The organism is Streptomyces sp. NPDC001231, from assembly GCF_042896885.1.
In the GTDB taxonomy this organism is placed as follows: domain Bacteria; phylum Actinomycetota; class Actinomycetes; order Streptomycetales; family Streptomycetaceae; genus Streptomyces.
The window spans coordinates 1-113,596 of record NZ_JBIAXS010000010.1 but is presented as its reverse complement, the minus strand read 5'-3'; the positions used below and the strand labels follow the sequence as shown (position 1 = coordinate 113,596).

At 71.5% G+C, this 113,596-nt stretch carries 102 protein-coding genes and 4 pseudogenes (1 of these 106 cut by a window edge); 46 read left to right on the top strand and 60 right to left on the bottom strand.

From position 1 onward, the window contains the following. The 3 genes from ACFY3J_RS14625 to ACFY3J_RS14615 form a co-directional block, all read left to right on the top strand. Positions 1-224: the 3' end of an ornithine cyclodeaminase family protein gene (locus ACFY3J_RS14625; RefSeq protein ID WP_384181599.1), read on the top strand. Its footprint begins 790 nt before the window's first position; 224 of the gene's 1,014 nt are visible here — the last part of the coding sequence; the start codon falls outside the window, past its left edge; the stop codon is at positions 222-224. Between the two features lie 113 nt (positions 225-337). Beyond that, positions 338-1,060 carry an aspartate/glutamate racemase family protein gene (locus tag ACFY3J_RS14620; protein WP_390840979.1) on the top strand — a complete coding sequence of 241 codons (723 nt, stop codon included), beginning with the start codon at positions 338-340 and terminating at the stop codon, positions 1,058-1,060. 93 nt (positions 1,061-1,153) lie between these two features. Further along, complete coding sequence (locus ACFY3J_RS14615) at positions 1,154-1,777, top strand: DedA family protein (protein WP_384181597.1); 624 nt, start codon at positions 1,154-1,156, stop codon at positions 1,775-1,777. 116 nt (positions 1,778-1,893) lie between these two features. Here ACFY3J_RS14615 and ACFY3J_RS14610 read toward each other — a convergent pair whose 3' ends face one another. The 4 genes from ACFY3J_RS14610 to ACFY3J_RS14595 form a co-directional block, all read right to left on the bottom strand. Then, complete coding sequence (locus ACFY3J_RS14610; RefSeq protein WP_141363173.1) at positions 1,894-2,196, bottom strand: hypothetical protein; 303 nt, start codon at positions 2,194-2,196, stop codon at positions 1,894-1,896. Between the two features lie 220 nt (positions 2,197-2,416). Next, on the bottom strand, positions 2,417-3,637 hold the full coding sequence (gene rocD / locus ACFY3J_RS14605) for an ornithine--oxo-acid transaminase (protein WP_384181595.1): 1,221 nt from the start codon (positions 3,635-3,637) through the stop codon (positions 2,417-2,419). Then, complete coding sequence (ddaH, locus tag ACFY3J_RS14600; RefSeq protein ID WP_384181593.1) at positions 3,637-4,455, bottom strand: dimethylargininase; 819 nt, start codon at positions 4,453-4,455, stop codon at positions 3,637-3,639. Before ddaH ends, rocD begins: the two co-directional genes overlap by 1 nt. Before the next feature lie 122 nt (positions 4,456-4,577). Beyond that, positions 4,578-5,081, bottom strand: a complete 504-nt coding sequence (locus ACFY3J_RS14595; RefSeq protein WP_225079057.1) for an Lrp/AsnC family transcriptional regulator — start codon at positions 5,079-5,081, stop codon at positions 4,578-4,580. A 77-nt stretch (positions 5,082-5,158) separates the two neighbouring features. Here ACFY3J_RS14595 and ACFY3J_RS14590 point away from each other — a divergent pair, with 77 nt between their 5' ends. The 4 genes from ACFY3J_RS14590 to ACFY3J_RS14575 are packed head-to-tail and all read left to right on the top strand — an operon-like array spanning position 5,159 to position 9,207. Further along, positions 5,159-5,914, top strand: a complete 756-nt coding sequence (locus ACFY3J_RS14590; RefSeq protein WP_384181590.1) for a LytR/AlgR family response regulator transcription factor — start codon at positions 5,159-5,161, stop codon at positions 5,912-5,914. A 13-nt stretch (positions 5,915-5,927) separates the two neighbouring features. Next, a complete protein-coding gene (locus ACFY3J_RS14585) occupies positions 5,928-6,287 on the top strand; it encodes a hypothetical protein (RefSeq protein WP_225079055.1) in 360 nt (119 codons plus the stop codon). Positions 6,288-6,292: 5 nt separating this feature from the next. Then, a complete protein-coding gene (locus tag ACFY3J_RS14580; RefSeq protein ID WP_384181588.1) occupies positions 6,293-8,005 on the top strand; it encodes a cation acetate symporter in 1,713 nt (570 codons plus the stop codon). Further along, positions 8,002-9,207: a sensor histidine kinase gene (locus ACFY3J_RS14575; RefSeq protein WP_384181586.1), complete on the top strand. Its 1,206-nt coding sequence runs from the start codon at positions 8,002-8,004 to the stop codon at positions 9,205-9,207. The genes ACFY3J_RS14580 and ACFY3J_RS14575 overlap by 4 nt, the downstream gene beginning before the upstream one ends. A gap of 6 nt (positions 9,208-9,213) precedes the next feature. Here ACFY3J_RS14575 and ACFY3J_RS14570 read toward each other — a convergent pair whose 3' ends face one another. The 5 genes from ACFY3J_RS14570 to ACFY3J_RS14550 all read right to left on the bottom strand — a co-directional run bounded on the left by ACFY3J_RS14570 (position 9,214) and on the right by ACFY3J_RS14550 (position 14,195). Then, positions 9,214-9,384 (bottom strand): hypothetical protein, encoded by a 171-nt coding sequence (locus tag ACFY3J_RS14570; protein ID WP_225079052.1) that lies wholly within the window; start codon positions 9,382-9,384, stop codon positions 9,214-9,216. A 398-nt stretch (positions 9,385-9,782) separates the two neighbouring features. Beyond that, positions 9,783-10,733: a cytochrome c oxidase assembly protein gene (locus ACFY3J_RS14565; protein ID WP_384181584.1), complete on the bottom strand. Its 951-nt coding sequence runs from the start codon at positions 10,731-10,733 to the stop codon at positions 9,783-9,785. Between the two features lie 121 nt (positions 10,734-10,854). Beyond that, positions 10,855-11,880 (bottom strand): 6-phosphofructokinase, encoded by a 1,026-nt coding sequence (locus ACFY3J_RS14560; RefSeq protein ID WP_384181582.1) that lies wholly within the window; start codon positions 11,878-11,880, stop codon positions 10,855-10,857. Between the two features lie 327 nt (positions 11,881-12,207). Further along, entirely contained in the window at positions 12,208-12,936 is a 729-nt protein-coding gene (locus ACFY3J_RS14555; RefSeq protein ID WP_384181580.1) for a type 1 glutamine amidotransferase, read from the bottom strand. A gap of 20 nt (positions 12,937-12,956) precedes the next feature. Continuing rightward, a complete protein-coding gene (locus ACFY3J_RS14550; RefSeq protein ID WP_384181578.1) occupies positions 12,957-14,195 on the bottom strand; it encodes a MurT ligase domain-containing protein in 1,239 nt (412 codons plus the stop codon). Between the two features lie 151 nt (positions 14,196-14,346). Here ACFY3J_RS14550 and def point away from each other — a divergent pair, with 151 nt between their 5' ends. Next, positions 14,347-14,886, top strand: a complete 540-nt coding sequence (def, locus tag ACFY3J_RS14545) for a peptide deformylase (RefSeq protein WP_376409837.1) — start codon at positions 14,347-14,349, stop codon at positions 14,884-14,886. A 97-nt stretch (positions 14,887-14,983) separates the two neighbouring features. Here def and ACFY3J_RS14540 read toward each other — a convergent pair whose 3' ends face one another. After that, positions 14,984-15,628 (bottom strand): TetR family transcriptional regulator, encoded by a 645-nt coding sequence (locus tag ACFY3J_RS14540; RefSeq protein ID WP_384181574.1) that lies wholly within the window; start codon positions 15,626-15,628, stop codon positions 14,984-14,986. Between the two features lie 169 nt (positions 15,629-15,797). Between ACFY3J_RS14540 and ACFY3J_RS14535 the strand changes: the two genes are divergently transcribed. Then, positions 15,798-17,024 carry an acyl-CoA dehydrogenase family protein gene (locus ACFY3J_RS14535; RefSeq protein ID WP_384181572.1) on the top strand — a complete coding sequence of 409 codons (1,227 nt, stop codon included), beginning with the start codon at positions 15,798-15,800 and terminating at the stop codon, positions 17,022-17,024. On the opposite strand, the gene ACFY3J_RS14530 is transcribed toward ACFY3J_RS14535, so the two are convergent. From ACFY3J_RS14530 to ACFY3J_RS14495, 8 genes and pseudogenes are all read right to left on the bottom strand, one after another. Further along, complete coding sequence (locus ACFY3J_RS14530) at positions 17,021-17,539, bottom strand: cupin domain-containing protein (protein ID WP_384181317.1); 519 nt, start codon at positions 17,537-17,539, stop codon at positions 17,021-17,023. The genes ACFY3J_RS14535 and ACFY3J_RS14530 overlap by 4 nt on opposite strands. Before the next feature lie 7 nt (positions 17,540-17,546). Then, positions 17,547-18,776 (bottom strand): cytochrome P450, encoded by a 1,230-nt coding sequence (locus tag ACFY3J_RS14525; RefSeq protein WP_390840978.1) that lies wholly within the window; start codon positions 18,774-18,776, stop codon positions 17,547-17,549. Continuing rightward, positions 18,773-19,840, bottom strand: a pseudogene (locus ACFY3J_RS14520) (type III polyketide synthase); the annotation flags it as partial. The pseudogene ACFY3J_RS14520 and the gene ACFY3J_RS14525, both read right to left, overlap by 4 nt. Before the next feature lie 627 nt (positions 19,841-20,467). Beyond that, positions 20,468-20,707, bottom strand: a complete 240-nt coding sequence (locus tag ACFY3J_RS14515; RefSeq protein ID WP_390840977.1) for a DUF6213 family protein — start codon at positions 20,705-20,707, stop codon at positions 20,468-20,470. Between the two features lie 25 nt (positions 20,708-20,732). Further along, positions 20,733-22,118, bottom strand: a complete 1,386-nt coding sequence (locus ACFY3J_RS14510) for an NADP-dependent succinic semialdehyde dehydrogenase (protein ID WP_384183440.1) — start codon at positions 22,116-22,118, stop codon at positions 20,733-20,735. Between the two features lie 76 nt (positions 22,119-22,194). Next, positions 22,195-22,668, bottom strand: coding sequence for an NUDIX domain-containing protein (locus tag ACFY3J_RS14505; RefSeq protein ID WP_384183443.1), 474 nt, complete (start codon positions 22,666-22,668; stop codon positions 22,195-22,197). Next, a complete protein-coding gene (locus tag ACFY3J_RS14500; RefSeq protein ID WP_390840976.1) occupies positions 22,665-24,203 on the bottom strand; it encodes an ATP-dependent DNA ligase in 1,539 nt (512 codons plus the stop codon). Before ACFY3J_RS14500 ends, ACFY3J_RS14505 begins: the two co-directional genes overlap by 4 nt. Positions 24,204-24,506: 303 nt before the next feature. Next, a complete protein-coding gene (locus ACFY3J_RS14495) occupies positions 24,507-25,469 on the bottom strand; it encodes an NAD(P)/FAD-dependent oxidoreductase (RefSeq protein ID WP_390840975.1) in 963 nt (320 codons plus the stop codon). A gap of 91 nt (positions 25,470-25,560) precedes the next feature. Between ACFY3J_RS14495 and ACFY3J_RS14490 the strand changes: the two genes are divergently transcribed. The 4 genes from ACFY3J_RS14490 (at position 25,561) to ACFY3J_RS14475 (ending at position 29,505) form a co-directional block, all read left to right on the top strand. Continuing rightward, a complete protein-coding gene (locus ACFY3J_RS14490) occupies positions 25,561-26,145 on the top strand; it encodes a helix-turn-helix domain-containing protein (protein WP_390840974.1) in 585 nt (194 codons plus the stop codon). 92 nt (positions 26,146-26,237) lie between these two features. Then, a complete protein-coding gene (locus ACFY3J_RS14485) occupies positions 26,238-27,215 on the top strand; it encodes an NADPH:quinone oxidoreductase family protein (protein WP_390840973.1) in 978 nt (325 codons plus the stop codon). Continuing rightward, positions 27,212-28,393, top strand: coding sequence for an acyl-CoA dehydrogenase family protein (locus ACFY3J_RS14480; protein WP_390840972.1), 1,182 nt, complete (start codon positions 27,212-27,214; stop codon positions 28,391-28,393). The genes ACFY3J_RS14485 and ACFY3J_RS14480 overlap by 4 nt, the downstream gene beginning before the upstream one ends. Then, on the top strand, positions 28,390-29,505 hold the full coding sequence (locus ACFY3J_RS14475; protein WP_390840971.1) for an acyl-CoA dehydrogenase family protein: 1,116 nt from the start codon (positions 28,390-28,392) through the stop codon (positions 29,503-29,505). The genes ACFY3J_RS14480 and ACFY3J_RS14475 overlap by 4 nt, the downstream gene beginning before the upstream one ends. 14 nt (positions 29,506-29,519) lie before the next feature. Here ACFY3J_RS14475 and ACFY3J_RS14470 read toward each other — a convergent pair whose 3' ends face one another. Next, positions 29,520-29,714, bottom strand: coding sequence for a hypothetical protein (locus tag ACFY3J_RS14470; RefSeq protein WP_141363227.1), 195 nt, complete (start codon positions 29,712-29,714; stop codon positions 29,520-29,522). 159 nt (positions 29,715-29,873) lie between these two features. Beyond that, positions 29,874-30,233: a DUF779 domain-containing protein gene (locus ACFY3J_RS14465; RefSeq protein ID WP_390840970.1), complete on the bottom strand. Its 360-nt coding sequence runs from the start codon at positions 30,231-30,233 to the stop codon at positions 29,874-29,876. Positions 30,234-30,422: 189 nt separating this feature from the next. On the opposite strand from ACFY3J_RS14465, the gene ACFY3J_RS14460 reads away from it, so the two are divergent. The 3 genes from ACFY3J_RS14460 to ACFY3J_RS14450 all read left to right on the top strand — a co-directional run bounded on the left by ACFY3J_RS14460 (position 30,423) and on the right by ACFY3J_RS14450 (position 33,885). After that, positions 30,423-33,089 carry a LuxR C-terminal-related transcriptional regulator gene (locus tag ACFY3J_RS14460; protein WP_390840969.1) on the top strand — a complete coding sequence of 889 codons (2,667 nt, stop codon included), beginning with the start codon at positions 30,423-30,425 and terminating at the stop codon, positions 33,087-33,089. Continuing rightward, positions 33,086-33,568: a hypothetical protein gene (locus ACFY3J_RS14455; protein ID WP_390840968.1), complete on the top strand. Its 483-nt coding sequence runs from the start codon at positions 33,086-33,088 to the stop codon at positions 33,566-33,568. Before ACFY3J_RS14460 ends, ACFY3J_RS14455 begins: the two co-directional genes overlap by 4 nt. A 119-nt stretch (positions 33,569-33,687) precedes the next feature. Continuing rightward, complete coding sequence (locus ACFY3J_RS14450) at positions 33,688-33,885, top strand: hypothetical protein (protein ID WP_361414644.1); 198 nt, start codon at positions 33,688-33,690, stop codon at positions 33,883-33,885. Position 33,886: 1 nt separating this feature from the next. Here the strand turns inward: ACFY3J_RS14450 and ACFY3J_RS14445 are convergent, their stop codons facing one another. Then, on the bottom strand, positions 33,887-34,477 hold the full coding sequence (locus ACFY3J_RS14445; protein WP_390840967.1) for a potassium channel family protein: 591 nt from the start codon (positions 34,475-34,477) through the stop codon (positions 33,887-33,889). Positions 34,478-34,678: 201 nt separating this feature from the next. Here ACFY3J_RS14445 and ACFY3J_RS14440 point away from each other — a divergent pair, with 201 nt between their 5' ends. From ACFY3J_RS14440 to ACFY3J_RS14415, 6 genes are all read left to right on the top strand, one after another. Next, positions 34,679-35,341: an HdeD family acid-resistance protein gene (locus ACFY3J_RS14440; protein ID WP_384183472.1), complete on the top strand. Its 663-nt coding sequence runs from the start codon at positions 34,679-34,681 to the stop codon at positions 35,339-35,341. A gap of 134 nt (positions 35,342-35,475) precedes the next feature. Continuing rightward, positions 35,476-36,834 carry a hypothetical protein gene (locus ACFY3J_RS14435; protein ID WP_390840966.1) on the top strand — a complete coding sequence of 453 codons (1,359 nt, stop codon included), beginning with the start codon at positions 35,476-35,478 and terminating at the stop codon, positions 36,832-36,834. A 148-nt stretch (positions 36,835-36,982) separates the two neighbouring features. After that, on the top strand, positions 36,983-37,477 hold the full coding sequence (locus tag ACFY3J_RS14430) for an SHOCT domain-containing protein (protein WP_390840965.1): 495 nt from the start codon (positions 36,983-36,985) through the stop codon (positions 37,475-37,477). Positions 37,478-37,508: 31 nt separating this feature from the next. Continuing rightward, complete coding sequence (locus tag ACFY3J_RS14425) at positions 37,509-38,012, top strand: hypothetical protein (RefSeq protein WP_384183480.1); 504 nt, start codon at positions 37,509-37,511, stop codon at positions 38,010-38,012. A gap of 365 nt (positions 38,013-38,377) precedes the next feature. Then, the gene (locus ACFY3J_RS14420; RefSeq protein ID WP_390840964.1) at positions 38,378-38,560 is read left to right on the top strand and encodes a hypothetical protein; all 183 of its coding nucleotides are present in this window, start codon (positions 38,378-38,380) and stop codon (positions 38,558-38,560) included. Then, positions 38,557-39,501, top strand: a complete 945-nt coding sequence (locus ACFY3J_RS14415; protein ID WP_390840963.1) for a ThiF family adenylyltransferase — start codon at positions 38,557-38,559, stop codon at positions 39,499-39,501. The genes ACFY3J_RS14420 and ACFY3J_RS14415 overlap by 4 nt, the downstream gene beginning before the upstream one ends. 53 nt (positions 39,502-39,554) lie before the next feature. Here ACFY3J_RS14415 and ACFY3J_RS14410 read toward each other — a convergent pair whose 3' ends face one another. From ACFY3J_RS14410 to pstC, 10 genes are all read right to left on the bottom strand, one after another. After that, a complete protein-coding gene (locus ACFY3J_RS14410) occupies positions 39,555-40,127 on the bottom strand; it encodes a YceI family protein (protein ID WP_384183488.1) in 573 nt (190 codons plus the stop codon). 42 nt (positions 40,128-40,169) lie between these two features. Continuing rightward, positions 40,170-40,433, bottom strand: coding sequence for a hypothetical protein (locus ACFY3J_RS14405; protein ID WP_390840962.1), 264 nt, complete (start codon positions 40,431-40,433; stop codon positions 40,170-40,172). Between the two features lie 57 nt (positions 40,434-40,490). Next, the gene (locus tag ACFY3J_RS14400; protein ID WP_390840961.1) at positions 40,491-40,823 is read right to left on the bottom strand and encodes a DUF3147 family protein; all 333 of its coding nucleotides are present in this window, start codon (positions 40,821-40,823) and stop codon (positions 40,491-40,493) included. A 298-nt stretch (positions 40,824-41,121) separates the two neighbouring features. Further along, complete coding sequence (gene pstB, locus ACFY3J_RS14395) at positions 41,122-41,994, bottom strand: phosphate ABC transporter ATP-binding protein PstB (protein WP_390840960.1); 873 nt, start codon at positions 41,992-41,994, stop codon at positions 41,122-41,124. 38 nt (positions 41,995-42,032) lie between these two features. Then, positions 42,033-42,941, bottom strand: a complete 909-nt coding sequence (locus ACFY3J_RS14390) for a sortase (RefSeq protein ID WP_384183499.1) — start codon at positions 42,939-42,941, stop codon at positions 42,033-42,035. 83 nt (positions 42,942-43,024) lie between these two features. Further along, positions 43,025-45,016, bottom strand: a complete 1,992-nt coding sequence (locus ACFY3J_RS14385) for an Ig-like domain repeat protein (protein WP_390840959.1) — start codon at positions 45,014-45,016, stop codon at positions 43,025-43,027. A 196-nt stretch (positions 45,017-45,212) separates the two neighbouring features. Next, positions 45,213-47,885, bottom strand: coding sequence for a hypothetical protein (locus ACFY3J_RS14380; RefSeq protein ID WP_390840958.1), 2,673 nt, complete (start codon positions 47,883-47,885; stop codon positions 45,213-45,215). Between the two features lie 29 nt (positions 47,886-47,914). Then, positions 47,915-49,714 (bottom strand): phosphate ABC transporter substrate-binding protein PstS, encoded by a 1,800-nt coding sequence (gene pstS / locus ACFY3J_RS14375; protein ID WP_390840957.1) that lies wholly within the window; start codon positions 49,712-49,714, stop codon positions 47,915-47,917. After that, the gene (gene pstA, locus ACFY3J_RS14370) at positions 49,714-51,012 is read right to left on the bottom strand and encodes a phosphate ABC transporter permease PstA (RefSeq protein ID WP_384183510.1); all 1,299 of its coding nucleotides are present in this window, start codon (positions 51,010-51,012) and stop codon (positions 49,714-49,716) included. Before pstA ends, pstS begins: the two co-directional genes overlap by 1 nt. A gap of 1 nt (position 51,013) precedes the next feature. Then, positions 51,014-51,895, bottom strand: coding sequence for a phosphate ABC transporter permease subunit PstC (gene pstC / locus ACFY3J_RS14365; protein ID WP_384183513.1), 882 nt, complete (start codon positions 51,893-51,895; stop codon positions 51,014-51,016). Between the two features lie 557 nt (positions 51,896-52,452). Between pstC and ACFY3J_RS14360 the strand changes: the two genes are divergently transcribed. From ACFY3J_RS14360 to ACFY3J_RS14340, 5 genes are all read left to right on the top strand, one after another. Continuing rightward, positions 52,453-53,454 carry a FecCD family ABC transporter permease gene (locus tag ACFY3J_RS14360; protein ID WP_390840955.1) on the top strand — a complete coding sequence of 334 codons (1,002 nt, stop codon included), beginning with the start codon at positions 52,453-52,455 and terminating at the stop codon, positions 53,452-53,454. Further along, positions 53,451-54,602 carry a FecCD family ABC transporter permease gene (locus ACFY3J_RS14355; RefSeq protein ID WP_390840954.1) on the top strand — a complete coding sequence of 384 codons (1,152 nt, stop codon included), beginning with the start codon at positions 53,451-53,453 and terminating at the stop codon, positions 54,600-54,602. The genes ACFY3J_RS14360 and ACFY3J_RS14355 overlap by 4 nt, the downstream gene beginning before the upstream one ends. Further along, a complete protein-coding gene (locus tag ACFY3J_RS14350; protein WP_384183522.1) occupies positions 54,599-55,486 on the top strand; it encodes an ABC transporter ATP-binding protein in 888 nt (295 codons plus the stop codon). Before ACFY3J_RS14355 ends, ACFY3J_RS14350 begins: the two co-directional genes overlap by 4 nt. Positions 55,487-55,675: 189 nt before the next feature. After that, positions 55,676-56,731 carry an ABC transporter substrate-binding protein gene (locus ACFY3J_RS14345; protein WP_390840953.1) on the top strand — a complete coding sequence of 352 codons (1,056 nt, stop codon included), beginning with the start codon at positions 55,676-55,678 and terminating at the stop codon, positions 56,729-56,731. A 276-nt stretch (positions 56,732-57,007) separates the two neighbouring features. Continuing rightward, positions 57,008-57,538, top strand: a complete 531-nt coding sequence (locus tag ACFY3J_RS14340) for an adenylate kinase (RefSeq protein WP_390840952.1) — start codon at positions 57,008-57,010, stop codon at positions 57,536-57,538. A 31-nt stretch (positions 57,539-57,569) separates the two neighbouring features. Here the strand turns inward: ACFY3J_RS14340 and ACFY3J_RS14335 are convergent, their stop codons facing one another. The 4 genes from ACFY3J_RS14335 to ACFY3J_RS14320 form a co-directional block, all read right to left on the bottom strand. Then, positions 57,570-57,986 (bottom strand): SsgA family sporulation/cell division regulator, encoded by a 417-nt coding sequence (locus tag ACFY3J_RS14335; protein WP_384183527.1) that lies wholly within the window; start codon positions 57,984-57,986, stop codon positions 57,570-57,572. Between the two features lie 232 nt (positions 57,987-58,218). Beyond that, a complete protein-coding gene (locus tag ACFY3J_RS14330; RefSeq protein ID WP_390840950.1) occupies positions 58,219-58,560 on the bottom strand; it encodes a hypothetical protein in 342 nt (113 codons plus the stop codon). Between the two features lie 484 nt (positions 58,561-59,044). Continuing rightward, positions 59,045-59,305, bottom strand: a complete 261-nt coding sequence (locus ACFY3J_RS14325) for a hypothetical protein (RefSeq protein WP_253266233.1) — start codon at positions 59,303-59,305, stop codon at positions 59,045-59,047. 640 nt (positions 59,306-59,945) lie between these two features. Continuing rightward, the gene (locus ACFY3J_RS14320) at positions 59,946-60,320 is read right to left on the bottom strand and encodes a nuclear transport factor 2 family protein (RefSeq protein ID WP_384183533.1); all 375 of its coding nucleotides are present in this window, start codon (positions 60,318-60,320) and stop codon (positions 59,946-59,948) included. Between the two features lie 214 nt (positions 60,321-60,534). Between ACFY3J_RS14320 and ACFY3J_RS14315 the strand changes: the two genes are divergently transcribed. From ACFY3J_RS14315 to ACFY3J_RS14305, 3 genes are all read left to right on the top strand, one after another. Next, complete coding sequence (locus ACFY3J_RS14315) at positions 60,535-61,347, top strand: hypothetical protein (protein ID WP_390840949.1); 813 nt, start codon at positions 60,535-60,537, stop codon at positions 61,345-61,347. Between the two features lie 328 nt (positions 61,348-61,675). Then, on the top strand, positions 61,676-62,374 hold the full coding sequence (locus ACFY3J_RS14310) for a response regulator transcription factor (protein ID WP_384183539.1): 699 nt from the start codon (positions 61,676-61,678) through the stop codon (positions 62,372-62,374). Continuing rightward, complete coding sequence (locus tag ACFY3J_RS14305; RefSeq protein WP_390840948.1) at positions 62,361-64,145, top strand: sensor histidine kinase; 1,785 nt, start codon at positions 62,361-62,363, stop codon at positions 64,143-64,145. Before ACFY3J_RS14310 ends, ACFY3J_RS14305 begins: the two co-directional genes overlap by 14 nt. Positions 64,146-64,255: 110 nt before the next feature. Here ACFY3J_RS14305 and ACFY3J_RS14300 read toward each other — a convergent pair whose 3' ends face one another. The 11 genes from ACFY3J_RS14300 to ACFY3J_RS14250 all read right to left on the bottom strand — a co-directional run bounded on the left by ACFY3J_RS14300 (position 64,256) and on the right by ACFY3J_RS14250 (position 78,065). Further along, the gene (locus ACFY3J_RS14300; protein WP_390840947.1) at positions 64,256-65,620 is read right to left on the bottom strand and encodes an amidohydrolase family protein; all 1,365 of its coding nucleotides are present in this window, start codon (positions 65,618-65,620) and stop codon (positions 64,256-64,258) included. Next, complete coding sequence (locus ACFY3J_RS14295; RefSeq protein ID WP_390840946.1) at positions 65,617-67,071, bottom strand: M20/M25/M40 family metallo-hydrolase; 1,455 nt, start codon at positions 67,069-67,071, stop codon at positions 65,617-65,619. Before ACFY3J_RS14295 ends, ACFY3J_RS14300 begins: the two co-directional genes overlap by 4 nt. Continuing rightward, on the bottom strand, positions 67,058-67,837 hold the full coding sequence (gene allE / locus ACFY3J_RS14290) for a (S)-ureidoglycine aminohydrolase (protein WP_390840945.1): 780 nt from the start codon (positions 67,835-67,837) through the stop codon (positions 67,058-67,060). The genes ACFY3J_RS14295 and allE overlap by 14 nt, the downstream gene beginning before the upstream one ends. 41 nt (positions 67,838-67,878) lie before the next feature. Continuing rightward, positions 67,879-69,381, bottom strand: coding sequence for a dihydropyrimidinase (gene hydA / locus ACFY3J_RS14285; protein WP_390840944.1), 1,503 nt, complete (start codon positions 69,379-69,381; stop codon positions 67,879-67,881). Beyond that, positions 69,374-70,867 (bottom strand): aldehyde dehydrogenase, encoded by a 1,494-nt coding sequence (locus ACFY3J_RS14280; protein ID WP_384183555.1) that lies wholly within the window; start codon positions 70,865-70,867, stop codon positions 69,374-69,376. The genes hydA and ACFY3J_RS14280 overlap by 8 nt, the downstream gene beginning before the upstream one ends. Before the next feature lie 78 nt (positions 70,868-70,945). Continuing rightward, positions 70,946-72,229, bottom strand: coding sequence for an amidohydrolase family protein (locus ACFY3J_RS14275; RefSeq protein WP_384183558.1), 1,284 nt, complete (start codon positions 72,227-72,229; stop codon positions 70,946-70,948). Beyond that, positions 72,226-72,999, bottom strand: coding sequence for an aspartate/glutamate racemase family protein (locus ACFY3J_RS14270; protein ID WP_384183561.1), 774 nt, complete (start codon positions 72,997-72,999; stop codon positions 72,226-72,228). Before ACFY3J_RS14270 ends, ACFY3J_RS14275 begins: the two co-directional genes overlap by 4 nt. After that, positions 72,996-74,606, bottom strand: a complete 1,611-nt coding sequence (locus ACFY3J_RS14265) for a sugar ABC transporter ATP-binding protein (RefSeq protein ID WP_384183564.1) — start codon at positions 74,604-74,606, stop codon at positions 72,996-72,998. Before ACFY3J_RS14265 ends, ACFY3J_RS14270 begins: the two co-directional genes overlap by 4 nt. Beyond that, positions 74,603-75,760, bottom strand: coding sequence for a sugar ABC transporter substrate-binding protein (locus tag ACFY3J_RS14260; protein ID WP_384183566.1), 1,158 nt, complete (start codon positions 75,758-75,760; stop codon positions 74,603-74,605). The genes ACFY3J_RS14265 and ACFY3J_RS14260 overlap by 4 nt, the downstream gene beginning before the upstream one ends. Positions 75,761-75,922: 162 nt before the next feature. Next, positions 75,923-77,011 (bottom strand): ABC transporter permease, encoded by a 1,089-nt coding sequence (locus ACFY3J_RS14255; RefSeq protein ID WP_390840943.1) that lies wholly within the window; start codon positions 77,009-77,011, stop codon positions 75,923-75,925. Between the two features lie 181 nt (positions 77,012-77,192). Next, positions 77,193-78,065: a hypothetical protein gene (locus ACFY3J_RS14250; protein ID WP_390840942.1), complete on the bottom strand. Its 873-nt coding sequence runs from the start codon at positions 78,063-78,065 to the stop codon at positions 77,193-77,195. Between the two features lie 215 nt (positions 78,066-78,280). Here ACFY3J_RS14250 and ACFY3J_RS14245 point away from each other — a divergent pair, with 215 nt between their 5' ends. From ACFY3J_RS14245 to ACFY3J_RS14235, 3 genes and pseudogenes are all read left to right on the top strand, one after another. Continuing rightward, entirely contained in the window at positions 78,281-81,451 is a 3,171-nt protein-coding gene (locus ACFY3J_RS14245; protein WP_390840941.1) for a BTAD domain-containing putative transcriptional regulator, read from the top strand. Between the two features lie 43 nt (positions 81,452-81,494). Further along, positions 81,495-81,635 (top strand): annotated as a pseudogene (locus tag ACFY3J_RS14240) (transposase); the annotation flags it as partial. A gap of 77 nt (positions 81,636-81,712) precedes the next feature. Beyond that, positions 81,713-82,423 (top strand): annotated as a pseudogene (locus tag ACFY3J_RS14235) (methyltransferase domain-containing protein); the annotation flags it as partial. A 204-nt stretch (positions 82,424-82,627) separates the two neighbouring features. Here ACFY3J_RS14235 and ACFY3J_RS14230 read toward each other — a convergent pair. After that, on the bottom strand, positions 82,628-83,866 hold the full coding sequence (locus ACFY3J_RS14230; protein WP_390840940.1) for an Ig-like domain-containing protein: 1,239 nt from the start codon (positions 83,864-83,866) through the stop codon (positions 82,628-82,630). 330 nt (positions 83,867-84,196) lie between these two features. Between ACFY3J_RS14230 and ACFY3J_RS14225 the strand changes: the two genes are divergently transcribed. Beyond that, positions 84,197-84,880, top strand: a complete 684-nt coding sequence (locus ACFY3J_RS14225; protein WP_390840939.1) for a DUF317 domain-containing protein — start codon at positions 84,197-84,199, stop codon at positions 84,878-84,880. On the opposite strand, the gene ACFY3J_RS14220 is transcribed toward ACFY3J_RS14225, so the two are convergent. Both ACFY3J_RS14220 and ACFY3J_RS14215 read right to left on the bottom strand, forming a co-directional pair. Next, the gene (locus ACFY3J_RS14220; protein WP_390840938.1) at positions 84,817-85,443 is read right to left on the bottom strand and encodes a DUF6461 domain-containing protein; all 627 of its coding nucleotides are present in this window, start codon (positions 85,441-85,443) and stop codon (positions 84,817-84,819) included. The genes ACFY3J_RS14225 and ACFY3J_RS14220 overlap by 64 nt on opposite strands. A gap of 843 nt (positions 85,444-86,286) precedes the next feature. Continuing rightward, positions 86,287-86,877, bottom strand: a complete 591-nt coding sequence (locus ACFY3J_RS14215; protein WP_384183585.1) for a malonic semialdehyde reductase — start codon at positions 86,875-86,877, stop codon at positions 86,287-86,289. A 232-nt stretch (positions 86,878-87,109) separates the two neighbouring features. Here ACFY3J_RS14215 and ACFY3J_RS14210 point away from each other — a divergent pair, with 232 nt between their 5' ends. The 6 genes from ACFY3J_RS14210 to lepB all read left to right on the top strand — a co-directional run bounded on the left by ACFY3J_RS14210 (position 87,110) and on the right by lepB (position 95,664). After that, entirely contained in the window at positions 87,110-88,279 is a 1,170-nt protein-coding gene (locus ACFY3J_RS14210; protein ID WP_390840937.1) for a cellulose-binding domain-containing protein, read from the top strand. 722 nt (positions 88,280-89,001) lie between these two features. Beyond that, positions 89,002-89,886, top strand: coding sequence for a glycoside hydrolase family 19 protein (locus ACFY3J_RS14205; protein ID WP_384183588.1), 885 nt, complete (start codon positions 89,002-89,004; stop codon positions 89,884-89,886). Positions 89,887-90,555: 669 nt separating this feature from the next. Then, positions 90,556-92,544: a fibronectin type III domain-containing protein gene (locus ACFY3J_RS14200; protein ID WP_390840936.1), complete on the top strand. Its 1,989-nt coding sequence runs from the start codon at positions 90,556-90,558 to the stop codon at positions 92,542-92,544. Between the two features lie 498 nt (positions 92,545-93,042). Then, positions 93,043-94,650, top strand: a complete 1,608-nt coding sequence (locus tag ACFY3J_RS14195) for a multicopper oxidase family protein (RefSeq protein ID WP_384183594.1) — start codon at positions 93,043-93,045, stop codon at positions 94,648-94,650. Further along, positions 94,634-95,137: a hypothetical protein gene (locus ACFY3J_RS14190; RefSeq protein WP_384183597.1), complete on the top strand. Its 504-nt coding sequence runs from the start codon at positions 94,634-94,636 to the stop codon at positions 95,135-95,137. The genes ACFY3J_RS14195 and ACFY3J_RS14190 overlap by 17 nt, the downstream gene beginning before the upstream one ends. A gap of 50 nt (positions 95,138-95,187) precedes the next feature. Next, positions 95,188-95,664, top strand: a complete 477-nt coding sequence (gene lepB / locus ACFY3J_RS14185; protein WP_390840935.1) for a signal peptidase I — start codon at positions 95,188-95,190, stop codon at positions 95,662-95,664. Between the two features lie 135 nt (positions 95,665-95,799). Here the strand turns inward: lepB and ACFY3J_RS14180 are convergent, their stop codons facing one another. Then, positions 95,800-96,171 carry a response regulator transcription factor gene (locus ACFY3J_RS14180; protein ID WP_390840934.1) on the bottom strand — a complete coding sequence of 124 codons (372 nt, stop codon included), beginning with the start codon at positions 96,169-96,171 and terminating at the stop codon, positions 95,800-95,802. Between the two features lie 167 nt (positions 96,172-96,338). Between ACFY3J_RS14180 and ACFY3J_RS14175 the strand changes: the two genes are divergently transcribed. From ACFY3J_RS14175 to ACFY3J_RS14160, 4 genes are all read left to right on the top strand, one after another. Beyond that, positions 96,339-97,004 carry a response regulator gene (locus tag ACFY3J_RS14175; RefSeq protein ID WP_390841013.1) on the top strand — a complete coding sequence of 222 codons (666 nt, stop codon included), beginning with the start codon at positions 96,339-96,341 and terminating at the stop codon, positions 97,002-97,004. Beyond that, a complete protein-coding gene (locus tag ACFY3J_RS14170) occupies positions 96,997-98,325 on the top strand; it encodes a sensor histidine kinase (RefSeq protein WP_384183605.1) in 1,329 nt (442 codons plus the stop codon). Before ACFY3J_RS14175 ends, ACFY3J_RS14170 begins: the two co-directional genes overlap by 8 nt. Positions 98,326-98,432: 107 nt before the next feature. Continuing rightward, complete coding sequence (locus tag ACFY3J_RS14165) at positions 98,433-99,821, top strand: copper resistance CopC/CopD family protein (protein WP_384183608.1); 1,389 nt, start codon at positions 98,433-98,435, stop codon at positions 99,819-99,821. A 189-nt stretch (positions 99,822-100,010) separates the two neighbouring features. Further along, positions 100,011-100,655, top strand: coding sequence for a DUF1775 domain-containing protein (locus tag ACFY3J_RS14160; RefSeq protein ID WP_384183610.1), 645 nt, complete (start codon positions 100,011-100,013; stop codon positions 100,653-100,655). Between the two features lie 175 nt (positions 100,656-100,830). Here the strand turns inward: ACFY3J_RS14160 and ACFY3J_RS14155 are convergent. Beyond that, positions 100,831-101,085, bottom strand: a pseudogene (locus ACFY3J_RS14155) (ATP-binding protein); the annotation flags it as partial. A 901-nt stretch (positions 101,086-101,986) separates the two neighbouring features. On the opposite strand from ACFY3J_RS14155, the gene ACFY3J_RS14150 reads away from it, so the two are divergent. Continuing rightward, on the top strand, positions 101,987-102,748 hold the full coding sequence (locus tag ACFY3J_RS14150; protein ID WP_384183613.1) for a GntR family transcriptional regulator: 762 nt from the start codon (positions 101,987-101,989) through the stop codon (positions 102,746-102,748). Between the two features lie 360 nt (positions 102,749-103,108). On the opposite strand, the gene ACFY3J_RS14145 is transcribed toward ACFY3J_RS14150, so the two are convergent. The 9 genes from ACFY3J_RS14145 to ACFY3J_RS14105 all read right to left on the bottom strand — a co-directional run bounded on the left by ACFY3J_RS14145 (position 103,109) and on the right by ACFY3J_RS14105 (position 112,702). Beyond that, complete coding sequence (locus ACFY3J_RS14145; protein ID WP_390840933.1) at positions 103,109-104,071, bottom strand: electron transfer flavoprotein subunit alpha/FixB family protein; 963 nt, start codon at positions 104,069-104,071, stop codon at positions 103,109-103,111. Positions 104,072-104,124: 53 nt separating this feature from the next. Next, on the bottom strand, positions 104,125-104,910 hold the full coding sequence (locus ACFY3J_RS14140) for an electron transfer flavoprotein subunit beta/FixA family protein (RefSeq protein WP_390841012.1): 786 nt from the start codon (positions 104,908-104,910) through the stop codon (positions 104,125-104,127). Between the two features lie 103 nt (positions 104,911-105,013). Then, the gene (locus ACFY3J_RS14135) at positions 105,014-106,018 is read right to left on the bottom strand and encodes a LysR family transcriptional regulator (protein ID WP_384183618.1); all 1,005 of its coding nucleotides are present in this window, start codon (positions 106,016-106,018) and stop codon (positions 105,014-105,016) included. 130 nt (positions 106,019-106,148) lie between these two features. Continuing rightward, positions 106,149-107,318, bottom strand: coding sequence for a thiolase family protein (locus ACFY3J_RS14130; protein WP_390840932.1), 1,170 nt, complete (start codon positions 107,316-107,318; stop codon positions 106,149-106,151). 38 nt (positions 107,319-107,356) lie between these two features. Next, positions 107,357-108,130, bottom strand: a complete 774-nt coding sequence (locus ACFY3J_RS14125) for a crotonase/enoyl-CoA hydratase family protein (protein WP_384183625.1) — start codon at positions 108,128-108,130, stop codon at positions 107,357-107,359. Further along, a complete protein-coding gene (locus ACFY3J_RS14120) occupies positions 108,127-108,891 on the bottom strand; it encodes an SDR family NAD(P)-dependent oxidoreductase (protein ID WP_384183627.1) in 765 nt (254 codons plus the stop codon). The genes ACFY3J_RS14125 and ACFY3J_RS14120 overlap by 4 nt, the downstream gene beginning before the upstream one ends. A 105-nt stretch (positions 108,892-108,996) precedes the next feature. Then, on the bottom strand, positions 108,997-110,145 hold the full coding sequence (locus ACFY3J_RS14115; RefSeq protein ID WP_384183629.1) for an acyl-CoA dehydrogenase family protein: 1,149 nt from the start codon (positions 110,143-110,145) through the stop codon (positions 108,997-108,999). A gap of 32 nt (positions 110,146-110,177) precedes the next feature. Next, a complete protein-coding gene (locus tag ACFY3J_RS14110) occupies positions 110,178-111,401 on the bottom strand; it encodes a CaiB/BaiF CoA transferase family protein (protein WP_384183632.1) in 1,224 nt (407 codons plus the stop codon). Further along, the gene (locus ACFY3J_RS14105; protein WP_384183634.1) at positions 111,398-112,702 is read right to left on the bottom strand and encodes an MFS transporter; all 1,305 of its coding nucleotides are present in this window, start codon (positions 112,700-112,702) and stop codon (positions 111,398-111,400) included. Before ACFY3J_RS14105 ends, ACFY3J_RS14110 begins: the two co-directional genes overlap by 4 nt. A 365-nt stretch (positions 112,703-113,067) precedes the next feature. Between ACFY3J_RS14105 and ACFY3J_RS14100 the strand changes: the two genes are divergently transcribed. Next, positions 113,068-113,334, top strand: coding sequence for a P1 family peptidase (locus tag ACFY3J_RS14100; protein WP_390840931.1), 267 nt, complete (start codon positions 113,068-113,070; stop codon positions 113,332-113,334). Positions 113,335-113,596: the final 262 nt, after the last annotated feature.

The following is a 113,596-nucleotide window of genomic DNA, read 5'->3' as shown; positions in this document are numbered from 1 at the left end:
CCGGTGAGGTGCTGATCCCGGTGCGGGAAGGGGCGATCACCCCGGAGCACTTCCGCACCGAACTCGGTGACGTCATCACCGGCAGGGACCCCGGGCGGCGTTCCGAGGACGACATCACGCTCTACAACTCGGTCGGGGTCGGCATCCAGGACGTGGCCGCGGCCCGGCTCGTCGTCGACGCCGCCCGACGCCAGGGCATCGGCACCGAAGTGCACCTGTCCTGACCGGCTGGGGGTCCGGCGGGAACCCACCCACCCACGCAGGCCGGCCGGCCCGCTGATCGACGGGCCGGCCGGCGCCGCGGGCGACCAAAAAGCCGAAGGAGAAAAGGACCAAGATGCGCATACTGATCGCCAATGTGAACACGACCGCCTCCATGACCGAGACGATCCGTGCACAGGCCGCGGCCTCCGCCTCCCCCGGCGTCGAGATCGTGGGGCTCACCCCCGCGTTCGGGCCGGAGTCGGTGGAGGGCAACTTCGAGAGCTACCTGGCCGCCGTCGCCGTGATGGACCGGATCGTCCGCTACGACGAGCCCTACGACGCGGTGATCCAGGCCGGGTACGGCGAGCACGGCCGGGAGGGACTCCAGGAACTGCTGGACGTCCCGGTGGTGGACATCACCGAGGCGGCGGCGCAGGTCGCGATGCTGATCGGCCGTACGTACTCGGTCGTCACCACCCTGGACCGGGCCGTGCCGCAGATCCAGGACCGGCTGCTGCTGGCCGGGCTGAACGAGCGGTGTGCCTCGGTGCGGGCCTCCGGGCTGCCCGTGCTGGAGCTGGAGGCGGATCCGGCGCGCGCGGCCGACGCGATCGTGGCGGAGGCCCGCAGGGCCGTCGACGAGGACCGGGCGGAGGTGATCTGCCTGGGCTGCGGCGGTATGGCCGAGCTCGACCAGAAGATCAGTGCCGCCACGGGCGTCCCCGTCGTCGACGGTGTCGCCGCCGCGGTCACCCTGGCCGAAGGGCTCGTCCGGCTCGGCCTCAGCACCAGCAAGGTGCGCAGCTACGCACCGCCGAGGCCCAAGACCGTGACGGGCTGGCCGATCGTGCGGTAACGGGTCGCGGGGCGCCTCCGAGTGCCGGAAGTACGCGGCGGCGCGTTGCCGTGTCTGCCGGTGACCGTTCACGCGCCGTCGTACGGTGTGGGCATGGCCCCTCCGCTTCCGGGTCCGCTGGCGCACCTGGCACCGCTGCTCAGCCACTACGGCTACTGGGCCGTCGGCGCCGTGGTCCTCGTGGAGGACTTCGGCGTTCCCGCCCCGGGTGAGACGATCCTGATCGCGGCCGGGGTGTACGCCGGGGCCGGGCAGCTCGACGTCGTGGCCGTGGCCCTGATCGCGTTCGCCGCGGCCGTCCTCGGGGACAACATCGGCTACCTCGTCGGCCACTTCGGCGGACGCCCCTTCGTGCACCGCTGGGGCCGGTACATCTTCCTGACGCCGGAGCGGTTCGCGGCGGCCGAGCGGTTCTTCGGCCGGCACGGCGGCAAGATCGTCGTGGTGGCCCGGTTCATCGAGGGCCTGCGCCAGGCCAACGGCATCATCGCCGGCACCACGGGCATGCACTGGCTCCGCTTCCTCGCCTTCAACGCGCTCGGCGCGGCGCTGTGGGTCGGCCTGTGGGTGACCCTCGCCTACGCCGCGGGCAAGCACATCGACACCGTCTACGACGAGATCCGCCGCTACGAGTTTTACGTGCTCGTGGCACTCGGGGTCCTCGTCGTCGCGCTGATCGTGCGGCACCTGCTGCGGCGCAGGCGGCGCGAGGACTGACACGCATGCTGTCCACGGGGCACGGACACACCCGCCGGCCCGTGGACACATGTGCTCCCCACGGGCGCGCACGCCCACTACCGGCACCGGCCTTACGGGTGCGGCGGCCGTGGGCGTCAGCGGCCGTCCCGGCCTGTGGGCTCGTTCAGCGAACCGGTGTCCCGCCCGCCGCCGTAGTGGCGCGGGGCCCGGTGCGCGTGCCGATGGTGCGTCGCGGCGCCGGTCAGGAGGCTCGCGCCCAGGCAGAAGAGCAGGGCGAGGGCGAGACCGGCGCTGAAGACCTCGAGCGTGTTCATGGTGGCGATGTGGTTGCCGAGCACCGACACCGGGTAGTGCGGGCCGCCGGACAGGTTGTCGGCGATGACCAGGCCGGTGAAGGCGGCCGTCGCCGCAAGGAGGAGCAGGCCGATGAGCAGCATGGGAGTCATCTCCTCAAGAAGTCACTCATCGAAGCGGGTACCCAACCCACCACCGACCAGCCCACGACCGGCCAGCCCACGACCGGCCAGCCCACGACCGGCCGGTCCACCACCGGCCGGGCGACGCGGCCGGCGTCCTCGGCTGCGACGGCGCCCGAACCGGGACGCCGCACACCGCCGGAAGGCCTCCGGCGGTGTGCGGCCGGTGCTGGTCTCCGCCTCAGGCGGCCAGCACCTTCTCCAGTGAGGCGAGGGCCGAGCGCAGCTCCTCCTCGGTGATGGTCAGCGGCGGCGCCAGCCGGATCGTGGAACCGTGGGTGTCCTTGGCCAGGACACCCTCCCGCATCAGGCGCTCGCCGATCTCCCGCCCGGTGCCGATCGCCGGATCCACGTCCACGCCCGCCCACAGGCCCCGTGAGCGGAAGCCGACGACACCCCGGCCGACCAGCTGGAGGAGCCCCTCGTGCAGCACCTTGCCCAGCTCCGCCGCCCGGTGCTGGAACTCGCCCGTCTCCAGGAGCCCGACCACCGCCGTGCCGACCGCCGCGGCCAGCGGGTTGCCGCCGAACGTCGACCCGTGCTCACCGGGCCGCAGGACCCCGAGCACCTCCCGGGACCCGACGACCGCGGACACCGGCACGATGCCGCCGCCGAGGGCCTTGCCCAGCAGCAGGACGTCCGGGACGACGTCCTCGTGCTCGACGGCGAGGGTGCGCCCGGTGCGGCCGAGGCCCGACTGGATCTCGTCCGCGACGAACAGGCAGCCCGCCCGGCGGGTCAGCTCCCGTACGCCGGCGAGGTAGCCGTCGTCGGGGATGAGCACGCCGGCCTCGCCCTGGATCGGCTCGATCAGCACCGCCGCCGTCGTCTCGTCGATCGCCGCCTCCAGGGCCGCCAGATCGTTGTACGGGACGATCTTGAAACCCGGAGTGAACGGCCCGAAGCCCGACCGTGCCGTCTCGTCCGTCGAGAAGCTGACGATCGTCGTCGTACGGCCGTGGAAGTTGTCCGCCGCGACCACGATCGTCGCCCGGTCGGCCGGGACGCCCTTGACCTCGTACGCCCACTTGCGGGCGACCTTGATGCCGCTCTCCACCGCCTCCGCGCCGGTGTTCATCGGCAGCACCATGTCCTGCCCCGTCAGCGCCGCCAGCCGCTCGGCGAACTCGGCGAGGCGGTCGTTGTGGAACGCCCGCGAGGTCAGGGTGAGCCGGTCGAGCTGGCGGTGGGCGGCCTCGGTCAGCACGGGGTGGCGGTGACCGAAGTTGAGCGCCGAGTAACCGGCCAGCATGTCGAGGTAGCGGCGCCCCTCGACGTCCTCCACCCAGGTGCCCTCGGCGCCGGCCACGACGACGGGCAGCGGGTGGTAGTTGTGCGCGAGGACCGGCTCCTCGGCCCGGATCAGCTCTGCGGAGGTACGGGTACGGGCAGGTGCGGTCATCAGCGGATCTCCTGGGTGCAGCACTTGATTCCGCCGCCGGCCTTGTGGAACTCGGACAGGTCGACGGGGACGGGGACGTAGCCGCGGTCGGCGAGCTGCTCGGCCAGGGCCGTGGCCCCGGGCGAGATGAAGACGTGGTGTCCGTCCGAGACGGAGTTCAGACCGAAGGACATGGCGTCCTCGCGGGTGGCGATCAGCGCGTCCGGGTACAGCCTGGCGAGCACCTCGCGGCTGCCCGGCGAGAACGCGTCCGGGTAGTACGCGATGTTCCCCTCGCCCTCGTCGTCGAGGACGAACAGCGCCGTGTCCAGGTGGTAGAAGTACGGGTCCACCAGGGTCAGGCCGATCACCGGGGCGCCGAGGAACTCCTGTGCCTCCCGATGGGCCTCACGGGTGGTGCGGAAGCCGGTGCCGGCGAGGATCCAGCGGCCGGCAGGCACGAAGTCGCCCTCGCCCTCGCACACCGACTCGGGACGGTAGACGTCGAAGCCGGCCGACTTGAACCACGTGTCGTAGGGAAGGGACTCCGGACGGCGCTCGGGCGCGTGGAAGAGGGAGCCGAAGACGCGGCCGTCCACGACCACCGCCGCGTTGGCGGCGAAGACCATGTCGGGCAGGCCGGGCACGGCCTCCACGGTGTCGACGGTGTGGCCGTGGGCGCGGTAGAGGCGCGTCAGCTCGTGCCACTGCGCCTGGGCCAGGGACGCGTCCACGGGGACGTCGGGACGCATCCAGGGGTTGATCGCGTACTGCACGGCGAAGTGTCTGGGTTCGCAGACGAGGAAGCGCCGCCGGCGCGGCACACGGGTTTCGGGCACAGAGGGGTCCCTCCGCTTCCTGGGTGTCGACTGGGGTTGACTCAAAGGTAGGAAGTGGCGAAGACGGACGACAAGAAACAAAAGCTGCGCGTTGGAGCAGCAATGCTGCGTGTATCCGGGGCTCAGCGCACGTCTGCTGCGTCCTGTGGGGCAGGCTGGCTGGCGCCCGCCTCAGGACTGTCCGGCAGCAGATGGGACAGCACCATCACGCTGATCGTCTTGCGGATGAACGGCTCGGTACGGATGCGTTCCAGCACCTCCTCGAAGTGCTCCACGTCCCGCGCCCGCACGTGCAGCAGCGCGTCCGCGCCGCCGGTCACCGTCATCGCCGCCGTGATCTCCGGATGGTGGCGCACCACCTCGGCCAGCCGCCGTGGCGGAGCCGCGCCCTCGCAGTACACCTCGACGTACGCCTCCGTGCGCCAGCCCAGCGCCACAGGCTTCACCGTGGCCGTGAACCCGGTGATCACGCCGCTCTCGCGCAGCCGGTCCACGCGCCGCTTGACGGCCGTCGCGGACAGGCCGATGGCGGCGCCGATCTCGGCGAAACTGCTGCGGGCGTTCGCCATCAGAGCGGTGAGGATCTTCCGGTCGAGTTCGTCGAACGGTGCCTGCCTGCTGTTCATGGCGGCACTGTATCCAGCGCGGACGCCGCTGCCCGGCACATGTCACAGCGTGCTTTTCGCCCCTACACTCCACGTTCATGCTGCGCGCCCTCGCCGTCGACGACGAACGCCCCTCGCTCGAGGAACTGCTGTACCTCCTGAACGCCGATCCCCGGATCGCCGGCGTGGAGGGCGCAGGCGACGCGACCGAGGCGCTGCGCCGTATCAACCGGGCGCTGGAGTCCGGCCCGGACGGACCCGACGCGATCGACGTCGTCTTCCTCGACATCCACATGCCGGGCCTCGACGGCCTCGACCTGGCCCGGCTGCTGAACGGGTTCGCCCAGCCGCCGCTGATCGTGTTCGTCACCGCCCACGAGGACTTCGCCGTGCAGGCCTTCGACCTCAAGGCCGTCGACTACGTGCTCAAGCCCGTCCGCAAGGAACGCCTCGCCGAGGCCGTCCGCCGCGCCGCCCAACTGCGCGGCGCCGCCCCGCGGATACCCGTCAGCGAGCCCGATCCCGACCATCTGCCCGTCGAACTCGGCGGGGTGACCCGGTTCGTGGCCGTCGAGGACATCACCCACGTCGAGGCGCACGGTGACTACGCCCGGCTGCACACCGGCAAGGGCAGCCACCTCGTGCGCATCCCGCTGTCCACCCTGGAGGAGCGCTGGCGCGCCCGCGGCTTCGTCCGCATCCACCGCCGGTACCTGGTGGCCCTGCGTCACATCGGTGAACTCCGCCTGGACGCGGGCACCGTGAGCGTCCTGGTCGGCACCGAGGAACTCCAGGTCAGCCGACGGCACGCGCGGGAACTGCGCGAGCTGCTGATACGCCGGACCGCGCGCTAGGGAGCCGTACGTCATGCCGCAGGACCCGACCGAACGCCGTGTCGTCGTCACCGGGCCGCCCCGCCGCACCCGCCGGGCCCCGGGCCACTACCGTCCGCGCACGGAGATCGACGAGCAGACCACCCTCGGCCACACCTACGTCCGCTCCCTGATGCGCAGCCAACTGCGGGCCGCCCTCACGGTGTTCGCGGTGCTCGTGCTCCTCGTCGGCCCGCTGCCGCTGGTGTTCGCCGCGGCCCCCGACGCCCGCCGGCTGAAGTGGGCGGTCCTCGGCTTCGGCCTCTACGCCCCGCTGGTGCTCCTCGCCCGCTGGTACGTGCGCCGCGCCGAGCGCAACGAACGCGACTTCGTACGGCTCGTCGGAGACCGCTGACCGCCGTGAACTCCGCCTACACCGTCCCCGCCGTCGCCCTCGTCGTGGTGGCCACCATCCTCGTCGGCGCCTTCGGCCTGCGCATCTCCCGCACCACCTCCGACTTCTACGTCGCCTCCCGCACCGTGGGCCCGCGCCTGAACGCGGCCGCCATCAGCGGCGAGTACCTCTCCGCGGCCTCGTTCCTGGGCATAGCCGGACTGGTCCTCGTCCAGGGCGCCGACATGCTGTGGTACCCGGTCGGCTACACGGCCGGCTACCTGGTCCTGCTCCTGTTCGTCGCCGCCCCGCTGCGCCGGTCCGGGGCCTACACGCTGCCCGACTTCGCCGAGGCCCGGCTCGCCTCCCAGGGCGTGCGGCGGCTCGCGGGCGCCTTCGTCGTCGGCGTCGGCTGGCTGTACCTGCTGCCGCAACTCCAGGGAGCCGGACTCACCCTGGCGGTACTGACCGGGGCGCCCGCCGCGCTCGGCGGAGTGATCGTCGCCGTCGTCGTGGTGGCCATCGTCGCCGCGGGCGGGATGCGCAGCATCACCTTCGTCCAGGCCTTCCAGTACTGGCTGAAACTGACCGCACTGCTCGTCCCCGCCCTCTTCCTCGTCCTCGCCTGGCAGGGGGACGGGGCGCCACGCCGCGCCTACGACGAGCCGGCCGCCTTCCGCGAGCAGCGCACCGTGCGCGTCGCGGAAACCCTCGACCTCAGGCTGGAGAGCCCGCTGACCGTCACCGTGACCGGCACCGTCGACGGCCGCGCCCACCACGAGCGGCGGGTGAGCCTGCCGGCCGGGACGCACCGCGTCGAGGGCGGCACCCGGCTCACCTTCGCCCGGGGTGCCCGGGTCCCGGTGGCCGAGCGCGGCGGCAGCGGCGGCATGTCCACCTCACTGACCGCGGGCCGTGAGGAACGCCCGCTGTACGCCACCTACGGGCTGATCCTCGCCACCTTCCTCGGCACCATGGGCCTGCCGCACGTCGTCGTCCGCTTCTACACCAGCCCGCATGGCGTGGCCGCCCGCCGCACCACGGTGGCCGTGCTCGGCCTGATCGGCGCCTTCTACCTGCTGCCCCCGGTGTACGGCGCCCTCGGCCGCCTCTACGCCCCCGAACTCACCCTCACCGGGAGCGCGGACGCCGCCGTGCTGCTGCTGCCCGACCGGGTGATCGGCGGCCTCGGCGGGGACCTGCTGGGCGCGCTGGTCGCGGGCGGCGCGTTCGCGGCGTTCCTGTCGACCGCCTCCGGCCTGACCATGGCGGTGGCCGGGGTGCTCACCCAGGACGTGCTGCCCTCGCGCGGCGTACGCCACTTCCGGCTCGGCACCGTGCTCGCCATGGCCGTACCGCTCGCGGCGAGCGTCCTGGTCGGCGGACTGCCCGTCGCCGACGCCGTCGGGCTCGCCTTCGCGGTGTCCGCCTCCTCCTTCTGCCCGCTGCTCGTCCTCGGCATCTGGTGGCGGCGGCTCACCCCGCCCGGCGCGGCCGCCGGGATGCTGGCGGGCGGCGGCGCCGCTCTCGTCGCCGTCGCCGTGACCATGGCGGGCTTCCCGGGCACCGGGCCGCTGCACGCGCTGCTCGCCTGGCCCGCCCTGTGGTCGGTGCCGCTGGGCTTCCTCACCATGGTGCTGGTGTCCCTGGCCACGCCCGGCCGGGTGCCGGCCGGCACCGCGGCCGTCCTGGCCCGGTTCCACCTGCCCGAGCAGCTGCGGGCGGAGGTGAAGGGATGAGCGGCTTCCTCGCCGGACTGTGCGTGGCCGTGCTGCCGCTGCTCGCCGCCGGGTACTGGCTCGGCCGGCGCACCGCCCGCCCGCAGACCCTCGGCGGGCTCGGCACCCCCGTCGAGCACGCCACCTTCCAGACCCTGCACGCCGCCTCGCTCGCGGCACCCCCGCTGCGGGCCGGGCTGACGGAGGAGACCGCCCGCAAGTCGGCCCGCCGGCTGCGCTCCCTGCTCGGCACCGACGCCCTGTGCCTCACGGACGACGCGCGGGTCCTCGCCTGGGACGGCGTGGGCGGCCACCACCGCACCGAGATCATGGAACGCCTCACGGGGCCCCTGGAGACCGGCCGCGGCGAGGCCTTCCGGCTCACCTGCCGGACGCCGGACTGCCCGGTGCGCTGGGCCGTCGTCACCCCGCTCACCGTCGACGACCGCGTCCACGGCGCCCTCGTCGCCTGCGCGCCCCGCGAGTCGGCCGTGCTGGCCCGCGCCGCGGCCGAGGTCGCCCGCTGGGTCTCCGTGCAACTGGAGCTCGCGGACCTCGACCGGTCCCGCACCCGGCTCATCGAGGCCGAGATCAAGGCCCTGCGCGCGCAGATCTCCCCGCACTTCATCTTCAACTCGCTCGCGGTGATCGCCTCGTTCGTCCGCACCGACCCCGAGCGGGCGCGGGACCTGCTGCTGGAGTTCGCCGACTTCACCCGCTACTCGTTCCGCAGGCACGGCGACTTCACCACGCTCGCCGACGAACTCCACGCCATCGAGCACTACCTGGCGCTCGTACGGGCCCGCTTCGGCGACCGCCTGTCGGTCACCCTCCAGATCGCGCCCGAGGTGCTTCCCATCGCCCTGCCGTTCCTGTGCCTGCAACCGCTGGTGGAGAACGCCGTCAAGCACGGCCTCGAGGGCAAGACCGGTACCTGCCACATCAGGATCACCGCGCGCGACGAGGGCGCCGAGGCGGTGGTCGTCATCGAGGACGACGGCGCCGGCATGGACCCCGGCCTGCTGCGCCGCATCCTCGCGGGTGAGCACAGCCCCTCCGGCGGCATCGGCCTGTCCAACGTCGACGACCGGCTCCGGCAGGTCTACGGCGACGACCACGGCCTGGTCATCGAGACCGCGCAGGGTGCGGGCATGAAGATCAGCGCCCGGCTGCCGAAGTACCAGCCGGGCGTCCACTCGGCGACGCGGCTCACCGGGGAGTGATCCCGCTCAGGTGCCGCGGGTGACGACCATGCCCAGCGTGACCAGGCCCAGCACGACCCAGCCGAACCACAGCCAGCCGTTGCCGCCGAGCGCCACCGTGTAGGCCGTCACCGCGACGAGCGCGCCGACGGTGAGCACCCCCATCGCCTTCGTGGAACCGTCCGTGGAACCGTGCATCGCGGCATCCTCCTCATGGTCCGTAACCTCCATGGTGCCCCGGTTCGGCCCATCGGCATCCCCCACAACAAGCCGCTTCCACCCTCGCCCCCACCACGGCCCGGCGAGGGGACCGCCGCGGGTGACGGCGGCGAGCCGCAGTTCCGTGAGCCCAGGCCCCTCGGCGTCGAGCCCGCGCCTCACCGTGTCCCGTTCAGGACAGGTGGTGGCGCGCGGGGGAGCAGGCCGGCCCGACCGGGGCGAGCGGTGCTCTGGCGGCTGATGGCCGCCGCGCCCGGAGGCGGGCCGGGTGGGGGCACGTCTCCGGACGGCGGTCGGGACCGCGGGGGCCGCCTGTACGCGAACGTCCGGGGCGCGGCAGCGATGCCGCGCCCCGGACCTTCCGGATGCCGATGGGCTCAGTTGCCCCGTGCGTTCAGGGACGCCAGGTACGCGTTGTACGCCTCGAGTTCCTTGTCGCCGTCGCGGTCCGCGGCGCGGTCCTTGCGGCGGGCCTGGCGTTGTTCGGATTTGTACCACTGGAAGAGCAGGGCGAGCAGCACCAGGACCGAGGGGATCTCACTGAACGCCCAGGCGATGCCGCCGGCCGCGTTCTGGTCGGTCAGGGCGTCGATGCCGAGCGAGGCGGGCGGGTTCACGAAGGTGTCGACCATGGGCGTGGTCGCCATCATCAGCGCGATGCCGAAGAACGCGTGGAAGGGCATGCCCGCGAACAGCTCCAGCATCCGCATGAGGTGACCCGGCCGGTTCGGGCCCGGGTCGACACCCATGATCGGCCAGAAGAACACCAGGCCCACCGCGAGGAAGTGCACCATCATCGCGATGTGGCCGGCCCGAGAGCCCATCAGGAAGTCGAACAGCGGCGTGAAGTACAGGGCGTACAGACTCGCGACGAACATCGGGATGGTGAAGGCGGGATGCGTGACGACCCGCAGGTACCGGCTGTGCAGCAGGGCCAGCAGCAGCTCACGCGGCCCCTTGCGGCCCCTCCCGGCCACCGGCAGGGAGCGCAGCGCCAGCGTGATCGGGCCGCCGAGCAGGATCAGGATCGGCGACAGCATGCTGATGATCATGTGCTGGACCATGTGCACGCTGAACATGACCATGCCGTAGTCGTTCAGCTTGGTGCACATCACCAGGGCCACGGTCAGCACACCGATGACGTACGCCACCGTCCGGCCCACCGGCCAGGCGTCGCCGCGCCGCCGCAGCCGCACCACACCCCAGCCGTACAGGCCGAGCCCCAGCAGGCAGGCGACGAGGAAGAACGGGTCCGCGGACCACTCGAGACCGCGTCCCAGCGTGAACGGCGGCAGATCGTTCATCATGCCGTGCCCGCTGTGATCCATCCGCCGGCTCCTGATTCGTGTGGATTGTGCGCTGTCTGTCCACAGCTGTCTGTCCGCACCCAGAGTAGAGCCGCCCCCGGCCGCGACTGCGACCGGGGGCGGTGGGGAAGCGCGGTGTGTTCTACAGCACGCACTCCGCCTCGGCGTACCGCTCCGCCGGGACCGTCTTGAGGGTCGCCACCGCCTCGGCCAGGGACACCATCACGATGTCCGTGCCGCGCAGCGCCGTCATCCGGCCGAACTCCCCGCGGTGCACCGCCTCCACGGCGTGCCAGCCGAACCGGGTGGCCAGCACCCGGTCGTACGCCGTCGGCGTGCCGCCGCGCTGGACGTGCCCGAGGATCACCGGCCGGGCCTCCTTGCCGAGCCGCTCCTCCAGTTCGAGGGAGAGCTGCCGGGCGACGCCGGCGAACCGCTCGTGGCCGTAGACGTCCTTGCCGCCCTCGTCGAAGTCCATGGTGCCCGCCCTGGGCTTGGCGCCCTCCGCGGCCACGACGATCGCGAACCGCTTGCCCGCCGCGAAACGCTCGCCGACCTTCGCCGCCAACTCCTCGATGTCGAAGGGGCGTTCTGGGACGACGATGGCGTGGGCGCCGGCCGCCATGCCGGACTGGAGCGCGATCCAGCCGGTGTGACGGCCCATGACCTCCACGATCAGCACCCGCTGGTGGGACTCGGCGGTGGTCTTCAGCCGGTCCAGGGCCTCGGTGGCGACGGTCACGGCGGTGTCGAAGCCGAAGGTGAGGTCCGTGACCGCGATGTCGTTGTCGATGGTCTTGGGCACGCCGACGATCGGCAGGCCGTTGTCCGACAGCAGTCGGGCCGCCTTGAGCGTGCCTTCGCCGCCGATCGGGATGATCGCGTCGAGCCCCAGCTCCTCGACGTGGCCCTTGGCCCGCTGCACGCCGTCCCGCAGGTGCTCGGGACGGACCCGGGAGGAGCCGAGGATGGTCCCGCCGCGGGCGAGGATGCCACTCACCGCGTCGAGGTCGAGCTTGAGGTAGTCGCACTCCAGGAGGCCCTTCCAGCCGTCGCGGAAGCCGATGACCTCGTCGCCGTGGTCGACGACGGCACGGTGTACGACGGACCGGATGACGGCGTTCAGGCCGGGACAGTCGCCGCCGGAGGTGAGGACGCCAATGCGCATAGCCCGAATAACCTTCTCAACATGGGCGCGGGGACCGGACCACACTGTCCGGTCGGTCCCCGCCACCCTAGCGGCACCGGGCGGTGGGGCCGAACCGTGCGTCCGCCTGCTGGACGGGCCCGCTCACCTGTGCGGACACCGTGCCAGACGGGCTCCCGCCGGGGCTGTCCACGCGGGCCGCCGCGGGCCTGTTCCGGCTGCGCGCCGACGCACGCAGCCGGTCCTGCGCAGGCTGCTGCGCAGCTGTCACTACGCAGGCTGCTGCGCAACTGTCACTACGCAGGCTGCTGCGCAACTGTCACTACGCAGGCTGCTGCGCAACTGTCACTACGCAGGCTGCTGCGCAGCCGCGATGCGCTCGTTGCGCAGTGCCTCGTACCAGTGGTCCTCGATCGGCGGCAGCGCGTTGACGTCGAGCGCCAGCTTCAGCAGCAGGTCCGCGATCAGCGGGTTGCGGGCCAGTACCGGCCCGTGCATGTACGTGCCGAAGACGGTGTCGTTGTACGCGCCCTCCGTGCCGTCGCCCGTGCCGTTGCCCCGGCCCAGACGGACCTGGGCGAACGGGCGGGCGGTGGGGCCGAGGTGGGTGACGCCCTGGTGGTTCTCGAACCCGGTCAGCTGGGGCAGGCCGAGCCGCGGGTCGACGTCGCCGAGCACGTCGCCGACGCACCGCTCGCCCTCACCGCGCACCGACACGACGTCGAGCAGGCCGAGCCCCGGCTCGCGCTGCCCGAGGTCGTTGACGAACTCGTGGCCGAGGATCTGGTACCCGGCGCAGACGGAGAAGACGATCGCGCCGTTCTCCACCGCCCTGTGCAGACTGCCGTCGCGGCGCAGCCGCTCCGCCGCCAGCCGCTGCGGCCGGTCCTCGCCGCCGCCGATCAGGTAGATGTCGCCGGAGGTCGGGATCGGCTGGTCGCTGCGCACGTCGAGACGGGCCACGTCCAGGCCGCGCTGGCGGGCCCGGCGCTCCACCACGAGGACGTTGCCCTGGTCGCCGTAGGTGCTCAGCAGGTCCGGGTAGATCCACACCAGCCGCAGTTGGTTGTCACTCATGAAGTGGTCGTCCTTCGTGGTCAGTTGCCGACGCGGCGGCGCAGGTCCTGGAACGCGGTGTAGTTGGCGATGACCTCGATCCGGCCGGGCGGGGCCTGCTGCACGGCCTGGTCCAGGCTGTCGCAGACCTGGAACTGCTGGCCCGCGACCTCCAGGCGCACCGCGAGGTCCAGCTTCCGGTCACCGAGCACGAAGAGCGGGTGCCCGGTCAGGCGCGTGTAGTCGACGTCCCACAGCCAGGAGGTGTCGGTGCCGTCGGCGCTGCGCGCGTTGACCGACAGGATGACCGGGGTGGGCGGCGGGTCGATCAGGGAGAAGGTCTCCAGCCAGCCGGCCGGGTTCTTCGCCAGCAGCAGGCGCAGGTCGCGGCCCTGGAACTGGACGACGTCGTAGCGGCCGGCGACCGCCTGCACCTGGTACATCCGCTCCAGGGCGACCTGCGGCGGCACCCCGAAGACGGCGGCGACGGCCGCGGACGAGGCCGCGTTGGCCTTGTTGGCGCGGCCCGGCAGCTGAAGGTGGATCGGCCAGGCCGAGCCGTGCGGGTCGAGGACGTGGTCGCCGGACAGGGCCCAGCTGGGGGTGGGCCGGCGGAAGCCGCACTCGCCGCAGTACCAGTCGTCGCCCGGACGCTGCATCACTCCGCCGCAGGAGGGGCAGGACCAGGCGTCGTCCTTCCACATCTGCCCGGCGGCCACCCAGATCACGTTGGGGGACGAGGACGCGGCCCACACCACCAGCGGGTCGTCGCAGTTGGCGACGAGCACGGCCTTGGAGCCGCTGAGCGCCTCGCGCCAGTTCTCGGCGAGCATCCGGGTCTCGCCGGCCCGGTCGAGCTGGTCGCGGGAGAGGTTGAGCAGCGCGATGCACTTGGGATCGGTGTCCCGGGCCACGCCCGCGAGGTACTTCTCGTCGACCTCTATCACGCCGAACTTGGCGTCCGAGCCGCCGGCGAGCGCCGAGGTGATGCCCGCGGGCATGTTCGCGCCGAGCGCGTTGGACACGACGGGACCCGCGGCCCGCAGCGCCTCGGCGATGAGCCGGGTGGTCGTGGTCTTGCCGTTGGTCGCCGAGACCAGGATCACGTCCAGGTGCTGGGCGAGCCGGGCGAGCAGATCGGGGTCGAGCTTGAGGGCCACCCGACCGCCGATCACCGAACCGCTGCCCCGTCCCGCGGCACGCGATGCCGCGGCGACCGCCTTGCCCGCGGTCACGGCCAGCTTGGCCCGCGGCGTGAGCGGGTCCGAGTTGCCTGCCATCAGTTCTCGATCCTCCTTGCGTACGCGCCGCGCCCTGAGCCATCCGGCAACGTGGTGTGGACCTCAGCCTATCGAGATCCGTTGATGCTCCCGAATCCCGGCCCATGCCAGCGCGGCAGGCAGGGGCACATGGAACCGTACCCTTGCCGCCATGCGACATGGCTCGATCCCGGGCGCCCGCGGGCGCGTCCGGCCCCTTTCCCTGCTCGGCAGCCCCGTTCTGCACGCCCCTTGCGAGGAGGTCACCGACTTCGGCCCCGAACTGTTCCAGGTGGTGGAGGACTTGTTCGCGACCATGTACGCGGCGCGTGGCGTGGGCCTCGCCGCGAACCAGATCGGGCTGCCGCTGCGCGTCTTCGTGTACGACTGCCCGGACGACGAGGACGTGCGCCACCTCGGCCATGTGGTCAACCCGCGGCTGGTGGAGGCGGACGGAGTGGAGATCCGCGGGCCGGAGGGCTGCCTCTCCCTGCCGGGCCTGGAGGCGGGGACGGAGCGCTACGACCACGCGGTGGTCGAGGGCTTCTCGGTGACCGGGGAGCCGGTCACCGTGCACGGGACGGGGTTCTTCGCGCGCTGCCTCCAGCACGAGTGCGACCACCTCGACGGCCGGGTGTACGCCGACCGCCTCTCGGGGTGGCGGCGCAGCCGGCTGCTGCGGCAGGCCGCACGGGCACCGTGGGGGCGGTGAACCTCCGCGCGGCCACGGGCCGTCGGCGGCCGTTCGCGCTCCACGGCGCAGCCGCACGGTGACGAGCACCGAGCAGCACCGAGCCCGCGGGCACGGCTCAGAAGCCGGGGCCGCCCACCTTGTCGCCCACCGCCGCCAGCCGTCCCCACAGGAGGTCCGCCAGGCTGCGGACCAGCTCCGCCCGCGAGCACGGCCGTTCGCCCAGCCACCAGTCGCCGGCCGCGTGCATCATGCCGACGATGCCGTGGCCCCACACACGGGCCAGTTGCTGCCCGGCCGGACCCAGGGCGAGCCGCTCCTCGATGACCAGGGCCAGCTCCTCGCCCATGCGGCGCAGCAGCGGGGCGGAGTGCTTGCCGACGTCGAAGCCCTGGTCGGTGCCCTGGCCGCCCTCCGCCGGGTGCATCAGGAAGCGGTAGACCTGCGGGCGGGCCTCGATGGCCGCGAGGTAGGTGTCCAGCGTCGACTCCACGCGCTCCCGTCGGTCCGCGGGGGCGTCCAGCGCGGCCCGCAGGGAGCCGAGAAGGGCGTCGGTGTGCCGCTGGGCGAGGGCGGCGTACAGCCCTCCCTTGTCGCCGAAGTGGCGGTAGAGGATCGGCTTGGTGATGCCGGCCTCGGCGGCGATGGCGTTCATCGACGCGTGCGGGCCGTCGCGCAGCACCACCCGGTCGGCGGCCTCCAGCAGCTCGCGCCGTCGGCGGTCGGCGGACCGCTGCTGATCGGTCCGCTGCGTGGTGTCCATGAGATCTCCCCACCCGTGCTGGTTCGGTGACGCCTGCGCAAAGTAACACTGACTGGGCGGGATACCTCGAACGGGCTGCCGGGGAATGATCAGGAGTCGACTTTTTCTACTGACCGGTAACATAGTATCGTTACCGCAAGTAACATGCAGGTGCGCCGCTGGAGGGGACATGGCCGAGTTCACCATGGAGCTCAACGACGAGCAGAAGGAGGTCCGGGACTGGCTGCACGGCTTCGCGGCCGATGTGATCCGCCCGGCCGCGGCCGAGTGGGACGAGCGCGAGGAGACCCCCTGGCCGGTCATCCAGGAGGCCGCCAAGGTCGGCATCTACTCCCTCGACTTCTACGCCCAGCAGTACTTCGACGCCACCGGCCTCGGCATCCCGATGGCCATGGAGGAGCTGTTCTGGGGCGACGCCGGCATCGCCCTGTCCATCGTCGGCACCGGCCTCGCCGCCGTGGGCGTCCTCGCCAACGGCACCGAGGAGCAGATCGGCACCTGGATCCCGCAGATGTACGGCGACCCGAGCGACGTGAAGGTCGCCGCCTTCTGCTCCTCCGAGCCCGACGCCGGCTCCGACGTGGCCTCGATGCGCACCCGCGCGGTCTACGACGAGGCCAAGGACGAGTGGGTGATCAACGGCACCAAGACCTGGGCGACCAACGGCGGCATCGCCAACGTGCACGTGGTCGTCGCCTCCGTCGACCCCGAACTCGGCTCCAAGGGCCACGCCTCCTTCATCGTCCCGCCGGGCACACCGGGACTGAAACAGGGTCAGAAGTTCAAGAAGCACGGTATCCGCGCCTCGCACACCGCCGAGGTGGTCCTGGACGGCGTACGCGTCCCCGGGTCCTGCCTGCTCGGCGGCAAGGAGAAGCTCGACGAGCGGCTCGCCCGCGCCCGGGAGAAGGCCCGTAGGAGCGGTGAGAGGGTGATGAACGCCGCGATGGCCACCTTCGAGGCGTCCCGCCCCGCCGTGGGCGCCATGGCGGTCGGCACCGCCCGGGCCGCCTACGAGGTCGCCCTCGACTACGCCAGGACGCGGGAGCAGTTCGGCCGGCCGATCATCGACAACCAGGGCGTCGCCTTCCAGCTCGCCGACATGCGTACGCGGATCGACGCCGCCCGGCTGCTGGTCTGGCGGGCCTCGTGGATGGCCATCAACGGCAGGCCGTTCGAGGCCGCCGAGGGCTCGATGTCCAAGCTGTTCGCCAGCGAGACCGCGAAGAAGGTCACGGCCCAGGCCATCCAGATCCTCGGCGGCAACGGCTACACCCGGGAGTACCCGGTGGAGCGGATGCACCGTGACGCGGCGATCTACACCATCTTCGAAGGGACCAGTGAGATCCAGCGGCTGGTGATCTCCCGCACGATCTCGGGCATGCCCATCCGCTAGCGGTGCCGCAGCGGCGTCAGTTGCTCGATGTCATAGCGCCTTCTGAGGGCCTCGATCGCCGTGTGGTTCGGCGGGCCCCCGTTGCCCAGGATCTCCAGCAGTTCCTCGAAGTACCGCTCGTGGTCCGGCGGTGGGGACGCCTGGAAGAACATCTTGGCGGGGGTGTCGGTGGGGTTGGCGAAGGCGTGCGGGCAGCCCGGCGGGACGACGATGACCGTGCCCGGGGTCGCCCGCACCACGCGGTTGCCGGAGTGGGACTCCCATCGCTGCCAGTGGTCGGGGGTCCGGATCCGCGGCTCGAAGGCGAGCACGTCCAGCTCGCCCTCGAGCACGTAGAACAACTCCTCGCTGCGGGTGTGCACATGGGCGCCGACGTCGAAGCCCGGCGGGACCTCCACCTCGAAGGTGGAGGCCGTCCGCGAGTGCGAGCCGGTGACCTTGAACGTCACGCGCTGGGCCGGTGCCTCGACGACGCGGCCCTGGCCCGGCGGTACGAGCAGCCCTTCCGTGGTCATCGCCGCCTCACCACGTCACGGGCAGGGCCTCGGGCCCCCGGAGCAACGCGCCCTTTCTGAAGGGCACTTGCTCCGGGGACACCGCGAGCCGCAGATTCGGCACCCGGTCGAGCAGGGCGTCCAGCAGCAGCTCCGACTCCAGCCGGGCCAACTGGCCGCCCGGGCAGTAGTGCGGGCCGAAGCCGAACGCCACGTGCGGGTTCGGACTGCGCGTGAGGTCGATCGTCCCGGGGTCGGGGAAGACGTCCGGGTCGCGGTTGGCGGCCAGATACGACACGTAGACCGCGTCGCCCGCCCTGATCCGCACCCCCTTGATCTCCACGTCCTCCAGGGCGATCCGGGACAGCCCGACGGCGTTGCGGTGCGGGATGTAGCGCAGCAGCTCGTCGATGGCCCGGGGGCGGAGCCGCCGGTCCGCGCGCAGCCGGTCGGCCAGCTCGGGACGGCTCAGCAGGATGTAGAACATCTGCCCGCTGTTGCCGGTGACCGCCTCGCCGCCGATCTGGAGGAGGATCGCGAGCCCCACGGCCTGCGCCAGGGCGATCTCACGGCGTGCCACGGCGGTCCCGAGCAGCGAGGCGATGTCCTCACCGGCGCTGTCCGCGCGGGCGTCGAGGAGCTCGGCGAAGTACGTGCCCATCTCCTCCCTGGCCTGCTCGCTGACGGCGGCGCCGTGCGCGGAGGACAGGATCAGCCGGGTCCAGGCGTGCATCCCCTGCCGGTCCGCGACCGGCACACCCATCAGCTCGCAGATCACCGCGATCGGGAACGGGCTGAGCACGTCGGCGGTCAGGTCGGCGGGCGGGCCGCTCGCGAGCAGGTCGTCGACCAGTTCGTCCAGCATCCGTCGGGCGCTGTCCCGCACCCGCTCGACACCGTGCGCGGTGAGGGCGGGGGCGACCGTGCGGCGCAGCCGGGTGTGGTCGGGCGGGTCCAGGAAGCCGACCGCGTCGCGGGCCGGGATGAAGTGCGGGGCCAGCCGGGTGATCTGCCGGTCGATGACCGCCTCACGGCTGAACCGGGGGTCGTTGGTGACCGTCCGCACGTCGTCCATGCGGGTCACCAGCCACGCCCAGCCCTCGCCGTTGGGCAGCTCGATACGGGTGATCGGGCCCTGCTCCATCAGCTCGGAGAGCACCGGGTCGACGGCCACGCCCGTCAGGTCGAGCGCGGGCCAGTGCCGGACCGGCGGCACCGTCCCGGTGCGCGCCTCCTCGACGAGCGTCTCCTCGGTCATGCCCCGCCTCCGGCCTGCCAGTAGCCGAGCGACATCTCGGCGGTGATGCCGGGACCGAACCCGGCGAGCAGTCCGCGCGCCCGGTCCTCGGTGCTGCCGTCGTCGAACAGCCGGCGCAGCGCGTCCAGGACGACGGCGCTGGCGATGTTGCCGTACTCGGTGAGCGTGGCCCGGCTGAACCGGAACGCGTGCGGCTCGACGTTCAGGAACTTGCTGAGGTCGTCCAGGATGCGCGGGCCACCCGCGTGGATGACGTAGAAGTCCAGGTCGGACGCGTCCCAGCCGTGCACTGCGGCCAGGTCCCGCAGGGCGGGGGCGAGCGGTTCCATCGTGGTGGGCACCCGCTTGTCCAGCATGAAGTGGAAGCCGGTCGCCCGGACGTCGTAGGCGATCCACTCCTCGGTCTTGGGGATCAGGTACGAGCCGTTGCGTTCCAGCCGGACGCCCGTGCCGCCGGTGCCGCGGACCACGGCCGCGGCGATGCCGTCGCCGAACAGGCCGTTGGAGAGCAGGGAGCCGACGCCCAGGTCGGTGGGCTGGTAGCACAGCGAGCAGAACTCGCAGGCCACGATCAGCGCGTTGGCGTCCGGGTAGGCCGTGCAGAAGTCGTGGGCCCGGTTGATCGCGGCGCCCCCGGCCGCACAGCCCAGCTGGGCTATGGGCAGCTGCCGGGTGGTCGAGTCGAACTCCATCTCGTTGATCAGCCACGCGGTGAGCGAGGGCATCATGAAGCCCGTGCACGACACGTAGACGATGACATCGATGTCCCGGGCCAGGAGCTCGGCGTCGTCGAGAGCCCGCTGGATGACCGCGGGGACCCGGGCCTTCGCCTCCTGCTCGTAGAGCTTGTTGCGCTCCTCGAAACCGGGGTGCTTGAGGGTCTCCTCGATGGGCTGCACGATGTGCCGGGTCCGCACGCCGGTGTTCTCGATCAGCCGGAGGGCCAGCGGGAGCTGCGGGTGGTCCGCGTGGCGGGAGCGCGCGAGCTCCAGCGTCTCCTCCATCGTGATCACGTGCTCTGGAACGGACACCGAGGGTCTGCACAAAGTCGCCATGAGCCGTGCCTGCTTTCGCCTTCCGGAAGGCCGGTTGCCCCCCGGTCAGAGGGTGGTGCACCAGAAGGGTGGTCCCTCCACGATCACCCGGAAGGGCGACGATCTTCTCGCGGAACTACTCCAATCCGGCGACGGCGAACAGAGCCCGGCGGGCTCGCGAGACGTGACTCAGGAGGACGGGAAACCGGCTCCCGCGGCCGGAGAACGCCTGCTCACAGCCTTGAGGTCGCGCTCCGTCACGAGCCTCGCGACCCGCTCCGTCCGCCACCCACCACAGGAAGATCCAGGCCGCGCCTCCTGGGCCGCCGGGAGCGGGCGCCGGCGTCAGCCTTCAGGAGTACGGCGCCGGCCCGCACGGAGGGAGCCGCCGTCCCCGCGGAGCCGGCACCGCGGGCGACGCGCAGGCGTACGGCCGGGCTCCGTGTCGCGGCGCGGCGGGGGCGCGGGGCGCGTGGCGGGGCGGGGGCGCGGCGGGGCGCAGGGCGAGGCGCAGGGCGAGGCGGGGGCGCGGCAGGGCAGCTCGGGGCTCGGCGGCCGTGCCGAAGCGCCTGCCGGGTCGCGACGGCCGACCTCGCGCGACGACGACCCCGTCGGTCCCGTCGGCCCGTCCGTGCGGCGCCGGCCCGGTCCGTGCGGTCAGCCGGAGGCGGTTCCGCTGCTGTGGGCGATGCAGGCCACGTCGATGCGGTCGGCCAGCTTGGCCAGCTCGATGGTCAGCGCGGCCACCGTGTCCTCGTCGAGACCCTCCTGGCCGGCCTCCACCAGCCACAGCCACCGCCCGCCGACCGTGCGCAGCAGCTTGCTCACGTCGGCCGCGGCCACCTGCAAGGTACCGCGGTCGTCGACGATCAGAGGCAGAGTCACTTCGCGGTTCACAAAGGGGATCGTAGCCGTGGAAGCCTCACGCCCCGTGCCACACGGTGGTGATGTTGCAGAACTCGCGGATTCCGTGCCCGGACAGCTCACGTCCGTACCCCGACCGCTTCACACCGCCGAACGGGAACGCCGGGTGCGAGGCGGTCATCCCGTTGATGTACACCCCGCCCGCCTCCAGATCCCGTACGAACCGTTCCACCTCGGTCTCGTCCTCCGTCCAGACGTTGGAACTCAGGCCGAAGAGCGAGTCGTTGGCGATGAGCACCGCCTCGTCGAGGTCGGTCGCCCGGTACAGCGTGGCCACCGGACCGAACGCCTCCTCGCGGTGGATGCGCATCTCGCGGGTGATGCCGGACAGCACGGTCGGCGGGTAGTACCAGCCGGGCCGGTCGGGCCGTTCGCCACCGCACAGCACATGGGCCCCGCCGCGCCGGGCGTCGTCGACGAGTTCCTCCAGGTCCGCCCGGCCCCGCTCGCTGGCCAGCGGCCCGACCTCGGTGTCCTCCTGCAACGGGTCGCCGATCCGCAGCGCCCTCATACCGGCCACGAAACGCTCGGCGAAGGCGTCGTGGACGTCCGTGTGCACGATGAACCGCTTGGCCGCGATGCAGGACTGGCCGTTGTTCTGCACGCGCGCGGTCACCGCGACCCCGGCGGCCCGGTCGATGTCGGCGGACGGCATCACGATGAAGGGGTCGCTGCCGCCCAGCTCCAGCACGGTCTTCTTGATCATCTCCCCGGCGGTGGACGCCACCGCCCGCCCGGCCGGCTCGCTGCCGGTCAGGGTGGCCGCCTTCACGCGCTCGTCGCGCAGGATGTCGTCGACCGCTCCGGAGCCGATGAGCAGGGTCTGGAAACAGCCCTCGGCGAAACCCGCCCGGTGGAACAGGTCCTCCAGGTACAGGGCCGTCTGCGGCACGTTGGAGGCGTGCTTGAGCAGGCCGACGTTGCCGGCCATCAGGGCGGGCGCGGCGAAGCGGACCACCTGCCACAGCGGGAAGTTCCAGGGCATGACGGCCAGCACCGGTCCGAGCGGCCGGTACCGGACCAGGGCGCGGGAGGCCCCGGAGTCCTTCACGTCCGACTCGGCGGGCCGCTCGTCGGCGAGGAGTTCCTCGGCGTGCTCGGCGTACCAGCGCATCGCCTTGGCGCACTTCGCGGCCTCCGCGCGGGCCTGCTTGACCGGCTTGCCCATCTCCGTGGTCATGACACGGGCGATCTCCTGCTGGTCCTCGTCGAGGAGGGCGGCGGCCCTGTTCATCAGCCGGGCCCGCTCGGCGCAGGCCGTCGTCCGGTACGTACGGAACGTGGCCTGCGCGAGCTGGAGCCGGCGCTCGATCTCCTCCTCGCCCATGGCCTCGTACGTCTTGAGCGTCTCGCCGTTGGCCGGGTTCACCGTGGCGATGGACATGGCTGACCTCCCCTGGAGCGGGTTGTGCTTCGACCTTCCCGCGCCGCGGTGCCGATCGCAACGCGTGAGGTCCTCGTCAGAGCAAGTGCTCGGCCAGGCGGTCGAGAAACGCGGTCTGGGCCGTGACGATCACCTCGCGGGCCCGGTCCGGACCGAGCCAGGCCACCCGGTCGAGCTCCGGGAACTCCTGGGTGCGTCCGGACCGCGGCGGCCACTCCATGGTGAACGTGCCGGGGACGATCGCCGCCGGGTCGAGGTCGCCCTCGATCGCCCAGGCCGTGACGGTCTTGCCGTTCGTCTGCCTGACCTCGCCCAGCGGCACGGCCTCCCCGTCCGGCGGCGGCAGCCCCAGCTCCTCCCGGAACTCGCGGCGGGCCGCCTCCCACGCGGGTTCCTCCGGGTCGTACTCGCCCTTCGGCACCGTCCACGCCCCCGCCTCCCGCCGGGCGAAGAAGGGGCCGCCCATGTGCCCGAGAAGCACCTCCAGGCCGTCGCCGGCGTGCCGGTACAGCAGCAGACCGGCACTGCGCCGGCCCCGCCGGGCGCTCATGGCGCGATCTCCGGGTGCGCGGCCAGCAGCGTCGCGACGCTGTCGGCGTCCTCGGGCCGCTTGTCCTCGCGGTAGCGCACGACCCGGGCGAAGCGGAGGGTCACGCCCGCCGGGTAGCGGGTGGACCGTTGCAGGCCGTCGTAGGCGATCTCGACGACGAGTTCGGGGCGCACGGTCACCACCCAGCCGTCGTCCTCGACGGCGAGCCGGCGCAGTCGCTCGGTCTGCCAGGCCAGCATCGCGTCCGTCATGCCCTTGAACGTCTTCCCGAGCATCGCGAAGCCGCCGTCGGCGGTGCGTGCGCCCAGGTGCAGGTTGGACAGTTTGCCGGTGCGGCGGCCGTGGCCCCACTCGGCGGCCAGGACCACCAGGTCCAGGGTGTGCACGGGCTTCACCTTGAGCCAGGCCGCGCCTCGCCGGCCCGCGCTGTAGGCGGCGTCGAGGGCCTTGACGACCACACCCTCGTGGCCGCGCCGCAGCGTCTCGGCCAGGAACCGTTCGGCCTCGCCCACGTCGTCCGCTCCGGACACCAGGGTGCGCCTGACCCGCATCGGCTCCGGCACCAGACGGGCCAACTCGGCGTGGCGCTCGGTCAGCGGCAGGTCGAGCAGGTCGCGGTCGCCGACCGACAGCGCGTCGAAGAAGACGGGGGAGACGGGGACCGCCTCGGCGGCCGTGGCCACGTCGACGCGCGAGCCCACGCGTCCGGCGGTCTCCTGGAACGAGCGCGGCCGCCCGTCCGCCCCGAAGGAGATGACCTCGCCGTCCAGGATGAACCGCTCGCCGTTCAACTCCCGTGCGGCCGCCGTCAGTTCCGGGAGCCGGTCGGTGATGTCGTCCAGGGTGCGGGTGTGCACCCGTACGGTGTCGCCGTCCCGGTGGACCTGGACCCGGATGCCGTCGAGTTTCTCCTCGACGGCGCACGCGCCGAGCCGTTCGACCGCCTCGGCCACGGAGGAGGCGCTGTGCGCCAGCATCGGCAGGACCGGGCGGCCGACGGTGAGCCGGAAGCGCTCCAGCGCCGGCGGGCCGTCCGCGAGCAGGGCCTGGGCCACCGTCTGCAACGATCCGGCCAGCATCACCGCCCGCCGCACGTCCGCCGGGGGCGCGCCCGTCGCCCCGGCCAGCGCCTCGACGGCGATGGCGTCCAGCGCCCCCTGCCGGACCTCCCCGGTGAGCAGCCCCAGCAGGAACCGCTGCTCGTCCTCGGTCGCCGCGCCCATCAACTCATCGACTATCCGGGCGCGTTCCGCCTGGGACCCGGGGCCGGACACCTTGCCGAGCTCGCTCAGCCGGGCGTCCACCTCGCGCACGGTGAGAGACGCCCCGGCGGCCGGGGCGACCCGGCGGCCGAGCACCTTCCAGCCCACCCCCAGCCGCCCCTGCGGCAGCCGGCCCGCCAGATACGGAATGACGACCGGCACGTCCTCCGCCCCCGCCTCCCGGAACAGCTCCGCAAGCAGAACGATCTTCCGAGACCGCGCCGAGGCGGCAGCAACCTCCCGCGAAACCTGAGCCAACCGCGCGAGCAACATGCAGCCATGGTGCAACGCAGGACGCCGCCGTACACCCGGACGCCGCCCCGCACACGGCGGTCGCCATGCCGCTCGCGTGCGCGGCCTGTACCCGAGCGTCCCCGTGTACGCGGGCGTCGGTCTGTACGTGGGCGTCCCCGTGTACGCGGGCGTCGGTCTGTACGTGGGCGTCCCCGTGTACGCGGGCGTCGGTCTGTACGTGGGCGTCCCCGTGTACGCGGGCGCCGGTCTGTACGTGGGCGTGGTCCGGTTCGCGGGTGCGGGCTGTACGTGGCGGTGGTCCCGCAGACGGTCGAGGGCGCCCTACACTCGGGCGCCCCGAGCCGCGCCCCCCGCCGCCACCGCCGCGTCGAGGTCGGTGAACAGCAGTTCGCCGTTGATTGCCGCGCCGGCGCGGTAGCCGCGGCTGGCGGCGTTGATCACCTGTTCGGCGAAGCCGCTCGCGTTTCCGGCCGACCACAGGCCGGGGACGGTCGTCAGGCCCCGTTCGTCGATCACCGGGAAGGCGCCGAACGGCGTCTCGCGCAGTTCGGCGCCCAGTTGCTGGAGCAGGTCGGTCTGCGGCAGTGCGCGCGGTGCGACGAACAGAGCCTCGCGGGCGTGGGTCGTGCCGTCGGCGAGGCGGACCCCGGTCAGCCGGTCCGCCTCGACGACGATCCCGGCCACCTCGCCGGGCACCACGCGGACGCCGGCCGCGGCCAGTCGGCGCAGGTCGTCGTCGCTCAGCTCGTCCTCGCCGACCTCGTGCAGGAAGAGCGTCACGTCCTTGGACCACTGGGTCACCATCAGCGCCTGGTGGACGCTCAGCGGGGTCGTGGCGAGCACGCCGAAGGCCTGGTCGCGCACCTCCCAGCCGTGGCAGTACGGGCAGTGCAGGACGTCGCGGCCGAAGCGTTCGGCGAGGCCCGGGACCGCCGGGAGCTCGTCCTTCAGGCCGGTGGCGACGACCATCTGCCGGGCGTGGACCGTGCGCCCTCCGGCCAGCGTCACGTCGAACTCCCCGTCGGCGTCCCGGACGGCCTCCACCGCCCGGTCCCGGACCAGCTCGACCCCGTAACGCTCGATCTCCTCGCGGCCGGCGGCGAGGAACCGCTCCGGGGACATGCCGTCCCGGGACAGGAAGCCCTGCATGTGCGCGGACGGCGCGTTGCGCGGCTCGCCCGCGTCGACGACCAGCGTGCGCCGCCGGGCCCGACCGAGGACCAGCGCGGCGGACAGGCCCGCCGCGCCGCCTCCGACGACGACGGCCTCGTACTTCTCGGTCATGGTGACCACCTCCACCGAGAAGGTCGTCCGTCCGGTGCCGGACTGACAAACGCATTTGCCGGTTCCGCAACCGAGGCAGCAGTATCGAGGCATGAGCATCGAGGACGTTCTGGCCGACGTGGGCCCCCGGCTGCGCCGGATACGCAAGGAACGGGAGGTCACCCTCGCCGCCCTCGCGGAGGCGACCGGGGTCTCCGTCAGCACCCTGTCGCGCCTGGAGTCGGGCCTGCGCAAGCCCAGTCTGGAGCTGCTGCTGCCGATCGCCCAGGCCCATCGGATGCCGCTGGACGAACTGGTCGGAGCCCCTCCGGTGCGCGATCCGCGGGTACGGGCCGAGCCGATCGTGCGCGGCGGCCGCACCCACTGGCCGCTGACCCGGCAGCCGGGCGGCCTACAGGCGTTCAAGGTGCTGGAACCGCGGCGCAGGCTCGAACCGGACCCTCGGACGCACGAGGGCTACGAGTGGCTGTACGTGCTGTCCGGCAAGCTGCGGCTGGTGCTCGGCGGGCACGACGTGGTGCTCACGGCCGGTGAGGCGGCGGAGTTCGACACGCGCGTGCCGCACTGGTTCGGGTCGACGGGGGAGGGGCCGGTGGAGTTCCTGAGCCTGTTCGGGCCGCAGGGCGAGCGCATGCACGTACGGGCGCGGCCGTCCCGCGGTGGCGAGGACGGCTGACCACGGGTGTTCCCCGATGGGCAAGCGACTGCTTAGTATGCGATCGACCCGGTCAGACGACGCGACGACGTGGTCCCCCTTGGAGGCGGCGCATGCAGGCATGGCGAGTGCACGACAACGGTGAGCCGGGCAAGGTGATGCGCCTGGAGGAGACCGAGCCGCCCGTCCCGGGCGAGGGCCGGATCCTGCTCAAGGTGCGTGCCGCCAACATCAACTTCCCGGACGCGCTGCTGTGCCGCGGCCAGTACCAGGTCAGGCCGCCGCTGCCCTTCACCCCGGGCGTGGAGATCTGCGGCGAGACGGAGGACGGCCGCCGGGTGATCGCCAACCCGGAGCTGCCGTACGGCGGTTTCGCCGAGTACGCCGTCGCCGCCACCGACGCCGTACTGCCCGCCCCCGACGCGCTGGACGACGCCGAGGCGGCCGCCCTGCACATCGGCTACCAGACGGGCTGGTTCGGCCTGCACCGCCGGGCCCGCCTGGAGGCCGGCGAGACCCTGCTCGTACACGCCGCCGCCGGAGGCGTCGGCAGCGCGGCCGTGCAGCTCGGCAAGGCGGCCGGCGCCCGGGTCATCGGTGTCGCCGGCGGTGCCGGGAAGGCCGCCGTGGCCCGCGAGCTGGGCTGCGACGTGGTGATCGACCGGCACACGGAGGACGTCGTCGCCGCCGTGAAGGAGGCCACCGGTGGCCGGGGCGCGGACGTGGTCTACGACCCGGTCGGCGGCACGGCCTACGCCCAGTCCGCCAAGGCCGTCGCCTTCGAGGGCCGGATCCTGGTCGTCGGCTTCGCCGGGGGGACCATCCCCAGCCCGGCGCTGAACCACGCACTCGTCAAGAACTACTCGATCGTGGGCCTGCACTGGGGCCTGTACAACACCAAGAACCCCGAGCTGGTCCGGCGCTGCCACGAGCAGCTCACCGACCTCGCCGCCCGGGGCGCGATCAAGCCGCTGGTGAGCGAGCGGGTGCCGCTGGGCGGGGCCGCGGCCGCCGTCCAGCGGGTCGCCGACGGAGCCACCACAGGCCGCGTCGCCGTGGTGCCCGACCTGGAGAACGGAGCCGCCGCATGACCGATGCCGAGGAACTGCGCCGCCGCACTGGCGAGTTGCTGGCCGCGCACCCACCGGCCACCACCGGCACGCTCGACTTCCTCAGGGCCCGCTTCGACGCCGGGCTCGCCTGGGTGCACTACCCGCGAGGCCTCGGCGGGCTCGGCGCCGCCCGCTCTCTCCAGACCGTCGTGGACGCCGAGTTGGCGGCGGCGGGCGCCCCGGACAACGACCCGCGGCGCATCGGCATCGGCCTCGGCATGGCCGCGCCGACCATCCTGCGCCACGGCACCGAGGAGCAGAAGCGGCGCTTCCTCAGGCCGCTGTGGACCGGGGAGGAGGTCTGGTGCCAGCTGTTCAGCGAACCGGGCGCCGGATCCGACCTGGCCGCCCTCGGCACCCGGGCGGTCCGCGACGGCGACACCTGGGTGGTCAGCGGCCAGAAGGTGTGGACCTCCAGCGCCCACCTCGCCCGCTGGGCCATCCTCATCGCCCGCACCGACCCCGACCTGCCCAAGCACCAGGGCATCACCTACTTCCTCTGCGACATGACCGACCCCGGCGTCGAGGTGCGGCCGCTGCGCCAGGTCACCGGAGAGGCCGAGTTCAACGAGGTCTTCCTGACGGGCGTGCGCATCCCCGACTCCCACCGTCTCGGCGACGTCGGCGACGGCTGGCGGGTCGCCCGGACCACGCTCATGAACGAGCGCGTGTCCATCGGCGGTATGCGGCTGCCCCGCGAGGGCGGCATGATCGGCCCGGTCGCGAGGACCTGGCGCGAGCGCCCGGAGCTGCGCACCCACGACCTGCACCATCGGCTGCTGAAACTGTGGGTGGAGGCCGAGGTCGCCCGCCTGACCGGCGAGCGGCTGCGTCAGCAACTGGCCGCGGGCCAGCCCGGCCCCGAGGGCTCCGGCATGAAGCTCGCCTTCGCCCGCCTCAACCAGGAGATCAGCGGCCTGGAGGTCGAACTCCGTGGTGAAGAGGGGCTGTTGTACGACGACTGGAGCATGCGCCGTCCCGAACTGGTCGACTTCACCGGCCGCGACGCCGGCTACCGCTATCTGCGCGCCAAGGGCAACAGCATCGAGGGCGGGACCAGCGAGGTCCTGCTGAACATCGTCGCCGAGCGCGTCCTCGGACTGCCCGCCGAGCCCCGCACCGACAAGGACGTCGCCTGGAAGGACCTCGCCCGATGAGCGCGATGACCCCGATGAGCACCACGAGTGCCGAACCCGACCTGCTGTACTCGGAGGAGGAAGAGGCGCTGCGCGCCGCCGTCCGGGATCTGCTCACCGACCACTGCGCCCCGGCGGACGTGATCGCGCGCGCCGAGACGGACGCCCCGCACGACCTGGCACTGTGGAAGACGCTCGCCGACGGCATGGGCCTGGCCGGTCTGCTGGTGCCCGAGGAACACGGCGGCCAGGGCGCCACTCACCGCGAAGCGGCGGTCGTCCTGGAGGAGTTGGGCCGCGCGGTGGCTCCCGTCCCGTACCTCACCAGCGCCGTGGTCGCCACCGAGGCGCTGCTGGCCTGCGCGGGCGACGACTGCGCCGGGCTGCTGTCCCGCCTGGCGTCCGGTCGTGCGATCGGCGCCCTCGCGGTCGGGCTGCACACCGCGCCGGGTGCCTTCAGGACCGTAGGACTGGAATCCGGTCTGCTGCACGGGGAGTTGACCGGCATCGCGGACGCCGCGGTCGCCGATGTGCTGCTCGTGCCCGCGGAGGACGGCGCGCTCCACGCGGTCGACGCGGACGACGTCACCATCACCCCGCAGGTGTCGCTGGACCTGACCCGGCCGCTCGCGACCGTCTCCTTCGACGCCGTACGGGGCCGCCGGCTGGGCGACGCCGGGCCCGCCGTGCACCGGGCGCTGCGGGCCGGCGCCGGACTGCTCGCCTCCGAACAACTCGGCCTCGCCCACCTGACGTTGGCCGAGACCGTGCGCTACCTGAAGGAGCGCACGCAGTTCAACCGGCCGGTCGGCGGCTTCCAGGCGCTCAAGCACCGGCTCGCCCAGGTGTGGCTGGAGGTCGCCGGACTCCGCGCCGCCGCCCGGTCCGCGGCCGACGCGCTCGCCAGGGAGGAGGACGCCGACGTGGCGGTCGCCGTCGCCCAGGCCCACGCGGCGCCCGTCGCCGTCCATGCGGCCGAGGAGGCGCTGCAACTGCACGGCGGCATCGGCATGACCTGGGAGCACCCGGTCCACCTGTACCTGAAGCGGGCCAAGGCGGACTCGATCGCGTACGGCACCGCGGGCGCCCACCGCGAGGCGCTGGCCCGACTGGTCGGCCTCGAAGCGCCCTGACGTCCCGCCGGGCGTCAGGGATGCAGGCTGCCGACGATCTGCGCCGTGGCCATCAGACCCTCGTGAATGGTGGGCGCCATGCTCGTACCCGCCAGGAAGAAGCCGAGCAGGACGCAGACCAGTGCGTGCGAGAACTTCAGCGCGCAGTTGCGCACGAAGATCACCGCAAGGAGCAGAAGCAGCAGCACCACAGAGATGGAAATGGCCATCGTCGTCCTCCTCCGCCACGCCCACTTCGCGGCTTTCGGCCGCAAGTGTGGCGTAGCGGAGGGTCAGGCCGTGCGGGAGACGTGTCCTCCGAACGAGTGGTTCTGCCGTCGTCCCGGAACCGCGCCGCGCGTTCCGGAGCGTGATGTCCGGTGCGGGGCTCAGGCCTCGATGACACGGGAGCGGATGAGGAAACGCACTCCCTCGGGTGCCTCCAGGGAGAAACCGCTGCCCCGTCCGGGCACCACGTCGACGATGAGCCGGGTGTGGCTCCACACCTCGTACTGGCTGCGCGACATCCAGAACGGCACCGGCGGGTCCACCCCCTCGACCTCCAGCTCCGCGAGCAGCACGTCCGAGCCCCCGGTACGGAACTCGCCGTCCGGGTAGCACATCGGCGCGCTTCCGTCGCAGCAGCCGCCCGACTGGTGGAACATCAGCGGCCCGTGCGCCTCGCTCAGCCGCCGCACCAGCCCGGCCGCCGCGGGCGTGAACTCCACACGCGGGATCTCCTCGTACATCGTCGCCGTCCTTCGCCGCCGAAGAAGAAGCCGGACCCAGACAAGCAGCACGGAGGTTGCGACAAGGTTGCACGGCACGCGTTCCCGGGGCCTGCCGTACGCCGTCGGGCCGCCGTGCCCCTCGCGACGCGCGCGTACGGGCGATCACTGAGATCCTGAGCGGGAGAAGCGCTGCCCATGACATGACCGGTGGTGGTGAGCGCGGTGTCCGAATGCGGCGACAACAGTTCCGGGCCGACGGCCGCGGGCCTTGATCCTCTGGGGGACCCGTTCCTGCGTACCCGGTTCGCCGTGCCGGTACCGCCGGCCACGTTCCTGCGCCGGCGGCGCCTGCTCGATCACCTGGACCAGGCACTGACCACACCGCTGACCATGGTCAACGGCGGCGCGGGTGCGGGCAAGACGCTGCTGGTCGCCGACTGGGCCGCCCATCTGGAACGGCCGGTGGCCTGGCTCACCGCGGACGCCACCGACCAGGCACCCGGCGTCTTCTGGGCCTACCTGCTGGAGGCTCTGCGCGCCTGTGGGGCGCAGGAGATCCGCGACGTCGGCTGCCCGGCCGAGGCCGCCGTGGTCGACCACGGCCTGCTCGCCCGGCTCGCCGCGCGGCTGAACGGCCGCGACCGGCCCGTGATGGTCATCCTCGACGAGTACGACCGGGTGACCGCACCGGAGATCGCCGATCAGCTCGGTTTCGTCCTGCACCACGCCGGACAGGGCATGCACCTGGTCCTCGTCACCCGCACCGAACCGACGCTGCCCCTGCACCGCTACCGCGCGGACGGCACCCTGACCGAGATCAGGGACGCGGAACTGGCCTTCACCGCGGAAGAGGCGGGAACCCTGCTGGAACTGCACGGACTGCGACTCGGCGGCGACGCGGCCCGCGCGCTCGTCGAGCGCACCCGGGGCTGGGCGGCGGGCCTGCGACTGTGCGCCCTGGCCGCGCAGCAGAGCAGCGACCCGGAGACCTACCTCAAGGAGTTCGAGGCCGGGCAGAGCACGATCGCCGACTTCCTGCTGGCCGAGGTGCTCAAAAGACAGCCGGCCCCGACCCAGGACCTGCTGCTGCGGGTCAGCGTCCTGGACCGCTTCTGCCCCGACCTGGCCAACGCGCTCGCCGGGCGCCGGGACGCCGAACCCATCCTGGCCGAGCTGCACCGGGCGAACGCGTTCGTGGAGCACCTCGGCCACTCCTGGTACCGCCTCCACCCGCTCTTCGCGGAGATCCTCGCGGCGCACCTGCGGGTGCGGTTCCCCAGCCTGGAGACCGAACTGCACCGCAGGGCCGCCGAGTGGCTGCGGCACACCGGGCCGCTGCCCGAGACGCTCGCCCACGGCGCCGCGGCCGGCGACTGGCGGTTCACCGCCCGCGCCCTGGTGGACGACCTCGCGATCGGGGAGTTCTTCACCGGCCTGCGCTCCGGGGACCTGGGCGAGTTGTTCTCGCGGATGACCCCCGAGACCGCCGGCCCCGAGGCCGACCTCGTCCGCGCGGCGCGCGAGCTGTCCGACGGCGACCTCGGCCACGCCCGCCCGCACCTGGAGCACGCCCGCCGGGAACTGGCCCGCGCCGGTGCCGACATGGCGGCGGCCCGGCTCAGCTTCGCCCTCCTGGACACCCTCGCCGCCCGGCTGACCGGCGCCCCGGGCCGGGCCGAACACGCCGCCCGGACGGCGCGGGAGCTGCAACAGGACCTCCCCGCCGAACTCCTGGACAAGCACCCCGAACTCGCCGCCCTGCTCCAGACCCACCTGGGCGCAGCCCGCCTGTGGGCGGGACGCTTCGAGGACGCCAGGGCCGCGCTGTCCGCCGCGGCGGCCGGCTCCGACGGGGCCACCGCGCTGCCCCGGGAGGAATCCCTGAGCCAGCTCGCGCTCATCGACTACCTGACCGGCTGGCCCACGCGCGCGGAACGCAAGGTCCTGGCGGCGCTCGCCGACGCGGAACGGTTCAGCCTGGCCGAGCCGACCGGCTCCGGACTCGGCCGCCTGGTGCTGGCCGCGGTGGCCGTCGACCGTGACGAACTGGAGGAGGCCCAGGCCCTGCTGGACCGGGCGACGGCCCCGCAGCCGGTGCCGTGGGATCCCGTGGCGGCCGCCGGCCTGATCATCGCGCGGGCACGGCTCCAACTGGCCCGCGGAGAGGCCAGGGCCGCCCTGGAGACCGCCGAGTCGGCCGTCCCCGCCGCCGTGGCCTCACCCTGGGCCGAAGCCCACACCGCGCTCGTCGTCTCCGCCGCCCACCTCGCCGAGGGCCGCCCCGAGCTGGCCGTGAAGGTGCTGGAGGACGCCGTGGGCACCGACGCCGCCTGCACGGTGGCGGCCGCCCGCGCCCACCTGGCCGCGGGTGACCCGGGCACCGCCCTGGACCTGCTCGACGCCCTTCCCGCCGGGCCGCGCAGCGGTCCCGCCGTCACGGTCCGGGCCCTGCTCGTGCGTGCCGAGGCCACCGGCCGGCAGGGCGACCACGCCACCGCGCGCCGGCTGGCGACCCGCGCGCTGCTGGAGGCCCGCAACGAGCGGCTGTGGCGCCCCTTCCACGAGGCCGGACCGTGGCTGCGCCGCCTGCTGGACACGGACGCGTTCCCCGGGCCGCCGGCCCGCCCGGGTCCCCCGTCCGGGACCGATCCGGGGACGGGCCGCCCGGCCGCCCTGGTCGTCGACCGGCTCAGCGGCCGGGAGCGGGACGTGCTCCAGCGGGTCGCGCTGATGATGACGACCGAGGAGATCGCCGCGGACCTGTTCGTATCGGTCAACACCGTGAAGACCCACCTCAAGAGCGTGTACCGCAAGCTCGGGGTCAACCGGCGCAACGAAGCGGTGCACCGGGCCCGCGAACTGCGCCTGCTGTGAGCCCGCGACGGGCCCGCACCGACTGCACCGGCGGGGTGTTCGGGTCCGTGCTCGCCGCCTCCGTCGTGGTCGGCGCCGGCGTGCCGGAATCCTTCCCGCGCCTGCGACTGGCGCTGTTGCTGCTGCTCACCGGCGTGGTGTTCTGGCTCGGGCACGTGCACGCCCGGCTGTTCGGCGCCCGCCCGGCCCAGCGCCACCTGGACCGCGGCACCGTCCTGCACGTGTGCCGCGACGAGTGGCCGATCGCCGAGGCGGCCCTGCCGTCGGCTCTCGCGCCGGCCGTCAGCCCGCTGTTCGGCCTGGAGCTGTCGGGCGGGCTGTGGCCGGCGCTCGCCGTGGCCGTGGCCGGTCAGGTGGGCTGGCCGGCGGCCGCGGCGCGCCGGGCCGGCGCCTTTGGGGGCCTGGTCGCGGGCACGGCGGCGGTCAACCTGGTGATCGGGCCGCTGATCCTCGTGTTCGAGGTCGTCCTCACCCACTGACCCGGGACACACTCGCCTGCCGTATCACCTGCGCCGGGTGAGGCCCGGCGGCCGGGCCGGGCGGACCCTCGGACACGGGGAGTGGTACGCCCGTCCCCAGGCCACCGTGGGAGCGGCTGATGCGCTACGAGATCCGCGTCGACGGGCACATGTCGGAGACGCTGACCAAGGCATTCCCGGAGCTGGACCACGTGGTGATGTCCGGTCAGACCGTCCTGTTCGGACCCGTCGTGGACGAGGCGCATCTGTACGGGCTGCTCGCCCGCTGCCAGTCACTGGGCCTGCGGGTCCTGGAGATGCGCCGCGTCCCGGAGTGAGCTACCCGGGCGGCCGGTCACGGTGCTGCTGGCGCAGACCCGCCTGGATGGCACCCGTCAGCACGCGCGCCGCGACACCCACGAGCAGCAGCCCGCCGGCCATCTGGAGCATGGCCAGCACCCGCCCGGTCTGCGACCGCGCCGTGATGTCGCCGTACCCGACGGTGGTGAACGTGGTCAGCGCGAAGTACAGGGCGTCCGTCCTGGTCAGCGGCTCGGTGAAGGAGCTCGGATCGGAGTGGTCCAGGAGGTAGTAGGCGCCGGCGAACAGCAGCAGGAACAGCGGAAGCGTGATCGCCAGCGCTTCCACGGCCTTCAGCCGGGGGTAGGGCGAGCGGGCGATGGCCCACACCTCCCACCCGAAGAACAGGGCGACACCGAGCAGCCCCAGCCCGAGCAGGACCGCCGTCGTGGGCGAGGCCCGGCCGTCCAGGGGCAGCAGGTAGTACGCCGTCACCAGACCGGCCGTGACGAACACCGAGCGAGCGAGCACCATGGCGGCCGCCGACCGGGGCACACGCTGCTCCCGGTCCCGCCGCGGCGGGCGCCTCCCCGCGGTGTTCGGGGTGCGAGGAGCTGCCGAGTCGCTCATCTCGTGTCCCTCCGGTTCCGCTGTCCGGGAAACGCGCGCGCAGGTCCGCATCCAGATCAACGCGGCGACGCGGGGCACGGATCACCCCCCATGGGTGACCCGTGGGACTCCGCCCCGCGGGACGCTGGCGTACGGGTCCCCGCACACCGTCCCGTCGGCGGTCCGGCAGCGACCTGCAACCGATCCCCGCGAGGAGGAGCCATGACCATGTCGCGTGGTTCGGCATCGCATGCCGGAGCGGAGCACAGGCCCGGCGGGACGGGCCCCCACCCGGACGGCGACCCCGCCGACATGCTGGCGGGCCTCGGCAGTTCGTGGTCCTGGCTCCTGGGTTCGGCGCTGGCGACGCTGGTGCCGGGGATCATCGTGCTCGCCTGGCCGAACGCGACCCTGCACGTCCTGGCGATCGTGATCGGGTTGTACCTGCTCGTGACCGGCGCGTTCCGGTTCGTCGCCGCGTTCTCCCGGGAGGAGCACGGCGAGCGCCTGCCGCGGCTGCTGGTCGCGGTGCTGTTCGTCCTCGCCGGGGTGCTGTGCCTGAGGCACCCGTTGCAGACGATCACCGCGCTCTCGCTGATCGTCGGGATCGTCTGGCTGCTGTCCGGCATGCTCACCGCCTACACGGCGCTCGCCTTCCGGAGCCTGCCCCACCGCGGCGTCGTCCTCGGCGCGGCGGCGCTCGGCATCGTCGCGGGCATCGTGGTGCTGGCGCTGCCCACGCAGTCGGCCCTGGTGCTGACCCGGCTGCTCGGCCTGTGGCTGGTGCTGCTCGGCCTGGTCGAACTGGGCGTCGCCTTCGCCTGGCGGTCGGCACTGCGCAGGGCCGCCACGGGGACCCCGTCGGGGCCCGCGGCGACGGTCTGAGCCCCCTCGTACGCCGCCCGCAGGGCCGGTCAGGGGCCGCACGCCCGCCGTCCTGCCCTCGGCCGGCCGGCCCCCGTCCCGGCGGTTCACGCCGTGTGGCGCACTGCCCCGCACGCGACGACCAAGGAGGATCCATGGCCCCCGCCGACGCCCCCGTCCCGCCGGCCCCTGGCGGCGCCGGGGAGCCCCGGCGCTCCCTGACCCCCGCGGAGTACGCCGAGTACGAACGGCTGCGCCGGGCCGCCGCGGTCAAGCACCGGAGGCTGCGCCGGGCGGGCGCCACGATCCTGCTCGTGGTGACGCTGGTGTTCGCCCCCCTGGCCGTCGTCGCGGCCTGGGTGCACGACACGGTCGGCGACACCGACCGCTACGTCCAGACCGTCACACCCCTGGCCCACGAACCGGCCGTGCAGAACGCCGTGATCGACCGGCTGACCAAACGAGTCGTGGACAACATCGACCTGAACGCGGTGACCGCGGCGCTGACCGACGCCCTCAGGAAGTCCGGGGCCCCGCCGCGCGTCGTCGACAACTCCACCGTGCTGACCGGCCCGCTGCGCGGCGCCGTCACCGACGTGGTGCACCGCGTCGTCAAGCGCGTCATCACCAGCGACGTCTTCGAAGAGGTCTGGGTGACCGCCAACCGGCGGGCGCAGACGGCGCTGATGAACGTCCTCACCGGAAACCAGAAGGGCGCCGTACGGGCGCAGGGCGACACCGTGCAACTGGACATCGGGGTCGTCGTCGACCAGGTCAAGCACGAGCTGGAGAAGGCCGGCTTCCGGAAGGCCTCGGTCATACCGGCACCCGACCGTTCGATCACCCTGTTCAGGACCGAGAAGCTGAGCAAGGCCCAGGACGCCATGCGGCTGCTCGACATCGTCGGGGTCTGGCTGCCCGTCGTGACCATCGTGCTCGCCGCGCTGACCGTGTGGACGGCTCCGTCGCACCGACTGACGTTGCAGGTCACGGCCATCGGCGTGGGCGTGATGATGATCGTCCTGCTCATCGCCCTGGCCGTGGCCCGCCGGGTCTACCTCGGCTCCGTCCCGCCGACCACACTGCCCCCCGACGCCGCCGCGGTCATCTACGACACCCTGGTGAGGTTCCTCCGCGACAGCGCGCGCACCCTCCTGGTCGTCGCCGTGATCACGGCGCTGGCCGCCTACCTGTACGGCCCAGGACGCGCGGCTCGCGGGGTGCGGACGCTGGCCGGGCGGAGTACCACCGCCGCGGGCGAGGCGCTCGGCCGCGCCGGAGTGCACACCGGCACGGCCGGACACTGGCTGGACGCCCACCGGAAGTGGACCACCGGCGTCGTCATCGCGGCCGGGGCGCTCGCCCTGGTGCTCTGGAACCACCCCACGGTCGCGGTCGTCGCACTCGTTCTGTGCGTCGTCCTCGCCGTTCTGATCCTCCTGGCCGTCCTCGCCTCCGCCACGGGTCCCGCCGAGTCCGCGGGATCCGGCGGCGTACGTCCCGCGACGTCGTGAGCCCCCGAACCCCGGGGCCGCGCGGGCGCGGGACCGCGGCGGCGCCGCACGGTCACCCGCATCGGGTGAGGCGCCCGGGCTTTGCCGTGCGCACGCTGACAGAGGTCGGACAGCGCACCCGGGCACAGACCCGGAACAAAGAAGAGAAATGAGCACGCAGATGAACCTCGCGTACGACTACCCGCTGCTGAGCGCCTTCTGGACGATGCTGTGGTTCTTCCTGTGGATCATGTGGTTCGTCCTGCTCTTCCGGGTCATCCTCGACATCTTCCGCGACGACGGCCTGAACGGCTGGGCCAAGGCCGGGTGGCTGGTGTTCTGCATCGTGCTGCCGTTCCTCGGCGTCCTCGTCTACGTCATCGCCCGCGGCAAGAGCATGGGCCGCCGGGAGATCGCACAGGCGCGGGAGCAGCAGGAGGCGTTCAACGCCTACATCCGGCAGACCGCGGCCGGCGGCGGGGGCGGGTCCAAGGTCGACGAACTCGCCCGGCTGTCCGACCTGCGCGCCCGTGGAGACATCACCGACGAGGAGTTCGCCCGGGCCAAGGAGATGATCCTGACCGGTGGCGCCCCCGAGGGCCGCGCCACCTCCGTGACCTCCACCCCCGAGAGCCCCGACAGCTCCACTCCCGGCCGTCGATGACCACGCCGGACGAGACGAAACGAGGGAGAAGATGACCGCGACCCACACCGCACGGCCGCATCCGGCGAAGCAAGCATGGGCCACCGGCCTGACGGCCTTCGCCGCCGTCATGCTGATGATCGCCGGAGTGCTCGACATCTTCCGCGGGATCATGGGCATCGCCCAGGACGACGTCTTCGTCACCACGCGCAACTACGTCTTCCAGTACGACCTCACCGGCTGGGGCTGGATCCACCTCGTCCTCGGGGTGCTCGCCGTGATCGTCAGCATCGGGCTGTTCCAGACGGCGATGTGGGCGCGCGTGGCCGGTGTGGCGATCGCCGGGCTGATCATCCTCGCCAACTTCCTGTCCCTGCCGTACTACCCGGTCTGGGCGGTCGTGATGATCGCGTTCTCCGGGTTCATCATCTGGGCCCTGTGCGTGCTGCGGCCCGAGGAGTACCCGGCCTCTCCCACCACCACCGCGTCCTCCACCTCCTCCACCTCCTCCACTCCTTCCTCCACCACCGGAACCGCCCCACCCCGCAACCCGTGAGGGGCCGGGCGAGCAGGCCCGCGCGGCCCGGGCGAGCCCAACGCCCGGGCCGCGCCGACGCGCGTCGGGAGACGTTGGGCCTTTGGACGCCCGCATCCTGGTCCGGCCTGGCGGCGGTACGCGCAGCGAGCGCCCGCATCCTGGTCCGGCCTGGCGGCGGTACGCGCAGCGAGCGCCCGCATCCCGGTCCGGCCTGGCGGTTGTTCGGCCAGTGAGCGCCCCCACGGGGATCCGTCCGCCCGGAAGGGGCACCGACCGGCCGTAGGTTGCCGGTCCGTCCGCTCCCGGGATGCGGCGCCCGTACCGGCGCGTAGCGTGGAGAGGGCGTGGCAGGAAACTCAAGAGACCAGGCGGGAGGGATTCTCGTGGGTACAGCACCGGAGACCCTGCAGAAGGCCGAACTGACGGAGGAGCAGGAACGCGCCAGTGAGCGTCAGTGGTTCCTCGATGCCGACACCGGGGAGCTGAAGCCGGAGGAGAATTCCGACCGGCGCGACGAGCAGACCGGGCCGGGCCCGGTTCGCGTGGCTCGCTGGACTTTCGATTGACCGCTCCGCCCGAGGACCGCGTCTGGGCGCGCCACCACCGGCGTACGGGAGCGGTGCTGATCGTCGGCGCGGGAGCGGTCGGCGGATTTCTCGCCGAGGAACTCGCCCGGATCGGATTCAGCCCGCTCCGGCTGGTCGACCCCGACACGCTCGCGGTGGAGAACCTGATTCGCCACCCACTCGGTGCCCCCGCCCTGGGACAGCCCAAGGCCCTGGCACTGGCTGCGAAGATCCGTCGCGACTTCCCGTCCTGCGACGCCACCGGCGATCACGCGGACTTCCTCGCGCTGCCCGCGGACGAGCAGCGGTCGTTGGTGGGCGGCGCGGACGTGGTGGTGGCGGCGACCGACTCAGCCGTGTGCCAGCGCCACGTCAACCGCGTGGCCCTGGCGGTGGGCAGGCCCGCGGTGTATCCGGCGGTCTGGGTGGACCCCAGGATCCGTGACGCCGAGGTCGGCGAGATCCTGTGGGTGCTCCCCGGCCGGCGCACACCCTGTTACGAGTGCGCGGTGGCCTTCCGGCAGGGGACCGCCGACACCCAGGCGGCCCGCGGTGCCCGGGTGGACATCCAGCTCGTCGCCCTGGCCACGGCCCAGGTCGTGACCGCACTGGCACACCCCGACGACGACCGCTCGGCGATCCTCGATCATCAGCGCACCGCCATCTACCTGCACGGACTGACGCCCACCTCGCCCGGCGTCCGGGCCACCTTCCCCACCACGGGGCTGAGCAGCCGGAACGTCCGGGTCCCCTTCCCGTCCCGGCCCTGCGCGGCCTGCCACGGCTGGCGCCATGTGGCCTCCTCCCCGACATTGGCCGCCGCGGGAACGGGCGGGCGGCCCGGCGAGGACGGGGGACGCACCTGGCCCGTCTTCGCCGCCGTCGTGCTGTGCATCGTGGTCCTGTTCATCGTCTCGGTCGCCCACGGCAGACACATGTAGGCCGGTGCCGCCGGAGAGCGCTCGTTCGACCCTGAGAGAGCGCTCGTCGCCCGTCATGACTGCTCGGGGGTCCGCCCGGGACCGGGCAGCGGTTCGAGCCCGGTCACCGCGTACTCGATCCGGACGTCGTCGGCCAGTTTCAGCGCGCCCAGGAACGCGCTGTACGGCTTGATCCCCCAGGTGGACTGGGTGACGGTGGCCCAGCCGCACACCATTCCGTCCCCGTCGCCGCCCCCGTGCACGGTCACCGGGTGGCTCCGGCCCTTGATCGTGAGGTCCCCCGTGATCTCGAAGGACTCCGGCGTTCCCGTGACGCTCGTGGTGCGGAAGGCGATGACGGGGTGCTGTGCGGTGTGCAGCAGTCCCTCGCCCTCCAGCAGGCGTTTGATCTCCGTCCTGTCGGCGTCGGTGAGGGGCTTGAGCCCTCCGGTCCCCTCCCGGACCGTCAACGATCCCGTCTCGACCGTCACGGTCACCGACGACTTCCCGGGATCACCCGTGACGACCACCGCCTCCCCGGTCCACCGGGTCGCTTCGAGCGTGAGGTCGTGCCCCGCCTTCCGCCCGAGCCCCGCGCGGCTGGTCCTGATCAGCAGTCGGCCGGTGGGCGATCCGAACCCGTACATTCCATCACTCAATACCACAATTTCGACTGTAGTCGACGAGGCTCAGGCGTTTCCGGACGAGTGTGCGGCCGCGGAGAGGACCGCTTCGACCGTGGCGTCGTACACCGCCTTCTGGTCGACGCCGCCGAGCGCGTCGATGTGGGCGTGGGTGACCGGGTGCTCGCCCTGCGGCAGCCGGGCGTAGACCCCTCCACCGGCCTCGGCCAGGACACCGGCCCACGGGCCTCGTCCCTGGTCCGTGACTCCCGAGCACTCCGTGACTCTCGCGAACCCTGGCGACTCCGCGGTGTTCTCCTTCTTCACCATGGCCACCTCTTCTCCTCCGGGTGGCCGCAGGTTCCATGACCAAACCTGCGCGGGGCCTCACCCGTCCGCAGGGGAACGTTCGTCGCCTCCGACCCCTGTCGCTCGCGCGACCCCGTAGGCGCCGAGTGAAACCACGACCCATGCCGCGGTAGCGGTCCCGAGCGCGAGCCACGCCGAGTGGTGACGGAGAAGAACCGTGGCGACGGCGGCGAACGCCACGAGCCCCAGGGTGCCCAGGGCGGCGCCACGCGCGTCGTCGCGGGCGCTCATGAGCCCTTCCTCCTCGGCCACCAGGGTCAGGCCGGCCGGCAGGACCGCGGGAAAAGCGAGGAAGACGCCGCCGACGAACGACCCGAAGAGCCGTGACACGACGGCCGCCAGGAGTGACACGCCCGCGCGAAGCCGAACCGGAGGAGCAGATCCTTGCGCGGCGTGCGCGCGGCCGCCCACAGGTCCACCCGCATCCGGTCGGGGTCCTCGGCGCCTTCTCCGCTGCCGTCCGCGGGCCTCGCCGATCGCCTCACGGCGCCACCGCGAAGGCGATGGCGGCCGCTGTCGCGAACCACACGACAAGGGCCGCCGCGGACCCGCGCACGGCTCCGAACCGGGCGAGCGCCGGAACATCGACGGCACGCGGGCAATCGGCGGCCCTCCGGGACGGCCGCCCTGCCTCCCGGGGGGCGACCGGTCAGCCGAACCGGCCCGCCACGTAGTCCGCCGTCCTCTGGTCCTTCGGCGTGCCGAAGACGTCGTCGGTCGGGCCGTGCTCGACGATGCCGCCGGGGGTGCCCTGCTCGGCGAGGAAGAAGGCGCACTGGTCGGAGACGCGGGCCGCCTGCTGCATGTTGTGGGTGACGATCACGACCGTCACCTGGCCGGCGAGTTCCTGGATCGTCTCCTCGACCCGGCGCGTGGAGGTGGGGTCGAGCGCCGAGCACGGTTCGTCCATGAGCAGCACCCGGGGACGTACCGCCAGCGCGCGGGCGATGCACAGGCGCTGCTGCTGACCGCCCGACAGCGCCCCGCCGGGCTGGCGGAGGCGGTCCTTGACCTCCTTCCACAGGCCGGCGCGGGTGAGGGACTCCTCGACCAGTTCGTCCTTCGTCCGACGGCTCGCGCGCGTGCCCGTCAGGCGCAGGCCCGCCACCACGTTGTCGTAGATCGACATCGCGGGGAAGGGGTTGGGCTTCTGGAAGACCATGCCGATGCGCCGCCGGGCGTCGGTCAGGCGGCGCTCGGGGGCGTAGATGTCCTCGCCCTCGAAGAGCACCTCGCCCGCGAAGGCCGCCGCCGGGATCAGTTCGTGCATGCGGTTGAGAGTGCGCAGGAACGTCGACTTGCCGCAGCCGGAGGGGCCGATCAGGGCGGTGACCTGGCCGGCGGGCATCGTCAGCGACACCCGGCTCAGCACCTGGTGGCTGCCGAACCAGGCCGACACCGCGCGGGCTTCGAGCGTCGCGGGAGCGGTTGTCGGCCCGCCCGTGGCGGCGGGGACGGTGGTGACGGTGGTGACGGGGGGCAGGACGACCGTGTCGGTCAGGGAGTCGGTGGCATCGGTCACGGCGGGTACCTCGGTTCGCGGCTGGGCTCGGGAAGCGGTCACATCAGGTTGGGCAGCAGTTCGGTGGTCCGGGTGGCGACCTGGAGGCCCAGCACGGCGACGACCGGGGCGAAGACGATCCACGTCTGGTGGCGGCCCCAGCGGTGCCAGGTCCATACCGCGGCGACGGCCGCGACCAGCAGGGCCTGGAGCCACATCACCAGCGGCCACGGCACCCCGGAGGGGCGGGCCAGCGGCTGCTCGGACTCCGGCAGCGTGCCGGGCCTGATCACGGCCGCCGGGGTCTCGAAGGGCGTGGACACGAGGTCCGCGTCGACGCGCAGGATGCCGCCCGGCATGTAGCTCGGGCCGGTGGCCGTGGCCAGCACCAGACGGCCCTGGCCGGAGGCCAACGGGGCCGGCGCCGGGTCTCCGGCCCGCCGTACGCCGACGACCTGGTACTTCGCCGCGCCCTGGCCGGTCGTCACCGTGAACCTGTCACCCTCGGCGAGGTCGGCCAGCCGTTCGAACGGGCCGCCGTAGGCGGCCGCCCGCCCCATCAGCACGCTGGTGCCGGCCTGCCCGGGCATCGGGGTGTCGCGGCGGTGACCGGGGCCGTCGGTCATGACGCCGGAGTCGGTCCCTTCGAGGACCACCTGACGCACGCGCAGGGAGGGGATGTCGATCAGAGCGACCGGCGTACCGGGCGCCAGCAGCCTGCCCTGCTGGTCGGTCTGGGAGACCGGGGCCGTGCCCAGGGCGAGTGCGTTGCGCAGTGCGTCGTACGCCGTGTGCTGGGCGGCCCGTTCCTGGACGCCGCTGAGGAACAGCAGTTGGGCGGTGACGCCGAGCAGCAGGGCGGCGAGGCTGAGCAGGGCGCCCCGGGCGATGTGGCGGACGGCCGGGACGCTCCGGACGTGGGTCCGGAGCAGGGCCGGTGCGGGCGTGGTCTGTACGGCGACCGTCACGGCGGCCCGCCTCCTTCATGGGTTGTGGGGTGTCACGTACCGCCGGGGAGACCGCCGTCGCGGCGGCCTCCCCGGCAGCGGGGTCAGGTGGACTTGATGGTGAAGTTCGCGCTGTTCTTCGCGTTCACCGTCGAGGAGCCCGCGTAGTACGCGCGCAGGGTGTGCTTGCCGCGGCTCAGCTTCGGCAGGGTAATGGTCACCTTGCCGGCCTTCAGCGTGCCGGTGGCGATCACCTTGGAGCCCTTGTAGACGCGCACGGTGCCGGTCGGCGTGGTGCCGGTCGCGGTGACCTTCACGGTGACCTTGGCGCGGGTGTTGTGGCTGACCGAGGAGGGCCGGCTGACGGCGATCGACGGGGTCGCCTTGGTGATCTTCAGCGAGACCGTCGTCGAGGACGCGTTGAGCTTGCTGTCGCCGCCGTAGGAGACGGTCAGCTTGTGGGTCGCGACCTTGAGGTGGCTGGACAGGCCGACGGTGACCTTGCCGGAGGAGTTGAGGGTGCCGGTACCGAGGGTGGTGGAGCCCTCCTTCACCGTCACCTTGCCGCCGGGGACGGTCCCGTTCGAGCCGGTGACGGTGACGGCGACCTTCGGCGCCTTGCCGTACGCGGTCGTCGTGGCGGTCGCCTTCGTGGTGCTCGCGGACTTGAGGCTGACGTCACCGGTCCAGGTGGCGGGGGCGCCGGTGCCGTTGAGGTTGGCGGCGGCGACCGTGGCGGTGTACTTGCCGCTGGCCAGACCGCTGAACGAGTACGACGTGGTCGTGGCCGGGACGTCCTTGGCCGCCGCGACGGTGCCGTCCGCACGGGTCAGCGTGACGCGGTAGTCGGTGACCGGCAGGCCGGGGGCGGCCGGGGCGGTCCAGGTCAGCGCGAGCTTCCCGGTGTCGGCGGTGGCCCTGAGGGCCGGCGCGGCGGGCGCCGTGAGGTCGATGCCCGACTGCTCCAGACCGCCGAACTTGGCGTGCTTGGCCGGGTTGATCGAGCCGTTGTACGGCTCGTTCATGAAGCCGAAGTCGGCGATGACCTTCTGGGAGTTGTCGGTGGCCATCTGGGCGGTGTGGCCGCTGTCGGTGACAAAGACGTCGTAGAGGTCCTTGTCGAAGAAGATGCTGGTGGGGTCGATCGCCCGGCTGGGCACGACGTTGTAGACGTCCCGGCCGAAGGTGGCGTTCTCGTAGTAGCCGCGGACCGGCTCGAGCCGGCCGTTGACGGTCGTCACCGGGTTGGTGACGCCCGTGTCGCCGGGCAGCCGCACCGAGGCGAGGTGGGCCCCGGCGGCGGCAGCGGTCTTGCTGTGGTCCGGGGCGACCCCGTTGATCTGGGCGATCCAGCTGCCCACGGAGAACGGGACGAGCGCGCCGTCGGCGGTGAGGGCGTCGTTGGCCTGGTTCTCCTGGACGGTCGGGATCTTGGGGTCGATCGTCGAGTCGTTGAGACCGATCGTGCCGAGGAAGAAGGCGCGGGTGCCGGAGCCGTTCTGCGGGATGTACGGGTGAACGGTCTGGCCGTTCACCTGCTTGAGGTTGCCCGCGTAGATGTCGTGCAGCTGGTCGACCGTCAGGGTGTCCAGGGCCGAGCCGCGCACCGCGATGCCGACGGCGTCCCGGGCGAAGGGGATGTAGGTGAGCGCGCTGCCGGAGGTGCTCGGGCCGCCGGAGGAGCGGGCGAAGTCGACCTGGCCCTTGACGGCGGCACCGCTGCTGTCGGGGAACTTGTCGCCGGTCAGCGACATGGTCAGCGCGAGACGGCCCTTGCCGGAGCCGTTGGGCCGCAGGAAGGACGGCCCGCCCGTGCGGGTCTGGATCTTGGAGGTGGTGGAGCCGGTGCCGGGCTCGACCGCGTCGTACGAGGCGATGCCCGCGCCGCCCGCCGACTTGATGGCGGAGCCGGCGTAGCCGGGGGCGTCACCGGCGAGGGCGTTGAGCACGTCCTGCGTGGTGTCGGAGCCCACGCCGACGAGCTGGCGGAACGTCCCGGCGGGTGCGGGGTCGGCGGACGCCGGGCTCGCCAGAGCGAGGCCACCGGCCACCACGGCGGCGGCGACGAGCGCGGCCGTAGAGCGCATTCTGCGCATCGAGAGTCTCCTGACGGTGTGCGTGGATGTGCTGTGCGGTGGGTGTGGGGGAGGTGCCGTGGGGGTCCCCTGCGTCGAGCCGGGCGAGAGCACGCCGAGGATCTGGCAGGGTGGTGCGGACCGTCCGCCCCGACTGCCTTTCGGGGCGGGCGGCCGTCTGTGGGAAGCCGGGCAGGGCCCGGCTCCGGTCGGAGGGTCAGCCCCGGCCCGGCGGCAGCAGCCTCCGCAGCCGTTCGGGCAGGGTGAACGCCGGTACGACCGTCACCGCGCGGCCGCCGGGGAGCGGCACCCGCAGCGGGAGGCGCAGCCTGCTGCCGCCCGCGAAGGGCGCGCCCGCCGCCGCGGCGGCGCCGAGCCCGGCACCGACCGGGACGGCGTAGCGCAGCGCGTTCGCGGGGTCGGCCGGCGTGGTGCCGAAGGCCGTGGTCTGGACGGCCTTGCCGCCGTCGTAGGAGGGCGCGCCGCTGGGCGTGGGGCCGGCGTCCCCGCCGTCCGGGCCGGCCCCGCCGGAGCCGGTGCCGCCCCCGGCCGTGTCGCCGCCCGACGTGCCCCCGGCGCCCGAGGAACCACCAGCGCCGGAGCCACCCGAGCCGGAGCCCCCGGAGCCGGAGCCGGTGCCGCCTCCGGTCGAGCCGCTTCCCGAGCCGCCTTCGTGGGACGGGGGCCCGGTGTAGTGCTCGAGCGCGTCGGCGGCTTGCAGCGCGCGGGCGCGCAGGTCCTTGGACAGCGGGGCGTAACCGGCCGGGAGCCGGCCCGGGTCGGCTCCGCTGACCTGTCCGTCGCCCACCGCGTACCGCAGCAGGGCCGCGTAGTCCTTGCGGGCGGCGGCGTCGAGCTCGCCCGGCCGCGCGGCACCGTAGATCAGCTGGGCGAGCGGGTAGGCGCCCTCGGCGGTCGCCCGGGCCGGGCTGATCTCCGGCGCCCCCTTGCCTGCGGCGCTCGTGGCGGCGGCGGTCAGGGATGCCGTGGTGGGCGCGGTGAAGCGGCCGGCGGTGTTGCGCAGCCGGGCGGTCTGCAGTCCGTAGCGCTCGGCGGAGGCCGCGTCGGTGACCGCGATCACGAACCGTGATCCGACGGTCTGCGGGCCGGTGCTCTTGTACCCCGGCGGGTTGGCCAGCGCGTCCCAGGTCGCCTTCCACAGAGTGTCGGCGCGACGGGTGTGCAGGGCGCCGGCGTGCATGTCGGACACGTACGGGTGGAAGTCGGTCATGCACTGCTTGTCGGTGGCGCCGGTGCCCGGCGGGATCGTGCACCAGGGGTCGCTCTTGGGGTAGTCGTCGGCGCGGGCCGGGTCGTAGGCCACGCCCGTCGGGTTCAGGTGCGTGTCGGTGCTGTAGTACGGGTTGACCCGCATGCCCCAGTCGTCGGCCGTTCCCGCGAGGAAACCGCGGGCGTCCTGGTCGGACAGGATCCACTGCCACAGCGCGCGGGCCGTGTCCGAGTGGCCGAGCGAGGTGATCAGGTCGGTGTCGGTGGCCGGGGTCTCGGAGACCGACAGATGCTCGAACTCCGGGTTGAGGGCGATGAACTCGGGGTCGCTCGCGAGGCCCGCCGGGTTGTTCCTCGCCCAGTCGTAGCCCTTGGCGACCTGGTCGCCGAGCACCGCTCCCCAGGGGGAGTTGCGGTACGACTCGGTCAGCAGCTTGGCGACCAGGCGGGGTGTGAGGTCGATGGATTCGACCTTCGTCCCGGCGAGCCTCCGGATGTCGTCCGGGGCGCCTGCCTTGGGCCTGCGCTCGATGGTGAAGCCGATCACGGCTCCGGAGAGCGCGACCGGGGCGTAGGCCGTGGTGCCGGACGGCGCGGTGGTGCCCTCGTCGGCGCCCAGGGCCCGGGTGGTGAAGGCGAGTCCGGCGGAGCCGGTGTTCGCGAGCCGGGTGCGGGCGTCGGGCTCACCGAGTTTGGTGTAGCCGTAGACCGTGCCGGTCGGGCACAGGGCCGTCTGCCAGCTGGTCATGGCGTCGGCGACGAGTTCACTGCCCATGGTGGGCCGCTCGTCGGAGCCCAGGGCGCAACCGCTGCCGACCGGGTTGAAGCGGAGCGGGACGGCGATGCGGTTCTTCCAGTTGGTGGAGGAGACCGGCGAGCCCGCGTTGACGATGCTCTTGTCGGCGTACGGCTCGCCGTCGAGGTCGAGGTGGCCCTGCGGGACGATCACCAGCCAGCAGGAGCGCGGCTGGGCGGCACCCTTCTTTCCGGCCTGGGCACCGCAGCCCAGGTGCGGGGCCTCGTTGGCGGTCTGCACCTCGAAGTACTCGCGGCCGGTGCCGTCGGCGCCGGTGCGGGCGAAGTCGACCTCGTTGGTGGTGTTGCGGTTGTAGAACGGGTTGTTCTGGGTGTTGGCGGTGACCATCGTGCCGTCGACCGACTTGAAGGGCACCTCGCCCTGGCCGAAGGCGCCGCCCGCGCCGTACCGGTCGTCCTCGCCGTAGCTGGTGGGGGCGGCGCTGTAGGTGACGTTGCGTGTGTCGTCGCGTTCGTTGCCCGGCCAGCTGCCCCGGCCGGTGGTCGGAGAGGCGCCGTACTGGCACTGGGTGCGCGGCGGGCCGGGGTTGCCCGGGACCGTGCCGTCGTCGTCGCCCCAGCACTGCATGATCTGCACGAAGTCGGTGTTGAACAGGGTGCCCGCGAACGTGGTCGGGGTGCCGCCGGTCCAGGAGACGGTGATCGCCTGGCTGGTCAGGTGGGTGGTCTGGTCGACCGTGAACTTCATGTCCTTGAACTCGCCGCGCCCGGAGACCGTGACGGCGGAGCCGGTGCCGGCCGTACCGCTCGCGGCGGTCGCGGGCTGGGCGGCCTGGGCCACGCCGAGGCCCGCGAGGGTGCCGACGGCGGCCCCGGCCACCAGCCGCAGGAGCAGCCCGCGCACGCGCGCCGTCCTGCCTCGTGTGTCCCGGCTCATCGCGAACCCCCGTCCGTGAACCGGTCGTGGCCGCCGCGGCCGCCGTTGCGGGCGGCGATCGCCCGGGAGACGACGGAGGGCAGCAGGACGAGCCCGAGCAGCAGCAGGGCGGTGATCAGCATCAGCGTCTGGGTACCGGTCCAGCCGTGGCGCCCGGCGACCGTGACCGGCTGGGCCAGGGCGATGGTGCCGTCGGCGACCGTGGCGCCGCCGCCCGCCGCGCCGCCCGGCGCGAGGGTCTGCCCGGTGTCGGGGTCGACGGACGGCTGTCCGGTGCCGTCCGGTCCGGTGCCGCCCGTGCCGTCGGCGCCGCCCGTGTCTCCCGAGCCGCCGCTGGAGGTTTCGCCGGTAGCCGAACCGCTCCCGGTGGAACCGCCGTTCGCGCCGCCGCCGGGGGAACCTCCGCCGGTGGAGCCGCCGTTCGTGCCGCCGCCGGTGGATCCGCCCGACGTACCACCGGAAGTTCCGGCGCCGCCACCGGACTTGGCGCCGCCGCTGCCCGTGGTGCAGGCCGCGGCGCCCTTCTTGTCGCACTCCGCCGGGTAGGGCGCGGTCTCGGCGAGCTTGTTGTGGCCGTCGGCCGTGAAGGTCGGGTTGTTGCAGCCCTTGATGTTGATGTTCTGGGTTTGCACGCCGGGGATCCGGCGGATCTGGTCGAAGCCCGCCTTGACGAGGTTGATCGGCAGTGGCGAGTACCCCAGTTGCGGTGCCTGCTGCTGGCCCTGGCACATGAAGTAGTAGGAGAACGCGCCGAGCGTCTTGCCCTTCTCCTTGGTGAACGTGCCCTGCACCTTCAGCGGCAGGATCATGTACGAGTAGCTGGAGAGAGGGTAGTTGCGCTTGTCCCTGTCGTTGTAGACGCCCTCGAGCTGCTGGGTGAGGTAGTCCGGCGAGCTCTTGTTCGTGTTGATCCTCGCCTGGAGCAGCGAGACCGCGACGTTCTGCGGGGTCGGCTCGGTGTAGTAGCCGGCGTGGTTGAGGACCTTGGCGACCGGGTAGTGCGCGTTGAGCGCGTACGAGTAGTTGACGTAGCCGATCGCGCCCTCGCCGTAGCTCTGGGCCACGTACGCGGCGACACCGAGGTCACCGGACTGGGCGATCATGCCGGGGACGGTCGGGTAGTACGAGGTCTGCCCGCACGCGCCGGAGCGTCCGACCTTGCGGCAGTAGTCCCGCCACTGGGCTTTGTGCTGGTTGGCCATCCACAGCGTGAACTGGGCCGTCGAGCCGGAACCGTCCGAGCGGACCACCGGGACGACGGGGCGGTGCGGCAGCTGAAGACCGGGGTTGTCGGCCTTGATCGCCGGGTCGTCCCACGACTTGATGGCGCCGGTGAAGATCTTGGTGACCACGTCACCGGAGAGCCGGAGGTTGGTGACCCGCCGGCCGTTGACCGTCAGGTGGTACATGAAGACGGTGCCACCGGCCACGATCGGCATGTAGGCGTACGATCCGGCGGCCGGCCGTTCGGCGGCGGAGCCGTCGGTCGGATTGGTCTGGAACGGGATGTCGGAGACCGCGAAGTCCACCGTGCCGCTGAGGAACTGGCGGCGGCCGTCGGAGGATCCGGTGCCGGCGTAGCTGATCCGCATGCCGTACTGGTTGACGGCGCGGCGCCACTCGTCGACGGCGTTCTCGGCCCAGGTGGAGCCGGCTCCGGCGATCGGGGTGTAGCTCTCGGCGGCGGCGGTCGCCGCGAGCGGGCCGGCCAGCAGCCCGGCGATCATGGCGAGCAGCGCGCCTAGGATCGCCGGCGCGCGCAGGCGGCGCGGACGAAGGGGCAGGTGACTGCGCATCAGTCGGTTTCTCCGGGCTTGTGTCCCAGGTCCTCGGTGGTGGGCCTGGAAGTCGTGGCGGACAGGTCGGTGGGCTGGGGGACGCTGTCGAACAGCGAGAGCGCCGGGGCGTGCAGTTCGGCGAAGCGGTCGACGTCACGGCGCGAGGCGAGGGCCGCGCGGCGGGCCTGGCGGCGGGTGAGCTGGCCGGGACCGCGTCCGCCGATCACCCGGGCGATGGCGAAGAGCACGAGGACCAGGGCCATCAGGACCGCCGCCGCGCCGAAACCGCGGGCGATCATCGCGGGGTCGGGCCGCTTGACGAAGGTGAAGGCGGCAAGCGGCAGCGAGACCATCGGGCCGTGCAGCGGGTCGGCGTTGAACGCGGCGTTGTAGCCGGCGGTGAGCAGTACGGGCGAGGTCTCACCGACACCGCGGGCCGTGCCGAGGATCACCGCGGTGGCGAGGCCGGAGCGCGAGGTCGGCAGGACCACGTGCCACACGGTGCGCCACCGCGGAGCGCCCAGCGCCTCGGCCGCCTCGGTCAGCGTGCCGGGCACCAGCCGCAGCACGACGTCCGCCGCACGGATCACGATCGGCAGCATCATCACGCTGATCGCGAAGCCCGCCGCGAGGCCGGACTTCTCCATGCCGAGGCTGAGGATCCAGATGGCGTACACCATCAGGCCGGCCACGATCGACGGCAGCGCCGTCATCGCCTCCACGATGGTTCGTACGAACCGGGAGAAGCGGCCCGGGACCTGGTTGAGGTAGACCGCGCAGGCCAGGCCCAGCGGCACGGTGATCGCCAGGGCGATGGTGATCATGAAGAGGGTGCCGAGCATCGCATGGGCGATACCACCGATGGTGAGCGGGTCGAGCGAGCCCGCGGACTGCATGTCCTCGGTGAGGAAATTGAGATGCGCCAGCGCCTCGTGCCCGCGCCAGGCGGTGAAGCCGACGACGAGGGCGAGCGCGAGGAACAGCAGCGTGGCCGCTGTCCACAGCACCACGGTCATCACGCGGTCGCGTACGGCCTGACCGTCCTCCTCCAGTCCGGTCAGCACCGCGTAGCAGGCGAGGAAGGCGAGGTAGGCGGTGACCGTGAACCCCAGCAGGCCGGAGAACGGGGCGAGTTGACCGAACAGCAGCACGGCGGTGCAGAGCCCCGCGAGGGCGGCGCCGCACAGGGCGAGCACACCCGAGCGGGTCGGGCCGCCGATCCGGCGGGGCTGGTCGGGGAGTTCGGCGGGCGCGGGAGCGCCGGGGGGTGCCGAGTCCTCGGTGATGTCGTGGGCGGTGTCCTGGACGATGGTCATCTCATGCCTCGCTCTGTGCGCCGGAACGGGAGCGGGCCGCGATGGTGGAGGCGGTGAAGTTGACCGCCAGGGTGAGTACGAACAGCGCCAGGCCCGCCGCCATCAGCGCCGACATACCGAAGGGGGAGGCGTCGCCGTAGTGCAGCGCGATCAGCGCGGAGACCGAGTTCGAGCCGGTCTGCAGGATGTGCGGCTGGATGACGAAGACCGGGGAGATGATCATGTAGACCGCGATCGTCTCGCCGAGCGCCCGGCCCAGCCCGAGCATCGTCCCACCGATGATGCCGCCCTTGCCGTAGGGCAGGACGACCGCACGGATCATCCCCCAGCGGGTGGCGCCGAGCGCGTAGGCGCCCTCGCGTTCACCGGCCGGCGCCTGGGTGAAGACCTCGCGCATCACCGAGCACTGGATCGGTGCGACCATCAGGGCGACGACGATGCCGGCGACAAGGGTGGACGCGGTGTAGACGCTGGCGGAGGCGAGCGGGTCGCCCGGCTGGGTGCCGTCCACCTTGAAGAGGGGGATCCAGCCGAACCAGTCGGACAGCCAGCGCGACAGCCCGATCACGTTCTGCTGGAGGAGGAACAGCCCCCACAGCCCGTACACCACCGACGGCACGGCGGCCATCAGGTCGACCATGGTGACCAGGGAGCGGCGCAGCTTCCGCGGCGCCACATCCGAGATGAACAGGGCCGTCGCGATGGCCAGGGGAACGGAGATGGTCACCGCGACGGCGGCGATCAGCAGGGTTCCGGTGAGCACGGCCGCGATGCCGAAGTTGTGGGCGTCCGGCTGCCACGCGGCCGTGGTGAGGAACGAGAACTGGGCGACGCGCAGCGCCTGTCCGGCCCTCAGCAGCAGGAAGAGGCCGACCGCCGCCATGATGGCGAGGACGACGACTCCGGTGGCCGTCAGCTGGAAGCGGAAGACCCGGTCACCGAACCCGCGTGCGGCACGGGGCCGCCGGGGCGCCGGGGCACCCGACTCCGGGCTGCCGGACTGCCCTCTACCGGGCTCCGTTCTGTCGGAGTCAGGTCTGTCGGACTCCGAACTGCCGGACTGCCCTCTGTCGGAATCCGGTCTGTCGGACTCCGATGCCTCGGACGCCGCCGTGCCCGGGCCGGGTCCGTCCGCGTCCCGTCCGCCGAGCCCATGGTGCGTGGCCACCACGTGTGGTCCCCCCACTGTGGAAACGAATCTCGTCGCGCGATGACCGGTCGGCCCGCGCGAGGAAAGTCAATGGCCGGATCCTGTCGCCCCAACGCGTCTCGCATGGCCGGTCAATGAACGGTTCATGCCATTTCTGTGCCGCTCTTGTGTGTGTGCCGAGTGCGGCGTCCCGCCTGTCCCGCCTCCGCGTGTCCGACGTGGGCGAGGGCGGGTTGTGGGCACCGCGTACGCTTAGGCGAGCCTAAGCTAAGCGATGCGGGGAAGGGTTCATGTCAGGAGTCGCAAGACGCCGCTTCGGGTGGCTGGTCACCACTCTTCTCCTGTTGTTGCTGGCGGTGCTGCTCAGTCTCGCGGTGGGCAGTCGCCCGGTGGCGCCCTCGGTGGTCTGGGACGCCCTGCTGCACGGCGGCACCAGCGCCGACGCGCAGGTCGTACGGTCGTTGCGAGTGCCGCGTACGGTCATCGGGGTGATGGTCGGGGCCGCGCTCGCCGTTGCCGGAACGGTTCTTCAGGGAATCACCCGGAACTCCATCGCGGAGCCCGGCATCCTGGGCATCAGCCAGGGGGCGTCGATGGGCGTCGTCTGCGCCATCGCCTTCCTCGGGGTGCACAGCCTGACCGGGTACGTCTGGTACGCGTTCGTGGGCGCGGGAGTCGCGGCGGTCCTGATCTACGCCGTCGCCGGCAGCGGACGAGGCGGGGCGTCCCCGGTCAAGTTGGCGCTGGCGGGTGCCGCGATGAACGCGTTCCTCGCCTCGCTGATCTCGGCCGTCCTCACCACCAACGCACGCGCCCTGGACGAGTTCCGGTTCTGGGACGTCGGTTCGATCAGCGGCCGGGACGCCACGATCGCCGGGCAGGTCTGGCCGTTCCTCCTCGCCGGCCTGCTGCTGGTGCTGGCCATGGCACGCGGCCTCGACGCCCTCGCGCTCGGCGACGACATCGCCCGGGGCCTTGGCCGCAACGTCGCGCTGCTGCGAGCGACCGGCGCCCTGGGCGCGACCGTTCTGACCGGCGCCGCGGTCGCGGCGGCCGGTCCCATCGCCTTCATCGGTCTCGCCGTGCCGCACATGGCCCGTGCCCTCGTCGGACCGGGCCACCGCTGGCTGCTGCCGGTGGCCGCGCTGCTCGGGCCGGTGATGCTGCTGCTGGCGGACGTGCTCGGACGGATCGTGGTGCGGCCCGCGGAAGTGCCCGTGGCCGTGATGACCGCGCTGGCCGGTGTGCCGTTCCTGATCGTGCTGGTCCGGCGGAAGGCAGTGGCGGCATGACGCGGCCGGGTCACGGGGAGCGCGCGGCGCACCTGGAGCGGACGGAGCGCGCGGGGCACGGCGGACACGATGCCACCGGCGACAACGGTGGCGGGCCGCCCGGCCGGCCCGCCGGACATGCCGTGCTGCGGGCCGGGCGGGGCAGTTTCCTGGTGCACCGCAGGGCCCTGGTGGTGGGTGCCGTCCTCACCGTGCTGCTCGCGGGTGCCGTGGTGACGTCGCTGTGCGTCGGCGAGTCGTTCGTCGCGCCGAGCGAGGTGGTCCGCGTCCTGCTGGGGCTGCCCAGCCCCGACCGACTGGTGGTCGGCACACTGCGGTTGCCGCGCCTGGTGACCGGGCTGCTGGTGGGCATCGCCTTCGGCCTGTCCGGCGCGCTGATCCAGACCATGGCCCGCAACCCGCTCGCCAGCCCGGACGTCATCGGCGTGACGCACGGCGCGGGTGCGGCGACGGTCGCCGCGATGACGTTCGGCCTCACCTCGTACACCGTTCTGCCGTACGTGTCCGTGGCGGGCGGTCTGCTCGCCGCGCTGCTCGTCTACCTGTTCGCCTGGCGGGGCGGGCTGGCCGCCTCCCGCTTCGTCCTGATCGGCATCGGCATCTCGGTCGCGCTCGGTTCGCTGACCAGGCTGTGGGTGACCAAGGGCGACTATCTGGTCGCCCAGCAGGCCAGGGTCTGGCTCACCGGATCGCTCAACGGCCGCGGTTACGACCAGGCGGCACCGCTCGCCACGGTCCTGGTGCTGCTGGTGCCGTTCCTGCTGTGGGCGGCCCGCGCGCAGCGCGGCTCGGCCTTCGACGACGACACGGCCGTCGCCCTCGGTGTCCGGCTCGGCCGCGTCCGGGTCGGGCTCAGCGTCCTCGGTGTCGTGCTGGCGTCCGTCGCGACCGGTGCGGCGGGGCCTGTCGACTTCGTGGCCCTGCTCGCTCCGCAGATCGCCCGCCGGCTCACCCGTGCCCCGCACATTCCGCTGGTGTGCTCCGCGCTGACGGGCGCGCTGATCGTGGTCGTCGGAGATCTGCTGGCCCGCAGGCTCTTCTCGCCGCTGGAGCTTCCGGTCGGCGTGTTCACCGCCCTGGTGGGCGCCCCCTATCTGATGTGGCTGATCGTCCGTACCCGTAGCAGCCGTTCCGGAGGAACCGCGTGACCGGCAACCATCCCACCGCCCCCGGGACCTCCCGTCTCGCCGCGCGGGGGCTCACCCTCGCCTACGAGGACCGTACGGTCGTCGAGGAGCTGGACCTGGACGTCCCGGACGGCAGGGTCACCGTCATCGTGGGCCCCAACGCCTGCGGCAAGTCCACCCTGTTGCGCGCCCTGGGCCGACTGCTGAAGCCGCGGCGCGGAGCCGTCCTGCTCGACGGAACCGAACTGGCCGGCTTGCCCACCAAGCGGATCGCCCAGGTGATCGGGCTGCTGCCGCAGACCCCGGTGCCGCCGGAGGGGATCACGGTCGGGGACCTGATCGCGCGCGGGCGCCAGCCGCACCAGAAGTGGTGGCAGCAGTGGTCCGAGACGGACGAGGCATCCGTCTCGCAGGCCATGGAACGCACCGGGACCGCCGATCTCGCCGAGCGTCCGGTCGACGAACTGTCGGGCGGGCAGCGCCAACGGGTGTGGATCGCCATGGCACTTGCCCAGGACACCGATCTGCTGCTGCTCGACGAGCCGACGACGTACCTGGACATCGCCCATCAGGTGGAGGTCCTGGACCTGGTGCGCCAGCTCAACCGGGAACGCGGCCGGACGGTGGTGGCGGTGCTGCACGACCTGAACCAGGCCGCGCGCTACGCCGACCATCTGATCGCCATGCGGGCGGGGAGGATCGTCGCTCAGGGGCCGCCCGGCGACATCGTCACCGCCGAGCTGGTCCAGGAGGTGTTCGGGCTCGCGTCGGTCGTCGTGGCGGACCCGGTCACGGGCGGGCCCATGGTGGTGCCCGGCCCTCCGCGGTCGGCGGACGGCACGAGCGCGGGTGAGGACACGAAGGGCGGAGCGACCGTCCCGGCGGCGCGGAATGGAGCCCGGTGACCTGCGAAGAGGCGCTTCGGACATGAGCCGGCAAGGCGGCATGTGACCGGAAGCACACGCTCTGGATGTATCAGGCACACGGGCATCTCATAAGGTAAGCCTTACCTAAAACTCTGCGGGTGCGCCGGGGTCCTGACCCTGGCGCTTCCCGTGTGTCCCCATCCCTCTCACGACCGGAGCGCCCTTCCCATGTCCGCCGGACGCCGCCGCACCGCCGCCGCAGCCCTCACTCTCGCCGCCGCCCTCGCCCTGACGGCCTGCGGTGGATCCTCCGCAGGCGGCGAGGACGCGGGCGGCAAGTCCTCGGCCGAGGCCGGGGCGGGCGGCAAGAAGTCCGTCGCCCAGGGCGGTGAGGAGTTCAAGGACGCGGCGAAGAAGACCGCCGCCATGGGCACCGACGCGGCACCGGGCGAGTGGCCCCGCACCGTCACCCACGCCATGGGCAGCACCGAGTTGAAGGCCCAGCCCAAGCGTGTGGTGGTTCTCGACGTCGGCGAACTCGACAACGTCGTCTCCCTGGGCGTCAAGCCGGTCGGCCTCGCGCCCACCGAGGGATCCCCCGAACTCCCGTCGTACCTGAAGAAGGACGCGGGCAGCCCGAAGAACGTCGGCACGATCAACAACCTCAACCTGGAGGCGATCGCCGCGCTCAAGCCCGACCTCATCCTGGGCAGCCAGCTCCGCGCCGCCGACAAGTACGACGAGCTGTCACAGATCGCGCCGACCGTCTTCTCCCTCCGTCCTGGCTTCACCTGGAAGGAGAACTACCTGCTCAACGCCGCCGCGCTCGACAAGACCGCGCAGGCGAAGCAGAAGCTCGCCGCCTACGAGAAGCGGGCCGGGACCCTCGGCGAGAAGCTCGGTGCCGGCAAGCCGACCGTCTCGATGGTCCGTTACCTGCCCGACGGCGTCATCCGCCTGTACGCCAACGCCTCGTTCATCGGCACGATCCTCAAGGACGTCGGCATCCCCCGGCCGAAGAACCAGGACATCGACGACCTCGCCGCCGAAGTCAGCGCCGAGAACATCGACCAGGCCGACGCCGACTACATCTTCACCGGCGTCTACGGCGACGCGAAGGCGACCGACAAGTCCAAGGCGCAGAGCAACCCGCTCTGGAAGAACCTCGGCGCCGTCAAGGCCGGGCACGCCTACGACGTCCCGGACGAGACCTGGTACCTCGGCCTCGGCGTGACGGCAGCCGAGGAAGTACTCGGCGACCTGGAGTCGCACCTCACCAAGTAATTCCCGGCCGTGAGGGCCGAGGGCGAACGGCGTGTGGCCGGGCCCACCACACTGGTGGGCCCGGCCACACGCCCGGATCGCCGCGGACGGCGTGGCTGCAAGGCCGCGGAGACCGGCAGGGCCGGGGCGATCATGGGCGCGAGACCGCCGCCGGGCGGCCGCCGCGCGCGGTGACGGGCAGGCAATGTGCGTCCTGATACGGGTTTACGTCTTGGCGTGTATCGGCCACAGGGCATGAGGGACGTTCCTCGCCGGGTGCAGGGATAAAGTGCACCTGTGGAACGGATCTTGGTGGTGGGTGTCACCGGCGCGGGCAAATCCACGCTCGCCCATGCCCTGAGCCGTCGACTGGGGTTGCCCTACCACGAGATGGACGCGCTGTACTTCAACGGCCCCGACTGGGCCGTCAACGACAAGCTGACCGAGGACGTTTCACGGCTCACCGCGGAGCCGTGCTGGATCATCGACTCTCTCGGCTGTCCGGAAGTCCGTGACCTGCTGTGGGACCGGGCCGACACCGTGATATGGCTGGACTATCCCAAACGCGTCATCATGCCCCGCGTCCTGCGCCGGTCCTTCCGGCGCACCGTCACACGCGAGGTTCTGTTCGGCGGCAACAGGGAGACCTGGAGGGACTGGCTGAGCCGGGAACACCCGGCCTGGTGGGCGTGGTCCCAACACGGCCCCCGCCGCCGTGAGATCGAGCGCCGTGTCCGTGACTCCCGCTTCGCCCCTCTCGACACCCTCCTCTTCGGGCACCCCAACGACACGGCGGCCTGGCTGGCGTCCGTCCCGCGCGGGAAATGAGGCGTCGCGGGAGTTCCCGTGGCGGGCACCTTCAGGGCGACTCGTTCAGAAGCCGGTCGAGGTGGCTTTCCAGGTCCAGGGCCTCAGTCTCGTGGGTGGCCGGCACCATCTCGTAGGTGCGGAACAGCCAGTGCGCGAGGGTCGGCAGCGGAGCGATGAGGTGGGCGGAGCCGCCCGGCGGACTCAGGAGAATGTGCAGGAGGGCTTCCGGGCCGGTGCCGGTCGGCCACACCCTCACGTCGCCCTCTCCGTCGGCCGCCAGCATCCCTCGGGCGAGCAGCTCGCGTGAGATGACCCAGGACACCGGGCTCGGGGCGAGGCCCTGGAAGAGGAACTCCACCACGAGTGGGTCCTGCGACCTGTAGAGCAGGTGGGTCGGTACGGGGAGCCGTGTGCCCTGGGGCGACACGAGCTCCATGCCGAGCGTGTGGTCTACGCAAGTGATCATGGCTCTGTGTGCGTCCGGTCGACGGAAGGGGCGGCGGTGGCCGCCGAACCTTGGCTCGGGGCGCGGGGGAGGCATTCGGTCCTATGGCCGCCGCTGTCCCTTGAGCGACCCCGAATGCCGCCCCCGCCGTTCTGTGACGCCGGCCCGCAATGGGCCGGGGTGGCTCGGGCTGCGTTGCTTGCCCACTGATGTACGGCAGCCCGAACGGTGGCGGTCCTGGTGACCGCGGTCCTCAGCGGTGTGAGGCGTCGTGGTGCTTCAGGCTGTCCCAGTAGGTGTGTCCGTGGCCGTCGGCCCAGCGGAGCTGGTCGAGAACCCACTGCCGACGGACTTCGTCGATCCGAGCCCGGTCGCCGTCATGCTTGTGGTGCCGGACCCAGTGGCGGCTGCCGTGGTGGTGGTGCCGGTCCTCTTTGTGGTGGTCGGAGGTGCGGACGGCCGAGACGACACCCGACTGGCTGCTGCTCGGGTACGTCGCAGCCGAGGCGGAGCCGCCGGTGGCGAGAAGCCCGGCTGCCGCGACGGCGGTCGAGGCGATCGCGATGACAGCCCCACGAACAGTCCTGCTTGCCATGGTGTTTCCTCTCTTTCCTCGCTCCACGATGCGAACGGGAAAATTGGTGCTTATCTGCCTCACTGGGCACTGAAGACCCTAACCCCGACTTGTTGAACGATGAACTAGTTCTGGCGTGAGGTGCACCACGCGCCGAGGAGCCGTCGCGTCGGAATATTCCTATGGCCCCCGCTGTTTCGAGCCGGTTCCCGGGAGGCGGCAGGGGTCCGCTCCCTTCGGCGCCTTGTGTCACCTGATGGCCATCAACTCGCCGATTTCACGGCCGCGTTGGAACACAGCGCAAAGCAGGGCCCTGCCGTGAGCATGGTCGAACAAGAGGCGGGCGCCTGACGGTCGAAAGACCAGGTCAGGCGCCGTTTTCTGGTGTTTGGAAGAAGCCGGGCCCAGGGATGGCTCGGAGCCTCGTGTCAGACCCGGAGCGGTTCGGGGAGCGTCGGCCCGATTACGGCGGGCCGGGATCCTTCCTGTCCTCCGGGCGGCGCTGTCACCAATCTTCGTCGTCGTCGGCGAGCACCAGGAAGCTGCCCACGACGCCATCGTCACCGAACAGGCTCCCGTGGACGGTGCGGGTCACAACGCCATTGGTGGCGCCGTGGGGACCCACGGTGGCGACCGGAGCGCCGTTGTCACAGGTGAAGCCACGGAAGACCTCGATGGTCCGCCGGCTGTCGTTGAAAACGTTGAAGCTGCTGGAGCCCAGTCCGCTGGCCGTAGTGATGCAGCCCTCGGCGGCAGCGGAGTACACGCGGTCGTTGAAGTAGATCCTTCCCCCTTCCTTGCGGCCGAAGTCGCGTCCGCCGCCCTCGCGGTCGCGGCCCCCGTCCCCCTCTCTGCCGCCGCCGTTCTCGGGAGCCGCGGCAGGGGCGGCCCGTTGGTCAGGCTGCGCTGCCCGTTGGTCAGGCTGGGCGGCTCGTTGGTCAGGCTGGGCCGCCCGGTGGACAGCAGCGGCCGGTTGGTGGACAGACGGGGACGCCTGAGAGGATCCGGAGGTCGCGGCGTAGGTGATACCGGTGGCTGCAAGGACCGCCGCGCCTACGCCGGCAGCGGCCACAGCAAAGGTACGCGTGGGCATGTCACTTCTCTCTGTCTCACGGACGTCGGTCGGGTGACCGACCTGAGATGAACGTAATGACAGCCCCCGTAACTGTCATTTCGGACATGTTCAACGCGTGACAGCATGAGCCCAGCCGGGGGAAAACGCGGCACTCGACGCATACCGACGAAACATCCGTACCTCGCAAGACGCACAGCGTCACGTCGTCCGAGGCAGCTAGCTGTCGGCGACCGGTCCGTCCGACACGCACTGCGCCGCCTCACCCGTCAACTGAACGCTCGCCGCCGGGAGATCCGCTGGCGCTGGCGGCGCCTGGCGCCTGGAAGGAAGCTCAAGAAGAAGGCTGGATCTCTCCCGCGAAGACGACGATCTGATCGATGAGGTTCCGCCGCAGGTGGACGACGTCCGTCCCCGCCAGGCGAGGGCCCTCGTCCGGTGTGGTGAAGACCCACCGGTACCGGGCCCACTCATCCGGCATGTCCACCCCCGAACAGCGGACCATCGTGCCACTTCCTGCCGGGTGGCGCCGGATGTCCAGCACAAAGCGCTCGACGGCCTCGATCCCCTCACTGCGTCCCAACGGTCCCCAAAAGATCACATCCGAGGTCAGGGACTGGGACAGCAGTGCCGTCACATAGCTGTCATCCGAGGCGTTGAAAGCGGAGATGAACGTATCGATCGCGGACTCAGCGGTCTTTTCGTGCATGCACCAGTCATACCAGTTGGTTCGCGCAACGGGACCTTTCACGAGGGTATTTGGGGACAGTCCGCCGACCGGCGTGAGTTCGAGTTGGTGAGGAGCAGCACGCGTTCGCGGTCTGACGGGATCCTTAAAAGTGTGCTCCAGGGTGAGGCCGTGCCCGCGGGTGACGCCGATCAGCCGCCCGTGCTTCCGCTGTCCTCGCTGTACGGAGTACTCCATGCGTTCACCCGTGTTCTGCATACGTCTGTCCATCGCCTGCGGGGCCGCCGTTTCGGTGCTGTCGGGGTGCGGCACTGCCAGTGGCCCGGGCGTCACGGACCAGGTCGTCGTCGCGGGCGAGGGGAAGGAGGCGAACAGGCCGGCCCACTCACCCCGGGCCGTCGTGTCTGCTCCGGCAAGTGCGGCTGCCTCGACCCCGGTGCACGAGGAAACCGTGTCCGCGTCCGCCGGACTGCCCGGCGTGGGGCCGCAGACGTCGGCTTCGATTCCCGAGGGGAGCGAGCAGGTCGTGCTCGTCACCGGGGACGGCATCAACTCTCCGGAGTCGACCGTGGTGTTGTACGACCGCACCGCCTCCGGCTGGCAGGCCGGGACCATCTGGGAGGCGCACAACGCTCTCAAGGGCTGGACCGAGGACCACCACCTCAACGATCTGCGCTCGCCGATCGGGGTGTTCCGCCTCACCGATGCCGGTGGTCTTCTGCCGGACCCGGGGTCCCGGCTTCCGTACAGCCGCTCCAACGCTTTCACCATCGGCGGGACCGGATTCGCGGGTGAGCCGCTGGCAGGCTCCTTCGACTATGTCGTCGCCATCAACTACAACCGCGAGGCGGGCACTTCACCGCTCGATTGGACCCGGCCCCTCGGTGCGGAGAGGGGCGGCGGGATCTGGCTGCACGTGGACCACGGCGGTCCGACCCATGCCTGTGTGAGCCTGGAGAAGGCTCATATGGAAGCGTTGCTGCTCGCGCTGGATCCCGCACGGCACCCCGTGATCGTCATGGGCGACGCGGAGTCCCTGGCCCGCTGAGCGCGCTCCGGTGGCGCCGGGACGAGGGGCCGGTTGCCACCGGACCGCGCGTGCTCAGATGCACGGGAGCTCCGGTCTGCGTCGAGCGGCAAGAGTGAGCAAGGGGCGGCCCGGACGGCGGAAAAGCCCTGCACGGACGCACGGCCGACGCCCGCGGCCGACGCCCGCGGCCGACGAGGGCCGCGTGTCACGCGTTCGTGCGTCGACCAACCTGCACTCGCCATCGGGCACGGCCACAGGGTGGCAGGCAGTTTTCAGGAAGTCGTCAGGATGCGAGATACCGCTCTTTGCATAGAAACCGCAGGTCAGCATGGTTAGAGTCATCGGCGTGTGCGCACATATCCTGGTTGCCGAAGACAATGAGCTGCAGTCCGCACTGATCCGGCGACTCCTGCTGTCGGAGGGTCATGAGGCCGTCGTGGTGCACGACGGCAGGGCCGCCGTCGACGAGGCGCTGAGACGGATCCCGGACCTGATCGTCCTCGACGTGATGCTCCCCGAGCTCGACGGAATCGGCGTCTGCCGCGCTCTGCGGCGCCACCACGACATTCCCGTGCTCATGCTCACCGCTCGGTCCACCGAGGAAGACGTCCTCGCCGGCTTGGACATCGGCGCGGACGACTACATGACCAAGCCCTACAGCCCCCGGGAGCTCCTGGCCAGGATCCGCAGCGTGCTGCGCCGGACGCAGCGCCACGCCGACGGCGGCGACCGTGTGCTGCGCGCCGGTGACATCACGGTGGACCCGCTACGGCACGAGGTCAGGTGCGGGGGCCGGATCGTGCTCTGCACCCCCGGCGAGTTCGAGATCCTGCTCGCCATGGCCGCCGAGCCCGGCCGCGTCTTCTCGCGCCGGCAACTGCTGCAGCACTCCAGCGGCTTCGACCGTGCGTCCACCGAACGGGCCGTGGACGTGCACATCATGAACCTGAGGAAGAAGATCGAACCGAATCCCCGCGAACCGGTGCGTCTGCAGACCGTCTTCGGTGTGGGATACAAGCTCGTCGGCGGCCGTGGTGCTTCCTGAGGTTCCTCTTCATCGCAGCCTGCTCTTCCGGCTGTTGCTCACCTCGGTGGTCATCGCCGTCTGCTCGGTGGCCGCCACCGCCTGGCTCGCCGTGCAGACCACGACCAGGGCCGTGACCGAGGCGCGCGGGCATGTCCTGTCCGAGGACACGGACATCCTCCGGCGCCTGAGCGGATTCGCCGCCACCCACCCCCGCTGGGACGGTGTCCAGGGCATCGTCACCGCACTGTCCCGCACCACGGGCCGCCGTATATCCCTCACGACGACAAGCGGGGTCGTCATCGCGGACTCGGCCTCGCAGGGCGTTCGCCCGTCGACCCAGGCGTCGGCGATCGTGGATCCGCTCCATGTGGACACCTACACCTCGCCCGGGGCGCAGCTCGGCGGCATCGATCCGCGCGCGGTGGGGCCCTACCTGCTGTCCGAAGCCGAGAGAAAACATCTGCGCACCCTCGCCGACAAGCGCCTCGCCTGCCTGCGCAGCCAAGGACTTGACGGTGACATCGAAGAGACTCCGAGCGGCCGTCCCAGTGTGACCAGCGCCGACGAGGTCCCGTGGGAGTGCGCCGACGGCAAACTGAACACCCCAACACCCGGCGAACTGGCGGCGCTGAACGAGCTGAACGAGTTCTTCCAGTCGTGCCTGTGCAGCCCTGACGCGTTCCTCTCGCTACCGGGATCCGAGCGGGACTCCTACGTCCACAGCAAGCGCATCGACGACAAGTACGACGAGAAGGCGCGGAACTGTGCGGACGAGGCGCGTCGCCGACAGCTCGGCCCCCATGTGGCACCGGTCGCCGAGCTGTACCTCGGGGACGTCTCACGCAGCGACCCGCGCTTCGACCTCTCCACCGCCAACAAGATCAAGGTCATCGGCGTCACCGGGCTGATCCTGGCGCTCACCATCGCCATCACCTCTGTGGTCGCCGTACGGCTCGTACGCCCCCTTCGGGTCCTGGCGGCCGCCGCCCAACGCCCCGCCGACCAGCACATCCGGGTGTCGGTCACCACCCGGGACGAGACCGGGTACCTCGCTGCCGCGTTCAACGAGTTCACCGCGCGCCGCGAGCGTCTCGAGGAGCAGCGCAAGGCCATGGTCAGCGACATCGCCCACGAGCTGAGAACGCCCCTCACCAATATCCGCGGGTGGCTTGAGGTCACCCGGGACGGGATCGCGGAGCCCGACCCCGAGCTCATCGCCAGCCTCCACGAGGAAGCCCTTCTGCTGCAACGCGTCGTCGACGACCTCCAGGACCTCGCCGCGGCCGACGCCGGCACGCTCAAGCTGCACCGCGAACTCCTGTCGGCCGGCGCACTCCTCTCCCACGTCGCCGCGGCACACGGAGCACAGGCCGAAGCGTCGGGCATCGCCCTGCTCCATCAGGTGCCCGACGGCGTTCGGCTGGAAGCCGACCCGGTCCGGATGCGCCAGATCGTGGGCAACCTGGTGTCCAACGCCTTCCGCCACACCTCCGCAGGCGGCACGATCACCCTTGCTGCCGAGCAGACCGACGACCACGTCCTGCTCACGGTGCGTGACACCGGAAGCGGCATCGCCCCGGAGGATCTCCCGCACATCTTCGACCGATTCTGGCGGGCGGAGAAGTCACGCAGCCGGCGAACGGGCGGAAGCGGCCTGGGGCTGGCTATCGTGCGGCAACTCGTCACCGCCCACGGCGGCACGGTCACGGCAACGAGTGACCCCGGCGTAGAAACGGTGTTCACGCTGCACCTGCCGCAGCCGCGGCGTGCGGATCGGCACCGGGCGTGAGGGCGCCGCCATCACGCTGTGGCAGGAGCACGCCACACGTCGATGCGAATGCGGCGCCCCACCCGGCCCTCGTCCAGAGGCGGGTGGCGCCGGCCGCGCGGCTGCGTCGGTCAGTCGGCCTGGGTGTCCGGCGTGCCTTGGTGGTATCGCTGCTGCCAGCGACCGTCCTCGCGCGTCCAGATGGAGCTGCGGTGAACCACGCCAACGGCGTCCTCGGTGCGGAACCGAATGTGCGCGACGCCCGGGGCGAGCTCCACGACCCGGTCGAAGGTCACGCCCTGCACCTGGTCCGGGATGCTGTTGAGGACGCGGATCACCTCCTCGCGCTCCCAGTACTTTCCGGTGCGCCCGATCTCATCGAAGTCATGATGGATCAGCTGTTCGAGCCGGCCGACGTCATTGCGCGCCTCGGCACTGAGGAGCGAGGACTCGAGGCGGATGATCTCCTCGCGGAGATCCACCACGGTCTTCGCAGAGTGACCTGTCGCCGTCGGCCCGGACTGAACCGTGCGGAAAAGGCGTTCGGCGGTCTCGCCCAGTGCGTGGGGGTTCAGGCCTGCCTGTTCCAGGGTGGGGATCGGGTCTGCCACTCCCGTGCCGTACGGGGCGTCCGTGCCCAGGAGAAGGTGGGTTTCGCCGAAGGTTTCCTTGAGGTAGCGGAGGGCGGGGGCGGTGTGGACCACCGTGTCGCACCAGACCCGGTCCAGATAGCTGCTCGGGGGGTGGTGGGCGCGGGTGCGGAGGTCGGCGCGGTAGTGCCAGTTGTTGTCCAGGCGGGGCAGGAGCTGGGCGAGGACACCTCCGCCGTGGGCCAGTACCAGGCGCAGGCGTGGATGGCGGTCCAGGGTGCCGGAGGCGGCGAGGCGGGCGTAGGCGAGGGCCGTGTCCAGGGGGGCGCCGACCGAGTTGTGCAGGAACAGGTCCGGGTCGTGCAGGGGACCGCAGTAGGACGGGTGCAGGGACAGCGGGACGTCCAGGGTCTCGCACACCGTGAACAGCGCGTCGAGGCCCGCGCGGTCGAGGGGGCGGCCCGCGACCGGGCCCGTGGTGATCTGCGCGCCCGCGAGACCGAGGCCGGTGATCGCCCGCTCCAGTTCGGCCGCCGCGTCCTCGGGGCGGCCCACGGGCAGGGTCGCGAGGCCGGTCAGCCGGCCGGCCGCCGCCGCGCTGCCCACGTACGCGGCGAGCGCGTCGTTCGCCGCGCGGGCGTACCGCGTCGCCTCCGGTCCCGTACCGAGGGCGTACGCGTGCGGGGTCACGGAGATCACGGCGCGGTCCACGCCCTGCCGGTCCATGCGGGTGAGGGCCGCGGCCGGGTCGGTCAGTTCCGGGTAGTGGGCGGGCAGGCGTTCGCCGGTGGGTGAGAGCAGGTGGCAGTCCTCCGTGGTGCGCAGGCCCGCCGCGAGCGCCGGCGGCCAGTCGCCGGCCAGCAACTGCGAGGGCAGCATGTGGGTGTGGACGTCGACGACGGTCATCCGGCCTCCTTCGACGGGACGCGGCGCGTCCACCCCGTGGCCTCGCCCTCGGCCAGGCGGCGCAGCACCTCCGCGCTGGTCTTGATGCCGTTCCTGAACCACTCCAGGGAGAAGTGCTCCTGCGAGGAGTGCTCCTGCAGGTCGGGCTGGCCGTACGGGACGAGGAGGCAGGGCAGTCCGGCCTGCTCGACGAACGCGCCGAAGACGCCTCCTCCGCCGATGGACGGGATCACCGCCGCTTCCTGGCCCCACACGGCGCCGAGCGCGGCGCGGGCCGTGGTGACGAGCGGGTGGGTGTCGGGGATCGAGGAGGGCGGGCAGTCGGCGAGGACGGTGAACGTGATGTCGTCCCAGCCGTGGTCGTCCAGGTGACGGCGGATCAGTCCGGCGATGCGCGCCGGGCTCTGGCCGGGCATCAGGGCGATGTCGACCTTGGCGGTCGCCCGGGTCGGCACCGCCATCTTCAGGCCCTCGCCGGTGTACCCGGCCTCGATGCCGCAGACGCAGATGCGCGGCGAGAAGAACATCGCGTCCACCGGGTCGGACGTGGTGTAGGCGCGGACGCCCAGGTCCTGGGCCGGGGGGAGGAAGGTGTCGGGAAGGGCCGCCGCCGCGGTCCGGACCGACTCCGGGACCGGTTCGATGCCGTCGTGGAAGCCGTCGACGAGGATGTGTCCGTCCGCGTCGGTCAGGGACGCGAGCGCCCGGGTGAGGCGGTCCGCCGGGTTCGGCAGGATGCCGCCGTAGCTCGCCGAGTGCCACTCCTGGGGGCTGCCCTCGCAGGTGAACTCCAGGTAGAGCGCGCCCCGTACGCCGAGGAAGAGCGCCGGCTGCCACAGGCCCAGCGTGGAGGCGTCGGAGGTGTAGAGGGCGTCGGCGGTGAACCGTTCCGGGTGCTCGGCGATGAAGCGGCGGGTGTTCAGGGAGCCCGTCTCGTCCTCGCCGTCGAGCATCAGGTCGAGCCGCAGCGGCGGCGGAGCGCCGGTGACGTCGGCCCAGACGGCGAGGGCGCACAGATGGGCGAGGAGCTGGCCCTTGCTGTCGCCGACTCCCCTGCCCCACAGCGCCCCCTCGTGGACGATGGGCTCGAACGGCGGGAACGGCCAGTCGGCGGGGTCGCCGGCGGGCACGACGTCGTAGTGGCCGTAGATCAGCAGGTGCGGGGCGTTCTCGGTGGCGTGCTCGCCGAGGGTCGCCCAGACGATGGGGCTCCCGCCGGTCTCCAGGGTCTCGGAGTCGACACCGATCCGCTCGAGGATGTCGGTGAGGAGCGCCGCGCATTCGCGTACGCCCTCACCGGTGACGCTGACGCTGGGCTGCGCGGCGAGTTCGACGAGCCAGGACAGGAATTCGTCGGCGCGTTCGTCGATCCTCCTCCACAGCGCGTCGCGCAGCGCGGTCCCCGTCGGTACCGGGCCCGTCGCGTCGGTGGTGTGCTCAGAAGCCGTCACGGTTGATGTCCTTGTAGAGCAGGTAGGCGGCGGTGCCGGGGCCCGTCGGGTAGAAGTACTGGGGGCAGTACGGAGCCATGTAGATGAAGTCCTCGGTCTCCACCTCCATGATGTCGCCGTCGAGGTGGTACAGCCCGGAGCCCTTCAGCATCCACAGGCCGTGCTCCTCGTCGTGGACCTCGACCTTCGGGAAGACGGCGCCCGGCTCGAAGGACAGCACGCTCATCGAGAAGTCGTAGGGCGCGTCGACGGGCAGCAGTTCGGCGCGGCTGATCCCGGCGACCGAGCCGGGCCGGTACTCCGCGTCGCCGAGCCGTCCGCTGACCGGCTGCGGGGCGGGTACGCCGGGCCAGGGCTGGTGCTCCTGCTTGATCCACAGGAGCCGGGCCGGGGCCGCGGTGTCGTTGCGCAGCTGGAAGCCGGTGCCGGTGGGCAGGAACGCGAACCCCTGGTCGGCGAGGTCGTGCTTGGCGTCGCCGGCCAGGACGTGCGGCGTGCCGTCGAGGCCGAGCAGGAAGTGCTCGTGCTCGGCGCCGGTGGCGGCCGAGGTGCCGCCGCCGGGCTCGATCTCCAGCAGGTACCAGCCGAACCGGGCGCGGTGCAGCCGCGGCGTGGCCAGCTTCTTCACGATCACTCCGTCGAAGCCGGGCAGCCGGCTCGGGAACTGGTTGGCGGGGGTGAGCAGGTGGTACGCGTCGGTGCGGCGCCCCCGGGAGACGGACACCGTGGTCGGCGGGGCGTAGGGGCGGTCGGGGGCGGTGGTCATGTGATCTCTCTCCTGGCTGTCGTGGTCTGAGGTGCGTGCGGTCAGGTGGTCTGGAGGACCGGGGCCGCGGGCCGCGGCTCCTCCGCGTGCGGGACATCGGGCGTGCGGGCGAGGAAGCGGCCGCCACCCGCGAGGCCCGGTACGGGGCGCCCGTCGCGTACGGCGATCCGTCCGCCGGCGAGGACGGCGCGGGGCGCGCCGATGACCTCGATGCCCTCGTACGGCAGGTGGTCGACGGCCGAGTGGTGGTCGGCGACCGTGAGGGTGCGGCGGCGCTCCGGGTCGAAGACGAGCAGATCGGCGTCGGCGCCGGGGGCGATCAGGCCCTTGCGGGGCAGCAGCCCGAACATGCGGGCCGGGGCCGTGGACACGGCGTCGGCCCAGCGGCGCGGGGTGATGCGACCGGTGCGGACCCCGAAGTGGTGGAGCAGCATGATGCGCTGCTCGATGCCGGGGAGGCCGTTGAGGATGCAGTCGAACCGCGGCTCCATGATCTTCTGGTCGGCGATCCGGAACGCGCAGTGGTCGCTGGAGACCATGGCGAGGCTGCCGTCGGCGAGCGCCTGCCACAGCACCTCCTGGTCGGCGGCCCGGCGCAGCGGCGGTGAGCACACGGCCTGCGCCGCGGTGGCGAGGTCGCCCTCCAGGGCATGCTCGTCGAGGACGAGGTAGTGCGGGCACGTCTCACCGTGTACGTCCCAGCCCGCCGCGCGGGACCTGCGGATCGGGTCGAGTGCGGTGGCGCCGGACACATGGACGATGTAGACGCGGGCGCCTGCGACCCGGGCCAGGTGCGCGATCCGGTTGACGGCCTCGGCCTCCAGCAGGTCGGGGCGGGTGTGCGAGTGGTGGTGCGGCGCGGTCTCGCCGCGGTCGATCGCCTGCGCGGAAAGCAGGTCGATCGCGTCGCCGTTCTCCGCATGCACCAGCACGGTGATGCCGAGCGGGGCCGCGCACTGCAGGATCCGCAGCAGTCCGCGGTCGTCCGTCATCCGGCGGCCCCGGTAGGCCATGTACACCTTGATGCTGGTGACGCCCTCGGCGACCAGGCGGGGCAGCTCGGCCAGTTCGTCCTCGCCGGGCTGGACGAGCACCATGTGGACGCCGACGTCCGCCACGGGCCGCTGGGCGAGCATGCGGGCCTGCCAGGCGTGCAGCGCGGCGAGCGGTGACTCGCCGGGCTCCGGGTAGCAGAAGTCGACGATCGACGTGGTGCCCCCGGCGAGCGCGGCGACGGTCCCCCGGTGGAAGTCGTCGCAGGTGCGGTGACCGCGGATCAGGGTGTCCAGGTGGGTGTGCGGGTCGATGCCGCCGGGCAGCACCCAGCAGCCGCCCGCGTCGATCGTCTCGTCCGCGTCGGCGTGGCGCAGCACTCCCGGGCTCGCGACTGCCGTGATGACCCCGTTCTCGACGAGGACGTCCGCCGCTTCGTCGGTGTCGGGGCCGATGACGGTGCCTCCGCTGACCAGCACCCGGCCGGCCACCGGGGGAGTCGTATCGGACGCGGCGTAGTGCGGTGCCGTCCCCTGGGTGAAGTCAGGCACCGAGGTTCACCCAGACCGTCTTCGGCAGCGTGTACTGCTCCATCGCGTGCAGGGACTTGTCACGACCGGTGCCGGACTGCCGGAAGCCGCCGAAGGGGACGGTCACGTCGGAGTGGTTGTAGCAGTTCACCCAGACCGTTCCGGCGCGCAGTGCGCGGGAGACCCGGTGCGCGGTGGTGACGTCACGGGTCCAGACGGCGGCGGCGAGCCCGTACTGGGAATCGTTGGCGATCCGTACGGCGTCGTCGGCGTCCTTCGCGGTGATCAAGGACAGCACGGGGCCGAAGATCTCCTCCTGGGCGACGCGCATGTCGTTGGTGACGTCGGCGAGGACCGTGGGCTCCAGGTAGCAGCCGCCGGAGTCCGGGCGTCCACGCTCGCCGCCGGTGGCGACGCGTGCGCCTTCCTCACGGCCGATGCCGACGTAGCCGAGGACGCGGGAGAGCTGGGCCTCGTCGACGAGCGCGCCCATCCTCACCGCCGGGTCGAGGGGGTCGCCGGGCCGCCAGGCGCCCGCGGCCTCGATGAGCCGCTCGGTGAACTCCTCGCGCACGGACTCCTGCACGATGACGCGGGAGCCGGCGCTGCACATCTCGCCCTGGTTGACGAAGGCGCCGAGCGCGGCACCCTCGGCCGCGGCGGTGAGGTCGGGCGCGTCCTCCAGGACGATGTTGGGGGACTTGCCGCCGCACTCCAGCGACACGCTCTTCATGTTCGACTGTGCCGCGTACTCCAGGAAGAACTTGCCGACCTGGGTGGAGCCGGTGAAGGCGACCTTGTCGACGTCCGGGTGCAGACCGAGGGCGCGGCCGACGGACTCTCCGAGGCCGGTGACGACGTTGAACACACCCTCGGGGACGCCCGCCTCCGCGGCCAGCGCGGCGAGTGCGAGGACGACGTGCGGGGCCTGCTCGGCGGGCTTCACGACGAGGGAGTTGCCGGTGGCGAGGGCGGGGGCGATCTTCCACATCGGCATGCCGATCGGGAAGTTCCACGGCACGACGGCGGCGACGACGCCGAGGGGTTCGCGGGTGACGAGGGCGAGCGCGCTGTCCGCGGTCGGCGCGACCTCGCCGTAGACCTTGTCGATGGCCTCGGCGAACCAGCGCAGCACGTCGGCCGCGTGGTCGGCCTCACCGAGCGTGGAGCCGATCGGCTTGCCGCTGTCGAGGGTCATGACCAGCGCGAGGCGCTCGCGGTCGCGGCGGATCAGTTCGGCGAACCGCAGCAGCACCGCGCGGCGGGCGATCGGCGCCATCCGCGACCAGACGCCGGACTCGAAGGAGCGGCGGGCGGCGGCGACGGCCCGGTCGACGTCCACCGGGCCCATGGCGGGGCTGGAGGCGACGGTGCGGCCGTCGACGGGCGAGACGGTGTCGAGGCGTTCGCCGGAGGCGGCGTCGGTGTGGGCGCCGTCGATGAACGCGCGCTCCTCCCAGCGCAGTTGCTCGGCCCGCTGGTGCCATTCCTGGGCGGTGACGGTCATGGGGTGCTCCTCTTGCGAAGGGTCGTCTGGGTCGTGGGGTGATGCGGATGGCCCGGCTCGGTTCCGGGCCGGTCCGGCTCAGTCGCGGCGCAGCCAGATCTCCGGCTGGCGCTCGGACGCGGGTTCTCCGGTGGCGATGTCGGCCCACAGGGCCTCGGCCGCCGTCTTGTCGTCGCGCAGGTCGACAAGGACGCGGCCGTCCCTCATCACGAGCCGGGGCCGGCCGAGGGCGCGCAGATCGGCGAGCGGGTCGCCGTCGACGACGAGGACGTCGGCGCGGTAGCCGGGCTCCAGGCTGCCGAGGTCGTCCTGCTCGCCGAGCGCGGTGGCGCTGCCGAGGGTCGCGGCGCGCAGCGCGTCCGCGGCGCTCAGTCCGGCTTCCGTCAGTGCCTCCAGCTCGCGGATCAGGACGTCGCGGGCGGGGATCCAGTGGATCGGGTCGCTGCCCGCGGCGATCGTGACGCCGGCCTCGATGGCGTTCCGGACCGACTGCTCGTGGACGGCGCCGATCCGCTCCTCGTACACGGCCGCCTGGTCCTCGGTGATCGTCTTGCCGACGTTGAGGTGGGTCGTGGTGCGGAACGCCCACAGGGTGGGGACGTAGACGGTGCCCTGCGCGGCCATCCGGGCGGCGAGGGGCGCGTCGATCGCCAGGCCGTGGTCGACGACGTCGACGCCGGCGGCGACGGCGGCGCGGGCCGCGTCGATGCCCTCGCAGTGACAGCCGACACGGGCCCCGAGGAGATGGGCCTCGCTGACGGCCGTCGCGATCTCCTCGTCGTTGAGGTACCGCAGGCACAGCGTCCAGTCGGAGTCGGCGGTGGTGTGGCTGAGGACGAGCTTGATGAAGTCGGCGCCCGCCAGCCGCTCCAACCGGACGGCGCGGCGTACGGCGTCCGGACCGTCGGCGAAGACGTTGCGCCAGTCGACGGGAGCGCCGCTGCCGACGACGTTCGGCCCGGCCGTGAAGGCACGCGGGCCCAGCACCCGGCCCGCGGCGAGCTCGGCGCGCAGCGCGTGGATGCCGCGGTGCTTGCAGCCGGGGTCGCGGACGGTGGTGATACCGGACTCGATGAACCGGCGGGCGGTGATGACGCCGTCGACGACGCTGCGCGTGATGAGGCCGGCGTCCGCCTCGACGCCGGACCGGCTCATCAGGTGGGCGTGCGCGTCGACGAGGCCGGGCAGGATGTGCCCGCCGTCGGTGTCCACGATCTCGGCGTCCGTCTCGTGCGGTACGGCGTCACGGCCGACGACCTCGGTGACGCGCCCGTCCTCGACGACAACGGCGGCGCCCTCGCGCCAGGTGCCGTGGCGCACATCGAGGACGGGACCGCCGTGGACGAGGGTGGTGGTGCTCATCGGATCGACTCCTGGGGTGTGCGGTGGGTGAGCAGAGCGCCGGTGAGGGCGAGCGCGGCGGGCAGTCCGGCGACCACCGGGACGCCGAGTTCGGCTTCGAGGGCCGGGGCGAGGGCGCCGACGACGGAGCCGATCAGGACGAGGCTGTCGGCGGCGTCCCGGTCCCGTGCGGTGCGCCCGGCCCGCGCGTACTGGTCGAGCAGCGCCTCCGGGTCGCGTACGGCGGCGGCGGTGTCCGTCGCCATCGGCACGATCGATGCGAGCCGCGCGTCGAGCCCGTACCGGTGCACGAGGCTCCGCACCAGCGGCACGGAGCGCGGTGAGAACACCGGTACGGAGAACCGGCCGCCGTACAGGCAGGCCTGGAGCATGGCGGCCTCGGCGATGCCGACGACGGGCACCGGCAGCAGCGCGCGGACCTCGGCGAGGCCGGGGTCGTGGCCGCAGGCGATGACCACCGCGTCCCGCCCGGCCGCGAGCCGAGGTGCCTCCCGGAGGGTCAGCGCGGCGGCGAGTGCGATGTCGTCGCCGGTGTCGACCCCCGCCGGACCGCCCGGCAGCGACCGCACGTCGACGTCGATGCCCGGACCTGCCCAGAGCTCGGCGCCGGAGCGGATACGGCCCGTGGCCACGGCGGAGCTGTTGGGGTTCAGGACGAGGACGGAGCGCCGGGTGCCGCGGGCAGGGGCCGTCGTCGCCGCGACGCCGGGGCGTGCGCCGGCCGTCACGGCGACCGGACCCGAGCTCTCGGAACCCTCGCACGCCGTCACGGCGCCGCTCCCGTCGCCGCCGATGCCGCCGCGGGCGTCGTCGCGCCCAGGCACGCCGTCGAGATCTCGTCCGCGGCCGGGCGGTCGAGTTCGCCGACGACGGCGCCGCGGGACATCACGAGGACGCGGTCGCAGATCTGGGCCAGTTCCTCGTGGTCGGAGCCGACGACGAGGACGCCGAGGCCCTCCTCGGTGAGCGCGGTGACGGTGTCGAGCAGGGCACGGCGGGCGCCCACGTCGACGCCCTGCGTCGGCTCGTGCAGCACCAGGCAGCGCAGCCCGGGCCGCTGGAGCCACTTCGCGAGGAGCACCTTCTGCTGGTTGCCGCCGCTCAGGGTGCCGAGCGGCCGGTCGGGTTCGGTGCGGGGCCGTACGTCGTAGCGTTCCATCGCGTCCTGGACGGTGCGGCGCTCGGCGGTCCGGTCGACGAAGCCGCGGCGGGTGTGGCGGCGCAGGCTGACCAGGGTGAGGTTCTCGCGGATGCCGAAGCTCTGCACGCCGCTGTGCTGTTTGCGGTCGGCCGGCAGGACGGCGAGTCCGGCGGCGAGCGCGGCCGAGGGGCGCCAGGCCCGCAGGGTGCGCGCGCCGACGGTGAGGGTGCCCGCGGTGCGGTCGGAGCCGAGGAGCAGAGTGGGCAGGGCGTCGTGGCCGGCGCCCGCGCGCCCGGTGACCCCGACGATCTCGCCCGCGTGCACGGTCAGGTCGATGGGGCTGCCGGTGCGGCCACGAAGTCCCTCGGCGCGCAGGACGGGCGCGCCGGGTTCGGTGCGCGCGGTCCGGGCGGCTGCCGCCTGGGGCGCGGATCCGATGATGGCGGCGGCGAGTTCACCGGGTCCTGCGATGTCGCCCGCCTCGTGCTCGGACACCAGGTGCCCGTCGCGCAGCACGACCACGCGGTCCGCGATCATGCCGACCTCTTCGAGACGGTGGGTGCAGAAGGCGACGGCGGTGCCGCGGGCGGTGACCCGGCGGATCGCGTCGAACAGGCTGGTGCGCTCGCGTTCGGTGAGGTTGGCCGTCGGCTCGTCGAGGACCAGCAGCTTGGAGTGGCGCCGGCCGCGCGCGTACAGGGCACGGGCGATGGCGAGGACCGCCCGCTCGCCCTGCGGCAGCCGGTGCACGGGGGCCGCGGGGTCGATGTCCATGCCGAGGCCGTCCAGCAACTCCTTGACCTGCCTCGCCTGTTCCCGCCAGCGCACGAGTCCGGCGCGGGAGGTGACGAGCGCGCCGACGCACACGTTCTCGGCGACGCTGAGGGTCTGGGCGAGGGCCAGATCCTGGTGGACGAAGGCGAAGCCCAGGTCGGTGGAGGAGGTCGGGGTGAGCGGCAGCCGGTGCTCGGTGCCGTCGACGACGAGACGGCCACCGGCGTCGGGGGCGTGGAAGCCCGAGAGGATCTTGAACAGGGTGGACTTGCCGGCTCCGTTCTCGCCGAGGACCGCGGTGGTGCGGCCGGCCGGGAAGTCGAGGGAGACCGAGTGCAGGACGCGGGTCGGGCCGAAGGTCTTGCTGATGCTCTCCAGCCTGATGCCGCGGTGCTGCGCACGGGACCCGGCGTCGTCGGGCCGTCCGTCGCCCTGTTCCGTGAGGGTGCCGGGCGCGGTCATCGCGTCTTCCACAGGGCGGTGAAGCCACCGCGGTAGTCGGCGCCGTCGAACAGGGCGTCCTCGTCGGCGAGGTCCTTGCCCTTCAGGTTGTCCTTGACGAACAGCTTCAGCGGGACGACGGTCGTGGCCGCCTTCTGCCCGGCGATCGCGCGCAGGCTGCGGTCCATCATCGCCCAGCCCAGCCAGGAGTTGTTGTTGCCCACGTCGGCGCTCTGGACGCGGCCGTTGCGGACGAACTCCAGGTTGGCGGTGACCGCGTTGATGCTGGAGGCCTGCACCTCGGGCCGGTTCGCGGCCTCGATCGCGGGCACCGTGAACTGGGCGATGCCGTCGATCGCCGGGAACACCCAGTTCAGCTTGCGGTTGCGCATCAGCGTCGAGGAGGTGACCCGTTCGGCGCCCTGCTTGAAGTCGGCCTGGTTGAGATCGTCGATGGAGAGGCTGCAGCCACTGCGGCAGAACTCCTTGAAACCGTCCTGGAGGCCCTTCTTCAGCGCCGTGAACGTCGCGACCGAGGGCAGGTGCTGGTACGAGGCGTGCACCGGGCCGTCGGTCGCGGTGACCGCGTGGGCGGCGAGGATGCGGCCGGAGTCGTAGAAGTCGACGCTCACGGCACCGGCGGCGCCCTCCTCCAGCGGCGCGTTGGCGTCCACGTTGAACGCGGAGATCACCGGCACCTTGGCCTGCTGCGCGGCGCGGACGGCGCCGCTGACCTCGCTGAGGTTGATGCCGAAGGCGACCACGGCGGCGGCGTCGGTCGCGAGCGCCTGCTCGACACCCTTGCCCGCGTTGCTGGTGGAGCCCTTGGAGTCGAAGACGCGGACCTTCACTCCGGCCTGGCGGCCGGCCTCCGTCATCCCGTTCAGGACGGCGCGGACGTACGGGATGCTGTTGTCGAGGGTGACCACCCAGATCGTCCTGCCGCGGGCCGCGGTGATGTCGAAGGCGTCGCCGGGCTTGCTGAACACGGTGGGGCCGGAGGCCTTGTCGACCAGGGCCTGCGCGCTTTCCCGGGCGGCGGCGACGGTCTTGCTGTCTGCGGCCTTCTCGGTGGTGCCCTGGGCGGCGCTGCACGCGGAGAGCGGCACGATCAGCGCGGCGGCGAGGAGTGCGGCACCGGCGGCTCTGCTCCGGGGGAGGCTGTGGATTCGCACGAGGGTTCCTTTCGGCGTTCGGGTGGAGTCGTGGGCGTGCGCTTCGCCTGCGCACGGGCGGTGCGGGGCCGTTCGGGCCGGGGGAAGTGCCAGGCGGTGGCAGGGGGCGTACGTGGCGTCCCAGCCGGTGAGCGACGTACCGGGGATGGCGTGCGCGCTGCCTCAGACGCGGGTGCGGCGGCGGGCGACGACGTGGGCGAAGGTGACGGCGAGTACCAGCGCCCCGCCGTTGAAGACGTTCTCCAGCCAGCCCGCCCCGCCGAGGAGCTGGAGTCCGGTAACGCCGGTGACCAGCAGGTACACGGCGATGACGGTGCCCCAGGCGTTGAACCGGCCGGGGCGGACGACAGTGGCGCCGAGGAACACGGCGGCGGCACCCGGCAGCAGGAACGACGAGCCGAGGTTCGGGTCGGCGCTGCCCAGCCGGCCGAAGCTGATCATCCCGGCGACACCGCAGAACAGGGCGCTGGCGATGAGCGCGCCGGTGCGCAGCCGGTCCACGGGAAGGCCGCTGAGCCGGGCCACCTCGCGGCCCTCACCGGTGAAGTACAGGTAGCGGCCGAGCGGGGTGTGCTCCAGGATCAGCCAGACCACGACGGCGACGGCGAAGCTGAACCACACCGGGTAGGGCAGACCGAGGAGTTTCCCGGTCGTCAGGTTGGTCAGCAGCTCGGGCGGACCCGCGATGACCTGGGACTGACTGACCGCGAGCGTCAGACCGATGATCACGGTGCTGGAGCCGAGCGTGGTCACCATCGAGCTGATGCCGAAGCCGACCACGAACAGCGCGTTGAGCGCTCCCCACAGCAGACAGCTGACCAGCACGACCGGTACGGCGGCCGCGAACGGCCACTCCTGCTGCTTCGTCAGGACGGCGGTGAGCGTCGACGCCCAGACGATGACGGCGCCGAAGGACAGGTCGAACTCACCGGCGGCGAAGGGCAGGGTGAGACCCAGCACGGCCACGATCAGCACCGCCTGCGTGGAGGTGATCACGCGGAACGTGTCCATGGTGGGGAACGTGTCGGGGGCGAGCACCGAGTAGACGGCCACCAGGGCCACGAGGACCAGCAGGACCGCGTACCGCTGGAAGAGGTCCACGGCGCCGCCGGACGCGCGCCGGACCTCGGTGCTCTTCGTGCGGCCCGGCGGGGCGGCGGCCGCCGTGGAACCGGCCCGGCTCTGGGCTTCCTTACGGCTGGGAGGGACTTCCGCGTGCGGGGACGGGGTCTGCGGGGCGTCGGTTTGCATCGCTACCACCTCGGGCGGGTGAAGGCCTGTCGCAGGGGCGAGGAGGGCACTGGGGCGGAGGGTCGAAGGGCCGTACGGGTCGGCGGGCCGTACGAGCACGGCGCGAGAAGCCGTGCGGGGTGAGGCACGGAGGGCCGTGCGGGGCACTTGGGCGAGATCGGGTGCCGCGGGCGCCCGGGCGTCACCGGCCGGGGCGCGGTCCGACGTCGGTGGCGTCGGACCGCGGTCCCTGGACGGTCCCGGACGGACGCGGACCGGTCGGGCCCGGGTCCGTCCGGGACCCGGTGACGGGCGGCGCTTCCAGCGCCACGGTCACCGAGCGGGTGAGCCCGGCCGCGTCGGCGGTCAGCGTCGCCGAGGTGACGCCCGGGCCGAGTGGCGGGCCGAGCGGCCGGGACAGCACGTACCCGAAGGGGTCGCCGGCGAGTCCCGCCGCCCACGCGAGGTCGTCGCGGACGTCGTCGGCGGTGAGGACACCGCTCGCGACGCGATCGCCGGCCGCGCTCACGCTCCACGACACCGTGCCGGGCTCCCGGTCCCGTGCCGCCTCGGCGGGCATGTCGCCGGGGACGACCAGCAGCACGCCGGCGTTGGCGGCGACCAGGTCGGCGGGGCTGGGACCCTCCCCGTAGACCTGGCGGCGCAGCTCCCAGCACAGGGCGAGCGGCGGCAGCAGGCCGTGGGAACCGGGTGCGAGGCGCAGCAGCAGCCGCGCCCGCAGCACCACGGCGTCCGGTCGCTCGACGAGGACACGGCCACCGGGGTGCACCATGCCCGCCGTGACATGGGCGAGCGAGCGCTCACCGCCGGGTGCGGGGTCGGCGATGACGGCCCAGCGCGGGCCGTCGTCGGCGGTGCGGTCCAGCAGGGCCGCACGGATGCGTTCGGCCTCGGCGCCGTCCACCTCCGGGAAGGCGAGGTGGAGCGGGGCCATCGGCTCACCCGACTCCATGGCCCGCGCCAACAGCGCGGCCAGCCGCCGTACTTCACGTACCGGCAGCGGCCTGCTGTCCGCACGGCCCTGGAGACCGGCTTGCGTCATCGCTCTCGTCACGCCCCACAGGCTGCCGCGCGGCCCGTTAACGGCGGCGAAACCAGCACGGGGAACCCTCCGTTTCGCCGCGCCCGGGGCAGGTGCCGTCCCTGGAAGGGGATGCAATTTCGGCCACTGACCACGTAGATTCCATCCTTCAGCACCTGCTTTTCCGCCACGCCGGACCGCACTGAGCCGTCGGCGCGGCCCGGCACGACGAGACAAAGGCGGTACGGATGACCCGGGAGAACGTCCATCTCATCCGGCGCAAGATCCAGCTGCCTCCCCTCCCCGACCGCGCCGTCGCCCGCCCCCGTCTCACCGCCCTGCTCGACCACGCGCTGCGCCGGCACCAGACGGTGCAGATCCTCGGAATGGCCGGTTCCGGAAAGACGACGGCGGTGCGCCAGTACCTCGCGGCGACCGGCCGACGCGTCGCCTGGCTGTCCCTCGACGACACGGATTGCGCGTCCGGCCGCCTGCTGACCTATCTGGAGGCGGCGCTGGCCTCGGCCGTTCCGGAGGTCGCGGGGACGGTCGCCTCGGCCCTGGCGGCGGGCATTCCGCACGCGGAGACCGCGGGGCTGCTGGCCGAGGCGACGGACCAGGCGGCCTTGGCGAAGGGAACCTCGGACTCCTGGCGGAACGGCACCGGAACCGGCGCCACCGACTCCGTTGCGAACGGCGACGATGACGCCGACGCCGAACTGGTGCTCGTCCTCGACGAGGTGGAGCGGCTCAGCGGCTCCACCGCGGCCCTCGCCGTCCTCGACGGCCTGCTCCGGTACGCACCCGAGGGCCTGCGGTTCCTGCTCGTCAGCCGGCGTGCCGTGCGCCTCGGTCAGGCACCGGTACCGCGTACCGGGCCGGGCGGGCCGCCCGCCGTGATCGGCGAGGCCGAGCTCGCGCTCACCCGCGCCGAGGCCGACCAGGTCGTCGCAGGGCTGCCGGGCCCGTCCCGCGACGTGGAACAGCTGCTGCGGGTGACCCGGGGCTGGGTGACGGGGGTGTGCTTCCTCGCCGAGACGCCGGCCGCGGACGACGACGCCTGGCCGTCACTCGACACGGAGCCGCTGTCCGCGTACATATCGCAGCAGCTCTTGGACGGGTTGACGGAGGAACAGCGGGTTTTCCTCATCGGCACATCGGTGCTGGACGTGGTGACCGTGCCGCGCGCCGAGGCACTCGGCTTCCCCGACGCGGCCCGCACCCTCACCGCCCTGCGCGCCCACCAACTGCCCGCCATCTGGGAGGCCCGTCCGCTCGCGATGCGGCTGCACCTGTGCTTCCGCGACTGCCTGGTGCAGCAGCTCGACGAGTACGGCGCCGGCCGCGCCCGTACCGCCCGGCTCGCCGCGGCCGAACTGCTCGGCGCGGAAGGCCGGCACGAGGAGGCCGCCGAGGCCTTCCTCAGCCTCGGCGACACCGCGGCGGCGCTGCCGCACGCCGTCCAGGCGATCGAGGACGTCATCGAGCGCGGCGACCACGAGGTCGCCGAGCGCTGGCTGGACCAGCTCGCCTACGCGGACTCCGCGAGCAGCTCCCCGCTGACCACAGCCGAACTGATGCTGGCCGTGGGCCGCGAGGACTACCGGCGCGGGGTGCGCATCGCCGACCAGCTGCACCAGCTCGGCGAGCGCGACGCGATCGCCTCCCGGTCCACCCGGGCCGCCGCGATGATGGCGTGGTCGTACTACCACGCGTGCCGCGTCGACGACCTGGAACGGATGCTGCGGCTCGCCCCGCCCGGCGACGACATCGAGGCCGTGCACTACCTCGCGAGCCTGGTGGACTCCCGGGACCGCGGCCGGACCCCGCCGAGCGCGGTCGGTGTGCCCGCCGAGGGCCTGATCGCCCGCGCCCACTACTGGCGCGGCCGCCTGAACGACGTCCTCGCCAGCACCGACAGCCGCTGGGCGGGCGTGGTCTCCGGCCCTTGGCGGATCGCCGCGCTGCGGGCGCTGGGCCGTCTCGGGGAGGCCGACCGGCTGCTGCGCGCGACCGTCGAACGCGGCGTGGTGACGGCCGGGCTGAGCGCGGTCGTCGGCGTGGAGCTGTCCGCCGAACTGGGCCAGGAGGAGCGGGCCCGCGCCTTCCTCACCGAGGGCCGCGAAATCGCCCGCCGCAACGGCAGCCTGGTATGGGACATGTTCTCGATGCTCGCCGAGGCGAAGCTCGAACTGTGGCTGTGCCGCAACCCGCACCGGGCCCGCCGGGTCCTGGAGGACCTGGAGGCCCTTCCCTACGCGCGCAGCTACCAGTCCACCGGTGAACAACTCGACGCGCTCCACGGTTTCGCCCTGCTCGGCTGCGGCACGCCCGCCGACGACGCGGAGGCCCTCCTCCGGCTGCGCCGGGCGGTCGTCTCGATGCACGAGGCCGACCGCATCCTGGAACTGTGCGCCGCCGCGGTGTACCTGGCGGAGGCCGAGTGGCGGGCGGGCGACCCCGACGCCGCCGACCGCGCCGCCGACCTGGCGCTCGCCACGGCCTACCGGCTGGGCACCCGGCACGCCCTGCTCGGCGCGCTGCGCGCGTTCCCCGGCGTGCTCTCCCGCCGCCTGGACGGGCTCACCGACACCGACTCCTCCTGGCACAGCCTCGGCCGCCCCCTCCTCTCCACGTCCGCACGGCCCCAGCCCGCGGAGGCACGGGAGCCGCTGCCGGCCGCCGAGAGGACGTCCGCCGCGGTGGAGTTCCACGACCTCGGACCCACCCGCCTCCTCGTCAACGGCGAGCTGCGCCGACCCCGTATCGCCAAGTCGTACGAGCTGATGGGCCTGCTCCTCGCCGCGCCCGAGCGCACAGTGACCCGGACGGCCGCGCTCGACGCGCTCTTCGACAGCCGGTCCGACAACTCCGCGCGCGCCTACCTCCGCCAGGCCGTCCACCATCTGCGTCTCGTCCTGCCCGACGAGGAGGCGCTGCGGCTGGAGGACGGCACGATCTCGCTGGCCGGTGCGGTCCAGGTCACCACGTACACCGACGAGTTCACCGGCTGGGTCGCTACGGCGGCCGAGTGCGGGGGCGATCAGCGCCTGACCCGTCTCACGTCCGCGCTGGCCGTGGCCGCGCACGGACCGTACCTGCCGCGTGCCACGTCGGCGTGGGCGGAGAAACGGCGGGCGGAACTGGCCCGGCTCGTCCTCGACGTCACCACCGACGCGGCGGAACTCGCCTGGCGGCTCGACAAACCGCAGACAGCGCTGGCCCTGGCCGAGCAGGCCCTGGAGGGCGATCCCTACCGGGAGTCGATGTGGCGGTTGCTCATGCGGATCGCGGGGGCGCTGGGGCAGTACGACGAGGTCATCAACCACTACCGTCGATGCGGACTCGCGCTGGAGGAGGTCAGCGCGAGCCCTTCCTCAGCGACGCGCCGGTTGCTGGCGGAGCTTCGGCACGGGTGAGACCAGTGGTGCGTCGTTACGCTGGGTGATCTCGCCTGGTGGGCTCCGGCAAGGCAGTTACCTCCTGTACCTCCCGCACTGGCTCCTCGAACGCCGCCGCCGGGCCGGGCAGGCCCTCGTCCCGGTGGTCGCCACCGCCTACCTGCTCGGCGTCTCCACCCGCAGGGTCAAGAAGCTTGCCGAATGAGCGAAGTGCTTGACCCTCACGTGGCGTCATGCCGCATTGTCGGTGGCGTGGAGGAGCGCCTGACCGTGGGACGTGTGGCCGAGCTGGCCGGCGTGAGTGTCCGCACGCTGCATCACTACGACGAGATCGGCCTCGTGCAGCCGTCCGCGCGGACCGCGGCCGGGTACCGGGCCTACTCGGCGGGTGACGTGGAGCGACTGCGGGAGGTGCTCGCCTACCGGCGGCTGGGCTTCGGATTGCGCGAGATCGCGGATCTGGTCGGCGACCCCGCCACCGACGCGGTCGCGCACCTGCACCGGCTGCGCGGCCTGCTGCTGGAACAGCGCGACCGCGCCGCTGCCATGGTGACGGCCATAGACAGGGAACTGGAGGCACGGACCATGGGCATCAGGACGACGCCGGAGGAGCAACTGAAGGTGCTCGGCGCCCAGTTGTACGAAACCATCGGGTCCGCCTACCCAGCGACGCGGCGCACCGAGCCGCGGATCGCCGCGAGGATCTGGGATGCGCTCGGGGACGCACGGACGGTACTGAACGTCGGGGCCGGCACCGGCTCCTACGAGCCCCCCGACCGCGACGTCACGGCGGTGGAACCGTCGGCGGTCATGCGGGCACAGCGTCCCGCGGGCGCGGCGCCGTGCGTGGCCGCCAGTGCGGAGAGCCTCCCGTTCGAGGACCAGTCCTTCGACGCCGCGATGGCCTTCAGCACCGTTCATCACTGGCACGACCCGATCGCCGGGCTGCGCGAGATGCGGCGCGTGGCCCGCCGTGTGGTGGTGTTCACGTAGACAACCGCCCGGTTCCGGGTCCGCGCGTCCTCGCGACGCACCGACACGAACGCCCGATGCTCACCGAGCCGCGACGACTGAGAGTTCAACCCAGTGTCCCGCCGTCGACGCACAGCCCGGTGAACACACTGGCCGTCAGGGCGCTTTGACATACCGCGACGCCAAAGCGCCAGGGCCAGTTGCGTGGGGAGTGACGTGGCGTCAGCTGGTCGTGCCGCCCGCGACCCACTGACTCCACGGCATGTTCCAGTCGCTGAGGCCGTTGTCCGGGGCCAGCACGGTCTTGTCCTCGGAGTTCTTGACGATCACGACGTCACCGATCATCGAGTGGTCGAAGAACCACGCGGCGGCCTGCTTGCCGTCGTCGCCGCCCTTGACGTCCTTCAGACCCACGCAGCCGTGGCTGGTGTTGACCTTGCCGAAGACCGGGTCGGCACTCCAGTAGTTGCCGTGGATGAACGTGCCCGAGGCGGACAGGCGCATGGCGTGCGGTACGTCCGCGATGTCGTACGCGGGCTTGCCGTCCTTCTTCGTGAGGCCGACGGTCGCACCGTTCATGCGGATCTGCTTGAACTTCTCGGAGATGACCATCTGACCGTTGTACGTCGGGTGCTCGGGGCTGCCGGACGAGATCGGGATGGTCCTGATCGTCTTGCCGTCCCGTACGACGGTCATCTGCTTCGTCTTGGCGTCGACGGTGCTGATCTGGCTCCGGCCGACCTTGAAGGTGATCGTCTTCTGGACGCCGTGGAGGTTGAGCTTGACGGTGACGGTGGAGCCGGGCTTCCAGTAGTTCTTGGGGCGGAAGTCCAGACGGTTGTTGTTGAACCAGTGGCCGACGACTTGCTGGCCGCTGCTGGAGCTGACCTGGATCTTCGACTCTACGGCGGCCTTGTCGCTGATCGCCTTGTCGAAGTTGACTGTCACCGGCATGCCCACGCCGACGGTCGACCCGTCCTCGGGGGAGAGGTGCCCGATGAAGCCGTCGGCCGGGGAGGCTGTGGTGATCGTGGCGTTCCCGGTGACGGGGCGGCCCTTGGCGTCCTCGGCGTCTGCGGCGACCTGATACCTGGTGGCCCGCTCCAGCGGGCCGTTCGGCTTCCAGGACGTGCCGTCCGCGGACAGGGTGCCCGGAATCTCGGCACCGGTCGCGACGGCGGTCATGGTCACCTTGGTGAGCTTGCCGTTACTGACGGTGACCTTGACGGGCTTGCTGATCCCGGCACTGTCGGCCCCTCGCGCGGGCGTGATCTTCACTCGGGCTTCGGAGACATCCGGGACAGCCGCCTGATCCTTCCGCACCTGCGATTTCGGGTGGTCCCCGCCGCTGCCGCCGGTGGCTGCGCTGCTGGTACCGCCGAGGGCTGTGAGTGCGACGACGCTGCTGAGTACGCCGGCCGTGGCGACCAGCCCGGTGCGTCGTTTACGTGCCGTGATCAAACGCTTCTCCCATGTCACTGCTCTTTGAATCCCCGGAGCTGGTTGTCCGAGGACTGTAACTAGCTTTAGAACCACTTATACGCATTCATTGGTCCTGAAATGGGCAAATTGTGGCGAAGGCCACGCACTGTCGAGCGTGTCCCCGAGGCCCTGTTCGACGGCCGGATGGCGCGAAGTCGATCCGCTCTCGCGCCCGGTGGCGACCATGACGTGGACGCCCCTCGAACATGAGTTGCTTGAACCTCGCAAGCCCGGCCGCCTCTGGGTGCAGGACCTGCTACTCGTCGCTGCCTGGCGCCGACTGCGATCCGGTGACGCGAAAGCGGCCGGGTGCCACTGGTTCGTCGTCACTGGGCGAAACCCGGAGCGAGGCTCTGCACCCCAGGGCAAGGAGATGAGCGAGGGGCGCTCGCGGTTGTAGCGAGCCCTGGTGGTGGCGTGGCGGGTCGCCTCGGGGGTGACAGACCTTGCCCAGACAGTGAAGGTCCTTCCTCGCCACCTCGCCGGTCCCGGCCCGGCGGATCTCCGTACGACCTGGCCCTCCCCTTCGACAGGAACTGGACGCTGCACCAACCCGGCGAAGGAGCGGCCTACGCCACCAGCCCCTGCCTTCGGCTGTGGACCCGTTTCCTCCCCGAACCCGGGACGCGAGGCAAGGGGGCACGGACCGTCGGCGCAAACCGCGCCCCATTCGGCCGGACGGCATGGCAGATCACCTTCGACGCCACCACCCCCGCCGAACTCCTGCACGACGTCCACACCGAGCTGCTCGACCGCCACCTCGAAGACCGCTACAGCGACCAAGGCCACCTGTTCGAGGAAGCGACCGCGTCGCCCGAGGCGCGCACGCCACTGCTCGCCCGCAGCTGGAGCCACAGCATCAAGAGGACGGCACGCAGACCTTCCTCGCACCGGAGGGCCTCGACAGCGTGCGACACCGCTGCGATCGCTCAGATGTGCATCTCCGGGGTGCCGCGGACTGCATACGCCGGCAGGCGGGCTTCCTTCAGGTAGGAAGGGGAGAGCGAGAGGCCGAAACGCCGCTCGATGACTCCGAGGGTGCGCCGGTAGGTATCCGTGTAGTGCTCGTCTTCGGGGGCGATGAGCGTTTTCCCGTCGGGCTGCAGCACGTGCCCGCCAACGAGGTCGGGAAGCAGCAGGTCAGGCTCCCGACCCCAGCGCCACGCTTCCTCGCCCAGCCCGAAGCCACACAGTTCCACGCCGTCCCGAGCGTAGAAGACCGTGGCCGGCGGGTGCTCTTGCATCGGCACGTAGTGGACGGCCTCGACGCCTTTTCGGGAGATCTCCGCCAGACGGTCCCCGCCGGTCGAGTCCCCATACTCCAGAGCGAACGACCAGCCTCCGTGCTCTCCGACCCGTACGACACCGTCGCCATCCTCGCCCGGTCGGTACCACTCGCCGAGGTCCCACGCTTCGGCGTCGGTGATCGGCTCGGTCGCGGCGTCCCGGTCGCCTCCCATGCGCACCGCCAGTTCCTGCGCGGATATCCCGCGTGCGAACACCACGCTGGACATCCAGTGCTCCAGATCGACCAGCCACCGAATCCCGTCGCGCATGCCTTCGCCCCTCGCCATGAGCCATTGATCGTCGGGGGCACCCTACGCAGCACCACCGACAAGGCGATCCCGTCGTGCGACGCCAAGTGATCACGCAGTCGGCCAGGAAGCGCCTGAGCCACCGTTGCCCGTGCTCAACCGGCCGAGTGAAGCGCTCAGTCACAGGACCGGCGGGCTCTTTCTGGCGTTGCCTTCGGCACGGGCCGGCGGTCTCCGGGCAGGGCGGGACTGGGCGCGTGCGGGGGGCTTGACGGGGTGCGCGCCGAGATGGGCGTACGGCGGGGAGACCCGGGCGACAAGTTCCCCGTGCGCGCAACGCGGCTGGTTCTGCGGATGCGGGGTGACGTAGCGGCCGACCTCGGTGGCGGCCTTGATGATCTCCCGCCACGTGGTGGTCGGGGCGTACCAGCCGTCGGCCGCCGGGAACCCGTCCGACCCGGCCCACGGCTGGTGCTTGGCGGTCCGCCACTGCCTCCTGGGCCTATCCGCAGGTCCGTTACGGAACAGGACCGGTACGTCGAAGCTGTCGGCGCAGGTGAGCGGCGGCTCGTCGATGCCCAGCGCCTGTCCCTCGGGCAGCGGCGCCTCGGTCCGGCTTGGAGGTCTTGAGCCAGATCGTGGAAGGCCGGGCTGCCGCGCCCCGAAAGGCGCGGTCGCGGGCGTCGCAGGCCTCCGGCATCAGGTACAGAACGGGGTGGGCGGTCGCGAAGCGGTCCAAGGGCCGGTCCCCGTGGGCGCCGGCGTCACGGTAGGCGAACGTGGCGAGCATCGCGCCGGCTGCCGCGAGAAGCCCACGGGAGGACAGGGGCAGAACTCGGTCCGGATCCCCGTCGCCGAGCCGGCTCAGACCGTGGTGACGACCTGGTCGAACTCCAGACGAGGGGAGCGCGGGTACCAGGCGTCCTCGCCCGGCTTGCCGATGTTGACGACCATCAGCGGGGTGTGGTCGTCGTCCAGGAAGTCCTTGCGGACGCCCTCGAAGTCCAGGCCGGTCATCGGACCGGCGGCGAGGCCTGCGGCCCGGATGCCGATGATGAAGTACGCGGCCTGGAGGGCGGCGTTGAGGGCGGCCTGGCTCTCCCGCACCCCACGGTCGCCGAAGACGGCGTCCTTGGCCTGGGGGAAGTGCGGGAAGAGGTGGGGCAGCTCCTCGTGGAACTCGTTGTCCGCGGAGAGGATCGCGACCAGGGGGGCGGTGGCGGTCTTCGCCCGGTTGCCCTCCGCCATGTACTGGACGAGACGCTCGCGGGCCTCGGCGGAGCGGACCAGGGTGATGCGCAGCGGCGACTGGTTCATGGACGTCGGGCCGTACTTGACCAGGTCGTAGATCGCCTGGACCTGCTCCTCGGACACCGATTCGTCGGTGAAGGTGTTCGCGGTGCGGGCCTCACGGAAGAGAAGGTCCTGGGCGGCGGGGTCAAGAGCGAGCGACATGGGGGAACTTCCTCACAATGGGTCGTGGATCCCGGGGGATCGACTTGCGGCACCGACACTATGCGTTGAAAGTTCAAGCTTCAATCAAAACCGGGCCTGCGGTGATCAGCTTCACAGGGTGACGGCGCGCCGCGGTCGTCTTGGCCGTCCCGTGCATTGACAGTGTGCGGCCCTGGTCGCTGTCATGAATGGGAGCGCTCCCACGGTCCGCATCCATCCCTCGGAGGCATTCGTGCGCACCCCCCACTTGCGATTACTGCGCCGGCCCTGGACGGCGGCCCTCGCGGCTGCCGCAGCCGTCGCCCTGCTGGTGTCCGGATTCATCGCGACACCCACCAGTGCCGCGGCGGTCGGCTGCCGGGTCGACTACGCCGTGAACCAGTGGGCCGGCGGCTACACGGCCCAGGTCAAGGTCACCAATCTCGGCCCGGCGGTCAACGGCTGGCGTCTGACCTGGACCCACGCCGACGGCCAGCGGGTGACATCGGCGTGGAACGCGACCGTCATCCAGACCGGCGCCTCCGTCGTCGCCGTCAACGCGGACTGGAACGGCTCGCTGGCCACCGACGGCTCCGCCGAGTTCGGTGTCCAGGGCACCTGGAGCTCGGTCAACCCCGCCCCGACAGACTTCGCCCTCAACGGCCTGGTCTGCGGCGGAACCGGCACCACCCCGCCGCCCACGACCCCGCCGCCCACGACCCCACCGCCCTCCGCCGGCTGCGGCAGCGCCGCGGTCTGCTCGGGCTTCGAGGACCAGACCGGCACCACTCCCTCCGGCGCCTGGCAGTTCGCCGCGCCCGACTGCCAGGGCACCGGAGCCGCGGCCGTCGACACCTCGGTCGCGCACAGTGGTGGCAGGTCGCTGCGGATCGACGGCAGGGCCGGTTACTGCAACCACGCCTTCGTCGCCTCCACCGCGAACCTGTCGTCGGTGGGGCCGGTGATGTACGTGCGCATGTGGGTGCGGCACACCACCGCGCTCCCCGCGGCCCATGTCACCTTCGTCTCCATGCCCGACAGCTCCCAGGGCGGCCGGGCGCTGCGCGTCGGCGGCCAGAACGGCGCCCTCCAGTGGAACCGGGAGACCGACGACGCCACCCTGCCCGCGCAGAGCCCGGCGGGCGTGGCGCAGAGCAGGCCGTTGCCGACCGGGAGCTGGCAGTGCCTGCGCTTCGCGATCGACACGACGGCGCCCAAGCTCGACACCTGGCTCGGCGACGAGCAGATCCCGGGCCTGCACGCGGACGGCGTCCCCACCCAGGACATCGACCAGCAGTGGCTTGCCCGCACCGCCCCGCCCCGGCCCACCACCCTGCGCCTGGGCTGGGAGAGCTATGGGACGGGCGACGACACACTCTGGTTCGACGACGTCGCCGTAGGCTCCTCCCCGATCGGCTGCTGACGGCCTGCGCGAGACCACCAGCGCGGACGGCGCGCCGGACGGAACCCCCTTCCGCCCCGGCGCGCCGGCAGCGCCTTGCGCGACAAGGCCCGATCGCTGCGGCGATGATCGAGGGCGCGGGCGCGTCCGTCCCCTTGCCGAAGGACCGGGCGAGGATTCGTAACAGGTGAGCCCATTCACACCGGACCGTAAGAGCCTCAGCCGCATCCGAAAGCCACCGCCCTCTCGATCCTGCCCTCGGCGTTCCCGTCCCTGGCTCCAGCGCCGACCGGTGCGGGGGCCAGCTGACCGGCAGCGCCCGCCACACCCAATCGAGGACCCCCGCGCCCGGCATCCCGGCATGGCTGTGTCCCCTTCACTGCGGCACTGTTGCTTTGAGCTCAAGTGGGTGGTGTCTGGTTTCGGGGCAACGCACCGGCGATGCGGGCGCCGAGATCTGCGCTACCCCGCTGTGCGCCCCCGTCCCGTCCTCGAAGGAGCCGGTTCCCGGCCTCCCGCCCAACAGGGCGCCGTCGCAGCCCGGTTGGGCGTGCCTCCCCCGACTGCTCTTTCGCCACTGATCGGTCTGCGCCTTGACCGGTACAGACCAATGCGATTGAGTGTGCCTCACACCCCCCACCACGGTCGGCCCCGCGCCTGTCCGGTTTCGCCAGCACACACACAAGGCTCGCTCCGTCCTGCCTGCGCCGGGTACGACCGTTCTCCGTCAAGGAGTTGATTCCGTGTCGAGGCGTCGTATCTCCGCGGTCGTGGCCGCGCTCGCCCTCTCCGCCGCCGTACCGGTGCTGGTGCCGACCAGCAGCGCGTCCGCCGCCACCTGTTCGAGCTACCCGAGCTGGGTGGCCGGCAAGGCGTACGTCACCGGTGACATCGTCCGCTACACGGACGGCAAGGCGTACATCGCTGAGCACGACAACCCGGGCTACGACCCGGTCATCAGCACCTGGTACTGGGAACCGTACAACTGCGACAGCGGCACGCCCGTCGGTAACTTCGTTGTCTCCGAGGCCCAGTTCAACCAGATGTTCCCGAACCGCAACGGCTTCTACACCTACAGCGGTCTTGTCGCCGCGCTCGGCGCCTACCCCGGCTTCGCCACCACCGGCGGCGACGAGACCAAGAAGCAGGAAGCAGCCGCTTTCCTCGCCAACGTCAGCCACGAGACGGGCGGACTGGTTTACGTCGTCGAGCAGAACACCGCCAACTATCCGAACTACTGCGACTGGAGCCGGCCGTACGGCTGCCCGGCCGGCCAGTCGGCCTATTACGGGCGCGGCCCCATCCAGCTCAGCTGGAACTTCAACTACAAGGCCGCAGGTGATGCGCTGGGCATCGACCTGCTCAACAACCCGTCGCTGGTGCAGACCGACGCCGCCGTGGCGTGGAAGACGGGCCTCTGGTACTGGAACACCCAGTCCGGCCCCGGCACCATGACCCCGCACAACGCCATGGTCAACGGCGCGGGCTTCGGCCAGACGATCCGTTCCATCAACGGCTCCCTCGAGTGCGACGGCAGGAACCCCGCCCAGGTGCAGAGCCGTGTGACCACGTACCAGCAGTTCACGCAGATCCTGGGCGTGTCGGCGGGCGCCAACCTGTACTGCTGACCCGGTCCCCGGGTGTGTGCGAATCGTTCCCGGGACCTCGGAACGGGGGCACCGCGCACGGACATCCGGACAATCGGTTGACGCGGCCGTGGGCCGCATCGGCTTCGGCGTGATGCGGTCCACTGGCGGTGCCTTCCCCACCGCGGCACGACGAGCGACCGTGAGCTGTCGATTGACGCGGCCGCGTCTCAAGGCGGCGGCATGCGGATCGACGATCCGGGCAAGGACGGCGTACGGATCCCCCACCCGCGAGCCGGCCCAACAGGTCACCCAGGCGCTGGCGCCGTACGCCGAGGCACTGCGGCTGCGGATGGCCATGGTCGTCGGCGGCGTGTCGATCGGCCGGCAGGTCGCCGCGGGGGTTCCCGCCCCGGGCGCGAGGCGTGCCAGGCGGCGTAGCACGCGGCGCCTCGAGCACACTGAAAGCCCGGCCACCTCGTGGCGGGGCTTCAACGCGTGTGGTTACCCCGCCTTCTGAGTCCGGACCATCCACTCGCGTCGCCCCGCGGTACGCCGTGGGAGGGGACGACCCCTCCAGATTGGGGATAGGGGGGTGCCCAAGACGAGGCTGCCGCGGTGTACGGGAATCGGGGACCTTGGAACCTGCTCATCGCAGCCGACCGCCCGGCGCCGGTCCGTCCGGGTGTCGCCACAGAGGGGAATGTCGTCATGAGCAAGTTAGTGCGGGGCGGGGGCAGGAGGAAGCGCACCGCCGCCGCCGGCCTCGTCATCTCCGGCGTGGTGATCAGCGCCTCGATGGCGCCCGTCACCGCCCAAGCCGCTGTTCCGGTCTTCCCGGACAACATCACGATCTTCCCGGACCGGGACTTCGTCTCCGTCGACGGATTCTCCGAGCACGCGGGAGAGCAGGTGACCGTCGAGGTGCGGCGCCCCGGCATCGGCGTCGTCGGCTCGGCCACCGGCACGATGGCCGCGGCGGCCTCGATCGCGGCGGGCAACCCGGCCATCGAGATCAATCATCCGGGTGGCCTGTGCTGGGGCGCGGGCGGCGGCCCCCAGGTGACCCCGGACATCCGGGCCGGGGACGTGGTGTCGGTCAGGTTCGGCGGCACCGTGGCCGCCGACGCCACGACCCTCGATCTCGGTGTCACCGGCGGCACCCTGACCACGCCGACCACCCTGGTGATCCAGGGGCGGCTCGGGCCCCGGGTCGATCCGACGTTCCTGGAACAGCGGATCGTCGAGCCGGCCCTGCGCAACACCGTGGTGGCACGGCGCGACGTGCGGGCGGCGCCCGGCCCGCTCACGAACGCGCCGAAGGGCGGCTACGCCTCCGGACTGCGGGTGGCCGACGGCAAGTTCACCGCGACCTACGAGTTCCTCGACGCGGACACGGCCGCCACCGCCGCCGGCGGTCTGTACATGGCGACGAGCTGGCAGGACCAGGACTCCGACGGCAACACCCAGGGCGTGACGATCTCGGAGTTCGGCGAGGTGGGCGGGCCCGGGATGGGCGGCTGCCCGCCCGGCCCGTCGCAGCAGGGGCCGGCCTCGCCGACCAACGTCGAGGTGCACGACCAGGGCGACTCGACGTCCGTGAGCTGGACCCCGCCGCAGCCCGTCCCCGGCGCCGCGCCGGTCCTTGGATACACCGTGCGAGCAGTCGACCAGCTCAGCAGGAACAGCGTGCAGAGCGAGGTCGGCGTCCGCGTCAACAATCCGGACGCGACCTCGGCGACTCTGTCGGGCTCCGTCGACGGCAAGCGCGTCGAGGTCAGATCGTTCAGCGAGACCGGCGAGTCCTGGCCGCCCGCACTGCAGGGCAACACCCCGTCGGGCGACACCACGCCGCCGACCGTGACCGCGAAGCCCGCCGGCGGCTTCTACACGGGCGACACGCAGGTCACCCTCAGCGCCGACGAGACCGGCTCGGAGATCTACTACACGCTCGACGGCTCCGACCCGCTGGAGGCGGGCACCGCCGGGCCTGCGGCCACGCTGTACACCGGGCCGATCGAGCTGACGGCGTCCGACGGGCCGAAGACCCTGCGCTACGTGGCCTTCGACCCGGCCGGCAACGCCTCGCAGGCCAGGATGGAGAAGTACACGTTCGGGTCGACCAGGGCGCCGAGCACCCCGCAGGGGGTCACCGTCCAGGGCTCCAACGCGGGCGCGACGGTCCGCTGGTCGGCGCCCGAGGATCCGGGCACGTCGCCCCTCACGGGCTACGAGATCACCGCGACGCCCGCTTCGGGGACGCCGGTCACGGCCACTGCCGGGCCCAGCGCGTCCAGCCTGCTCCTCACCGGGCTGACGAACGACACGAGGTACACCGTGACGGTCGTCGCCGTGAACGCGGTGGGCAGGGGCGCGGCGTCGACGCCGGCCGACGTCACCCCGAAGGTGCCCGCGGTCGACAAGATCGCGATCACCCTCGCCAAGTGGAAGTCCGGCGACCTCAGGCTCGACGGAACCGGGTCCATCCCCGGCGCGTCGCTGACCTTCCGCTCCGGGTCGCCGACCGGTCCGGTCTTCGCCACCGGCGTGATCGTGCAGCCGGCCGCGGCGGGCGCGGTCAACGGGACCTGGAGCCTGCGCCTGAGGACCGGCAGCGCCGCGACGAGTAACCCGTCCCCGGTCTACATCTCGTCCGACAAGGGCGGAACCCTGGGACCGGTGACCGTGCCGAACGGCTAGGGCCTGGCGCGGAGGTCCCGCCTGCCCGGCGGCGGACGAGGGGACTTTCGCAACAGCGCCGACCGAGCGACCGGTGCCCCGGCAGGCGGTGTTCGTTCCCTCGACGAACCCGCCGGCCGGGAAGCCGGCCGGGACAGGGCAGCCGAACGAGCCCCCCAGTTCAGCGGCCGCCCTGTTCCCTCCGGGCAGCCGGTGGACCCCCCTCCACCGGCTGCCCGCTCCCTGCCTACCCGCCTGGTCGCCTCTCCTCAGCGGTGCGTTCAGGAACACCGCGGGCCCTCACGGCCGAGGAGCACGACCGGCGTACAGCCCGTCCACCCGCACGGGCATCGCACTGCCGGTGGGTCATGTGCGGCGCCGCACATGACCCACCGCGTACGGACCAGCATCGAGCAGTACCGACCAGCACCGAGAAAAGAACACGGGCATCCGCGACTCCGGGGGGAGAGCAGGGCCCGAGCGCCGCTTCGGCGGCCCACCATGGGGGTGAGCACGCACATGCACGAAAACACGCTGTCCAGACGTGATGTGATGAAGTTCGGCGTCCTCGCGTCGGCGGCCCTGGCGCTGCCACTCGAACGCGTCGCACGCGCCAAGACCGCTTCCGACCGGGTCGCGGTCAGCAAGTTCCCGAAGCCGTTCACCGTGCCGTTCACGGTGCCGCCCGAGGCGGTTCCGACCAAGCGGTCGAGCACCACCGACTACTACACCGTCAGCATGCGCAGCGCGGCGACGGAGATCCTGCCCGGCATGAAGACCGAGACCTGGTCGTACAACGGGACGTTCGGCGGCCCGACGATCCGGGCCACGCGGGGTCGGCCGGCCGTCGTACGGCAGATCAACGAACTCCCCTCGGTGCACCCCCGATTGGGGTACGAGTCGTGGACCTCGGTGCACCTGCACGGATCGGGATCGCTGCCGGAGTACGACGGCTACGCCAGCGACATCACACGGTCCGGCCAGTACAAGGACTACCACTACCCGAACTTCCAGGACGCCCGGACGCTCTGGTACCACGACCACGGCGCCCACCACACCGCCGAGAACGCGTACATGGGCCTCGCCGCGATGTACACGATGCACGACGAGTTGGAGCAGTCGCTGCCCATCCCGAAGGGCCGGTACGACGTGCCGCTGCTCATCCGCGACGCCATGTTCGACCGCGACGGGCAGTTGCTGTACGACGACGAGGGGCACTCCGGGATCTTCGGTGATGTGATCCTGGTCAACGGCCGGCCCTGGCCCGTGATGAAGGTCGAGCGGCGCAAGTACCGCTTCCGGATCCTGAACTGCGCGATCTCGCGGGGCTTCAGGTTCGCGCTCAGCACCGGCGACCCGTTCGTCTTCATCGGGACGGACGCCGGGCTGATGCCGCAGCCCCGTTCGGCGACCAGCTACCGGCACGGCATCGCCGAACGGTACGAGGTCGTCATCGACTTCGCCAAGTACAAGATCGGCCAGCGGGTGGTCCTGAAGAACCTGAGCGTGCCGAACGTCGAGGACTTCGACACCACCGGCGACGTGATGGCCTTCGACGTCGCCGGCGACCCCACCGACCTGTCGGACAACGCGATCCCGGACCTGCTGCACCCGAACGCGCCCGCGATGGACCTCACCGCGGCGACGGCGAGGAAGACCCGGACGTTCGAGTTCATCCGCAAGAACGGAACCTGGACCATCAACGGCAAGACCTGGGCCGACGTCATCGCCTCCGACTACGAGTACGTCTGGGCCGACCCGGCGCTCGGGGACGTCGAGGTCTGGGAGTTCGTCAACAAGTCCGGCGGCTGGTGGCACCCGGTCCACGTGCACCTGGTCGACTTCAAGGTGCTCGACCGCAACGGCAAGGCGCCCAACCCCTGGGAGCTCGGCGGCAAGGACACGGTGTACGTCGGTGAGAACGAGACCGTGCGCGTGGCGGTCAAGTTCGGTCCGCACACCGGGCGTTACATGATCCACTGTCACAACCTCGTGCACGAGGACCACGACATGATGGCGCAGTTCCGCGTGGGACCGCCCAGCACCGGGCACCACCCGGTCCACGCCGACCCGGCGAAGGCCGAGCCCGCTCCCGAGCTGGGAGGCGACGATGACACCCTCGCCTGAGGCGCCGCCGGCCGAAGGGGCGGTGCCGGTGCGTCGCACGGGCCTCGTGGGCGGCCTTCGCACCCCGCACGTCGCGTCGCTGCTCTGCGTGGCCGCCGCGGCCGGGGACCTGGTCGCCTTCCAGCAGCGCGTGGCGCACGGCCTGGCCGGGGCCCTGCCCTTCCTGCTGGCCGCCGTCGTCCAGCTCGTCGCGGCGCGACAGGTGTGGGTCTCGCGGGGCACGGCCGTGGCGCTCTGCGCGGTCCTCGTGCTCGGTCTGCTGATCGGTTCGTACGTGGTGGCCGTCAGTACCGGCGTGACGCTGGGACAGCAGAACCGGCCGGTCGAGGCCGACCCGCTGCTGACGGCCGCGCTGTGCGCGCGGCTCGCCGCACTGCTGGTGCTCGTACGGTCCCTCTCGGGCCGCGCGCGGTCCCGGGCGGTCAACGCACTCCTCGTCATCGGAACGGTCCTGTGGACACTCGGGCTGACCGGCCTGCTCGGGTGAGCCCGCCCCGGCGGCCCGCGGTACGGCGAAATGCCGTACCGCGGGCCGCCGTGCGCCGTGCCGTCGCGTGCGTGGTGGTGGCCGCGGTCTTCGTGGCCGGCAGTCTCCTGCTGGAGCGCGTACGGGTGGAGTCGGCCAGCATGGAGCCGACGCTCCGTGCCGGCGACCACCTGCTCGTCGACGAACGCGCCTACCGCCGCGGAACGCCCCGGCGCGGGGACCTCGTGGTCCTCGACCACGGCGGCTCGTGGCTGGTCAAGCGGGTCGTCGCGGTGGCCGGTGACACCGTCGGGATCGAGGACGGGGTCCTCATGGTCGACGGCCGTCCCGTCACGGAACCGGCGATCGACCGGCGGACCCTCGACGGCCTGTACTACGGGCCCGCGCACGTGCCGCACGGCACCGTCTTCGTCCTGGGCGACAACCGCCGGCACTCCGTCGACTCCCGGCAGTTCGGCCCGGTGCCCGTCGGGGAGGTGCGGGGACGGGTGCTGATGCGCTGGTGGCCGCGTCCGGGGGCGCCGTGAGCGTGATCCGCGTCAGGGGCCGGCACGATCCGTGACCCGTGTACCGCCATGGGGGCGGCACGCGGAGCCGCCGCCCTCGCCGTCGGCCACATGCCGCCAGCCGCCGGTCACACCGGGAGCGACCCGCCCGGCGGCTCAGGCCCGCGGCGCCACCGCCACGATCGCGTCGAGCACCTCGTCGATCCCGGCGTCCTTGTGCAGCACTGTGGAGGCCCCGGCGTCGAGGGCCGCCTGCTCCAGCCGCCCGCCGACCGCGGACGTCAGCACCACGACCCGGGTGTCGGGCCGCAGGACCAGCAGCCGCCGGGTCGCTTCGGCGCCGTTCAGCACCGGCATGGCGAGATCCATGAGCACCACGTCCGGCGCGAGCCGCAGTGCCGCCGCGACGGCCTCCGCCCCGTCGCACGCCACGCCCACCACGTCGACGAGTGCGCTTGCGCCCAGGACGGTGGCCAGGGTGTCCCGCACGAGCTGATGGTCGTCCACGACGAGCAGGCGAATCGGCATGGTTCAACGGTGCCTGGTCCGGGGCGCCACAGCCATCCCCAAACCAGAGGGGTCGGCTACTCGGAAAAAGCACTATTCCTACACAACTAATAGTCCTTTCCTCACATGCCGTGGTTCCATGTCTCCTGCGGACCGGCAACGCTGGCGGCCCGCCCGGTGGGGGGAACATGGGGGAACACAGGGACTCGTCGCCGACGCGCGTGCTGATCGTCGACGACCATCGGACGTTTGCCGAGCTGCTGGCCTTCGCGCTCGGATCACAGCCGGACTTCGACTGCGCGGGATGCGCGGCGACCGGGTCGGCGGCAGTCGAACTGACCGCGAGGGAACGCCCGGACATGGTGGTGATGGACATCTCGCTCGGCAGGGAAAGCGGACTGGAGGTCACCCGGCGGGTCCGCGACGCCGCCCCGAGCGCGATCGTCGTCATCGTCTCGGCGCACCGCGACCCGGCTTGGGTGGTGCGGGCCGCCCAGGCGGGCGCGAGCGCGTTCGTGCCCAAGTCAGGATCGCTGGAGGAGATGCTGACCGTTCTGCGGGAGGTGAGGCAGGGGTCGATGCTGGTGTCGGCGTCGACGTTCGGCGACGCCGGCCGGCCCCAGGTCACCGATGAGCCCGGCGCGGCCAGTCTCACCGCCCGGGAGTCCGAGGTGCTCGGCCTGATGGGCAAGGGCCTGGCGCCGGCCGCGATCGCCCGGCTGCTGGGGATCAGCGTCAACACCTGCCGCGGCTACGTGAAGGCGATCCACCTCAAACTCGGGGTGCGCTCGCAGCTGGAGGCCGTCGTGAAGGCGCAACGGCTCGGTCTCGTCGAGGCGGGTACCGATGACTGACCGGACGGGCGGCGGCTCCATGGCGGAGACGGGGGGCAGCAGAACCGTCCGACGGGCGCTGGTCGCGATGGTGCTCATCGGAGTGGGTGCCTTCGCGGTCGTCGGGGCGGGCACCGTGGTGGCCGCCGACTCGATCGCGGAGAAGACCGCGCTCGCCGAGGCGGCCCGCTCCGCGCAGCTCATGGGCAACGTGATCTTCAAGCCGGCCATGCCGGCGCTGCTCCGCGGGGACGTCTCCGCGCGGACACGGCTGGACGAGGCCGTCAGGGCCCGGCAGCACGAGGCCGGCGTCGTCCGGGTGAAGGTGTGGAACCGACAGGGCGACGTCCTGTACTCCAACGAGCACCACGCCATCGGGATGTCCTTCCCGAACGACGACGTACGCAGGACCATCGACCAGCGGGCGAGCTGGGCCGAACTGTCCGACCTGTCCGACGAGGAGAACGTCACCGAACGCCACGGCGGCCGCCGCCTCGTGGAGGTCTACGTCCCGCTCGACCTGGACTCCGGTGAACGGCTGGCGCTCGAGGTGTACTCCACCGACGCCCGCGTCGCCACCGCGCGGACCGAGCTGATGCACACCCTCGTGCCCTTCTCCATCGTGGCGCTGCTGCTCCTGCTGGTGGCTCAACTACCGGTGTCCGTATACCTGTTGCGTCGCGTCAGCAAGGCGGACGCGGAACGCAGCCGACTGCTCGGCAAGGCCCTGACCGCCTCCGAACGAGAGCGGCGCGCGATCGCCCGCGACCTGCACGACGGAGTGGTGCAGGACCTCGCCGGGGCCGGATACGCCCTGTCGGCCGTCCGCGGCGCACTGCCCCCGGGGGCCGGCGCCACGGCCGACGGCATGCTCGACAAGGTCGGTGAGGTCCTGCGCGGCGCCGTCGGTTCACTGCGCACGATGATGGTGGACATCTATCCGCCGGACCTGACCGAGGACGGTCTGCCGCAGGCGGTCGAACTGCTCGCCGAACGACTGCGCAGGGAGGGCCTCGGCGTCACCACGACCGTCGAGGTCCGGGCCCCGCTCGGGCCCGACCTCGCCGCTCTCGTCTACCGCTGCACGCGGGAGTGCGTCACGAACGTCCTCAAGCACGCCGAGGCCCGGCACGCCTGGATCGAGGTCACCGGCGGCGGGGAACGGCTGCTGGTGCGGGTGGCGGACGACGGGAAGGGCCCGGGAGGCGCACTCGGCAAGGCCGGTCACCTCGGCCTGCAGCTCATCCGGGACACGGCCACCGAACTGGGCGGCGGGATGGCGGTCACCGAACGCCCCGATGGCGGCACCGAGGTCCGTACCGTGCTGCCGCTGCGCACCTGACCCCCTCGTTTTGAGGGGGCCGCACCCCCAAAGGCGAGGCTGCCGCAGGCGGCGGCGAGGACCCACCCTGGACGCGCTGCATCTCAAGGGCACCCAGGGGGAAACGGATGCGCCGCGTCATCACCATGCTCTGCCTTGTTCTCTGCCTGGCGGCCGCGTCCGCCGGGCCCGCCTCCGCGCACACCGGCGTACGGTCGAGCGATCCCGCCGCCGGCGAGGTGCTGCCCGGCCTGCCCGCCCAGGCGGCACTGACGTTCCGGCAGCCGGTGACCGCGAGGGAGAACGCGGTGCGCGTGTTCGACGACCACATGCGCCGAGTGGACCTCGGCGGCCACCCCGACGACCGGCCCGACCCCGTCGTTCGGACCGTCCTGCCCGGCGGCCTGCACCCGGGCACGTACACCGTGGCCTGGCAGGTGACGTCGGCCGACGGACACCCCGTGACAGGCACCTTCCGTTTCTCCATCCACAGGACCAGCCGGGTCGTCGGCGTCGTCCCGCCGCTCGGCGGTTCCGGCAGTGCGTGGGCGAGCCGCCTCCTCGGCGTGTCACGCGCGGCCGGTTACGCCGGACTCGCGCTCGGCCCCGGCGTGCTGCTGGTCGTACTGTGGCTGTGGCCCGCCGGGCTGCGTGACCGCGGTACCCGCGGCCTGGTGTGGGCGGGACTCGGCCTGCTGGCCGCCGGCACCCTCGCGGTCCTGGCCGTCCACGCCGTCTGGGCCGACGGCCGGCCGCTGTCGGACGCCTGGTCCGGCTCCGGTGCCCATCAGCACGCGGCGCTCGCCGACCGCGCCTACGCCGTACGCTTCTACGCCCTTCTCGCCCTGGGCGCCGCGACCGTGCTCGCGACCCTTGCGGCCGACACGTCGGGCAGGCGGGCCAGGGCGGCGGCCCTCGTGGCGACCGCGGCGGCCGTGGTTCTGTGGGGCACGTGGCCGGTGACCGGCCACTCCGTCGACGGGCGGTACACGTATCTCGCCCTGGCCGCCGACTTCGCCCATCTCGCCGCGATGACCGTGTGGCTGGGCGGACTCGCGCTGGCCGCGGCGGTTCTGGCGAAGCCGGGAGCCGTCACCGAACTGGCCTCCGTGCTGCCCCGGTTCTCCCGGCTCGCGTTCGCCGGCGTGACCGTGCTCGTCGTGACAGGCACCTTCCAGGCGTGGCGTGAAGTGGGCACCGTCGGCGCCCTCTTCGACACCCGGTTCGGCCGACTGCTGCTCCTGAAGTCGGCCGGCGTGGCCGTGGTCGTCGCGCTCGGCGGCGTCGCCCGCCGCTGGCTGCGCCGGCACACGACGGCCTCGGCACCGACTTCCTTTGCCGCCAAGCCCGTTGGCGGGACCGGGGCGACGGTGACACTGGTCGCGCCGGCGCGTCCCGTGCCGCCGGACACGGCGCACGTACGCACCCTTCGGCGTGGCCTGGTGGCGGAACTGCTCGTCGGGGCTCTCGTCCTGAGCGTCACGGCGGCCATGGTCGTCACCAATCCACCCGCGTGAGGCAACGCTTCACCATGCCGCACACCGGCCGTCCCCGCCAAGCGGGTGGGGCTTCAGAACACCCGGCGTCACGGCACAGTCCGCCGCCGACGCCGTACAGAACCATCCCGCGCCGGATTCGGGCCGGCCCCTCCCACGATCCCTGTCGTCCGTGACCAGCGTGCACGGATGCCGAGAGAGGAATCACCGATGACGTTTCTCCGGTGGCCGGCCCGGATGGCCGCGGCCCTGCTGACCGCGGGCCTGCTCACGGTGACGGCGGCCCCCGCCTGGGCGCATGTGCACGTGCACTCCGAGGACAAGGTGGAGCCGGGCGCCAAGGACGTGCGGATGACGTTCCACGTGCCCAACGAGAAGGACGACGCGCGCACCGTCGGCGTGTGGATCGAGGCACCGAAGGGCGTGCGGGGGATGCGCGCGGAGCAGGTGAAGGGGTGGACCGCGCAGCAGCAGGCACCCGGCGGCGGGAGCGGCACCGTCGGCTGGTCCGGCGGCGCGATCAGCGGCGAGGACGGAGCCGACTTCGTCGTGCACATCGACCGAGTCCCCACCGGCGTGGACGCGCTGACCTTCGTCGCCAAGCAGCAGTACGACGACGGCGAGGTCGTCTCCTGGGACCAGCCGGCCGAAGAGGGCAAGCCCGAACCGGAGCACCCCGCACCGGTGTTGAGTCTCACCGGAGCGTCCCATGCGGAGTCGGCGCCCCACGCCGGGGAGACCCTGGGATTCGCGCGGACGGCGGCGATCGTCTGCGGTGTGGTGGTCCTCCTGGCGGCCGCGGCGCTGCCGGCGCTGCGCGCCATGGCGCGACGCCGGAAAGCCGTGTCCCGCTGAGCCGTTCCCCCTACGCGGCCGCAGCGCACGCACCCGCGCGGCGGCGGCCCCGCGTGCGGGAGCGGCCTCAATCCGGCTGTGCGAGGGCGTCGAGCACGACGCCGCCCGCCGCAGCGTGGTGCCGGCCTCGCGGGTCACGCCACGCAAGACCCCGCGGGGATGTCAACCGTGCTCGTCACTTCGCACGTGGAAGCCGGGCACGGAAGACCGCTCCCTCGCCGGGGCCACCCCCGACGGTGAGCGAGCCGCCGTGCCGCAGCACCACGTCCCGGGCGACGGCCAGTCCGAGACCGGCACCGCCTGCGTCGCGGCTTCGGGCCTCGTCCAGGCGGACGAACCGCTCGAGGATCCGCTCCCGGTCCTCCGGAGCGACCCCGGGACCGTCGTCGCCCTCGACGGCGCCCGCCGCGTGCCGTTGGGCATTCTCCAGGGCCAGGCGAAGGTGTTCCCCGACGCCCCGGCCGGCACCCGGCTCGCCATGTGGGCGGACCGCGCCGGCCATGTGGTTCCGCACCCGTCACGCGGACCGAGGCGCCTCTCCAGGCGGCCTTGACCGGCGCCCTCGCCGCCCCGCCGGCCGGCGCGGCGGTTGGGGCCGCAGGCTGCGTGATCCGCACCCGGCTTGCGAGGTCAGGCGGCGTGTTCGTATGCGTGGAGGGTTCCGCTGAGTCGGTCTCGTCGGCCGACCTCCAGGTACCTGATCTGTGCCGGCACGCTGATCGGCAGGGGGTGTGGGGACATTCCCGGCCGGAGATGCAATGAGCATCAGGGAGCCGGTGTTTTTCAGGGGCTGTCGGGGACCGGTGTGTGTGACTCGAACGCCCGAGGGCCTCCCGAGCGGTGAGAAACTCCCCAGCCGCTCCCCAGGACGATCGGGCGGGAGGGCCCGCAGAATGCCGCCCACCTGCGGTTCTGGCGTGTCGAGGAGGAAGCGTCCTCCCCGCTCCCATGCCCTCCCAGAGGGCGCGGATGCCCCCGCCGGCCTCCCCGCCGATCGATAGGCGCTGGGCAAGTTCATGTCGACATGAACTTGAAAACGATGCTACTGTCGGGTCTAGTACCTGAATAGGCGCAAGGGGCGGCTTCCAGGACGCCGGAATTCGGGACGACAGAGGGAGGACTCATGAGTCGGTGGCTCATCTCCCCATCAGATCGATCGGAGCTTCGGCGATACTCGGACGGAGCCCGCCCCGGCAACCTGCGTTGACCCAGTAGAAGGCCTGCTGCGCTGCTGGGCATGCGCGTCGGTCGGGCCCGCCCCGTCGGCGCTCCCCTTCAGGCGAGCGTCGGCGGCATGTCGGTAGGCGCGTATAGACCGAAGGTGTTTTTGAATGAGCAGGCCCAAGACACAGGATGTCCCAGACCTTTCAACGCTGCTGGTGCCCCAGAATGACTTGATGCTGGCGGTGGAGCGCGCAGTGCTGCGGGGCAGGGAAACGTCCCAATTGGCGTCGCTGGCTGAGCAGATCGCAGCCAAACTGGCCGGCGTCATAACGCTGGATCTGGTGCACGCGGGCCAGCGGCTGCTGGAACAGGACATCAGCCAGGTCCTGCACGTCAGCCGGGCGCCCGTGCGTGAGGCCTTGCGCATCCTGGAACGTGACAGGCTGGTCGAGTTCCAGCCCCGTCGCGGGGCGTTGGTGACGGCCCCGGACGCCACCGACCTGCGTGATGTCTACTCCGTTCGAAGTGCTCTCTACGCCATGCTGCTGCAGCAGGTGATGGGGGAGCGGCCCGCCGACCTCGAAGCCGTCTTCGATGCCCATATGCCGCAGGTGACAGAAGCGGCACATGATTCGGTGGATGCCTACGCGGTGGCCACGTTCCTGCTGAACTTCGCCATCGCCGACCTGTCGAGCAACCGCCTGCTGGCGGACCTGCTCCAGTCCATCTCATTGCGGACCTTGCGGTATGTGCGCCTGGGCCTGGCGTCCAACCCGGCGGCCATGCCGGCTTTCGCCAAGAGCTGGTGTGACCTGCATGAAGCCGTGGCCAAGCGCGACAGTGACCTCGTGGTCGAGATCGCCAAGCAGCGCATCAGTGAGATCCGCGACACGGCGGTTCTGGCCCTGGATGTGCCGCAGGATTCGTAAGGGCTGCCCCGAATCTGCGACGGGTGGCACGCCCCGCGTTTCGACGTGGATGCCGGTCAGGCCTTTCGGCATGGGGCCTTGGAGGGGGACGCTGCTTTTCCCATGGCCCAGGGTGTTGCGCCGGAGAGGGCGGCCGGCCGTCACCCCTCGACACTCCCCGCAGACCACGCGGTGCGGCGTGAGACCGCGCCGCACCGCGTCTTTCCGGCGCTGGATGCCGGATCGATGCTCACAGAACCGACGGACGGCGATCAACTCGACGGCCCTGCCTGCGGTCCGCGGCCAGCGATGCGCAAGACCTGTTGACCGACGTGCTCAGGAAGGTACCCAAGCCCAGCGGCGGTGAGAGGGGCGGACGGATCAGCTCCTGCGGGTGGTGACCTGTTCGGTGAGCTGAGGCAGGACCTGGAACAGGTCGCCGACCACGCCGTAGTCGACCAGGTCGAAGATCGGGGCCTCCGGGTCCTTGTTGACCGCCACGATCGTCTTCGAGGTCTGCATACCCGCACGGTGCTGGATCGCACCCGAGATGCCCGCGGCGATGTACAACTGCGGCGAGACGGACTTGCCGGTCTGGCCGACCTGGTGGGTGTGCGGGTACCAGCCGGCGTCGACGGCGGCACGGGAGGCACCGACGGCCGCGCCGAGGGAGTCGGCGAGCGCCTCGACGATCGTGAAGTTCTCCGCGCCGTTCACGCCACGGCCGCCGGAGACCACGATGGCGGCCTCGGTCAGCTCCGGACGTCCCGACGACTCCCGAGGTGTCCGTGCCACGATCCTTGTGCCCTTGGAAGCCTCGGCAACGGTGACTTCCAGTTGTTCGACGGTGCCCGCGGCCGGGGCGGCTTCCGGGGCGGCCGAGTTCGGCTTGACCGTGATGACCGGGGTGCCCCTGGTGACGCGGGACCTGGTGGTGAACGCCGCGGCGAAGACGGACTGGGTGGCCACCGGCCCCTGGTCGCCGGCCTCCAGGTCGACCGCGTCGGTGATGACGCCCGCCCCGATCCGGACCGCCAGACGGGCGGCGATCTCCTTGCCCTCGGCAGAGGACGGCACCAGCACCGCGGCCGGGGACACTGCCGCGTAGGCGGCTTGCAGCGCGTCCACCTTCGGCGCCACCAGGTACTCGGCGAACTCTGGTGCATCAGCGGCCAGAATCTTCGTGGCGCCGTGCTCCGCCAGGGTCGGCGCAGCGGCATCCACGCCCGCACCGAGGAAGACCGCCACCGGCTCACCGATCCGGCGGGCCAGCGTCAGCAGCTCCAGGGTGGGCTTGCGGACGGCACCGTCCGCGTGGTCGACGTAGACGAGAACTTCAGTCATGGGTTGACTCTCCAACACGCAAAATGGTGGGTGGTTGGGGTGAGGCCCGAAGCTCAGACGAACTTCTGGCTGGCCAGGAACTCGCCGAGCTGCCGGCCGCCTTCGCCCGCGTCCTCGACGATCGTGCCCGCGGTACGCGCCGGACGCTCAGCAGCCGCATCCACCACCGTCCATGCGCCCCCCAGGCCGACCTCCTCGGCCTCGATGCCCAGGTCCGACAGGGCCAAGGACTCCACCGGCTTCTTCTTCGCCGCCATGATCCCCTTGAACGACGGATACCGGGCCTCACCTGACAGGTCTGTCACCGACACCACGGCCGGCAGCGACGCCCGCAACTGCTCCGTCGCCGCGTCATTGTCGCGGCGACCGGTCACCACACCGTCCTCGACGTTCACCTGAGACAGCAGCGTCATCTGCGACGCGCCCAGCCGCTCCGCCAGAATCGCCGGCAGCACACCCATCGCGCCATCTGTCGACGCCATACCGCACACCACCAGGTCGTAACCTATGTGCTCGATCGCCTTCGCCAGCACCAGCGAGGTACCCATCACGTCCGTGCCGTGCAGATCGTCGTCCTCGATGTGGACGGCCTTGTCCGCACCCATCGACAGTGCCTTGCGCAGCGCCTCCTGCGCGTCCTCGGGACCAACCGTGACGACGATGATCTCTGTGTCGTCCGTGTTCTCCGCGATCTGCAACGCCTGCTCCACCGCGTACTCGTCGAGCTCGGACAGCAGGCCGTCCACCGCTTCGCGGTCGATGGTCAGGTCCTCGGCGAAGCGCCGTTCGCCCGTGGCGTCCGGCACGTATTTCACGGCGACCACTATTTTGAAACTCATTTCATCTGCCTTTCTCATTGCTATGTCTCTCGGCTGGTTTCCAGGTATGCACGAGAGAGGGGGTGGTCGGCTCTGGGGCCACGGCGCAGGCTGGAAGTCGGGATTACTCCAGGACGGAGGCATCCAGGTGGACCCTGCGCACTCGGCGGTCCATCGCTTCAGCCGTCCGCGCGGCGGCTTCGATGAGCGTGCGGCCTTCGGCCATGCGCCGGTCGATGGCCCGGACCCAGTCATTCAGCGACTTCTTTGAAAAAGCCAGGAATTGAGATGTGGCCTCGGTCAACGCGGCACGTCGTCGGACCACTCCGATTTCCATGGACAGCCCCGGGGTCAATTCTCTCAGTACACCAGCACGATACCGAGCGTCCAAAGCCACGCGCAGGGGAACAATGGAGACGGCACCGCCGGCCAGGACGATTGGCAACACGGCGCCACGTTGGCTGACTTCTACGACGATGCGTGGTTCGACACCGTGGGTGCGCAGTGATTTCTCGATGTAGTCCCTTGTCGCCGTGCCACGTTGTCCCAGTACGAAGGGAACACCCGACAGTGAGCCGATCGGTACGGGGTCGGGCCACAGCTCCTCGGTTCCCGGAGGACTGACGAGGACGAGCCGTTGGTCCACCAGCCCCTCGGCAAGAAGGTCGGCGGTGGACACGGGCGCCGAGAGAAAGCCGAGTTCACAGGCTCCGGACTTGACCAACGCGCTTACCTCCGCAGGATCGTCGCGCTCCTCGATCCGGAACTTGATGTGCGGATGAAGGCCACGGAACCTGGCGACCCACGCGGAGAGCGGATCCGTGGACAGATCCGACAGGGCGGCAACATCGATACGCCCGGTGCGGACTTCGCTCACATCCCGGACGGCGTTCTCTGCCGCATCGACCTCACGCAGAATAATCCGGGCCGGCCCGACGAGTGCCTCGCCGGCGGGTGACAGCACCAGTCCTCTGCCGACCCTGTGAAAAAGCTTGACTCCGAGTTGTCTTTCGAGCTTGCGCACCGCCTGTGACAAGGACGGCTGGGCCACTCGCAGGGCGGCCGCTGCTTTGTTGACGCCGCCGTGGTCGACGACCGCGAGGAAGTATTCCATCTGACGCAGATCCATGAAGGAATCCTATTGTTTGGGACGCGTCATTTCGCCGCTGCCGACGGCAGCGGCGGTGGGTGCTGGGCATGAGTACGCCGGCACGCACCAGTCTTGAGCGACCGCGTCAGCGGTGGCGCGCGTGGAGGAGCTACTTCTGCGTGCCGAGGCCGAGATTCTCGAAGATCACGGCGTTCGCCATGCCCCCGGCCTCGCACATTGTCTGCAGCCCGTAGCGGATGCTTTCAGCCTGCATGTGATGAAGCAGCGTCGTGGCCAGCCGGGCTCCGGAACCGCCCAACGGGTGCCCGAGGGCGATGGCACCGCCACTGGGGTTGACGAGCTTTCGCGGGGCACCGGTCTCCTTCAGCCAGGCTCCCACGACACTGGCGAACGCCTCGTTGACCTCGAAGGCCCCGATGTCGTCGAGCCCGAGGCCGGCCAGCTTCAACGCCTTGGCGGTCGCGGGAATCGGTCCCGCCAGCATGGCGACGGGGTCGTCGCCGACCACTGTGGCTGTGTGGATCCGAGCAAGGGGCGTCAGCCCGAGACTCCGTGCCAGTTCGCTCGTCGTGACCAGCACCGCGGCGGCACCATCGGAGATCTGCGACGAGTTCCCGGCCGTGATGCGCCCGTTCGGGTCGAACGCCGGTTTGAGAGCGGCGAGCTTTTCCGTGTTCGAGTCGCGCCGGATGCCTTCGTCGGTTGAGAACACCGACCCGTCCGGGTCCTCGATCGTGGCGATCTCCCTGACGAAGCGGTCCTGGTCGACGGCCCTGGCTGCCCGGTGGTGAGACTCGAGACTGTACTCGTCGAGCCATGCCCGGCTCAGGTCGTATCGCCTGGCCAGGATCTCGGCGCCGATGCCCTGACTGAACTCCACACCGTCATACCGTTGCAGCAGCCGGCTGCTCGACGGAGTGCCCGGACCGGCTCGTCGCGCCGAGCCCATCGGAATTCGGGACATGCTTTCCACGCCACCGGCCACCACTGCTTCGCACTGCCCGGAGATGACCGATGCGGCAGCGAAGTGAATGGCCTGCTGGCTGGAGCCGCATTGGCGGTCGACGGTCGTGCCGGGGACACTTTCGGGCCAGCCCGCGCTCAGGACCGCGTTCCGGGCGACGTTGCCGGCCTGCTCGCCGACCTGGGCGACGCAACCCCAGATGACGTCCTCGATCAGTGCCGGATCGATACTGCAGCGCTCGGCCAGCGCATTGAGCACAGCGGCTGAGAGGTCGACCGGATGGACACCTCCGAGTCCGCCCGTCCGCCGTCCGATGGGGCTGCGGACCGCCTCGACGATGACGGCATCACGCATGGTTGGTTCCTTCCTGTGGTCATGGGCATGGGTGAGGTTCAGCTCGCTGTCCAGCTGGGTGTCCGGCGCTCGGCGAACGCGGCGGCGCCCTCACGGGCGTCGTTCGACTGGAGAACCGGCATGGCGATCCGGCGCGTTCGCTCGAACTTCTCCGACGGTGGCCAACCCGGTGACTCCGTGATGATGCGTTTGCTGGCCTTGACCGAGAGTGGACCGTTCGCCGCGATCTGCTGGGCCAGTCCGACGGCGGCCTCCCGGGTGTGCCCCGGCTGTACGAGGCGGTTGACCATCCCGAACCGGTGGAGTTCGGCGGCGCTCAGGACGTTGCCGGTCAAGACCATTTCGAGTGCGACCGCCCGCGGCACCCACTCCGGTAGCCGGCTCAGCCCACCGGCGGCTGCGACGAGGCCACGCTTGACTTCGGGCAGGCCGAACGTGGCCGAGGTCGATGCGACGACGAGATCCGCCGCCAGGACGATCTCGAAGCCTCCGGCCACGGCCGCGCCCTCAACGGCTGCGATCAGAGGCTTCGCAGGAGGGGTTTCCACCAGGCCCGCGAAGCCGCGACCGGGAACATTCGGGCGCTCGCCGCGCAGGAATGCCTTCAGGTCCATTCCCGCGCAGAAGTTTTCCCCTGCTCCGGTCAGGACGGCCGCACTGAGTGCCGGCTCCGTCTCGAGCAGATCCATGGCTCCCGCGATGCCCTGTGCGACATCACTGTTGACCGCGTTGCGGGCTTCGGGCCGGTTGATCGTCACGACGAGAACCGGGTCGAGCCTCTCGACCAGGACCGGGGCGGACGCGGCGGTCATCGAGGCGCCATCCGGATCGCGCCGTCCAGTCGTATCGTCTCGCCGTTGAGCATGCCGTTCTCGATGATGTGGGCTGCCAGGGCGGCGTACTCGCCGGGATCGCCCAGGCGGCGCGGATGCGGGACGGCAGAGGCAAGGGCTTCCACGATGTCCGGTCGGCCATTGGTGAGCAGTGGGGTGGCGAAAGTGCCAGGGGCGATGGTGCAGACGCGGATGCCGACGCTTGCGAGGTCGCGTGCAGCGGGAAGTGTCATACCGACGATGCCGGCCTTCGCCGTCGCGTAGTTGATCTGGCCGATCTGTCCCTCGAACGCGGCCACCGACGCGGTGAGCACGCAGACCCCTCGGTCTCCGTCGTGGAGTTCGTTGGCGGCCATTGCCTCGGCCGCGGAGCTGAGCACGTTGTACGTGCCGATGACGTTCAGCCGGATCACGGCCTCGAAGGGGGCCTGATCCGTCGCCTTGCCGTCCTTCGTCAGGATGCGCATCGGTCGGCCCCGGCCGGCGCAGTGCACGACGGCCCGGATGGGGCCCTGCTCGCGTGCAGCCGCGAAGGCGGCGGTGACCGCGTCCGAGGAGGTGACGTCCGTCGGCACGAACCGTGCGGCCGGCCCGAGCGCCGCGGCCTCTTCGACACCGGCCGATCCGGGAAGGTCGAGCAGTGTGACGGTCGCTCCTTCTCTGACCAAGTGCCTGGCGGTTGCCAGTCCGAGTCCTGAAGCGCCGCCTGTGACGACGGTGTGGATGCCTTTGATGCGCATTGTCGGTTCCTATGTCTGCCTCGGGCGGTTTTCGGCCGCCTCAACGATCATGTGGGAAGGGGTAGTCCGGCGCCCTCCCGGTGTGGCCGGAGCTGCCGAGCGGACTCACAGAGCCAGGGACTTGGAGATCACGCTCTTCATCACTTCGCTGGTACCGCCGAAGATCCGTGTGACGCGGGCATCCGCGTACAGCCGGGAGATCGGGTACTCACGCATGTAGCCGTAACCGCCGTGCAGTTGCAGACACCGGTCGATGACGCGCGCCTGCGTCTCGGTGGCGAACAGCTTGACCTTGGCCGCGTCAGCGGGAGTCAGCGTGCCGGCGTCGAGGGCGGCGACTGCCCTGTCGATCAGCGCCTGGGAGGCTTCCAGCTCTGTGGCGCAGTCCGCCAGCACGAACTTGGTGTTCTGGAAGTCGGCGACGCGGCGGCCGAAGACCTTGCGCTCGCGGACATAGTCGATCGCAAGGTTCAGCGCCGCGGTCGCAGTCGCCTGGGCGGTGACCGAGATGGAAAGCCGCTCCTGGGCCAGGTTGCTCGTCAGCATGGCAAAGGCGCCACCTTCCAGGCCCAGTACGTTCCTTGCCGGTACCCGGACGTTGTCGAAGAGCAGCTCCGCGGTGTCCGAGGACTTGAGGCCGAGCTTTTCGAGGTTGCGGCCCCGGACGAACCCGTCCATGCCGGACTCCACGACCAGCAGCGAGAGCCCGTCACGCCGGTTCTCCACGTCACGGGAGGTTCTGGCGACGACGATGACGAGGTCCGCGTTGATCCCGCCCGTGATGAACGTCTTGGCTCCGTTGAGGATGTAGTCGTCGCCGTCGCGCACGGCGGTGGTGGTGATGCCGGCCAGGTCCGATCCCGTACCGGGTTCGGTCATGGCGATGGACGCGATGAGGTCTCCGTCCGCGAAACCGGGGAACCACCGGGTCTTCTGCTCGTCGTTGGCGTATTCCAGGAAGTACGGCAGGACGGTGTTGAGGTGCACCTGCAGGCCGCCGAGTGATGCGGCGGCATAACCGATTTCCTCGAACACGATGACGTTGAACAGGAAGCTGTCCATGCCCGCACCGCCGAAGGCCTCTGGAACCTGGAGGCCGTTGATGCCGATCTCGGCGGTCTTCTTGAACAGCTCCCGGGGGACCATACCGGCGGCTTCCCACTCCGGCATGTGGGGTGCCACTTCCTTGGCCATGAACTGGCGGACCGTGGCGCGGAATGCGTCATGCTCTGAATCGAACAGGTGTCGTTCCATGTGTACTCCTCGAGGTCAGTGGACTGTGCACATCAGTGCTGCGGGACCGGGGTGGCCTTCGACTGGGTGGCATCGAACGTACGTACGATTCCAGTCTGTTCGAGTTCGTGGATGGCGGCTGGGCCGTAACCCAGCTCGGTGAGCACCTCAGCGGTGTGCTGGCCGAGGGCCGGAGCCCCGCTCCCGGGCAGTTCGGGAACGCTGCCGAGGTGCCACGGCGAGCCGAGTGTCGTCGATTCCTGGCCGGCCGCGTCGGTCACATTGATGAAGATTCCGGACGCCTCGACATCCGGGCTCGCCATGGCCTGTCCGTAGCTGTTGATCCGCCCCGCCACCACGCCGTTGCTCGCCAGGAGACCCATGGCCTTGTCCGTGGTCATCGCCGCGAACTCGGTGCGGAGTTCGGCCAGCATCGCGGGACGGTTGCGCACTCGTGCGCCATTGGTCGCGAAGCGCTCGTCCTCGGCCAGCTCCGGCCGCCCCAGCATCAGGCAGAGACGTGCGAAGTGGGCGTCCGAGTAGGCAGAGACAACCAGGGCACCATCACGGGTGGGCATGACATCGGCCGCCGGGGCGAGGGCCGGCTGGCCGTTTCCTGTACGGATCGGTTCCTTGCCGGTCAGCAGGTACGTGCCCCAGTTGGGAGCCTGCAGATGGACGGCCACCTCGAGGAGGGAGACCTCGACTTCGTCCCCCTGCCCCGTGCGGAGCCGCCTGACGTAGGCGCCGAGGACGGCCTGTGCACAGACGTAGGCGGTGGTCGAGTCGACGACTTGGAAGCCGACCTTCTGGGGTTCCCGGTCCGGTTCACCGGTCACCCACATGATGCCGCTTTCGGCCTGCGCCGCTATGTCCAGACCTGCTCGCAGTCTCGACGGGCCATGCAGACCGAATCCGCTGACAGTGGCGTAGATGATCTCCGGTCGCTCGGCGCGAACGGTCCGTGGTCCCAACCCGAAGGACTCCATCACACCGGGGCGAAGGTTCTGGATCACGATATCGGCGTCGGCGATCAACTCCCGGGCGATCCGCCGGCCGCGAGAATGCTTCAGGTCCAGTGCGACACCCCTCTTGTTCCGGCTGTAGGCGTTGAGCATGGCCTGGCCCGGAACACCGATCACCCGGGCTGCTTCGCCGTTGACGGGCTCGATCTTGATGACGTCGGCGCCCATGTCACCCAGAAGCTGGGCGGCGGCGGGTGCCGCGATGAACTGACCGAAGTCGATGACGCGGACACCTTCCAGCGGCTTGGTCATCGGACATCCTCCTGAACTCGGGCGTGCAGCTTGGCGAGGTCACGGTCCGGGTTCACCAGGAAGGTCGCGAGGAGACTGCCGATGGCGATGACCGCGCCGACGAGAGCGAATCCGTGGCTGTATCCGACGATCTTGTTCGCGGCGTTTCCGACGAAGTATCCGAGGACCAACGGCGAGATCACGCCGGCGATGCTCGATATCGCGACCAGGACGCCCATGACGGCGCCTCGCCTGCGGGGCTGCACCATGTCGGCAACTGCGGTGTTGGCAACCGCGTACGAGGCGGTGTTGAGTGAGAATGCCAGGGTGATCAGGATCATCTGCAGCACACCCCGGCCGACGAGGGTGAATCCGTACATGGCGATGCCGGATGCGATGACGAGGGCACCAGTCAGATAGCCGCGCGCAACCCGGCGGGAGGCACCCCTGGCAAGGAGGTGGGTGGACAGCGCGCCGGCGGAGATGGACCCGATCGCGGCCACTGCATACGGGATCATGACCAGGCGCCCGGTTGCCAGCGTGGAGTAGCCCAAACCGTCCGAGAGGTACAGCGGGAGCCAGGCGACCTTGAGGGTCGTCGACCAGTACCCGAAGAACATCAGCAGCGCGACGCCGATGACGGTCCCGCTCTTCAGGAGGGTGGCGAAGGGGGCGTCGGGGATCTTCACCTCCAGGGCCTGCGCAGCCGTCGACTCGGCAGGCAGGTCCTTGCCGAAGGTCAGCCAGAGGACCGCCCAGATCGCTCCGGCCACAGCAAGCACGCCGAAGGCGGCGTGCCACGACCACTTCACGATGACCCACGTCAGGATGGGTGCCATCAGAAGAGGACCGAGCGAAGCCCCGGCCGCGACGACCGCTGCCGGAAGTGCCCGCTTCTCGGCCGGGAAGCGGGAATGGGCGGCATGTGTGGCCAGCGCGTAGGCCGGCCCTTCGGCGAAACCGAGGACGAGGCGGCAGAGCATGAGCACGCCGAAACTGACCGTCCCGAGCAACGGCATCATCGTGCCGACCCAGACCAGCATGAGGATGCCCAGCAGCCAGCGCAGTCCGACCCTGGTGGAGAGCGCGCTGAGGAGGATGGCGCCGGCGAAGAACAGCCAGAAGAAGGAGCTTTGGATGACACCGAACTGCTGAGCCGTGATCCCCAGGTCCTTCAGGATGTCCTTGGCCGCGAAGCCGATGACGGCCTTGTCCGCGTAGTTGATCAACATGAAGATCGCCAGTAGGACGGTGATGAACCACGCACGGGTCCTCATGGCTGTGGCGACGGCGGGCGTCGTGTTCGGCAGCGTTTGGGTCATGGGTTTTCCTCGCGATAAGGGACAAGACGGGCGAGGCGTCAGATGTGGTGGGCCGACGCGATCGGGGCAGATCCGTAGGCCTGCCCACCTGACCAACAGGCGAAGACTGGGTTGCGAGTTCGCTCACATCATTGAACTCACGTGGAATGACCTCGTCTAAGACTGATATTCACTCGGATCGACTACGAATGCCTATCTGTTGCGGTGCGAGGTGTACGTGCTGTTCGCATACAGCCGGCCACGACGGTCCGCGCGTGAACCCGCACAAGGGACCATCCGTGGCGCACGTCGCCTCGGCGCATACCGCTTGGCGGGACGCGTGGCGTCCGGCCGCATGGAACCGCTGACTCGCACATGGTCCGCACTTGACCCGTGCACCTGGCATCTTCATCGGACTTACCGGAACCGGGGCGGCATGCGGTCAGGCGATGTGCCGGACGTCCGCGTCGGCCGCAGCAGGTCCGACGGCACCCGGTGTGCACAGTGAAGTCACCGCCGCCGTGCCCAATCGCCATGAACCCCATGCTCCGCTGCCTGCGGGGTTGTTCACCGGAATCGGCTACGGCAAGCTCATCGGAATGACCCAGCTCGTCGAACTTGGGACGTTGGAGATCCCGGTGGTACTCACCTGACCCGTGGGGTGTTCTCCGGGTGGTGCGCCGATGCGTCTTTCTGTGGCCCATTGAACTACGTGATCAGCAAGGGCTGTCTGGGCCACTATCAGCGTGTGAAGCCTCGCGCCTCCATGGCGCGGCCTGCCTCTGGACGAGCGGCGCGAGCGACCACCCTCCCCGCATGAGTGGGCTTGATCCGCTTTGACGGACATCGGAGATCAGGGGCTTCGGCCCCGGAAGGATGATGTCCATCATGGAGAGCATGGGGAAGAAGAAGCCG

Excerpts from the sequence above, each read along its gene's own strand:
- ACFY3J_RS14620 (WP_390840979.1), top strand. The coding sequence starts at position 338 with ATGCGCATACTGATCGCCAATGTGAACACGACCGCCTCCATGACCGAG.
- ACFY3J_RS14615 (WP_384181597.1), top strand. The coding sequence starts at position 1,154 with ATGGCCCCTCCGCTTCCGGGTCCGCTGGCGCACCTGGCACCGCTGCTC.
- ACFY3J_RS14610 (WP_141363173.1), bottom strand. The coding sequence starts at position 2,196 with ATGCTGCTCATCGGCCTGCTCCTCCTTGCGGCGACGGCCGCCTTCACC.
- rocD (WP_384181595.1), bottom strand. The coding sequence starts at position 3,637 with ATGACCGCACCTGCCCGTACCCGTACCTCCGCAGAGCTGATCCGGGCC.
- ACFY3J_RS14595 (WP_225079057.1), bottom strand. The coding sequence starts at position 5,081 with ATGAACAGCAGGCAGGCACCGTTCGACGAACTCGACCGGAAGATCCTC.
- ACFY3J_RS14590 (WP_384181590.1), top strand. The coding sequence starts at position 5,159 with ATGCTGCGCGCCCTCGCCGTCGACGACGAACGCCCCTCGCTCGAGGAA.
- ACFY3J_RS14585 (WP_225079055.1), top strand. The coding sequence starts at position 5,928 with ATGCCGCAGGACCCGACCGAACGCCGTGTCGTCGTCACCGGGCCGCCC.
- ACFY3J_RS14575 (WP_384181586.1), top strand. The coding sequence starts at position 8,002 with ATGAGCGGCTTCCTCGCCGGACTGTGCGTGGCCGTGCTGCCGCTGCTC.
- ACFY3J_RS14570 (WP_225079052.1), bottom strand. The coding sequence starts at position 9,384 with ATGCACGGTTCCACGGACGGTTCCACGAAGGCGATGGGGGTGCTCACC.
- ACFY3J_RS14565 (WP_384181584.1), bottom strand. The coding sequence starts at position 10,733 with ATGGATCACAGCGGGCACGGCATGATGAACGATCTGCCGCCGTTCACG.
- ACFY3J_RS14560 (WP_384181582.1), bottom strand. The coding sequence starts at position 11,880 with ATGCGCATTGGCGTCCTCACCTCCGGCGGCGACTGTCCCGGCCTGAAC.
- ACFY3J_RS14555 (WP_384181580.1), bottom strand. The coding sequence starts at position 12,936 with ATGAGTGACAACCAACTGCGGCTGGTGTGGATCTACCCGGACCTGCTG.
- ACFY3J_RS14550 (WP_384181578.1), bottom strand. The coding sequence starts at position 14,195 with ATGGCAGGCAACTCGGACCCGCTCACGCCGCGGGCCAAGCTGGCCGTG.
- def (WP_376409837.1), top strand. The coding sequence starts at position 14,347 with ATGCGACATGGCTCGATCCCGGGCGCCCGCGGGCGCGTCCGGCCCCTT.
- ACFY3J_RS14540 (WP_384181574.1), bottom strand. The coding sequence starts at position 15,628 with ATGGACACCACGCAGCGGACCGATCAGCAGCGGTCCGCCGACCGCCGA.
- ACFY3J_RS14535 (WP_384181572.1), top strand. The coding sequence starts at position 15,798 with ATGGCCGAGTTCACCATGGAGCTCAACGACGAGCAGAAGGAGGTCCGG.
- ACFY3J_RS14530 (WP_384181317.1), bottom strand. The coding sequence starts at position 17,539 with ATGACCACGGAAGGGCTGCTCGTACCGCCGGGCCAGGGCCGCGTCGTC.
- ACFY3J_RS14525 (WP_390840978.1), bottom strand. The coding sequence starts at position 18,776 with ATGACCGAGGAGACGCTCGTCGAGGAGGCGCGCACCGGGACGGTGCCG.
- ACFY3J_RS14510 (WP_384183440.1), bottom strand. The coding sequence starts at position 22,118 with ATGTCCATCGCCACGGTGAACCCGGCCAACGGCGAGACGCTCAAGACG.
- ACFY3J_RS14505 (WP_384183443.1), bottom strand. The coding sequence starts at position 22,668 with ATGAGCGCCCGGCGGGGCCGGCGCAGTGCCGGTCTGCTGCTGTACCGG.
- ACFY3J_RS14500 (WP_390840976.1), bottom strand. The coding sequence starts at position 24,203 with ATGTTGCTCGCGCGGTTGGCTCAGGTTTCGCGGGAGGTTGCTGCCGCC.
- ACFY3J_RS14495 (WP_390840975.1), bottom strand. The coding sequence starts at position 25,469 with ATGACCGAGAAGTACGAGGCCGTCGTCGTCGGAGGCGGCGCGGCGGGC.
- ACFY3J_RS14490 (WP_390840974.1), top strand. The coding sequence starts at position 25,561 with ATGAGCATCGAGGACGTTCTGGCCGACGTGGGCCCCCGGCTGCGCCGG.
- ACFY3J_RS14485 (WP_390840973.1), top strand. The coding sequence starts at position 26,238 with ATGCAGGCATGGCGAGTGCACGACAACGGTGAGCCGGGCAAGGTGATG.
- ACFY3J_RS14480 (WP_390840972.1), top strand. The coding sequence starts at position 27,212 with ATGACCGATGCCGAGGAACTGCGCCGCCGCACTGGCGAGTTGCTGGCC.
- ACFY3J_RS14475 (WP_390840971.1), top strand. The coding sequence starts at position 28,390 with ATGAGCGCGATGACCCCGATGAGCACCACGAGTGCCGAACCCGACCTG.
- ACFY3J_RS14470 (WP_141363227.1), bottom strand. The coding sequence starts at position 29,714 with ATGGCCATTTCCATCTCTGTGGTGCTGCTGCTTCTGCTCCTTGCGGTG.
- ACFY3J_RS14465 (WP_390840970.1), bottom strand. The coding sequence starts at position 30,233 with ATGTACGAGGAGATCCCGCGTGTGGAGTTCACGCCCGCGGCGGCCGGG.
- ACFY3J_RS14450 (WP_361414644.1), top strand. The coding sequence starts at position 33,688 with ATGCGCTACGAGATCCGCGTCGACGGGCACATGTCGGAGACGCTGACC.
- ACFY3J_RS14445 (WP_390840967.1), bottom strand. The coding sequence starts at position 34,477 with ATGAGCGACTCGGCAGCTCCTCGCACCCCGAACACCGCGGGGAGGCGC.
- ACFY3J_RS14440 (WP_384183472.1), top strand. The coding sequence starts at position 34,679 with ATGACCATGTCGCGTGGTTCGGCATCGCATGCCGGAGCGGAGCACAGG.
- ACFY3J_RS14435 (WP_390840966.1), top strand. The coding sequence starts at position 35,476 with ATGGCCCCCGCCGACGCCCCCGTCCCGCCGGCCCCTGGCGGCGCCGGG.
- ACFY3J_RS14430 (WP_390840965.1), top strand. The coding sequence starts at position 36,983 with ATGAGCACGCAGATGAACCTCGCGTACGACTACCCGCTGCTGAGCGCC.
- ACFY3J_RS14425 (WP_384183480.1), top strand. The coding sequence starts at position 37,509 with ATGACCGCGACCCACACCGCACGGCCGCATCCGGCGAAGCAAGCATGG.
- ACFY3J_RS14410 (WP_384183488.1), bottom strand. The coding sequence starts at position 40,127 with ATGTACGGGTTCGGATCGCCCACCGGCCGACTGCTGATCAGGACCAGC.
- ACFY3J_RS14405 (WP_390840962.1), bottom strand. The coding sequence starts at position 40,433 with ATGGTGAAGAAGGAGAACACCGCGGAGTCGCCAGGGTTCGCGAGAGTC.
- ACFY3J_RS14385 (WP_390840959.1), bottom strand. The coding sequence starts at position 45,016 with ATGCGCAGAATGCGCTCTACGGCCGCGCTCGTCGCCGCCGCCGTGGTG.
- pstS (WP_390840957.1), bottom strand. The coding sequence starts at position 49,714 with ATGCGCAGTCACCTGCCCCTTCGTCCGCGCCGCCTGCGCGCGCCGGCG.
- pstA (WP_384183510.1), bottom strand. The coding sequence starts at position 51,012 with ATGACCATCGTCCAGGACACCGCCCACGACATCACCGAGGACTCGGCA.
- pstC (WP_384183513.1), bottom strand. The coding sequence starts at position 51,895 with ATGGCGGCGGTCGGCCTCTTCCTGCTGCTGAGGGCCGGACAGGCGCTG.
- ACFY3J_RS14360 (WP_390840955.1), top strand. The coding sequence starts at position 52,453 with ATGTCAGGAGTCGCAAGACGCCGCTTCGGGTGGCTGGTCACCACTCTT.
- ACFY3J_RS14355 (WP_390840954.1), top strand. The coding sequence starts at position 53,451 with ATGACGCGGCCGGGTCACGGGGAGCGCGCGGCGCACCTGGAGCGGACG.
- ACFY3J_RS14345 (WP_390840953.1), top strand. The coding sequence starts at position 55,676 with ATGTCCGCCGGACGCCGCCGCACCGCCGCCGCAGCCCTCACTCTCGCC.
- ACFY3J_RS14335 (WP_384183527.1), bottom strand. The coding sequence starts at position 57,986 with ATGATCACTTGCGTAGACCACACGCTCGGCATGGAGCTCGTGTCGCCC.
- ACFY3J_RS14330 (WP_390840950.1), bottom strand. The coding sequence starts at position 58,560 with ATGGCAAGCAGGACTGTTCGTGGGGCTGTCATCGCGATCGCCTCGACC.
- ACFY3J_RS14320 (WP_384183533.1), bottom strand. The coding sequence starts at position 60,320 with ATGCACGAAAAGACCGCTGAGTCCGCGATCGATACGTTCATCTCCGCT.
- ACFY3J_RS14315 (WP_390840949.1), top strand. The coding sequence starts at position 60,535 with ATGCGTTCACCCGTGTTCTGCATACGTCTGTCCATCGCCTGCGGGGCC.
- ACFY3J_RS14300 (WP_390840947.1), bottom strand. The coding sequence starts at position 65,620 with ATGACCGTCGTCGACGTCCACACCCACATGCTGCCCTCGCAGTTGCTG.
- allE (WP_390840945.1), bottom strand. The coding sequence starts at position 67,837 with ATGACCACCGCCCCCGACCGCCCCTACGCCCCGCCGACCACGGTGTCC.
- ACFY3J_RS14280 (WP_384183555.1), bottom strand. The coding sequence starts at position 70,867 with ATGACCGTCACCGCCCAGGAATGGCACCAGCGGGCCGAGCAACTGCGC.
- ACFY3J_RS14275 (WP_384183558.1), bottom strand. The coding sequence starts at position 72,229 with ATGAGCACCACCACCCTCGTCCACGGCGGTCCCGTCCTCGATGTGCGC.
- ACFY3J_RS14265 (WP_384183564.1), bottom strand. The coding sequence starts at position 74,606 with ATGACCGCGCCCGGCACCCTCACGGAACAGGGCGACGGACGGCCCGAC.
- ACFY3J_RS14255 (WP_390840943.1), bottom strand. The coding sequence starts at position 77,011 with ATGCAAACCGACGCCCCGCAGACCCCGTCCCCGCACGCGGAAGTCCCT.
- ACFY3J_RS14245 (WP_390840941.1), top strand. The coding sequence starts at position 78,281 with ATGACCCGGGAGAACGTCCATCTCATCCGGCGCAAGATCCAGCTGCCT.
- ACFY3J_RS14220 (WP_390840938.1), bottom strand. The coding sequence starts at position 85,443 with ATGCGCGACGGGATTCGGTGGCTGGTCGATCTGGAGCACTGGATGTCC.
- ACFY3J_RS14215 (WP_384183585.1), bottom strand. The coding sequence starts at position 86,877 with ATGTCGCTCGCTCTTGACCCCGCCGCCCAGGACCTTCTCTTCCGTGAG.
- ACFY3J_RS14200 (WP_390840936.1), top strand. The coding sequence starts at position 90,556 with ATGAGCAAGTTAGTGCGGGGCGGGGGCAGGAGGAAGCGCACCGCCGCC.
- ACFY3J_RS14195 (WP_384183594.1), top strand. The coding sequence starts at position 93,043 with ATGCACGAAAACACGCTGTCCAGACGTGATGTGATGAAGTTCGGCGTC.
- ACFY3J_RS14190 (WP_384183597.1), top strand. The coding sequence starts at position 94,634 with ATGACACCCTCGCCTGAGGCGCCGCCGGCCGAAGGGGCGGTGCCGGTG.
- ACFY3J_RS14180 (WP_390840934.1), bottom strand. The coding sequence starts at position 96,171 with ATGCCGATTCGCCTGCTCGTCGTGGACGACCATCAGCTCGTGCGGGAC.
- ACFY3J_RS14175 (WP_390841013.1), top strand. The coding sequence starts at position 96,339 with ATGGGGGAACACAGGGACTCGTCGCCGACGCGCGTGCTGATCGTCGAC.
- ACFY3J_RS14170 (WP_384183605.1), top strand. The coding sequence starts at position 96,997 with ATGACTGACCGGACGGGCGGCGGCTCCATGGCGGAGACGGGGGGCAGC.
- ACFY3J_RS14165 (WP_384183608.1), top strand. The coding sequence starts at position 98,433 with ATGCGCCGCGTCATCACCATGCTCTGCCTTGTTCTCTGCCTGGCGGCC.
- ACFY3J_RS14160 (WP_384183610.1), top strand. The coding sequence starts at position 100,011 with ATGACGTTTCTCCGGTGGCCGGCCCGGATGGCCGCGGCCCTGCTGACC.
- ACFY3J_RS14150 (WP_384183613.1), top strand. The coding sequence starts at position 101,987 with ATGAGCAGGCCCAAGACACAGGATGTCCCAGACCTTTCAACGCTGCTG.
- ACFY3J_RS14145 (WP_390840933.1), bottom strand. The coding sequence starts at position 104,071 with ATGACTGAAGTTCTCGTCTACGTCGACCACGCGGACGGTGCCGTCCGC.
- ACFY3J_RS14140 (WP_390841012.1), bottom strand. The coding sequence starts at position 104,910 with ATGAGTTTCAAAATAGTGGTCGCCGTGAAATACGTGCCGGACGCCACG.
- ACFY3J_RS14135 (WP_384183618.1), bottom strand. The coding sequence starts at position 106,018 with ATGGATCTGCGTCAGATGGAATACTTCCTCGCGGTCGTCGACCACGGC.
- ACFY3J_RS14130 (WP_390840932.1), bottom strand. The coding sequence starts at position 107,318 with ATGCGTGATGCCGTCATCGTCGAGGCGGTCCGCAGCCCCATCGGACGG.
- ACFY3J_RS14125 (WP_384183625.1), bottom strand. The coding sequence starts at position 108,130 with ATGACCGCCGCGTCCGCCCCGGTCCTGGTCGAGAGGCTCGACCCGGTT.
- ACFY3J_RS14120 (WP_384183627.1), bottom strand. The coding sequence starts at position 108,891 with ATGCGCATCAAAGGCATCCACACCGTCGTCACAGGCGGCGCTTCAGGA.
- ACFY3J_RS14115 (WP_384183629.1), bottom strand. The coding sequence starts at position 110,145 with ATGGAACGACACCTGTTCGATTCAGAGCATGACGCATTCCGCGCCACG.
- ACFY3J_RS14110 (WP_384183632.1), bottom strand. The coding sequence starts at position 111,401 with ATGACCAAGCCGCTGGAAGGTGTCCGCGTCATCGACTTCGGTCAGTTC.
- ACFY3J_RS14105 (WP_384183634.1), bottom strand. The coding sequence starts at position 112,702 with ATGACCCAAACGCTGCCGAACACGACGCCCGCCGTCGCCACAGCCATG.